Annotated in this window: 90 protein-coding genes, 1 tRNA gene, 1 pseudogene and 1 riboswitch (2 of these 93 only partly in view); of the genes and pseudogenes, 36 read left to right on the top strand and 56 right to left on the bottom strand. The window is 37.6% G+C overall.

The features are described 5' to 3' along the window. The 10 genes from BM207_RS08845 to BM207_RS08800 all read right to left on the bottom strand — a co-directional run. Positions 1–528, bottom strand: partial view of an efflux RND transporter periplasmic adaptor subunit gene (locus tag BM207_RS08845; RefSeq protein ID WP_090993341.1) — the 5' portion only. 690 nt of this gene lie to the left of the window's left edge; 528 of the gene's 1,218 nt are visible here — the first part of the coding sequence; its start codon is at positions 526–528; its stop codon lies off the left edge, out of view. Positions 529–532: 4 nt separating this feature from the next. Further along, the gene (locus BM207_RS08840) at positions 533–1,741 is read right to left on the bottom strand and encodes an efflux RND transporter periplasmic adaptor subunit (protein ID WP_090993209.1); all 1,209 of its coding nucleotides are present in this window, start codon (positions 1,739–1,741) and stop codon (positions 533–535) included. Further along, positions 1,719–2,969, bottom strand: coding sequence for a TolC family protein (locus BM207_RS08835; RefSeq protein WP_090993208.1), 1,251 nt, complete (start codon positions 2,967–2,969; stop codon positions 1,719–1,721). Before BM207_RS08835 ends, BM207_RS08840 begins: the two co-directional genes overlap by 23 nt. Continuing rightward, positions 2,956–4,893: an efflux RND transporter permease subunit gene (locus BM207_RS19370; protein WP_090993207.1), complete on the bottom strand. Its 1,938-nt coding sequence runs from the start codon at positions 4,891–4,893 to the stop codon at positions 2,956–2,958. The genes BM207_RS08835 and BM207_RS19370 overlap by 14 nt, the downstream gene beginning before the upstream one ends. Further along, positions 4,890–6,188 (bottom strand): efflux RND transporter permease subunit, encoded by a 1,299-nt coding sequence (locus BM207_RS19365; RefSeq protein ID WP_090993206.1) that lies wholly within the window; start codon positions 6,186–6,188, stop codon positions 4,890–4,892. The genes BM207_RS19370 and BM207_RS19365 overlap by 4 nt, the downstream gene beginning before the upstream one ends. Positions 6,189–6,233: 45 nt before the next feature. Beyond that, positions 6,234–6,602 (bottom strand): heavy-metal-associated domain-containing protein, encoded by a 369-nt coding sequence (locus BM207_RS08820; protein ID WP_090993205.1) that lies wholly within the window; start codon positions 6,600–6,602, stop codon positions 6,234–6,236. Between the two features lie 100 nt (positions 6,603–6,702). Further along, positions 6,703–7,101, bottom strand: coding sequence for an HYC_CC_PP family protein (locus BM207_RS08815; RefSeq protein WP_090993204.1), 399 nt, complete (start codon positions 7,099–7,101; stop codon positions 6,703–6,705). A gap of 158 nt (positions 7,102–7,259) precedes the next feature. Beyond that, entirely contained in the window at positions 7,260–7,823 is a 564-nt protein-coding gene (locus tag BM207_RS08810) for a helix-turn-helix domain-containing protein (RefSeq protein WP_090993203.1), read from the bottom strand. A gap of 113 nt (positions 7,824–7,936) precedes the next feature. Then, a complete protein-coding gene (locus tag BM207_RS08805; RefSeq protein ID WP_090993202.1) occupies positions 7,937–8,149 on the bottom strand; it encodes a heavy-metal-associated domain-containing protein in 213 nt (70 codons plus the stop codon). 21 nt (positions 8,150–8,170) lie between these two features. Continuing rightward, a complete protein-coding gene (locus tag BM207_RS08800; protein WP_090993201.1) occupies positions 8,171–10,405 on the bottom strand; it encodes a heavy metal translocating P-type ATPase in 2,235 nt (744 codons plus the stop codon). A 232-nt stretch (positions 10,406–10,637) separates the two neighbouring features. On the opposite strand from BM207_RS08800, the gene BM207_RS08795 reads away from it, so the two are divergent. Further along, complete coding sequence (locus BM207_RS08795) at positions 10,638–10,991, top strand: hypothetical protein (RefSeq protein WP_143095933.1); 354 nt, start codon at positions 10,638–10,640, stop codon at positions 10,989–10,991. A gap of 309 nt (positions 10,992–11,300) precedes the next feature. Here the strand turns inward: BM207_RS08795 and BM207_RS08790 are convergent, their stop codons facing one another. Genes BM207_RS08790 through BM207_RS19450 form a run of 3 tightly spaced genes read right to left on the bottom strand, consistent with a single transcriptional unit; the run spans position 11,301 to position 14,646 of the window. Beyond that, positions 11,301–12,098 carry a cation efflux transmembrane domain-containing protein gene (locus BM207_RS08790; RefSeq protein ID WP_090993199.1) on the bottom strand — a complete coding sequence of 266 codons (798 nt, stop codon included), beginning with the start codon at positions 12,096–12,098 and terminating at the stop codon, positions 11,301–11,303. A 2-nt stretch (positions 12,099–12,100) separates the two neighbouring features. Then, positions 12,101–14,275 (bottom strand): TonB-dependent receptor, encoded by a 2,175-nt coding sequence (locus BM207_RS08785; RefSeq protein ID WP_090993198.1) that lies wholly within the window; start codon positions 14,273–14,275, stop codon positions 12,101–12,103. 56 nt (positions 14,276–14,331) lie between these two features. Then, positions 14,332–14,646, bottom strand: coding sequence for a DUF6660 family protein (locus tag BM207_RS19450; RefSeq protein WP_394332968.1), 315 nt, complete (start codon positions 14,644–14,646; stop codon positions 14,332–14,334). A gap of 1,410 nt (positions 14,647–16,056) precedes the next feature. Between BM207_RS19450 and BM207_RS08775 the strand changes: the two genes are divergently transcribed. Both BM207_RS08775 and BM207_RS08770 read left to right on the top strand, forming a co-directional pair. Then, positions 16,057–16,296 (top strand): hypothetical protein, encoded by a 240-nt coding sequence (locus BM207_RS08775; RefSeq protein ID WP_090993196.1) that lies wholly within the window; start codon positions 16,057–16,059, stop codon positions 16,294–16,296. 4 nt (positions 16,297–16,300) lie between these two features. Further along, positions 16,301–16,621, top strand: a complete 321-nt coding sequence (locus tag BM207_RS08770) for an AAA family ATPase (RefSeq protein WP_090993195.1) — start codon at positions 16,301–16,303, stop codon at positions 16,619–16,621. A gap of 869 nt (positions 16,622–17,490) precedes the next feature. On the opposite strand, the gene BM207_RS08760 is transcribed toward BM207_RS08770, so the two are convergent. Next, complete coding sequence (locus tag BM207_RS08760; RefSeq protein WP_090993193.1) at positions 17,491–18,063, bottom strand: hypothetical protein; 573 nt, start codon at positions 18,061–18,063, stop codon at positions 17,491–17,493. Positions 18,064–18,341: 278 nt separating this feature from the next. Here BM207_RS08760 and BM207_RS08755 point away from each other — a divergent pair, with 278 nt between their 5' ends. Next, on the top strand, positions 18,342–19,496 hold the full coding sequence (locus tag BM207_RS08755) for a serine hydrolase domain-containing protein (protein ID WP_090993192.1): 1,155 nt from the start codon (positions 18,342–18,344) through the stop codon (positions 19,494–19,496). Positions 19,497–19,586: 90 nt separating this feature from the next. Here the strand turns inward: BM207_RS08755 and BM207_RS08750 are convergent, their stop codons facing one another. Further along, positions 19,587–20,273 (bottom strand): hypothetical protein, encoded by a 687-nt coding sequence (locus tag BM207_RS08750; RefSeq protein WP_090993191.1) that lies wholly within the window; start codon positions 20,271–20,273, stop codon positions 19,587–19,589. Further along, on the bottom strand, positions 20,273–20,908 hold the full coding sequence (locus BM207_RS08745) for a hypothetical protein (RefSeq protein WP_090993190.1): 636 nt from the start codon (positions 20,906–20,908) through the stop codon (positions 20,273–20,275). Before BM207_RS08745 ends, BM207_RS08750 begins: the two co-directional genes overlap by 1 nt. A gap of 274 nt (positions 20,909–21,182) precedes the next feature. On the opposite strand from BM207_RS08745, the gene BM207_RS08735 reads away from it, so the two are divergent. The 3 genes and pseudogenes from BM207_RS08735 to BM207_RS08725 all read left to right on the top strand — a co-directional run bounded on the left by BM207_RS08735 (position 21,183) and on the right by BM207_RS08725 (position 23,315). Next, a complete protein-coding gene (locus BM207_RS08735; RefSeq protein WP_090993340.1) occupies positions 21,183–22,181 on the top strand; it encodes an SDR family NAD(P)-dependent oxidoreductase in 999 nt (332 codons plus the stop codon). A gap of 146 nt (positions 22,182–22,327) precedes the next feature. Beyond that, a pseudogene (locus tag BM207_RS08730) lies at positions 22,328–22,468 on the top strand (SDR family oxidoreductase); the annotation flags it as partial. A gap of 34 nt (positions 22,469–22,502) precedes the next feature. Next, a complete protein-coding gene (locus BM207_RS08725; protein ID WP_090993187.1) occupies positions 22,503–23,315 on the top strand; it encodes a helix-turn-helix domain-containing protein in 813 nt (270 codons plus the stop codon). A 188-nt stretch (positions 23,316–23,503) separates the two neighbouring features. Here BM207_RS08725 and BM207_RS08715 read toward each other — a convergent pair whose 3' ends face one another. Next, on the bottom strand, positions 23,504–25,879 hold the full coding sequence (locus tag BM207_RS08715; RefSeq protein WP_090993185.1) for a TonB-dependent receptor: 2,376 nt from the start codon (positions 25,877–25,879) through the stop codon (positions 23,504–23,506). Between the two features lie 109 nt (positions 25,880–25,988). Here BM207_RS08715 and BM207_RS08710 point away from each other — a divergent pair, with 109 nt between their 5' ends. Then, positions 25,989–27,653: a histidine kinase gene (locus tag BM207_RS08710; RefSeq protein ID WP_090993184.1), complete on the top strand. Its 1,665-nt coding sequence runs from the start codon at positions 25,989–25,991 to the stop codon at positions 27,651–27,653. Beyond that, on the top strand, positions 27,654–28,352 hold the full coding sequence (locus BM207_RS08705) for a LytR/AlgR family response regulator transcription factor (RefSeq protein ID WP_090993183.1): 699 nt from the start codon (positions 27,654–27,656) through the stop codon (positions 28,350–28,352). Between the two features lie 76 nt (positions 28,353–28,428). Here BM207_RS08705 and BM207_RS08700 read toward each other — a convergent pair whose 3' ends face one another. From BM207_RS08700 to BM207_RS08690, 3 genes are all read right to left on the bottom strand, one after another. Continuing rightward, complete coding sequence (locus BM207_RS08700) at positions 28,429–29,100, bottom strand: hypothetical protein (protein WP_090993182.1); 672 nt, start codon at positions 29,098–29,100, stop codon at positions 28,429–28,431. A 167-nt stretch (positions 29,101–29,267) separates the two neighbouring features. Further along, a complete protein-coding gene (locus BM207_RS08695) occupies positions 29,268–31,322 on the bottom strand; it encodes a glycoside hydrolase family 2 protein (protein ID WP_090993339.1) in 2,055 nt (684 codons plus the stop codon). Positions 31,323–31,363: 41 nt separating this feature from the next. After that, positions 31,364–32,788, bottom strand: a complete 1,425-nt coding sequence (locus BM207_RS08690; protein ID WP_090993181.1) for a right-handed parallel beta-helix repeat-containing protein — start codon at positions 32,786–32,788, stop codon at positions 31,364–31,366. Between the two features lie 204 nt (positions 32,789–32,992). Here BM207_RS08690 and BM207_RS08685 point away from each other — a divergent pair, with 204 nt between their 5' ends. Next, on the top strand, positions 32,993–37,057 hold the full coding sequence (locus BM207_RS08685; protein WP_090993180.1) for a hybrid sensor histidine kinase/response regulator transcription factor: 4,065 nt from the start codon (positions 32,993–32,995) through the stop codon (positions 37,055–37,057). 114 nt (positions 37,058–37,171) lie between these two features. On the opposite strand, the gene BM207_RS08680 is transcribed toward BM207_RS08685, so the two are convergent. Next, a complete protein-coding gene (locus tag BM207_RS08680) occupies positions 37,172–39,067 on the bottom strand; it encodes a RagB/SusD family nutrient uptake outer membrane protein (RefSeq protein WP_090993179.1) in 1,896 nt (631 codons plus the stop codon). Positions 39,068–39,086: 19 nt separating this feature from the next. Then, positions 39,087–42,530: a SusC/RagA family TonB-linked outer membrane protein gene (locus BM207_RS08675; RefSeq protein ID WP_218155034.1), complete on the bottom strand. Its 3,444-nt coding sequence runs from the start codon at positions 42,528–42,530 to the stop codon at positions 39,087–39,089. Positions 42,531–42,869: 339 nt separating this feature from the next. Beyond that, a riboswitch (cobalamin riboswitch) is annotated at positions 42,870–43,065 on the top strand. 140 nt (positions 43,066–43,205) lie between these two features. On the opposite strand from BM207_RS08675, the gene BM207_RS08670 reads away from it, so the two are divergent. From BM207_RS08670 to BM207_RS08660, 3 genes are all read left to right on the top strand, one after another. Continuing rightward, positions 43,206–45,368: a TonB-dependent receptor plug domain-containing protein gene (locus BM207_RS08670; RefSeq protein ID WP_090993178.1), complete on the top strand. Its 2,163-nt coding sequence runs from the start codon at positions 43,206–43,208 to the stop codon at positions 45,366–45,368. Between the two features lie 158 nt (positions 45,369–45,526). Further along, complete coding sequence (locus BM207_RS08665) at positions 45,527–46,435, top strand: ABC transporter ATP-binding protein (protein WP_090993177.1); 909 nt, start codon at positions 45,527–45,529, stop codon at positions 46,433–46,435. Beyond that, positions 46,432–47,211 (top strand): ABC transporter permease, encoded by a 780-nt coding sequence (locus BM207_RS08660; RefSeq protein WP_090993176.1) that lies wholly within the window; start codon positions 46,432–46,434, stop codon positions 47,209–47,211. The genes BM207_RS08665 and BM207_RS08660 overlap by 4 nt, the downstream gene beginning before the upstream one ends. Positions 47,212–47,246: 35 nt before the next feature. On the opposite strand, the gene BM207_RS08655 is transcribed toward BM207_RS08660, so the two are convergent. From BM207_RS08655 to BM207_RS08645, 3 genes are read right to left on the bottom strand one after another with little or no spacing between them, the layout of a single operon-like run. Further along, entirely contained in the window at positions 47,247–47,651 is a 405-nt protein-coding gene (locus tag BM207_RS08655) for a c-type cytochrome (protein ID WP_090993175.1), read from the bottom strand. A 5-nt stretch (positions 47,652–47,656) separates the two neighbouring features. Then, on the bottom strand, positions 47,657–48,823 hold the full coding sequence (locus tag BM207_RS08650; RefSeq protein WP_090993337.1) for a PQQ-dependent sugar dehydrogenase: 1,167 nt from the start codon (positions 48,821–48,823) through the stop codon (positions 47,657–47,659). A gap of 37 nt (positions 48,824–48,860) precedes the next feature. Further along, positions 48,861–49,844: an aldo/keto reductase gene (locus BM207_RS08645; RefSeq protein WP_090993174.1), complete on the bottom strand. Its 984-nt coding sequence runs from the start codon at positions 49,842–49,844 to the stop codon at positions 48,861–48,863. Positions 49,845–49,914: 70 nt separating this feature from the next. Between BM207_RS08645 and ku the strand changes: the two genes are divergently transcribed. Then, a complete protein-coding gene (ku, locus tag BM207_RS08640; RefSeq protein WP_090993173.1) occupies positions 49,915–50,685 on the top strand; it encodes a non-homologous end joining protein Ku in 771 nt (256 codons plus the stop codon). 16 nt (positions 50,686–50,701) lie between these two features. Here the strand turns inward: ku and BM207_RS08635 are convergent, their stop codons facing one another. The 5 genes from BM207_RS08635 to BM207_RS08615 are packed head-to-tail and all read right to left on the bottom strand — an operon-like array spanning position 50,702 to position 60,870. Further along, positions 50,702–53,107, bottom strand: coding sequence for a hypothetical protein (locus tag BM207_RS08635; RefSeq protein ID WP_090993172.1), 2,406 nt, complete (start codon positions 53,105–53,107; stop codon positions 50,702–50,704). A gap of 12 nt (positions 53,108–53,119) precedes the next feature. Further along, positions 53,120–56,710, bottom strand: coding sequence for a BamA/TamA family outer membrane protein (locus BM207_RS08630; protein ID WP_090993171.1), 3,591 nt, complete (start codon positions 56,708–56,710; stop codon positions 53,120–53,122). Positions 56,711–56,713: 3 nt separating this feature from the next. After that, the gene (locus BM207_RS08625; protein ID WP_245768060.1) at positions 56,714–57,556 is read right to left on the bottom strand and encodes an SdiA-regulated domain-containing protein; all 843 of its coding nucleotides are present in this window, start codon (positions 57,554–57,556) and stop codon (positions 56,714–56,716) included. A 28-nt stretch (positions 57,557–57,584) separates the two neighbouring features. Further along, the gene (gene ppk1 / locus BM207_RS08620; protein ID WP_090993170.1) at positions 57,585–59,651 is read right to left on the bottom strand and encodes a polyphosphate kinase 1; all 2,067 of its coding nucleotides are present in this window, start codon (positions 59,649–59,651) and stop codon (positions 57,585–57,587) included. Position 59,652: 1 nt separating this feature from the next. After that, a complete protein-coding gene (locus BM207_RS08615) occupies positions 59,653–60,870 on the bottom strand; it encodes a Pycsar system effector family protein (protein WP_317040293.1) in 1,218 nt (405 codons plus the stop codon). A 224-nt stretch (positions 60,871–61,094) separates the two neighbouring features. On the opposite strand from BM207_RS08615, the gene BM207_RS08610 reads away from it, so the two are divergent. From BM207_RS08610 to BM207_RS08600, 3 genes are all read left to right on the top strand, one after another. Further along, the gene (locus tag BM207_RS08610) at positions 61,095–61,577 is read left to right on the top strand and encodes a TspO/MBR family protein (RefSeq protein WP_090993169.1); all 483 of its coding nucleotides are present in this window, start codon (positions 61,095–61,097) and stop codon (positions 61,575–61,577) included. Positions 61,578–61,639: 62 nt separating this feature from the next. Continuing rightward, a complete protein-coding gene (locus tag BM207_RS08605; RefSeq protein WP_090993168.1) occupies positions 61,640–63,946 on the top strand; it encodes a patatin-like phospholipase family protein in 2,307 nt (768 codons plus the stop codon). Further along, positions 63,943–64,470 (top strand): hypothetical protein, encoded by a 528-nt coding sequence (locus BM207_RS08600; RefSeq protein WP_090993167.1) that lies wholly within the window; start codon positions 63,943–63,945, stop codon positions 64,468–64,470. The genes BM207_RS08605 and BM207_RS08600 overlap by 4 nt, the downstream gene beginning before the upstream one ends. A 487-nt stretch (positions 64,471–64,957) precedes the next feature. Here BM207_RS08600 and BM207_RS08595 read toward each other — a convergent pair. After that, positions 64,958–65,031 (bottom strand) — tRNA-Ile (locus BM207_RS08595). Between the two features lie 192 nt (positions 65,032–65,223). On the opposite strand from BM207_RS08595, the gene BM207_RS08590 reads away from it, so the two are divergent. Next, the gene (locus BM207_RS08590) at positions 65,224–65,859 is read left to right on the top strand and encodes an HAD family hydrolase (protein WP_090993166.1); all 636 of its coding nucleotides are present in this window, start codon (positions 65,224–65,226) and stop codon (positions 65,857–65,859) included. Here BM207_RS08590 and BM207_RS08585 read toward each other — a convergent pair. Further along, a complete protein-coding gene (locus tag BM207_RS08585) occupies positions 65,847–67,103 on the bottom strand; it encodes a carboxypeptidase-like regulatory domain-containing protein (protein ID WP_090993165.1) in 1,257 nt (418 codons plus the stop codon). The genes BM207_RS08590 and BM207_RS08585 overlap by 13 nt on opposite strands. Before the next feature lie 41 nt (positions 67,104–67,144). Between BM207_RS08585 and BM207_RS08580 the strand changes: the two genes are divergently transcribed. The 3 genes from BM207_RS08580 (at position 67,145) to BM207_RS08570 (ending at position 70,591) form a co-directional block, all read left to right on the top strand. Continuing rightward, positions 67,145–67,462 carry an Mpo1-like protein gene (locus BM207_RS08580; protein WP_090993334.1) on the top strand — a complete coding sequence of 106 codons (318 nt, stop codon included), beginning with the start codon at positions 67,145–67,147 and terminating at the stop codon, positions 67,460–67,462. Positions 67,463–67,599: 137 nt separating this feature from the next. Then, positions 67,600–69,873 carry a catalase/peroxidase HPI gene (gene katG / locus BM207_RS08575; RefSeq protein ID WP_090993164.1) on the top strand — a complete coding sequence of 758 codons (2,274 nt, stop codon included), beginning with the start codon at positions 67,600–67,602 and terminating at the stop codon, positions 69,871–69,873. 346 nt (positions 69,874–70,219) lie between these two features. Then, positions 70,220–70,591, top strand: a complete 372-nt coding sequence (locus tag BM207_RS08570; protein WP_090993163.1) for a GreA/GreB family elongation factor — start codon at positions 70,220–70,222, stop codon at positions 70,589–70,591. Positions 70,592–70,600: 9 nt separating this feature from the next. On the opposite strand, the gene BM207_RS08565 is transcribed toward BM207_RS08570, so the two are convergent. Beyond that, positions 70,601–71,851 (bottom strand): carboxypeptidase-like regulatory domain-containing protein, encoded by a 1,251-nt coding sequence (locus tag BM207_RS08565; RefSeq protein WP_090993162.1) that lies wholly within the window; start codon positions 71,849–71,851, stop codon positions 70,601–70,603. Between the two features lie 29 nt (positions 71,852–71,880). Next, positions 71,881–73,065, bottom strand: a complete 1,185-nt coding sequence (locus BM207_RS08560) for a proline dehydrogenase family protein (protein ID WP_090993161.1) — start codon at positions 73,063–73,065, stop codon at positions 71,881–71,883. 94 nt (positions 73,066–73,159) lie between these two features. Here BM207_RS08560 and BM207_RS08555 point away from each other — a divergent pair, with 94 nt between their 5' ends. Genes BM207_RS08555 through BM207_RS08545 form a run of 3 tightly spaced genes read left to right on the top strand, consistent with a single transcriptional unit; the run spans position 73,160 to position 75,327 of the window. Continuing rightward, positions 73,160–73,366, top strand: coding sequence for an RNA-binding S4 domain-containing protein (locus BM207_RS08555; protein ID WP_090993160.1), 207 nt, complete (start codon positions 73,160–73,162; stop codon positions 73,364–73,366). Then, the gene (gene aroB / locus BM207_RS08550) at positions 73,366–74,424 is read left to right on the top strand and encodes a 3-dehydroquinate synthase (protein ID WP_090993159.1); all 1,059 of its coding nucleotides are present in this window, start codon (positions 73,366–73,368) and stop codon (positions 74,422–74,424) included. The genes BM207_RS08555 and aroB overlap by 1 nt, the downstream gene beginning before the upstream one ends. 3 nt (positions 74,425–74,427) lie before the next feature. Then, positions 74,428–75,327 (top strand): sterol desaturase family protein, encoded by a 900-nt coding sequence (locus tag BM207_RS08545; RefSeq protein WP_090993158.1) that lies wholly within the window; start codon positions 74,428–74,430, stop codon positions 75,325–75,327. A 39-nt stretch (positions 75,328–75,366) separates the two neighbouring features. Here BM207_RS08545 and rplT read toward each other — a convergent pair whose 3' ends face one another. The 9 genes from rplT to BM207_RS08500 all read right to left on the bottom strand — a co-directional run bounded on the left by rplT (position 75,367) and on the right by BM207_RS08500 (position 84,590). Next, positions 75,367–75,711, bottom strand: a complete 345-nt coding sequence (rplT, locus tag BM207_RS08540; protein WP_090993157.1) for a 50S ribosomal protein L20 — start codon at positions 75,709–75,711, stop codon at positions 75,367–75,369. A 69-nt stretch (positions 75,712–75,780) separates the two neighbouring features. Then, complete coding sequence (gene rpmI, locus BM207_RS08535) at positions 75,781–75,981, bottom strand: 50S ribosomal protein L35 (RefSeq protein WP_090993156.1); 201 nt, start codon at positions 75,979–75,981, stop codon at positions 75,781–75,783. 26 nt (positions 75,982–76,007) lie between these two features. Then, positions 76,008–76,577: a translation initiation factor IF-3 gene (gene infC / locus BM207_RS08530; RefSeq protein ID WP_090993155.1), complete on the bottom strand. Its 570-nt coding sequence runs from the start codon at positions 76,575–76,577 to the stop codon at positions 76,008–76,010. Positions 76,578–76,590: 13 nt separating this feature from the next. Further along, complete coding sequence (gene thrS, locus BM207_RS08525; RefSeq protein ID WP_090993154.1) at positions 76,591–78,516, bottom strand: threonine--tRNA ligase; 1,926 nt, start codon at positions 78,514–78,516, stop codon at positions 76,591–76,593. Between the two features lie 108 nt (positions 78,517–78,624). Continuing rightward, entirely contained in the window at positions 78,625–79,467 is an 843-nt protein-coding gene (locus BM207_RS08520; RefSeq protein WP_090993153.1) for a hypothetical protein, read from the bottom strand. Between the two features lie 118 nt (positions 79,468–79,585). Continuing rightward, positions 79,586–80,509, bottom strand: coding sequence for a hypothetical protein (locus tag BM207_RS08515; RefSeq protein WP_090993152.1), 924 nt, complete (start codon positions 80,507–80,509; stop codon positions 79,586–79,588). An 82-nt stretch (positions 80,510–80,591) separates the two neighbouring features. Beyond that, the gene (locus tag BM207_RS08510; RefSeq protein WP_090993151.1) at positions 80,592–81,320 is read right to left on the bottom strand and encodes a (Fe-S)-binding protein; all 729 of its coding nucleotides are present in this window, start codon (positions 81,318–81,320) and stop codon (positions 80,592–80,594) included. Then, positions 81,317–82,639, bottom strand: a complete 1,323-nt coding sequence (locus BM207_RS08505; RefSeq protein ID WP_090993150.1) for an MFS transporter — start codon at positions 82,637–82,639, stop codon at positions 81,317–81,319. The genes BM207_RS08510 and BM207_RS08505 overlap by 4 nt, the downstream gene beginning before the upstream one ends. 58 nt (positions 82,640–82,697) lie before the next feature. Further along, positions 82,698–84,590 carry a RecQ family ATP-dependent DNA helicase gene (locus BM207_RS08500; protein ID WP_090993149.1) on the bottom strand — a complete coding sequence of 631 codons (1,893 nt, stop codon included), beginning with the start codon at positions 84,588–84,590 and terminating at the stop codon, positions 82,698–82,700. Positions 84,591–84,683: 93 nt separating this feature from the next. Here BM207_RS08500 and BM207_RS08495 point away from each other — a divergent pair, with 93 nt between their 5' ends. Then, positions 84,684–87,935, top strand: a complete 3,252-nt coding sequence (locus BM207_RS08495) for an amidohydrolase family protein (protein ID WP_090993148.1) — start codon at positions 84,684–84,686, stop codon at positions 87,933–87,935. 1 nt (position 87,936) lies between these two features. Here the strand turns inward: BM207_RS08495 and BM207_RS08490 are convergent, their stop codons facing one another. The 3 genes from BM207_RS08490 to BM207_RS08480 all read right to left on the bottom strand — a co-directional run bounded on the left by BM207_RS08490 (position 87,937) and on the right by BM207_RS08480 (position 92,707). Continuing rightward, positions 87,937–90,135 carry a B12-binding domain-containing radical SAM protein gene (locus BM207_RS08490; protein WP_090993147.1) on the bottom strand — a complete coding sequence of 733 codons (2,199 nt, stop codon included), beginning with the start codon at positions 90,133–90,135 and terminating at the stop codon, positions 87,937–87,939. A gap of 46 nt (positions 90,136–90,181) precedes the next feature. Then, positions 90,182–91,411, bottom strand: a complete 1,230-nt coding sequence (locus BM207_RS08485) for a serpin family protein (RefSeq protein ID WP_090993146.1) — start codon at positions 91,409–91,411, stop codon at positions 90,182–90,184. A 66-nt stretch (positions 91,412–91,477) separates the two neighbouring features. Then, entirely contained in the window at positions 91,478–92,707 is a 1,230-nt protein-coding gene (locus BM207_RS08480) for a BaiN/RdsA family NAD(P)/FAD-dependent oxidoreductase (RefSeq protein WP_245768059.1), read from the bottom strand. Between the two features lie 16 nt (positions 92,708–92,723). Between BM207_RS08480 and BM207_RS08475 the strand changes: the two genes are divergently transcribed. Both BM207_RS08475 and purE read left to right on the top strand, forming a co-directional pair. Next, entirely contained in the window at positions 92,724–93,863 is a 1,140-nt protein-coding gene (locus BM207_RS08475) for a 5-(carboxyamino)imidazole ribonucleotide synthase (RefSeq protein ID WP_090993145.1), read from the top strand. A 192-nt stretch (positions 93,864–94,055) separates the two neighbouring features. Continuing rightward, the gene (purE, locus tag BM207_RS08470) at positions 94,056–94,556 is read left to right on the top strand and encodes a 5-(carboxyamino)imidazole ribonucleotide mutase (RefSeq protein WP_090993144.1); all 501 of its coding nucleotides are present in this window, start codon (positions 94,056–94,058) and stop codon (positions 94,554–94,556) included. A gap of 433 nt (positions 94,557–94,989) precedes the next feature. On the opposite strand, the gene BM207_RS08465 is transcribed toward purE, so the two are convergent. After that, positions 94,990–95,553, bottom strand: a complete 564-nt coding sequence (locus BM207_RS08465) for a YqgE/AlgH family protein (RefSeq protein WP_090993143.1) — start codon at positions 95,551–95,553, stop codon at positions 94,990–94,992. 271 nt (positions 95,554–95,824) lie between these two features. Here BM207_RS08465 and pdxH point away from each other — a divergent pair, with 271 nt between their 5' ends. From pdxH to ruvB, 3 genes are all read left to right on the top strand, one after another. Next, the gene (gene pdxH / locus BM207_RS08460) at positions 95,825–96,475 is read left to right on the top strand and encodes a pyridoxamine 5'-phosphate oxidase (RefSeq protein ID WP_090993142.1); all 651 of its coding nucleotides are present in this window, start codon (positions 95,825–95,827) and stop codon (positions 96,473–96,475) included. A gap of 91 nt (positions 96,476–96,566) precedes the next feature. After that, positions 96,567–97,460, top strand: a complete 894-nt coding sequence (locus tag BM207_RS08455; RefSeq protein ID WP_090993141.1) for a 3-hydroxyacyl-CoA dehydrogenase family protein — start codon at positions 96,567–96,569, stop codon at positions 97,458–97,460. 25 nt (positions 97,461–97,485) lie between these two features. Then, positions 97,486–98,508: a Holliday junction branch migration DNA helicase RuvB gene (ruvB, locus tag BM207_RS08450; RefSeq protein WP_090993140.1), complete on the top strand. Its 1,023-nt coding sequence runs from the start codon at positions 97,486–97,488 to the stop codon at positions 98,506–98,508. 5 nt (positions 98,509–98,513) lie between these two features. On the opposite strand, the gene BM207_RS08445 is transcribed toward ruvB, so the two are convergent. Next, positions 98,514–98,735 carry a hypothetical protein gene (locus BM207_RS08445; RefSeq protein WP_090993139.1) on the bottom strand — a complete coding sequence of 74 codons (222 nt, stop codon included), beginning with the start codon at positions 98,733–98,735 and terminating at the stop codon, positions 98,514–98,516. A 76-nt stretch (positions 98,736–98,811) separates the two neighbouring features. Between BM207_RS08445 and queG the strand changes: the two genes are divergently transcribed. Beyond that, entirely contained in the window at positions 98,812–99,747 is a 936-nt protein-coding gene (gene queG / locus BM207_RS08440) for a tRNA epoxyqueuosine(34) reductase QueG (RefSeq protein WP_090993138.1), read from the top strand. A gap of 50 nt (positions 99,748–99,797) precedes the next feature. Beyond that, the gene (locus BM207_RS08435; protein WP_090993137.1) at positions 99,798–100,640 is read left to right on the top strand and encodes a hypothetical protein; all 843 of its coding nucleotides are present in this window, start codon (positions 99,798–99,800) and stop codon (positions 100,638–100,640) included. On the opposite strand, the gene BM207_RS08430 is transcribed toward BM207_RS08435, so the two are convergent. Both BM207_RS08430 and BM207_RS08425 read right to left on the bottom strand, forming a co-directional pair. Then, a complete protein-coding gene (locus BM207_RS08430) occupies positions 100,637–102,496 on the bottom strand; it encodes a M1 family metallopeptidase (RefSeq protein WP_090993136.1) in 1,860 nt (619 codons plus the stop codon). The two genes, BM207_RS08435 and BM207_RS08430, sit on opposite strands and share 4 nt — an antisense overlap. 3 nt (positions 102,497–102,499) lie before the next feature. Next, entirely contained in the window at positions 102,500–103,429 is a 930-nt protein-coding gene (locus BM207_RS08425; protein ID WP_090993135.1) for a 3'-5' exonuclease, read from the bottom strand. A 160-nt stretch (positions 103,430–103,589) separates the two neighbouring features. On the opposite strand from BM207_RS08425, the gene BM207_RS08420 reads away from it, so the two are divergent. Beyond that, complete coding sequence (locus tag BM207_RS08420) at positions 103,590–105,560, top strand: DUF3857 domain-containing protein (protein WP_090993134.1); 1,971 nt, start codon at positions 103,590–103,592, stop codon at positions 105,558–105,560. Further along, positions 105,561–107,462 carry a DUF3857 domain-containing protein gene (locus BM207_RS08415; RefSeq protein WP_090993133.1) on the top strand — a complete coding sequence of 634 codons (1,902 nt, stop codon included), beginning with the start codon at positions 105,561–105,563 and terminating at the stop codon, positions 107,460–107,462. A 111-nt stretch (positions 107,463–107,573) separates the two neighbouring features. On the opposite strand, the gene BM207_RS08410 is transcribed toward BM207_RS08415, so the two are convergent. From BM207_RS08410 to BM207_RS08395, 4 genes are all read right to left on the bottom strand, one after another. Continuing rightward, on the bottom strand, positions 107,574–108,128 hold the full coding sequence (locus BM207_RS08410) for a redoxin domain-containing protein (protein WP_090993132.1): 555 nt from the start codon (positions 108,126–108,128) through the stop codon (positions 107,574–107,576). Positions 108,129–108,133: 5 nt separating this feature from the next. Then, positions 108,134–108,616, bottom strand: a complete 483-nt coding sequence (locus BM207_RS08405) for a C40 family peptidase (RefSeq protein ID WP_090993131.1) — start codon at positions 108,614–108,616, stop codon at positions 108,134–108,136. An 8-nt stretch (positions 108,617–108,624) separates the two neighbouring features. Then, on the bottom strand, positions 108,625–111,234 hold the full coding sequence (mutS, locus tag BM207_RS08400) for a DNA mismatch repair protein MutS (RefSeq protein ID WP_090993130.1): 2,610 nt from the start codon (positions 111,232–111,234) through the stop codon (positions 108,625–108,627). Between the two features lie 103 nt (positions 111,235–111,337). After that, a complete protein-coding gene (locus tag BM207_RS08395) occupies positions 111,338–111,694 on the bottom strand; it encodes a winged helix-turn-helix transcriptional regulator (RefSeq protein ID WP_090993129.1) in 357 nt (118 codons plus the stop codon). Positions 111,695–111,775: 81 nt separating this feature from the next. On the opposite strand from BM207_RS08395, the gene BM207_RS08390 reads away from it, so the two are divergent. Beyond that, the gene (locus BM207_RS08390) at positions 111,776–112,657 is read left to right on the top strand and encodes an NmrA family NAD(P)-binding protein (RefSeq protein ID WP_090993128.1); all 882 of its coding nucleotides are present in this window, start codon (positions 111,776–111,778) and stop codon (positions 112,655–112,657) included. Positions 112,658–112,679: 22 nt separating this feature from the next. On the opposite strand, the gene BM207_RS08385 is transcribed toward BM207_RS08390, so the two are convergent. Both BM207_RS08385 and BM207_RS08380 read right to left on the bottom strand, forming a co-directional pair. Beyond that, entirely contained in the window at positions 112,680–113,387 is a 708-nt protein-coding gene (locus tag BM207_RS08385; protein ID WP_090993127.1) for a LytR/AlgR family response regulator transcription factor, read from the bottom strand. Continuing rightward, positions 113,359–114,471: a sensor histidine kinase gene (locus tag BM207_RS08380; protein ID WP_090993126.1), complete on the bottom strand. Its 1,113-nt coding sequence runs from the start codon at positions 114,469–114,471 to the stop codon at positions 113,359–113,361. Before BM207_RS08380 ends, BM207_RS08385 begins: the two co-directional genes overlap by 29 nt. 199 nt (positions 114,472–114,670) lie before the next feature. Here BM207_RS08380 and BM207_RS08375 point away from each other — a divergent pair, with 199 nt between their 5' ends. Then, positions 114,671–115,343, top strand: partial view of a TonB-dependent receptor gene (locus tag BM207_RS08375; RefSeq protein WP_143095931.1) — the start only. It continues 1,691 nt past the right edge of the window; 673 of the gene's 2,364 nt are visible here — the first part of the coding sequence; the start codon lies at positions 114,671–114,673; its stop codon lies off the right edge, out of view.

Here is a 115,343-nt window from a genome sequence, read left to right as displayed (position 1 = left end):
TTCTATTTTATCACCCTGAAATTGTTTCTCTTGTGCTACAGCCATTAAATATTCCTGTTGCAGGGTAGCCAATTGCTCAGAATACAGTTGATACAAAGGCTGTCCTTTACTTACCTTAACTCCAGTTTCTCTGACATACAATTGCTCTATTCTACCTGCAATTCTGCTAGAGATATAACTACTTTGCTCAGGATCAACAGTTAACCTTCCATTTAGCTGTTTACCACCAGTAAAGCTATTTTCACCTATCATTATGGTGGTTATATTGGCTAAAGCCTGGCGCTTCTCATCTACTTTCAGTGCTTTATCATTACTATTCTTTTCAAAAGGCACCAAATCCATCCCACAAATAGGGCAGGTACCCATTTCATTTTTAATAACCTGTGGGTGCATAGGACAAGTAAAAGTCTGCACCTTTTCTTTTGCAGCCCCCTCTACAGGTTTTTTCTCATTGCTACACGCTGCAATAAATACCGATGGAAGCACGGTCATTAAAGCAATTTTCTTTATAAATAATTTACGTTCCATAATTTTATTTTTTAATGAAGCTTTCACTATCAACTAGATATGCTGCATTTCTACTGATCTCCCAATTGCTAATATCTTCTTTAATCTGTACCATCCCAGCTATGGTAACTCCCGTTTTTACCGTTTTTGGAACAACTACATTACCTTCTTTTTTAAATACCACTTTTTTGTCTCCTAATGATACGATCGCAGATTCTGGCAGCCACCATGAAGGAGCTATCAATACAGGTATTTTAGCAGTAAGAAGTTCCCCGATCCTAAAATTTGATTTGTTGAGGTAGGTTCTGGCAATGGTAAAGTTTTCGCCGTTTTTAAAAACAGGTTGTATCATTCCAATAGTTGCGTTCTGGGCAGTGCTTTTATCGGCAGTTTTATAAAACATCAACTTATCTCCTTTTTTAACAAGTGATGCCAATTCAGGTTTAAAGGAAAACTCTGCTAGCATACTATTGGCATTATAAATCGTAAAAAGCGATTGTCCGGCATTTACATACTGTCCTTCTCGTAGCATTACCGGCGAGTTTACCGGGACACTTATAGCTGGCGCAGTAGGGGTTGCAGATCCACCACCCATGCTACTCATTCCATCTCCACCAGAAGATGGTGCAGCAGATGGAGGCGCAACCGAAGCTGCAGCAGATTTTTCAAGAATGTACCCATCTGCACTGCTATAAATAGGAATACGGTAATTAACCTTTCTTGTTTTTAACAATAGATTAATTGCCGAATTATTCATTCCCAATAACATTAGCCGTTGTTTAGCTCGCTCTAACATGGACAGATCTGTTTCAGAACGTTGCAAGAAAAGCAATTCCTGCTGTGCGGCGGCCAAATCTGGGGAGTAAACTTCCATAATTAACTGCCCTTTGCGAACTTGTTGGTAATTGTACTTGATCAACAAACGCTCTATTCTTCCACTTACCCTGCTTGCTACGCTATTTTCATTACGCGTATCGTAATTAATTACACCTTGTGCTTCTTCGGTAAATATTCTAGTGCCATACTCGGCTTTAATTACGGGCAATGTTGATACAACCTGTGCATTTGTAGGTTTAAGCAGGTGAGAAAGATTACTATCTATTTTTACCGCTCCTGGATCATTATGGGCGTCGTTTTTAACAGCTTTATTCTTATTGCAAGAACTGATCACCATCATGCCAGCCATCATCAACAAAGCAAAGCTAAAGGAGTTAACGATATATTTCTTTCTCATAATCTACAATCATTAAGTAAAGTTTCAATTTTTCATCTAGCACATTCGTCTGCATCATGGTTAATGCTTCCCACGAATTGATTACTTCTGGTAATTCCATTTTATTCTCACGGTAGCTTAAAAAGTTAACATCCAGTGTTTTTTGTAAACTCGGAATAATTTTATCCTCCATTACCTTGATCCGCTTTTGCATAGACTGGATTTCAAATTGCATACCGTATAACATACCTTGGGTTTCTTGAAGCATAGCCGCTTTCTCTTTTGCCATGGCCTGCACTTCATACTGCATTCCTTTTACTTCAGATTTATACATTTTTGAAGACCATGGCGCAATTGGAATACTTACCATCCCCATAATGCTAAAAGCTTTGGGCATTGCTTTGGTTAAAGGAGACATGTGATCAAATCTTAGCTTAAAATCAGGTCTACTTTGTTTTTTCATCGCTTCGATATTCAACTGCATAGATTGTATGCTATAATCCATTTTCTTAATATCGTTTCTGGCCAAGGCCAAACTACCTGTATCAATAGCTTTTGCAGCTACAAAAACTGGCTGATAAGTGGTATCAATAGCAAAATCAGCATTTCCCTGTTGGTTCATTAAACTATTTAACCAAGCCCGACTTTTAGCAATATCACCTTCTTGCATGATGATCATGTTTCGGTTCTCTTCCAGTTTAGCAGTAGTTTTATATATACTACCTAATTTTGACTGGTTAAAAGGATACCTTATTTCTTCGATCTTTTTCATGGTCTGCATAATCTTTTCATTCTGCGCCAGCACTTTAATCTTTTGTTGAGCAACCAACCAGCCAAAATACAGTCGCTTTGCTTGCGCTTTGTATTCATTTAAGGTAACTCCCCGGGTTTCATTTTCTACTTTACCTTTCGATTCGATATACCGTTTGTTTGCATTTTGCTTCACTGGATTGGGAATATCCTGCTCTAATTGCAGCATTAAAGAGCCTTTATCGCTCTCATCCATAATCATTTGCCCAGGATAAGGAGTCATAAATGTACCCACACCTACCATTGGAGCCATCCAGGCTGTTGATGCTTTAGCCGTATGTTTATAGCTTTCTGCTTTTAATCCATACGATTGCAACAAAAGGTTATTCTTATCTATTCTTTGTAAAACCGTATCTAATGAGAGTAACGGTTTTTGCTGCGCGAATGCATAAAATGGCAATAGCAGCAGTATCAACGTTATTTTTTTAATGTTGTACATCGTGAACCTCCAATTTTCCATATTTCCTCAATTCGTATTCTTTAGACATTAAAAAGATGAGCGGAGTAACCAGTAAAATGTGGGTAGATGAGGTCAATACTCCACCTATCATGGGCAGCACAATGGGTTGCATTACATCTACGCCAACGCCAGTAGCCCATAATACGGGTACCAAACCAAACAGCGACACACAAACCGTCATTAGTTTCGGCCTTAGCCTTTTGGCAGCACCATGAATTACATATTCTCTCAAATCTTCTTTTGTGATGGTCTCACTTGAGTTTCCTTTTAGTTTAATGAGTTGCTGCATGGCATCGTTCAGGTAAATAACCATTACAATCCCCGTTTCTACGGCAATTCCAAACAAGGCAATAAAACCTACGGCAACGCCAACCGATAAGTTTACATCCCAAAAATAGATAATATAGGCACCCCCAATTAATGCAAATGGAACGGTAATCAGACTTAAAAAAGCTTCTCTTACCGAGTGAAAAGCGAAATACAAGGAGAAGAAAATAATGACCAAAACAATGGGAGCAATCCACATTAATGTTTGCTTACCGCGGATAAGGTTTTCATATTGCCCACTCCATTCCAAGAAATAACCTTCTGGAAGTACCCCTTTCTCTTTGTTTAGCTTTTCCATTGCCTCCTTAACTGTGCTGCCTAAATCCCGATCACGCACATTAAACATTACAGCACCACGCAAAATGGCATTATCAGAATTGATCATCGGTGGCCCGTCTTCAAATTTCACATCAGCTACTGCTGATAAGGGAATTTCGCCAAAGGTGGCCGACTGAATAGGAATACGCTGGATTCGCTCTACACTGTTTCTATATTCCTGTGGCAAACGTACGCTAATAGAAAAACGTTGTCTACCTTCAATAGTATTGCCAATGGTTGCACCACCCAAGGCACTTTCTACCACTTGGTTTACATCATCAACAGTTAAACCGTAACGTGCCAGTTCTTCTCTTTTAATATCGATAGACATGTATTTTCCACCTGTAATCGGCTCTACAAACAAATCGCTAACACCAGGTGTGCCTTCTAGTGCGGCTTTCACCTTTTCAGATACAGCAGCAATAGTATCTAGATTTTGTCCAAAAACCTTGATCCCTACATCGGTACGAATACCCGTTGCCAACATATTTATCCTGTTGATAATAGGCTGGGTCCAACCATTTACCACACCTGGAATTTGTAGTTTAGCATCTAGTTCTGTTACAATATCTTTTTTGGTAATCCCTTTACGCCACTCACTTTTAGGTTTTAAGGTAATAATGGTCTCAATCATGCTAATTGGCGAATTATCAGTAGCCGTATTAGCCCTACCTGCCTTTCCTAAAACCTTATCAACCTCTGGTACCGATTTAATAATCTTGTCTTGTATCTGCAATATTCGTTTTGCTTCTGCATTAGATACATCAGGCAAGGTAATCGGCATAAAAAGAATACTTTGCTCATCCAGCGGAGGAATAAACTCCGTTCCCAGGTTTTTAAGCAATGGAATGGTAATCAACAAGGCAATAATGTTAATTGCAATTGTAGTTTTTCTCCATTTTAAAACAGTTCTGATAATTGGTTCGTAAACCTTTTCCAGTATTCTGTTTACAGGATTTGCATGGTCTGGCTTAAATTTTCCCTTCAAAAAAAAGGAAATCAGCACAGGTGCCAGCGTAATTACCAATAAAGCATCTACAATCATGATAAATGTTTTGGTATACGCTAGCGGATGGAACAGTTTACCTTCCTGTCCGGTTAACATAAATACGGGTAAAAAAGAGGTTATGATAATGACTGTTGCAAAGAACACCCCTCTTGAAACCTGCTTACTGGATGTGGTAATCACCGCAAGGCGATCTTCTTCAGTGATCCAATCTGGAGATTTTTTAAATATATTTTTAAACCACTTGATCATAATGTTGTTGTTTTATTTTGGTCCTTTTCCCATAACGCATATCGTTCTGCCAGATGCTTATAGGCATTTTCGCTCATAATAATACCATTGTCTACAATTACACCTATGGCCAGTGCAATACCGGTAAGCGACATAATGTTTGATGAAATATCAAAAGCATTGAGCAGGATAAAGCTTGCCGCTATGGTGATTGGAATTTGTATAATAATACTTAATGCACTGCGCCAATGGAATAGAAATACAAATACGATGAGCGATACCACAATCATCTCTTCTATTAATGTATTTTTAATCGAATCGACAGATTCTTTAATGAGTTCGCCCCGATCATATACAATATCAAATTTTACGCCTTTAGGCAATCCTTTTGATACTTCTTTCATCTTTGCTTTTACTTTCTCTATTACCTCTGCCGCATTTTCGCCGTAACGCATGACCACAATTCCACCTGCGCGTTCTCCCTCACCATCCTGATCAAATATGCCCAGCCTGGTCTCTCCTGTCATTTGTACAGTGGCAAGATCTGAGACCTTTATAGGTGTGCCATTTTGGTTCTTTACAGGAATATTCGAGATCTCTTCGAGGGATTTGAGGTAGCCCGAAGTTTTAATGATATAACCCATATCGCTCATTTCGAACTTACGCCCACCTGATTCGTTATTGTTACTTCTTATAGCAGCAATTACCTGTGGCACACTAAGTTTATAATACAATAGTTTATTGGGGTCTATATTGATTTGATATTGCTTTTGAAAACCACCAAATGAAGCGATCTCGCTCACTCCAGGAACATTTTGCAGCGCAAATTTTACGTACCAATCTTGTATGGCTCGCTGTTCGCCTAAATCCATATCTGGGGCATCTAAGGTGTACCATAACACATGACCTACGCCTGTGCCATCAGGACCTAATTGCGGAGCGACACCTTCTGGCAAGGTTTTAGCGATTGTACTAATTCGCTCCATTACACGCTCCCTGGCCCAATATACATCTACATCGTCCTCAAAGATTACGTAAATGAAACTCATCCCGAACATAGAAGAGCCCCTTACATATTTGATTTTGGGAATACCTTGCAAATTGGTAACTAGTGGATAGGTAACCTGATCTTCTATTAATTGTGGCGATCTGCCCATCCATTCGGTAAATACAATGACCTGATTTTCTGAAAGATCGGGAATTGCATCTATAGGATTTTTTTGTATAGAGAATACTCCCCATATAAACAATCCCGCAGAAAGCACTAGCACAATAAACCGATTGCGCATGGACCATTCTATAATTTTATGTACCATCTTTAATTTATTCAAATCGGTGCCTGATTACTCAGGCACCTAATGTTAATGTTTGTGATCTGATTCTGGCTGTTTTGTCGGCCGACTTGCTCTATCGTATTTACAGCACCCTGGAAGTTTAGTATAAACCGCTTCAGTAGCTTTAAATTTTGGTGTATCATGCCCTACATCAGCAATCTTGCGTTGTACATCATCGAACTTAATTTTGTCAGTATCGTAACTTATGGTTAGCATTTTAGTTTTTGCGCTCCACTCTGCAGCAGTTACTCCATCTACTTTTACAGCTGCTTCTATGCGTTTTTTACACATGCCACAATTGCCAGATACTTTAACGCTGTCTGTTTTAGACTGTGCAAAAGCTGCACTGCCAAGGAAAGCCAACATGGCTACCAAAGAGAATCGTAATGATTTCATAATGAATTGATTTGAAATAAAAATTTGGGTATAAAGATTTTGGGCTATAGAAAGCTATGCCCGATACACGAATGTGCAGGAAATGGGTAAGGAAAAAGGCTTATATTCTATAGGTACAATTTCTGATAAAGACAGGAACACTCAGCCTTTCTGGTGGTGCATTACTGAATACAGTATTTGTTTTTAGAGCTGATAAAGCAACCTGATAAGCATCATTTCTAAATGTATGCTGGATAACTGCTGAAAACTGTTTGAACTCATAAACAAGCTGAGTCGCCTTTTTTGATTGGTCTACTTTGGCCTGCTTATAATCGTCTTTGCAACATGAACTTTTCTTGGTTGCATTTTTAGTCATGCCGCAAAACTCACAATTACCTTCTTTTTGTGAAGTCAAGCCCCATTTAACAAGCTCTCCCATGCAATAATGAAAATGCACAGTTGCCCCACTGGAAGTTCCCAGATAGAAAAAAGCAACAATAGTCAGCAGTATTCTTTTCATTAGCGAGACAAATATAAGTTACTTTAATGATTTTTTGTTATATAATTCCAATAATTTATTACATCATTTGTACGTAGCTCTGAATTTTATCATGCCATGAGTTAGTTGTTGCGACTGAAGAATGATTGTCGGATGCTCTTCACTAAAAATCATATCTGTTATATACTATCCAGTGGCTTTCGGTTATTTACTTCTAGTGATCTGAACTCCCTTGGGGATATACCAGTTACAGACTTGAACTGATTGGACAAGTGTGCACTACTGCTATAACCCATTTGCCAGGCAATCTCATTTAAGTTCAGCTCCCCATATTGAAGGAGTTCCTTAACTTTTTCAATTTTCTGCTGGATAATAAATTTTTCGATCGTGATATCTTCACTTTCCGAAAACAACCTACTTAAGTAACCATAATCCCGGTGCAATCGGTCGCTGAGCACCTCACTGAATAAGACGTGAAATTCTGGTTGTGTAGAGTGGTGTATTAGTTCAACAATGATGTTTTTGATCCGTTCAACCAGCTTATCCTTGTCCCTATTGATAAGTTCAAATCCCAAAATTTTAAGGGAAGCGGAAATTTTACTCAACATTTCCTCCGATGGTTCGGGAGACACAATGGCCTGTCCAAGTGAAATATCCTCAACCTGAAGATCGTGGTGCTGAAGCTGTTGTGTTACTACCGAAATACAACGGTCACACACCATGTTTTTTATTGATAACAACATACTAATAGGTTAGATTAAATGCTAATATACGCTTTGTTTCAACGGCATAATTATCAACGGCAAGAACATCAAATTGATAGCTAAATGATGTTCTTGCCAAAATGAAAACCGGATTAAATTTTTTCTGCCTTGTAACCAGCCTCTTCCAGCGTGTCGATGATCTGATCGGTATCGATTCCCTGCTTTCCCTCCACCGTTAATATCTTGTCGGGGTTTTGTGTATCCACCTCCCATTTTTCGATACCAGAAAGTTTGTTCAAGTGGGGAGTAACAGCAGCTATGCATCCACCGCATTTGATATTGGTTTTGAATTTTAGTGTTTCCATGATTATAATTATTATTTGTGATTAAATGAGTTTAGCAAACTTAAGGCGAAGACTATTGCTCACCACTGATACAGAACTTAAGGCCATTGCAGCACCTGCAATCATCGGATTTAAAAGGAAGCCGTTAAGCGGATATAAAATTCCTGCGGCAATCGGGATACCGATAAGATTGTAAATAAATGCCCAAAATAGATTTTGGCGAACAGTCCTAACGGTAAGTTTGGATAATCTAAGCGCCTTGGGTACCTGTAAAAGATCAGATGAAACCAAGGTAATCTTGGCAACATCAATTGCAATATCTGATCCTTTGCCCATTGCAATCGAGACATCTGCCTGTGCAAGGGCGTGGCTATCGTTGATGCCGTCACCGATCATAGCAACTATCTTTCCCTGTGATTGCAGTTCCTTAACGAAATCAGCCTTATCTGAGGGCAGTACTTCAGCTCTAAAATCTGTAATTCCCACTTGTTTCGCAACGGCAGAAGCAGTTTGGTGATTATCTCCAGTGAGCATATATACCGCAATATTCCGCTTTAAAAGTTCAGAGACAGCACGGGCAGAACCCTCTTTAATCTGATCGGCAATGGCAATAGTAGCTAGTACGTTATTTTCATTAATGAAATAGATTACCGTTTTTGCTTGATCTTGAAGCCTAGTAACAGAGTTCTCTAAATTTCCTTCAATTTCGATACCAGCATCTTTTAAAATTTTATGGCTGCCTGCCCAGTACTTTTGTCCTTCAAATGTAGCTTGTACACCTTTTCCAGTTAGACTTTCAAAGCCCGTCACTTTTGTCGGGTGAACATTCGCTGTTTGCAGATGGCGAACTATAGCTTCCGCAAGCGGATGTTCAGATTGCTGTTCAAGTGCAAACAGGATACCGATCAATTTTTGCTTGTCAATATCTGTTTTGTTTTGCCAATTGAGTTCTGTTACTTCAGGCTTGCCTTTTGTAAGGGTTCCGGTCTTATCTAGAACAACTGCGTTAACCTTATGTCCAAGTTCCAGCGCTTCGGCATCTTTGATCAATATCCCATTTTCTGCACCTTTGCCAACGCCAACCATAATCGCTGTCGGAGTTGCAAGGCCGAGGGCACAGGGACAGGCAATTACCAGAACGGTTACCATAGCCAGCATTCCTTGGGTGAGGGCATTTTCACCACCAACCAATATCCATATTATAAGTGTAAGAAGTGCGATGCCAATCACTATTGGAACAAATATCCCTGCAATTTTATCGACGAGCTTTTGTACTGGCGCCTTAGAGCCTTGGGCATCCTGCACCATTTTTATGATCTGTGCAAGCATGGTTTCCCCACCCACTTTACGGGCCACAAACCGGAAACTTCCTTTTTGATTTATGGTTCCTGCAAAGACCTGATCTCCTATATTCTTGGAAACCGCAACAGGTTCTCCAGAGATCATGCTTTCATCTACATAGGATGTTCCTTCATAAATTTCGCCATCAACAGGAATCTTTTCACCAGAACGCACCAGTATTTTATCGTCTATTGCAATATCAGAGAGCGGGATTTCCTTCTCTCCATTTTCTGTAATAACTAGTACCGTTTTTGGCTGTAACCCGACCAGTTTTTTGATGGCGGACGAAGTGTTGGATTTAGCACGTTCCTCAAGCAGTTTCCCCAGCATGATAAATACAATAACCACGGCGGCTGCTTCATAATAAACGTGTGGATGAAGCCCCCTTTGGTGCCAAAATTCTGGATATAGTGTATTGAAGAGACTGAAAAGGTATGCAATGCCAGTACTTAAGGCAACAAGGGTATCCATGTTCGCTCTACCATGACTTGCCTGTTTGTAGGCATTAACAAAGAAGCTTTTTCCAAAAATAAAAAGTATAGGGGTTGTCAGTGCCAGCATGTAGTAATTTGCATACGGTATATCCATAAAGAACATACCGATCAAAACCACTGGAAGTGCTAGTATTCCAGAGGCAATCATTCGCCTCTTCAGAGAACTATAGTTTTTTTGCTGTACCTCTTCCTGTTTTTCTTTTCCATTTTCGGAATCCATAATCAGATCGTAACCTATTGACTGCACTGCTTTTTGGAATGCCGGCGGCTGCACCTGATCTGGGTGATAGGAGACCTTAACGGTTTGGGTGGCATAATTGACCTCTGCTTGCTCGACTCCCTGCTGGGCGCCGATCATACTCTCCACGCTGTTTGCGCAGGCAGCACAGGTCATTCCAAGAACTGGGAGCAAAATGGTTTGTATATCGTCTTGAGTTTTCATTACCTTATTATTGATAAACAAAGTTAAGGCGACTTAGGGCTTCCAATTTTACAGGATTTTGTGAAAAAGTTGTATAATTCCACAACAAATGGTGGATTCAAACAACAAGAAAAATATCCAGTTACAGGTTTAAATTGACCGCATGTTCCATAGAACCTTCAATACATCATTATTACATGTTTTTGTCATAATTCACTTCCAGCCAAAGTATTTTAACTGAAATGACATCTTATTGAACTACAATTACGTTATTTGTTTTGTGAAGCCGATCGCCTTACTTCTGGTTGCCTGCATTTTGATGCTTTCATCTCTTCAGGGGAATGGCGCAAATATGCGTCCAAGTTCGGTCTCGGATTGCTGTAAGGAAGGATCTTGCAAGCACGGAAAACAAACCAACCAGAACAATGGATGTGATAGTAAGGCGTGCAGCAGAATGGTTTCTTGCAGCCAATATGGTTTCATCATTTCTGAACAGCTACTTTTTCAAGATATTTTTATCTTGAGCAACGGTAAGTCTATACCACTTGCAACAATTGGTGTTATTACTGGATACACACAGATTGGCTGGCACCCTCCAAAAGTTTAATAATAATTCCGTACATCTATCTAGTACCGTAAGTATTATTAATCATTTAAATCAAAAATCATGAAAAAGTTTCTTTTCGCCACAATGGTGATGTCATTATCTATATTCTCAATTTCTTATGCAAACACTCCTTGCTGTAACAGCAAAATGAACAGTTGTACAAAATGTTCGAAAACCTGTGGTAAGCCAAATTGCATGGATACCTGCAGCAAGGCCTGTAAGGCATCAGGGGAATGCAAAAAAACCTGCAAATAGCAGTAAAAAGCCGGGGAATCCCCGGCTTTTTATGTAAAGTATTTTATTAAATATTTATTTCGCTAGTTTCATTATTGAAAATGCTCCTCTAATGACAATAGCAAAAACTATAGTTCCAACAATCAGATCTGGAACCTTGGATGACAATAGGTAAACCAAAATACCCGCCAGTATCACACCAAGATTAATGACCACATCATTAGAGGTAAATATTTGGCTCGCCTTGATGTGTGCGTCTTCACTTTTCGTTCGCCTTAAAATTACTAACGAGCTTGCATTACCAACAAGTGCAAGTAAAGAAATAGCTATCATCATCTTGAATTCTGGCACTTCTCCACCATCAAAAAAGCGGCGAAGAACCTCTAAGAAGCCTAATACTGCCAGTCCTAATTGAAAATATCCGCTGATTTTTGCGACCTTCTTTTTTCGAAATATAGTTCCACCTACCGCAAAAAGGCTAAGCCCGTATACTAATGCATCGGCCAGCATATCCAAGCTGTCTGCTACCAATCCCATAGAATGGGATATAATTCCCGTTGCCATTTCCAACGCAAAAAAGAATGCATTAATCAACAAGACATAGAGTAGAAGCTTTCGTTCATGGCTATCATTACCTGAAGCAGATAATTGTTTAAAGGTATTTTCAGAACCGACATAGTTATCATTTAAATTCAACTCATGAATAGCATCTGCTATATGTTTCACATCATCAGAATGAAATACCTCCAACTTTCTGTTAGCCAAATCAAAGTTCAACTGGTAAATTTCTGCAAAGCCTTCCAGTTTCATGCGAACAAGCTGTTCTTCTGCCGAACAATCCATCCGCTTTATCTCAAACGTCGATTTCTTCATACTTATAGTTTTAACTTTATCCCCCCATTGATTACAAATCCATCAACAGGTGCATAGATATCTCTAAATATAGGGCTAGCTATATTGCCTGTATAAATGCTATCGAACTTTGTCTGACGTGTATCCGTAAAATTCTCGAAGTTCACAAAGATCGAAAATTTCTCCCACAGCTTTTCCGCCATTAGGCCAGCCGTCCAGTAACTTTTTCCAATAACACCGTCATTCAATTGCTGTTTCGAGAAATAATAGGCCTCTGCTCCAATTTTCCATTTGTCTTCGATCTCATACATCAATACATTGTTTAAACGGTGCTTTGATACCAAGGGATAGTTTGTATAGACGGATCCTGCTTTTTGGCCAACATCTGCCAATGTATAACCTACAAATAGTTTAAAATCAGCATATGTTAGCTTAATGTTAGTTTCCATTCCTTTAGTGATTATATTTCCATTAGGCTGTACATAGGCAAGGTTTGATCCTATTGGAGTAAGCAATATAGGGTCTGCAATTCGGGTATAAAAGAACATGTGGTTTATGCTAAAGCCAACTTTATCAGTAAAAAGCGAAGTTCTATAATTTATATCATAATTTGCACCGTAAGAACGTTCTGCCTTTGTGTTACTCACGTTTATCGGCAGTACGTATCTGAACTGTATTCGTTCAGCATCTTCGGTAAAAACATTCGGTGCTTTGTAACCGAACCCTCCTCCAAGTCGTGTGGAAACATGATCGTTGATTTTCCATAACCCCGAAATACGCGGTAAGAAGAAAAATCCATATTCATTGTGGTAATCCCCTCTTATACCTGTCTCTATAGTCAGTTTTTCGGTAGAGTTCCAGGTATTCTGAACAAATGCGCCAATGGTATTGTGGGAATAATTCCGTAATGCGGCAGACGTACCGATGTCTTCCTTGAAATTATCTGAAAGGAAATTTGCTCCAAATACCCAATCAGCTTTCTCACCATTTCTAGAATAGTTTACCTCACTATAAGTAGATACCTGCCTTCCCGAGAAAAGATAGCTTGGAAGTTCTATGCTCCTGTCATAATAGCTAATACTGTTCTTAAAAGTAAGCTTTCCATTTTCTGAAAGCCTATGTCCAAGTTCCACTTGCGTGCTATATCGATCGGTATTATTCTCCTCAAAATAAGGGTTAGACACTGTCTTTCCTTTTACAAAGTCAATATTGCCACCAATCCTTTTTTCGACAGTAGCATTTACACCTGCCATCAACGTTGTAGCTTCATCAAAATAAATGAATAGCTTGGGATTAAGCGTAAAACGATTAAATTTTGGAATTGCGGTTAGCCCTATTTTAGATGGGTCATAAGCAGAACCATGGTTGTAGGCGGCATAAGTGGTAATGCCAACTTTTTCAAATTTTTGCGCATAAAATCCGCTAGCATCAAGCCCAAGGGCTGAAGTGCCATTAAGCAGAAAATTTAACTGGCGCTCTTCGGTCGGTTTTTTTGAGACCAGATTGACTAGGCCCGCAATTGCTCCCCCACCATATAATGTGGATGAAGAGCCTTTGATCACTTCTACCTGCTGGAGGTCGAGTGGGGCAACCTGTAAAAGCCCAAGTCCACCAGAAAATCCAGAATACAATGGAAATCCATCGCGAATAATCTGTGTATATTTTCCATCAAGTCCCTGTATTCGGATGCTTGAACTTCCACTTGTGGCGGAAGTCTGCTGCGTTTGGATGCCGGTGCTTTCAGCGAGCATCATGCGGATATCGCCGGGCTTCATATTGCCTTTTTCGTCCAGTTCCTCTCCCGCGATCACTTCCACACGGGTAGGGATGTTATCGATAGTTCTGCTACCCCTTGTTGCAGACACTACCACTTCTTCCAGAGCTTCATTTTCTTCTGTCGATTGCAACAGAATGACCATTGGCTCAGCTTGTGACAATGGGAACTTAAGTGTATCCGTTTTTTTCTGGTAACCAATGTACGTAAAGACGATAATCTGTTTTCCAGTGGGAATGCCATTTAATATTGCAGTTCCCAAGCTGTCTGCAATCGCCCCCTTTGTGCTATTGAACAATAAAACAGATGCGCCAGATAAAGGTTGGTTTGTTTTGGCATCCTTTACGGTTACCTTAAATGTATGTTGTGAGTAGGCTAAGGCACTGAAAAGCACAGCCGCCAATAGCAATAGTAATTTCTTCATGTGAAAAATTAAATGTGAAAGTCTATAATTGACGAGGTATCTCGTATGTTGGATTGTTATTCCGCCTTTGGTGGCTGCCAGACATTAACTTCAACTCCATCAGTGTAGTTAAAGATAACTTTCTGGGTAATGGACCGAACTTGCGGCTCAGTTAGATCAACTGTTAGTACCATCGTTGATACCAACACGGATCCAAAACAACTTCGACAAGAATAGAATGGAGAACAGTTCTTGCAGTCATCACCATGTTGAATAGCATTTTTCTTCGCCGACTGCTCCATTGCCTGTTCTTTATTGTTTTCTAATGCACAGCACGGAATGGTGTTCAGCACCAGAACGATCATAGTCAATATCAGCGAAGTAAGTCTCACTCGGCAAAACTAATGATTTCAAAATCAATTGGAATAAATATTTTGATAAGAAATTCTGGACTACAAGAAAAGTACCTTAAAATGACATCGTAGTAATCTTACCACTTACTCAACTGTGGCGATTAAATGAGCTTGAACTTAAGCCCTTAAAATAAGTTATTAACGCAGTTAGGTGTTGCTGCTATTTAATCTCCTTCTAGGTTTTTCGGGATATGCTACCAAGAGTGACATATAGTTCCTCCAGATCGAACGGTTTTGGAATGTAGTCATCCAAACCTATGGCAGGTGCAATGGCGTTGATGTTGTATTTAAAGGACAGAGCGATTAAGGTTAGGGCGGTAATGCTTTTTGATTTTGCTGATCACATCGGTCATAGTACTGTCCCTACTTACACCATGCTAGTGTGCCACTCCTGATGGGATATTTATAACGTCTCCTTTGAAGGATTTGCCTATTTACTGATACAATCTCCTTCACCTGCTTTACAGGTAATATTTGTCTAGAGGGAAGCTGTACCAGTTATTTCCACGGCCCGAATAGGTTAAAAAGACTAAACTAAAACAAAATTTAAGGCAACCCTACCCGCACAAAACTAAATCTATGAAATTATAAGAATATGGTATTACCAATAATGAACGCATGGCTGATTTTTGGCTGACCGACCCAAACATTAACAATATATCATTGATTTACAGCGCAACATTAATAATTAATAGCTAATGCAATATTGTCCACTATTCATAAGATAGAAATAAATTAAACTCCTAATCGTTCCTTCTTCATATTATTTGACTATTCAACAATAAAAATGAAAGAACAAGGCAATCCCTCAAATGAGCAAATTTTACAGCAATTCCAAGGAAATTTCCAGACTCATAACCGAAATTCACAAACTTCATTTTCCAAAAGATGAATTAGAAAGAAATAACAATTGAGAGATAAATTTCTGGCTGAAATCATGTTAGGTATCCCAAGAAAGAGGAAAAAAATCTTTGATATAAAAAGCTATATTCCCTTTAATATACTAACTGACTAATAATTATATATATTATCTTTAATAACATATTAATAGTAAAATAATCACTATATTGTATTCAACAACGATTTGTTCTTTCAAAATTGGTCAAAACATATCAAAATAACTGGTGCCCAATTTGGTGCCCAAATTGAAATGATGATTATATATTTTTTTATAACTTGCTCATTTAGTACCGATTGGATTAATAAGTCATTATCCCAGCGGGATCACGAAATGCCTCAATGCAAATTGGGGCATTTTGCGTTAAAAAATATTACTAAATCCCTTGTTTAAATATCACATCTGTGATATTACCACCATTATAATTATATTTGAATAATTCCTTTAATGAATTGTTTTTTGTATTGTAATAGCCACTATATTTTATCTTCATGAAAACATCCTCAATTGTAGACAAGCTTTTAAAAAACATGGGTAATATGCATGAGTTAGGTCGTCAACGTGCATTTGAATTAGGCAATCCATTTTATGCACAGTTTGCCGAAGACCAGGGGTATTGGCGTAAAGAGTTGCCAACAGGCGAGAAGTATCTTGTTGCTCTGGAAGTAATAACTGATGAAAATGATATGCCTATTGAGGTGAGAGATACGATCATTAAAAGATTGGATTAACATTATGCCTGAATTGGTTTTTGTAGCTGGCTGTAATGCTGCCGGTAAATCGACATTTATTCGTACACGGTTGAATGAACTTGAAGGTTTTGAAGTATTGATGACCGATGTGTATAAGGGCCGAACTAAAGATCTAGCCAGACAAAGCATTGATGATGGTAAAGATGTATTAATAGAAACGGTTTTTAATGACGCCTCATTTAAAGATTTAGCTGATTATGCCCGTCATGCTGGTTACAAAACATCTCTAGTAACTCTTTTTTTAGATAACATTCAGCAGTCTATTACAAGGGTAGCCTTCGGGGTATACAACAAAGTGGCTTAACCATATCTGGAAATAATATCAGAATTAATTTCAACGAGAGCTTTAAAAATATTACAAATTTCTTTTTTTATTTTGATAGATCGGATTTTATTTACACTGGTGAAGGAGAAGTAAATCAATTGATCATGCGCTTTCAAAATGGAGAACTAGTCAAATACCAAAGTAATGAACTAATTTATCCTCAAAATTTTGCTAGATATGGACTTAGTAACGGAAGGTTAGACCAGCATATTTATGATGTTATTACTGAAAATAAGAATTTTCATAAGCCGCGTTCAAATCAATCAGGAACGAAATTTAAAATATAAATTTAGATCGTATTATTTGAAATTATCATAGGTTTTTCATAATTCTCATTCGTTGACGCAAATATAGCCTGAGGTTGAGCAAAGACGTTATAAATAAAGCACTCCATAAGATCTCGTCAATACCATATCCTATTACATAGATGCTGTTATTATTACCTAATGCGATGAAAATTAATATAAAAAAACCTAAGATTTGCGGCAGAAAAAGGGATGGTAATATGTGGTTGGTGATACGTTGTCCCAGATATATCAAGGCTATACTTCCGAATAGGAGTAAAATCGAAAATGTAACCATTGGCATGATCTATATAGATGCAGTGAGGTTACCATCAAATTCCAAGTAATTATATATTACGATAATGAGACTATAAATGATAAAATTCACTAATTGATCTTTAACTATCTCCGTAAGTCATATAATAAGTTTTTTCATATAGCCTGGGATTAGCCAATCTAGGTTCTTTAGTTCTGTTTTTATAGGCTCCACTATGATATTTAAATTGGTATGGAAATCCATTTTATCACTTTTTCTTATTATTCAGTTCATTTCTGACAAATAATTTATTGCTCTTGATACGCAATTGTTTGACCATTAAAATCGACCTTATATTTTGCCTTGCTAAAATCTGTAAGTGCTATGTGATCAGAATTTAAGGTAAAAGCATCTTCATTGTCTAATGTAACAAAGATGTCGGAACCACCATACTGCCACTTTATGTTGCCATTTTTGTCGATACGTGATATTGTCAGTTCCCCATGAACTATATAATCTTCATGAAAGTTATAAATATGAAAACAAGTAGCCTGATCGGCCTGAATGTTCCATTCTAAATTTAGGTCAGGAAGGCTTATGCAAAAAATGTTGTCAGCGCAACAAATCAATAATTGATCCGCAGCTATAACAGATGAATTATTGTAAATACTAGTGCTACCACCACCTCCAAGAATAATACAGTTGTTCCTTTCTTTGCCTTCTTGATAGATTATGATGCCATGCTTTGATGTTGGCACACAATCTTCATCAAGACTGGAGTAATGTTTCGAATAATTAAATTTGTTATCCGTGGATGCAGATTGATAAGTCGGATCGTCAAATACTTCAATCACAAAATTTTGATAGGAGTGCGTGTTCATTGAAACTGGGTTTTGAACTAAATATACAAATGATATATTTGATAGAGAAATTAACTCATTATCAAATCATACATATTCAATTGCTAGCGAGTGCTAATAAACACTGTCTTCAATACTCTTTTTATCAGAGATTAATTGTATATTTAATATAGAAATTGCAGCTAAAACGCCTACTCTAGCTTAGCCGGCTTAAAAGTGTCCAAGTAAAAATAATGATAGAATTATAAACGTTGAGCTTAACTCATTAACTTCGATATTACCATTTCAACTAAACACTAATGAAACGTTTCGCCTTAATTTTACTGCTGTGCTTATCAATTGTACAATCTGTATTTGCTCAAAAGAGCACTAATTCTACCTTAAAAAGCAGATTACAAAATAAACTAGATTCCTTTCAGTTGGTGAATAAATTTCCGGGAATTACCTTTGCCGCTATTTTGCCAAATGGAGAAAAGATCTCCTTAGCTGCTGGTATTGCTGATTCCGTAAAAATGACACCCATGAAAGCAGATCATCGAATGTTTTCTGGTAGTAATGGTAAAACCTTATTTGCTGTGGTTGCCTTAATGTTAAAAGAAAAAGGCTTATTTAAATTAGATGATAAAATAGCGCTCTATATTGGCAAGGAGCCATGGTTTAATCGCCTGCCCAACGCAAATGATATTACATTCAGACAATTGATGAATCATACTTCTGGCATAGAAGAGTATTACGAATTGGGCGATTTTATGGAAAAAATTAAACAAGATCCTTATAAAGTTTGGTCACCAGTGGAAACGTTTGGTTATGTTTTTAACCGAAAACCATTATTTGTCGCGGGAACAGATTGGGGTTATGCGGATACGAATTACTTGATATTAGCTTACATATTAGAAAACATAAGTGGTAAGAAAATGTACGATATGATTAAAGAGCAAGTCATTAAACCTTATCAATTAGTGAACACTGAGCCTTCCACAAAATCGAAATTCGAACGATTGGCTACTGGTTATTCCGGCAACCAAAGTCCATTTCCTTTCCATGGTGCCATGGTTAAAGATGGCCAATTCGTTTTTAGTCCGCAATTTGAATGGGCTGGTGGTGGTTTTGTTTCCAATTCCACAGACTTAGCGGTTTTTGCTAAAGCGCTTTATAATTTTAAAGGGATTTCTGAAGAAAGCAGACAAGAAATGAAAAAAGGTGTGAAAGCGAAAACAGGAAGAGATCATCTTTATGGTTTTGCTATGCAAATTAGACCAAGTAAAGATTTTGGCTTAGGATATGGTCATGGCGGTTGGTTCCCAGGTTATAGTACAGATGCTGAATATTTCCCAGAAGAGGATATCGCGATAGCTATTCAGTTTAATACTGACGAGCGGCCCAGACTTAAAAAATCTACTCATGCCTATATTTTAGAGTTGATGGCGGTAATTAAAGCCTCAAAGCCGCTCTGATCTGGCCAATCCGTTGATGTTTACAATCTCCTTTGAAATTTCACGGGTCTTCTCTAAGGAAATCATCTGCCCATCCATAATGCCGGTCATCTATTTATCGCGGTTTTTTATTATGAAGAGCCGTTCGCGCCCATTCTGGGGCTGATAAAGCAAAAAGGTTGGAAATTCTTTATTGAGGGCCGAAGGCAGCTTGTAATAGGCAAGGTCTGTCCGGTAGCTGTGTTTTTCTGTCAGAAAAATTTCGCCCTTTTTTACTGGAAGCTTAAATTTTAATGTATCGTTTCCGATCCTCAGGAAAATCTCCTGACCTTCATCTTTCCATTTCTGGAATGGCAAAATCCAATTTTTCAGCAATATGCTATTTCCAAGTCCCGCATCATCAACTCTGTGGCGTGCGCTTTTATGGTCCATCAGCTTTCCCTCCAAAGAGAAATAAGAAAAATGAACCATTTTGTCCATACCTGAAGAACCTCCTTCGCCACGAACATTCTCCTCCGAACTGATAATGATCTGTTTCTTAAGCGTATCATAGTGCAGGTATCCCAGTCCTTCGGCTTTCTGCAGGCTTCCTGCGGAAGCAGCACTGGATTGAAGAACAAGTTTCTTGCCTGGAATATTCAGCTCGTCGATCACAAATGGCTCGGAATGCATCCCCTGAAGAGCCGCCATATAGTGTGCATCTAGCCGGGCTGCCTTCTGTATATTGATGTACAGCAGCACAATAGGAATCAGTAATAAGAATAGAATTAACAAGGCCAATTTTTTAAAATGTTTCATCAGTTATTTATCTTGCGCCAGTCTGCTAAGGCCAATTCGCTATCATTGGAACGGTTAAAAATTTTGATTTCATAGCGCGGATAAGTATACGCTCTGAAAGAGTACAATCTGGAGACAGTTCCTTCTCCCTCAGTTGCTGTTTCGATTTCATAATATGGGTATTCGAAATTTGGTTTTTTGGCAATCCAGACACGTTCGGCATTTTCTTTTACCTCCACGAGGTTCCTGATGTCATCCAGCACTTGCTCCTCAGAGATCGCTGGGATGAATGGGTTCCCTCTAATTTCCTTATAGCTGATTATGCGTTTATCGATGTACTTTCTTTCATCGTCCCCGGCTTCCCAAAGCGAGTCTGGCTTCCAACGTACGATAAGCAGCCTATTGAGCAGGTCTTTTTCTAATAACCGATCGGTAACCAGCCGCAGCGTATCTTTCTGTGATGTCAGAAAGAAAGCGTACCAATAATCGAGGTTTCCATCAAAATGGATAAACTGGAGCGTATCCGCATGCATTTCCGGCAGGTCCTTCCCTATTGCATGTCTTGTGTTGGTCTTCGCAGTTGTACGCTGTGGTTGGTTTTGACAGGAAAGGGCTGCACAGCACACAAGAAGTAAAAGTTTAGTCCGATATTTCATATAAACTGGTTAAAGATAAGGCTGCCAGATAGAAAAGATCCCTTGCCGTCTTCCCCGCCTGGCATCTCATCTGTAAATATTGGATTTTTTTTTGAAAAATAAGTCCAGTAATATTTAGCAAGTCCAAAGATATCATTGAAAAAAGTAAATTCCTCAGTAAATAAACAGGCAATAAATCCTTGACTTTTTAAACAAAGTAAATTGACTTTTTGAACAAAGCGAAGCACTTATTATGACGCTAATTTTGTCTTATAAACTTTTAATAATTAAAAAAATGAGACACAACAATTATCAAGGTGCGTTACAACAACCAAAAGGTTCAGGATTCAACGCAACATCAACAACAAGTGATGTAATCAATGGGATTGACCTTAAAGGTAAAATCGCAATTGTAACAGGTGGAAATGCAGGTATAGGCCTTGAAACCACAATTACACTTGCAAACGCAGGGGCGACAGTAATTGTACCTGCAAGAGACGTTGATAAAGCTAAAAAAAATCTCAACGGTATAAAAAATGTAGAATTAGAAACAATGGATATTATGAATCCAGCCTCTATTGATGTATTTGCTGAAAAATTCCTCGCTTCAAACAGACCTTTGCATTTGCTCATAAATAATGCAGGCATTATGTGGGTTCCTTTACGCAGAGACAGCAGAGGTATTGAATCACAATTGGCAACTAACTATTTAGGTCAATTCCACTTGACAGCAAAATTATTTCCCGCACTTAAAAAAGCAAATGGTGCAAGAGTAATCAATGTATCGTCTCTTGGACACCAAATGGGTACATTCAATTTTGAAGACCCTAACTTCCTTAATAGAGAATACGAAACTTTACAAGCTTACGGTCAATCAAAAACGGCCAGTAATTTATTTTCTCTTGAACTTGACAACCGTGCCAAAGCATTTAACGTTAGGGTTTACTCACTACATCCTGGGTCAATTGCAGGAACTGAATTAGGCAGAGAAGCTTCGTTAGAACTATTTCAACAAATGGGCTTCTTGGATGCTGATGGTAATATGCTTCCGGAAGTGGCAGCAAGATTAAAATCAATTCAACAAGGTGCAGCAACAACAGTATGGTGTGCTACAAGTTCTCTGCTTGATAATGTTGGAGGCGTTTATTGTGAAGATTGTGATATTGCTCAACTGGCCGATGAAAGCAGTGTTGGGTCTTATGGTGTAAAACCTTACTCTTTGGACGAAAGTAGTGCTAAAAGACTATGGGATTTAAGTGAGGATATGACAGGTGTGTCTTTTGAGATTTCTTAAATCAACTTTAATCTTAAATTTTAGAATATGAAAACCAGCGATATGGAAAAATAGATATGCTATTAGTTTATGCAGCTAGTAAAGCACCGCTAAATACTGTTCTGAAATAGCAGCAGTTGAATTAGCTCCAAGAAAAAAATACTGAAAATAAAATGGTTAAAAGTATCCCTTTACTCCGTTTCGGAAAACCACAAGAAGTAGCAAGCTTAATCACATATTTATTAAGTGACGAAGCATTATTCATTACAGGGTCGGAGTATTTAATCGATGGTGGTCAAAGCGTCTAATGAAAAGTGTGCAAAAACCAATAACTTTAGCACGATGGAACATATTTCAAAATACCTGACCAAAGACATCAAGCTTTCCTGTTATCAGGACAAGCTGTTCAAATCGGACTTGATGTTTGATGATCACATGTTGGTATGGTTCATTTCGGGGGAAACAAAGATCATACAGGCCGAATCCACGTTTGATTTTAAAACTGGGGATATTTTCTTGATCCCCAGGAACGAACTGGCCACGATCATCAACTATCCTAAAAACGGCATGCCACATAAAACCGTGGTTATGCATTTATCAACCGAAAGACTAAAAAAATTCTACGAAAAAACTGAGCATAACAAGCATACCCAATCTCAGCACAAGATTTACCGCTTTAGTAACCACCCCTTGCTGAAAAGCTGTCTAGCTTCTCTCATCCCTTATTTTGAATTGGAAACTGAATTTCCAGCAAATCTGGCCAGCCTTAAAATCGAAGAGGCCATCAATATCCTGAGATTGATCGACCCTAGCGTAGACAGCGTCCTCGCTAATTTCGATATTCCTGGCAAGATCGATTTAGTCGATTTCATGCAACGAAATTTTATGTTTAACATGCCAATGGAAAAATTAGGTTATCTGACAGGTCGAAGTTTATCAACATTCAATAGGGACTTCAAAAAAATATTCCAGACAACGCCACAAAAATGGTTGACCAATAAAAGACTGGAACTTGCTTATTATCATCTTTCCGAGAAAAAGAAAAAACCAACCGAGGTCTACCTTGAAGTCGGTTTTGAAGACCTCTCTCATTTTTCCTTTATTTTCAAAAAAAAATATGGAATCTCGCCCAATCAGATTTTGATGAATAGCTAATATCTAATAGAATCTTTAATATGTAACCTAAAACATTGTCGAGCTCTAATATCATTAGTATAGCATCAAGCCATGCTTTTGTATCAGCATCAATAAATACTCCATTTTTTTGTATTGGATATATCGGTTTGCCCAAAACTAAGCCTATTGGATAAAACATATAAAGATTGGCTAAGCTAGGAATCACTTTACCCCCTATTTCCACTTTTCGCCTGCCTAACGGATTGGTTATTTTTCAGATTCAGCTTATAAATCAACGTCATCCTGTAACGTGTTGCATTGGGAATATTGCTTTGTCTGATCACATAATCAGCGCCTATAGTTCTGCTCTCAAATTTTCGAAGTTCAAATATATTGCTCGCATCAAACAATAGTGTAATCCTATCCTTAAGAAAAGTTTTGCTTGCACCTACATCAATGCTATGAATAGCAGTGTTCCGCGTTTGTGCTGTTGCATTTACCCCAATGAAGTTGTAAATCGCTTGAAACGCTAACTTGTTTTTTAACTTAACCTGGGTATTCATTCTCCCTGTGATGGTATTATCTGTGTAGGTAAAGTCTTGTCCATGATAAATCCCGCGCTGTGAATACCGGTATGCGTTAATTTCAGTAGCCATCTGCAACCATTTCACCGGCTTGTATTGCAGCAACAATTCAATACCTTGTCGCGTTTCGTGGTCAATATTAACCGGTAAAGTGATAAACAGGTTATCGCTATTTCGGTAGGTATATTCTTTAATGACATCCCTATTGTTTTGGAAATATACCGATGGGTTGAAAGTAAATGAATTCCAATTCTGCAGAAAGCTCAATTCAAAAACGTCAGCATAAGATGGATTAAGATCTGGATTACCCATAAAGCGAGTCGTTAAATCAGTCAATTCATTAAAAGGATAGATGAGGTTAAGAGAAGGGCGGTTAATCCTTTTGCTATAGCTCCCTTGCAATGTAACACCTTTGCTAAAGTTATAATTGAGGCTAAGCGTAGGAAACAGACGATTGTAATTTTTAGTGCTGGCATATTCACCACCACTTTCTTCAATGCCAATCTGTGTAAGCTCGTTCCTTAAACCTGCTTGATAGCTCAGGCGACCACTTTTACTAGAAAACTCGATATATGCAGTTCCAATCAATTCTTTGTAAATCAATCGATTATCAATCTGATCAATAATATCCCAAAGACCTCCTTGCTCCTGCTCTGCAATGAAATGACTGCGTACGCTGCGGTTGTCCATTTTCAAACCAAATGCAAAACCGGCGTTACTATCTATCGGTAGTGTCAAATCAGTTTGTACAATGAGATCTTTGGTGGCGCCACGAGCTCCCGTTCTCACTATCGGTAATAAGATATTTGTTGGCAAATTGCGCTCCGTACTTAAATTCCAATCTTTATTGCTGTTCCAGAAATCATATTGCATGTCTACAGTTAACTTCTTGCCAGATGTATTAAAATTGCGGGTATAATTAAACTCTACCTGGTTATAATTTCGTTGCTCCCATGATTCGCCATTGCGATTTAGGCTGCTGTCGATAGCCCCATCTTTGTTGGAATAAAGATATCTCAACTGCGTTTTATCATGATCATCAGTAGCATTGCGCAGAAAGGCTGCGGTAACCGTGTTTTTTGCATTGACTTGATAGTCTATACCGAAATAAAGTAATTTACCGTCATCATGACGTTGCTCATCCTGACGCCTGTTTAGCTCACCTGCTTCTAAAGGGTTAAATCTTTGCTGTAACCTGTACAAACCCACATAATCCGTTTTCCTTATTCCATAAGTAGCAAAAAGATCAAGGTTATCGGATTTATAGTTTAGACTGGAATTGAGTCTGGTGTCATTCGGACTTCCGGCAACCGCACGGAGTTGACCGCTAAAACCGGACTTTTTATCTTTCTTTAAAATGATATTAATGATCCCTGCTGAACCTGAGGCATCATATTTGGAAGAAGGATTACTAATTATCTCCACACGCTCCACTCGATCGGCAGGAATCTGCTCCAAAGCATTGCTCTGAGTTAGGCCACTACGTCGACCATCAATAAGTACCAATACACTACTGTTGCCCCTCAAACTGATCCCTCCACCGGGACTCACACTCACAGACGGCACAACATTCAGCAGGTCAGTGATAGAACCCGCCTGTCCAACTATATCCTTCCCTACCTCAAATACTTTTTTTCCAGGCTTAAGACTTAAAGCCGCTCTTTCGCCGATGACAGTGACTTCGCTTAATAGCCTGGCATCTGGTTTTAAGGCGACTGCATTTAGGTTAATAGATTTACTGGAAGTAATCTCAATGGCTTTTGTGAAGGTCTCGAAGCCTGTGAAGCTATAAGTAAGAACAAAACTGCCAGTTGGAATGCCGTCTAACTGGTAAATCCCCTGATCATTTGTAATTGCTGCGGCTATCAGTTTTGCGGATGCATCTTTCAATGTAACGGTAACAGAAGGAAGTGGGCTATTGCCCGGATGCTCTTGTACCATACCTAAAAGTTGTGCACGTTGTGCAAATAAGAGGGTACTAAGAATAAGGATGGCAAGGGTAAGTAAAGTTGTTTTCATACAGCAAGTGTAGCTATTTGAGGTGCATAGGTATTTAAAAAACATGCCAACGGCTCTATAGTCTTTCAAACGGTCGTTGTAAATGTAAAATAGCGTGTATATTTACTTCATGCATCTCCTCGTACTATTATTTACGCTCCTCGGCCAGTTTAGTCTACCTGTGGTTTACAATGAAGAACCGATAACGCTTTATACCACTGGCGACAATCTGGCTTTTGCAGCTAAAAATTTAAATGATAAGACGTGGTCGGAAATTAGAGGGAATACGGCAAACAGGGTTTTCTGGTCACGTACACATTTGAAACTGCATCAGACTGACAGTAGTCAACGCCCATTGGGCTTGCTTATCAATTCTTTCGGTGCATTTGAGGTCTACTGGGATGGCGTGCTGATTGGTAAAAATGGAAAAATTGCGATCAATGGGAAAGAAGAAGAGCCAGGAACTGAAAGTAGTGTTTTCCTGATCCCCGACAGCTTAAGCATTGCAGGCGATCACCTGATTGCGCTCAGGACTACACAAACTGCTCAACCTTCAGCTGATCGTAGAGTAGGTTTCAGGATCTTTAAATATAGCACATTACTCACCATGCCATTGATTGCAATGGCTTATATGAACCTGATGGCCGGTGCTTTCCTTACCGCTGCTGTCTATTATTTCTTTCTATACATCAACAGCAAGCGCAGGCAATTAACGATTTTAATTTTCGCCACCATCTGCCTGCTCTTTTTCCTTTTATTGATTATGGAATACCTAAAATTCCATGTCGTGATTCCCTATCATTATTTTTATACCCGCCTTGAAGTAATCGGCTGGCTCACCTTTGCCATCGCACTGTTGGTGCCGTGGTATTTTGCAATTCATTTTCATCTCGAAAAACGAATGTGGCTTTTTGGGATCTTGTTGCTGATTTTGCTGGTTATTTATGTTTATAATCATGGGCGATATGATTTAACAGCTAGCCTGTATAGTTTAGCTATGTTAATGAGCACTTTCCTCATCGTAGGCAAAGCAATTGTTAGGAAAGAAAAGGGTGGCTTTATTGTCTTTGCCGGATTAGTTATTAGTGGACTCGTAGGAAGGTATATCGTCTATGACTATGGGCTCTTTATAAGCTTTACAGTGATTGTACTTTGTATGCTTTATCTCCATTCCATACGGGCGAGTGAGCTGGAACAAGAACACCAGGAAGCACTGGCCCTTTCATCAAGACTTCAACTGGAATTATTGAAGAAGAATATTCAGCCTCATTATTTAAGAAATACTTTAACATCAATGATGGATTGGGTAGAGGAATCGCCTAAAGATGGCGCCCGTTTTATCCAGGAATTGGCTGCTGAATTTGGTGTAATGAATGATATTGCTGAGCAGACTTTGATTCCGATTACCCAGGAAATCGAGCTTTGTAAACGGCATTTAGCCGTGATGGAATTCCGTAAAGAGATTAACTTTCAATGGGAAGATTCGGGGATAGATGAAAGCGAAATGATTCCACCAGCTATCCTTCATACGATTTTAGAAAACGGCATCACCCATAGTATTCCCTTGTCTGGGAACGGCATCACCTTTCGACTGACTTATATCAAAAGACCGACGATGAGACAATATCTTTTTGAAACCCTTGCCAGAAACCGCCCCATCTCGGAGAATAGACATGGAGGCACGGGCTTTAAATATATTCAAGCAAGGCTGCTGGAGAGTTACGGGCAAAAATGGACCTTTCATTCTGCCGCTACAGCTACAGGTTGGTTAACCACCATTAATATTTTAAATTAAATGAAGATATTAATCATTGAGGATGAGGCCAGAATTGCCCGTCGACTGCAGCGCATGACGGCAGAGTTTTTCGGAAGTAAAGCACATGAAATCACGGTCTGTGATTCCCTGCAAAAAGGGATCCAATACGTGGCCTCCAAACCGCTGAACCTGCTGCTTCTTGACCTGAACCTGAATGGGGATGATGGGTTTCAAGTGTTGGAGCGCATGGTTGCGTGTTCTTTTCATACCATTATTGTTTCTGCCTATACGGATAAAGCCATCACCGCTTTTGCTTATGGGGTTATTGATTTCGTTCCTAAGCCATTTGATGAGGACCGATTGTTCCAGGCACTAAAAAGATGCATCACGCCTTCGATTAAACCTGAGGAAGGGATTAAATACCTGTCTATTAAAAAAGCGGGACAACTGCGTTTGGTGGGTATCGCTGAGCTGAATTACATCAAAGGCGCAGGCATTTATACAGAGCTTCACTTGAAGAACGGTGAGAAGGAATTGCATGATAAGTCTTTGGAACACTTACAACAATTGCTTCCAGCAAATTTTGAACGCATCCACAAATCATACCTGGTGAACCTGGAATTGTCGGATAAGGTACTGGTGAGCCCCGGGTCAAAGTATGGCCTTTTGCTGAAAAGTGGCGAAACCTTGCCTATAGGACGTTCAAAATATAAGGAGCTTAAAAGTAAAATTATTTAAAAACTGACTGATTCTATTACATCCGAAATATGAAAGTGATAGTTGGCAGAGAGCTTCTATATTTTGCTTTCGAGTCTTATTTATTTTCAATAGCAGGAACAGTAAGGCTTCGCGTGAAACCAGGGGTGCCGGCAACCATGATCAGAATGCTACCATTGGTTTCATCGGCAGTATCGATATATAGCTGTCCTTCCCTGCCGATTCCGAATTGTATTTTTGCGGAAGACGTCTTCCAGTAAAACGGCGGGACGCCCTTCATGGAAAAATCGTGCCTAGCCCTGAAGTAGCCCTTCTTCAGACTGCCTTTCATTATCTCTGTCTTTAAGGAGACATCCCCATGATATAATGTCGCCACAAGATTCTTTCCATCAACCATCTTCAGTTTGATATGCGTGGCTCGTTCGACATCAAGAGAGTCTTTTCCTTCAGAATTCTTAAAATACTGCCATACCACCGTTGAAATTATCGTGTCCTTCCGAGATTTAGAGGTGACTGTACGATTGACGCTGACTGGATACTTTCCTATTTCCATTGGTGCCATCAGGGAGACAAGGTCTTCACGTTGTGGCGTTTTGAGGCTCACGCAGGAGGCAGACATCCCCATAAATATAACAGCAGCCAGTTTGGATGCCATGTTGGAAATCATACCCATTTTTTTATTTTCTAGGATTTCCTTCCTGTTGTCCTTACCTGAAAGGATGGAACGCCCGATGGCCATGTAGTATGGAATTGCAACATATTTTATCATAAGGTTGTATTTCTTTAAGGAAGCCTCTCCTGTCAAACTCCAGATTCCGGAGAATTATTTCCACTTTTTCCTTTCTGGTTTTTTTGTGTTAGGCAAAACAATTTTCGTGCCCATTAGTGTTATGGCATGCCCCTGCAAGCTGGTGCATACTAATGAACTTGAACTAACTAATTCACCGTCCATTCACAGCTATCTACTAATGCTTTGCCTTTTATTTCTGCTTTAACTACAATTTTGTTGAGACCTGGTGCCAATTTTACCTTTTCCCAAAGGATGGTATTTAGGTCGTTCTTAGCTTTTTTACCAATTAATTTATCATTAATCCATAATTGCGCATTTGCAGCATTGCTAAAAACTTTAACGGTAGTTATTGTTTTGGTACGATTGGTATTTCTACGTTCGGCAAGGTACAGTATTGGCTCAGGGTTCCAGTTGGCTTTATAGAAGTAGAAGGCATCTTTTTTTATAGTGCGATCGTAAGTTACCAGTCCTTTATCATTCATACCATCCTGATCGCCTTCTGTACGGATAGATGACCCAAAATCGGCCAGTACCCATATAAATTTACCCCAAATAAAAGGCCTCTTTTTTAAAGCAGCCCAGTGCGCCTCATGAAAAGCTGTTTGATATTCTTCTGGATGGAATTTTCCTTTCGGTGCTACTTTATCTTGGGTTTCGGTATGTTTAAACGGACTTGCCCCTGCCCCATACTCGCTTATGCTGATTGGTTTTTTGGGTAATGCGGCATGGGTTGCATCGGCCCAATTACCTACATCGCTAAATAAACCCCCATACCAACCAAAATATTGGTTCCAGCCCATTAAATCGGTAAGATTGGTAAAAGTATTTTTCTCTAAATTAGAAGCCAAAGTGGTTAATCGCCCAGGATCTTCATCTTTTGCCAATGCATTTAGCTCTTCAATAAATGGTTGTGGATCATCGTAATCCAATTTCAACTCGTTAAACAATCCCCAAAAACAAACAGACGGATGGTTATAATTCTGCCTAATCATTTCTAAAAGCATGGTTTTTACATTGCTTTCCAAAGTTTTGCTTTTAATGTATCCCGTACCCGTATATCCTCCTGGACCAACAAATGGAATTTCAGACCATACCACAAGACCATTTTTATCACATAAATCATAAAACTGCTTATTGTGTGGATAATGAGTTAACCTTACAGCTGTTGCACCAAGTGTTTTAATCAAATCCATATCGTTAGCTTGGTCGGTATCGGTTAAAGCCGAACCTTTGCCTGCCACATCTTCATGTCTGCCAACACCATACAAATCAAGATATTGACCATTTAAAAAGAAACCTTTATCGGCATCAACCTTAAAATAACGTAAGCCCAGTGGCTGTGTTACCTGGTCTATAATTTCATTATTGTGCAGTAAACTTACTTCTACTGAGTACAGGTAAGGATTTGCTTTTCCATTCCATAAAGTGGGTTGATCAATTGTTAATTGCTGCTTTAAAGATGATGTTGTTGCGGTGCTTAACGCTGTTTTTAAACTGGCAACTTTTCTTTTCTGCTGGTCGTAAACGGTGGTTTGTAGTGATAGTCCTTGGGTGCTTTGAACAGCTAATTTGCTCAAAACTTCTATCGATGCATTTTGTGCAGATACCTGCTCTTGCTGAATGTAAACACCTGATGAGCCGTAATCTAACGGACTAATACAGTTTGCATTAGTTACCAACAAGGATACCTTGCGATGAATGCCGCCATAAATATTAAAATCGCCATGCAAAGGAATTACATCTGTACGATAAGCGTTGCTTACTTGTACGCTAATTGAATTTTCGCCGGGCTTAACCAAATTGGTAATTTCTACACAAAAGCCGGTATAGCCGCCAAAATGCTCGCCTGCAATTTTCTTATTAATAAACACTGTAGCTACGCTATTAACCCCTTCAAAATAAATAAAAAGCCTTTTACCATTCCATTCAGGTTTTATCAATAAAGTGTTTTCGTAAATGGCTGTGGTTCTGCTATAGTTAGCAACACCTTTTAAAGTTTCTCCGGCATTCCACGTATGTGGCAGATTTACGGTTTGTTTGTCAATATTTTGCTCAAAATTATAGGCAAAATAAAATTTCCAGTTGTCGTTTAACGAAAAAGATTGTCGACCATTATCGGCTGAATTTGCCAGTACCTGCTTAAAATTGATGATTATACTTACAAAAAGAAGAAATTGTAAGAAATATTTACGGTTTATCATTCGGAGAAGATTGTTTGTATCGGAAATTAATATGATTTTAATTATTTTAAATTCAATTGTTTTAGTAATACCCAAGGGTACTCTTTAAGATTTTTATCTTTAATTAGCTTTTTTCCTTCGGTAAGGTTTTTAAGCTTTTCTTTACCTAGAATGTTCCCGTCGAAAGTATTTTCATTCCAAGTAATAGCGTTATACTGTTCTTCGCTTTTAGTAAAAATTGCCTGAGCACCGTTATAGTACTGTATGATATTTTTTTCAAACACAATGTGTTTTGGGATAGCATGTTCTACATCTATCAGTTCTATTTTTACCGAATCTTTTGTGTCGTTATAAAATACATTATTGCTTACTAAGGTGCTATCGGTTATAAGCGCAAAATTGAAAAGCCGTTTACGGTTATTTCCATCGTTAATACTTAAATTATTACGAATGATGCTATTTTTGGTCATCATACTTTTGGCGTTAATGGCATCAGAAATAACCAACATAAAACCGCCTTCATTATCGTGACTGTAATTGTTTTGTATAATGGTATTGTTGCAGTTACCATCAATATCAAAAGATTGGCCATCGTTAGACCAGTCTTGATTTTTGGTGTAAGCCACTTCATTATATTGAATAATAGTGTTATCGCTACTGTGGGGCCAAATACCTACAGCATTGTCTTTAGCTCGCGTTCTAATATGAAAAAGTTTATTATGCTCAATCAATGATCCATCAAAAGCTTTAACTACAATACCATCTCCACCAATATCTTCGAGCGTACAATTTCTAATGACTAAGTTTTTATTAGGGAACCAGTTATTACGAAATCCAAAAGTGCCGTTACCGCGTATTCCGTTTCTATCTACACGCACAAGTTTGCAGTTTTCGATAAGTAAATTTTCTATACGGCTAGGCTTAGGTCCTCTACAATCCCAAAATATACCGTGACCTTCTTGACTGCCTTTTCTGTTATCGCCGTTTACATCATGTATATATAAATCCGAAATTTTAATGTTGTAAAGCGTACCAATATCTTCGGCTAAAATGCGTAGTGCTGTTGGACCTGTTTTTTGCTCCTTTATAGTAGTATCATGATTAGAAAGCTCTAAATTTTGTACAGTAATATAGCTTATGTTTTTAAGCAACACCGCATCTTGATATTTACCATTGGCAGCAATATGAGGTAAATTTCCTTTTCCGTAAGCACAAAAAATAATGGATGCCATTTGGTTTCCAGAGCCTTTCGGTACCAGTTGCCCCTGCCAATAACTGCCGCGTTTAAACTGAACTTTATCGCCCGCTTTAAAAAGCTGGCTATTTACTTTATCCAATGTTTTCCAAGCTTTTTTCACACTTTTACCTGAAGCATTATCATTTCCTTTTTGACTATCCACATAATAGGTATCAGCTTCGCTCGTAAACGAAATGAAATTAATTAAGCAAAGCAAAATCAGTAATTTATAGAAGCTCTTTGTTTTCATGGTTTGGTATTTTAATCAAGTCGGGGTATAAACAATACAACACTTAGAGTAAAGATGTGGCTATTGTATAATTTAAAGGGTAGAAAATCTATTTTATATGGGTAGAAAATCCATTTGAACACTTAAGGTAACGTTATTTATTCAATTAAAAACACTTAAAATTGTAATTTTATAGAGATAAAATAAGACTAACCAAATTCCCAAATGATTAACAGAATTATCTTAATAAGCTGGCTCCTTTTACAACAGTTTGGCAGTAATGGACAGTCACCTATTTTCAACCACCTAATGTCTAAAAATGGCTTATCACAAAATTCTATTTTTGCGATAACACAAGATCATACGGGCTTTATGTGGTATGGATCTAGATTTGGATTGAACAGATACGATGGCTTTCAGTTCAGGTTGTATAAAAGTATTGCTACTAATGAACAAACTTTATCAGATGATTATATAACTGCCCTTTATACTGACTCAAAAGGAACATTATGGATCGGCACCGCCAATGGATTAAATAGATATAATGCAAAACAAAATACTTTTGAAAGAATCTTCCTAAACCCACCTCAAAAAAAAGCCGTTTATAATGGCATTAAACACATTTACGAAGATAAAAAAGGTTATTTATGGGTTGCTACCAATTACGGATTGTATGTACTTCTAAACAAAAACAATAATCAATTTAGCGCAACAGTTAATTTAGGGTTAACAGCCAATATAGCTAACGACGAAATTTTAAGCCTTGCCAACGATAGTGATGGTTATATCTGGGCAGGAACAAATAATGGCCTAATTAGATTCTTATTTAACAAGAAAATTTATGGCGTTAAAGTATTTAAAAAAGATAACAAGCTGGGTTGTATCAGCGATAACGCTGTTACCAGTATTGTTGAAGATAAACAGAATCGATTATGGTTTGGCACAGAAAATGGAGGCTTAAATCTTTTCAATAAAATCACCGAAACCTTCACGCATTTTGTGCACATACCCGGTCAAACAAACACTATTGTACATAATGCCATTAGAAAATTAATGGTTGCTAATAATGGAGCTTTATGGGTTGGCACACAAGAAGGCCTTAGTGTTTTAAATATAGATAGTAAAAGCTTTACTAATTATCAGCATAAAAAAACTAACGCTAACAGTTTAAACCAAAATTCTATTTATAGTATTTACGAAGACAGCAATGGCTCTATTTGGATAGGAACCTACTATGGTGGCGTAAATGTAATTTATGCCAACCCCACTAATTTTAAAAACTGGCAATACAACGAAAATATATCTGGCCTTAGCCATAATGTAGTAAGTTCTATTATACAGGCTGATGGTAATAATTTTTGGATTGGCACTGAAGGCGGCGGTTTAAATTATTACGACTGGAACACTAAAAAGTTTAAAGTTTATAATCAACATGGGGAATTAGGCTCTAACTTAATTAAAGTTATTTATAAGGATAAAGATAAAAATGTATGGATTGGAACTCATGGCGGTGGATTAAATATACTAGATAAAAATTCGGGTACATTTAAACGAGTACTATCAGATAAAAACGAATTTAATAGCAGACGAGCAGAAATTGTTGCTATATTAGAAGACAACGATGGCTTATTTTGGGTTGGAAGCCAAACCGGATTAAATCTTTTTAACAGAACTGCTAGCACTTTAACTCCGGTTGCAAACATAAGAGCATTAAAATCGCTCGTGCATAAAAACATTAAAGTACTTTTCGAAGATTCGAATAAAAACATTTGGATAGCCACTACAACCGGGCTTTATCGCTACATAAAAAGCGAACAAAAATTAGTGAAGTTTGATTTACCAAAAGGCAGCAACAGTGTAAGCAATAATTCTAATTATATTAATTGCATACAGGAAGATTCTAGAGGTAATATTTGGATTGGTTTATACTATGGCGGACTTACTCACTTCAATTCACAAACCAACTCATTTAGTACTATTTACACTACAAGAGAAGGCCTATCGAATAATAATGTGTTAGGCATATTAGAAGATACCAAACAATTTCTGTGGATTAGCACCTCTAATGGATTAAACAAATTTGATCCTGATTTAAAGACTTTCCAAAATTATAACATAAGCGACGGTCTGGCAGGCGATGAGTTTAATTATAATTCATCTTTCGTAAACAAAAGTGGTGAAATGTTTTTTGGAGGCTACAATGGCCTTACTTTTTTTTCCCCAAACGAGATTTCTACAAATACCACAAAGGCACCTATTGTTTTTACCAGACTTCGGTTATTTGGTACAGCTGTTAAAATAAATGATGATAATAATTTGTTAAAACAAGACATTGGTAACACAGAAAAGATACTTTTCAAATACGATCAAAACATATTTACCATAGAATTTGCCTTACTTAACTATATTAAATCTACCAAAAATAAGTATGCTTACCGATTAGAAGGCATTAACGACCAATGGATAGAAACCGACATTCCGTCGGCTACCTATACCAATCTTCCGGCAGGTAAATATACTTTATGGGTAAAAGGCGCTAATAATGACGGGATATGGAGTAAAGTCAATCACATTAAAATTGAAATATTACCACCATTTTGGAAAACTTGGTGGGCTTTTTGTATTTATATTTTAATTGTAGCTGCAGTTATCTTCTTCGTAACCCGTTTTTTTTATCTAAGAGAACTCTTGTTAAAAGACGAAGAATTGCACCAAGTTAAGCTTAATTTCTTTACCAACGTATCACACGAAATTAGAACGCACTTAACGTTAATTATGGCTCCTATTGATAAGTTGATGGAAGAACATAAGGGCAACAATGGCATTCACAAACAATTATATCTTATTAAAAGCAATGCCGATCGTTTGTTGCGTTTGGTGAGCGAATTGCTGGATTTTAGAAAAGCCGAAACTAAAAACCTTAAACTGCACATGCAAGGTTATGATATTATAGAATTTCTCGATGATATTTTCAAATCCTTTGAGCATTTAGCGCAACAAAAAAACATTACATTTAATTTTATTCATAACCGCAATCCATTAATTGTTTATTTTGATAAAACGCAATTAGAAAAGGTGTTCTTCAATCTTATTTCAAATGCTTTTAAATTTACATCAAATGGACAAAGCATTACACTTAAGGTAGAAACAACCAAAGAAAAAGTTAACATCAGTATTAGTGATACCGGACGTGGTATTGCGGCAGAGCATTTAGAACAACTGTTTTCAAACTTTTTTCAGGTAGATGATAAACACATCCAAAATACGGGCTATGGTATCGGTTTGGCCTTAACTAAGGCTATTGTAGAACTTCACCATGGACAAATAAATATAGATAGCGAACTTGCTGATAACAATAATCCGGGTTACAGCATTTTTACCGTAAGCCTCTGGCTTGGTACTAAACATTTAAAACCAAAAGAATATCAAACCCAAAGCGAAACTACCGCATTAACACCAATAACACTTAAAGAACCCGTTCAAATTATTAACCCCGCTCCTACTACAAGTGTTGTAAAAGTGGTCAAGCCAAGCGTATTAGTTATTGACGATAACGCTGACATTCGATTAATTATTCAAGAATATCTAGCTGCCAATTATCAGGTATACCTAGCAAAAAATGGCTTAGAAGGCTGGAACAAAGCAATAGATGAAATCCCAGATCTAATAATTAGTGATGTGATGATGCCTCAACTTGATGGGGTAACACTATGTAATAGATTAAAAACCGACGAAAGAACGAGTCATATCCCAGTCATATTATTAACAGCCAAAAGTACCGAAGATGACCAAATTAGTGGGTTAGCAGGGGGTGCCGATGTATATATTTCTAAACCTTTTAGCAACAAAATTTTACAACTCCAAGTGCGCAATTTATTAAATGCCCGTGAGGCTATGCGTAAAAAGTTCAGCAAAACGCTACTATTTGAACCCCAAGCCCCAGTCACGAATTCGCTAGATGAGAAGTTTTTGGCCAAACTCATTAATATTATTGAGAACCATATGGAAGACGAAAATCTGAGTGTAGAAATGCTATCCGAAAAAATCGGTATGAGCCAATCGGTGTTGTATAAAAAGCTAAAGGCACTAACCAATTTATCAATTCACGAGTTTTCGAAATCTGTTAGATTAAAAAAAGCAGCACAATTACTTAAACAAAAACAATACGCCATATACGAAATTGGCTATATGGTAGGTTTCTCCGATCGAAAATATTTTAGCAGAGAGTTTAAAAAACAGTTTGGGCAAACACCAAGCGAATATCTTGGTAATGATAACATAGACGGATAACTCATGCGATGAGGGATGGTAGCAAGAGAGGATATAATTCTTTAATTTGGTAATAAGCAAATAAATGCAAAAACCCCAATTTGATGGGGCTTTTGCATTATTTAAAAATTAAACTTAGTACACCCAACCTGGTGTAGGAGTAAGATTTTTATTTAATTCAATTTCTGCTTTTGGCACAGGCCATCTGTGCCATTGATCGCCTATCCATTCATACGTAGTGCCGCCTGTACTTTCGGTACCGCCCCATGCATGTTGCGCTACTTTCTCACTAAATTTGGTATCCTTTAAGGTTTTCCAGCGCATTTCATCAAAGAAATTCACACCTTCACCCATTAACTCTCTTCGGCGTTCATCTCGGACATAATTCCGAGCTGTGGTCTGATCAGCAAATGACGTAGCCATTGTTGGTATAGCTACACGGTCTCTTACCTGTTTTACCTTTGCCATGGCGCCCGGCAAGTCATTCATCTCTACTAAGGCTTCAGCCCACATTAACAAGACATCGGCATAACGAATAATAGGTTCATCAATCGGGTTTTGTTCCCTACGAGCAAATTCCAATCCATCACCAGTAAATTTTCGGTAAATATATTTAAATTCTGCCTGGGCATTGCAACTTCCGGAGGTATAATATGTCGATGGCAAATTAGCATTTAATCTAGGTTCAGCATTAGCTTGATCAGCATACACTTTGCCGGTTACTGGAAACCTGTAGGTGTACATAGCTTCGGCAGTAGAACTGCTGTTAACACCTTTAAAATCGGCATAAGGTGTAACAACATTATATGCCAAACGAGGATCTCTGTTTGCATAAGCAGCTTTTAAACGGGCTTCATTACCCTGCTGAATATAAAGCGCCTTTGCACTTGCATTCAGATTATTCAACTGAGTGTTGATGGCAGAAGTAATTGTACTATGAATATCTGAACCATTCACTTTTTGATCGCGAAGGAAGAATACTTTGCGATTAGGCGTACCTAAAGCACTAATTGCATTCCATTCAGGAATATAATCTGTCCAACTAAATGGCTTTACCGTTGTTGCATTTACTTTCACTTCGTAAAGGTTTACTAACGCCGGTGTTACCTGTAAATCGGTCCAACACCCTCTACTATCTTTAGAACCTTGTTGAAACGCCCCGAAATATTTTTGCAACGTACTACCATAACCAGTAGGTTCTTCAATATATTGCACACTCATAATCATTTCCTGACAACGTTCCTGTCCCAATTTAAACAATTGCTGATAATTTGGATACAAGCTATAGCCCATCTCGCCTACCTTGGCAAAGTCGGCAGCGGCCAATGGATATTGCTTTGTAATTAAATACGCACGACCTCTTAAAGCGTACGCAGCGCCTTTGCTTATACGACCTTCTCCGCCAATTTGATTATTTGGCATAGTCGGTTCGTTAATAGCCTCCGTCAAATCTTTAATAATCAAGGCCCACACTTCAGCTTCCGGACTTTGACCTTTATTAAGATCTGAAGGATTAAGCGCTGGTTCTGTGTAGAGAGGTACTCCTAAACCATCGCGGCCAAACAATTCATTTAATCGCATATAGAAAAATGCTCGGAGCGCTTTACATTCGGCCACCAATTTCTTTTTCTTAGCTTCACTCATAGCAGCTCCGGGTATATTGGCAATAGCAAGATTGGCGCGATGAATGCCATCATAACACCATCTCCAATGATGTGTAAAATAAGCAGCGCTTGGGTTTACCGCAGTGGTAAATAAACCACCCAAATTATATTCCCCCTGACCCGTCATACCAAAAGCTTCGTAACCATAATAGCCAATATTACCACTGGTACCAATTAAACCATCTGCCCTTACCGGGCGCTGTAGTGAATAGTAAACACCAATTACACCCTGGTCTACCATGCTTTCTGTAGTCCACATGGTACTCGAAGATGGCCTATCGTTGGGAGCTGTCTCCAGCACTTTTTTACAAGCAGGCAAACTACCTACTATGGCAGTTACTGCTAAAAAATATATTATTCTTTTCATGTTATGTGATGTTGATTGATTAGAAAGTAAGATTTACACCCGCTGAATACAGTTTGGCAAGCGGGTACACAATTAATGAACTGCCGAGTTCAGGATCTACACCTTCAAATGCTTTGTTTTTGAAGGTGAGCAGGTTTTCTCCCGATACATAAAAACGTAGGTCGCCTATTTTTGCGGCACGCATCCAATTTTTTGGAAATGTATAACCGATCTGCAAAGACTTCAATTTTAAATACGATGAATTGTATAAGTAAAACGTATTGGAAGGCATGATAGAGCTTGCAGATAACAAACGTGGGAATTTCCCATTGATCTTAGCATCAGGATCATTTGCGGGATCGTAGTTTGGATCTGTATTTGCTTTAACTGCATTGTAAAAATAATACTTTGTCCAAGCATCTGCTGGTAACATGTCGGCAGTGTTAGCCAAAATTGAACCATTTGCTCCACGGTCGTTGATGTAATGATAAGAGCCTGCGCGACCAGACCAAAGCATGTTCATATCGAACCCTTTCCAAGCTGCTGTTAAATTAAGACCAAATACGAATTTTGGAGCAGTTGATTTGCCAGTAAATTCCTTATCATCATCATTACCATATTTTCCATCGCCATTTACATCGGCCATAACCATTTGTCCATACCATATATTGGCGGCACCAGCACCTACGGTATTACCAGCACCATTACCAAATTTATAGCCTGCCGCTATCATAGATCTTACCCAATCTAAATCTGCCTTACTACGTATCATACCATCTTTTGGGCCACCATTAGGATTTATAGAACCATCACCGTTGATGTAAGTTCCATTGCCTTGGTATGGTTTACGGAGAAACCATTCACCTATCTGGTATCCTTCTACACGACGAGTATCGCCACCTGTAGAAACATCAGCTAGATTGGTATAACGGAGTGTGGGATTGTTCCAAATATCTTTAGTTGTAGGATCCAGTTCATACTTAAGTGCTCCGTTAAATTTGGTGATTTTATTGGTATTGTAACTAATATTACCGTTAACGCCATATCTAAAACTGCCTATCTTGTCATTCCAACCCAATGAAAGTTCAATACCACGGTTATTCATACTAGCGGTATTAGCCACTGGAGCAGATACATTACCCATAGTTAAATAAATAATGGAGTTAGTGATAATATCGGAGGTAAGGCGGGAGTAGATATCTGCCTCGGCGCTCAAGCGATTGTTGAGAAACTTGGCTTCAATACCTAAATTGTAAGTGGTCGTTTTCTCCCATGATAGCATTTCATTTTGAATCGTTGCAAGCACCAATCCATTGGCTACCTGTTCATTGAACACATTGTTTACTCGTCTATATAAGGCTTGCCAATCGTAATTACCCGAAGTAACATTACCTAATGAACCGTAAGACCCTCGTATCTTAAAATAGTTTATATACCTACTAAGCGGCGCAAAGAAATTTTCCCTACTCAATATCCAACCAGCAGATAAAGAAGGAAAGATACCACTACGGTAGTTGGGCGCAAATCTTGATGAAATATCGTTACGAAGATTAGCTTCAAACAGATATTTGCTATCATAAGCATAATTAAGACGACCAAAATAAGACAACATACCATACCCAGATTTTGCATTTCCACCAATAGACTCCATAGTAGATCCAGAAGTAATATCAGTAATATCCCAATCTATCAACCCTTTTTTGGTTGCAGAAAACCCGCTACTTTCAGTCTGGTATTGTTCGTAGCCCGCTAATGCACCAAAATCATGTTTACCAATGGTTTTAGCATAACGCAATAAAAGATTTGCTGTATAGCTATGCGAATTGTACGCATAGCGAGAGGTAAGTGCCTGATCCAAATTACCTATAGATTCAATTGGTGTCTCAAAACTCTGTCGAAAGCTATAACGAGGGAGGTTCTTTGAAAAAGTTTCGTCCTCATCCATATATTCGCTATAGTTAAATCTGGCTTCAGCCGAAAGGCCCTTCAAAATATTCGCATTTACAAACCAGCTACTGTTAATACGGGTAGTTTCGGCTTGACCTCCTGTACTGGCAACAGATTGAAGGATGTTATCCTTTTGAGTAGTGAAAGGATCTTCGCTAGCTCCGTATTTGCCTTGATAAATAGGTGTTATACCTGGAAAAGCCTGCATTAGGAAAGTCATTGATGTATTGCCTGGTTTTTTATACTCTTTAGTAGCGTAGGTCTGCGTACCAAAATTAATATTGTTGGCAATTTTTGTTTCTAAATTTACTCTTACATTATAGCGTTGTAAACCGGTATTATCCAATGTACCAGGATTATTTTGATAGCCTAAGGACATTAAATAAGAAGTAGCTTGGCTTCCTCCCGAAACAGACACGCCATGTCGCTGATAATATTCTGGTTGAAAAAGAATTTGCGCCCAATCTGTATTAGGATAAGCTAGTGAATTAGGTATAGTTTGCCCAGTTACCGGATGAGTGTAGGTACCACCTGGGTTGGCATTGGCAGCACGCCATTCGTCAATAGTACTGTATGCATAATCAGGAGAAGTGGAAGTAGGATTGGCATTAAGCTTTGCAATGTTGTGCAGTTCCATCCAATCTGCCGTACTCGACATAAATTTCAAATCTGTTTCTGCCTGTTCCCTTGCGTATAAACTCGTGAAAGTGATTTTTGGTGTCTCATTTTTTCTTCCTTTTTTAGTAGTTACCAATATTACACCGTTCGCCGCCCTCGATCCATAAATGGCGGCAGAGGCTGCATCTTTGAGAATCGAAATACTTTCAATATCATCCGAATTAAGCGGCGTCATATCAGCTACTACGCCATCAACAATTATCAGTGGGGCGCTATTGTTAAAAGAGCCAATACCACGCACCCGTATCGACACACCTTCTGCTCCAGGATTTCCTGTAGATTGTGTAACCTGTAAACCCGGTGCAGCACCTGCAAGCGCAGCAGACAAATTCATTATTGGACGGTTAGTTACTTTATCGGCACTGATAGTAGATACCGATCCTGTAAGATTCACTTTCTTTTGAGTACCATAACCTACAACTGCTATTTCATCCAAATTTTCTGTTTCGGGTTGCAAAACAATATCAATTGTTGTTCTGTTTCTAATAGCAATTTTTTGCTTTACGTATCCCACAAAAGAAAACTCTAAAGAGTCTGTTGGTTCTGCATCAATGATATATTTTCCGTCGGCACCAGTTTGTGCACTAGGTGATTTACCAACAACTTTCACGTTTACACCGGCTAGTGGCTGAGAAAGTTCATCAATTACCTTTCCACTTATTTTCATAAGACGAACCGTGTTTTCTTGAAGTGTAGATCGTTCTAAATTGTTTTCCGTGTCTTTACCATCGGATTTTGACGATTTGGCATAAAAATTTTGCGTTTTTAGCCTTGTGTAAGTTTGAGCATAACTTCTGAAGGAACTGGTTCCCCATCCTGAAGCTATCACAAACAGAAGTAGTAAACGTTTTAATTTCATACTTGATTTTTTAGGTTGTGAATAATTTGGTTTATTGAACAAATACTGGGTATTTGGTTAATAGTTGATAACTTTATCTACCAGCATTACCAAAGCTATCAAGAATGTGACATTCCTTGGGGGTGAAATCAAATTGAAATAGGGGTAAAATCTGATCATAGTATGATTGATCGATGGTAAATGCAGTTATTAAGCTTGTCACAAAATGGTTTGCCGTTTTGGTTATTTAATCGCTTTTTTTTTGCGATGTTGTTCATTACAAAAATCCCAGAATCCGCAGAGCTTGTGCTGAATGTAAGATAAGATAGAAGAAAATAGAGAATTTTATCTACCTTTGGCCGCTATCATTTATGATAAGGTGCTTTGGGTAATACCAAAGATAATAGGGAACCATGTGAAAATCATGGACTGTCGCGCAACTGTAATCTCGCCTCATTTTGAGGAAGTACTACTGATCAATTTAGCCACTGCTTAGGCGGGAAGGTGATCAGCAAGTCGGGAAAGTCAGGATACCTGCCTCATTATATAATGACTTATTACCTCCGCGAAAGAGGAAAGTCAAAGGTAAAATAGCTGTCTGGTATTAATTTCCAGCGTTATTTCTTTATTCTTATTCTTTTCGGGGTACAATAGTGTGTAGCAATATTGTATAATTATTTAATTAATCCCCAAAAAATGAAATTTAAAACCATTCTTACGATTGGCCTACTGGTAGCTTCGCGATTAGGCTACGCCCAAGAAATCGACAAAAAGAAAACCATTGATCTTGAACAAATTAACGTCACTTCGTCGCGCAGCGAAAAGAAAGTAATTGATGTTGGAAGAAGTGTAACCGTAATTAGCAACGAACAAATTAAAGCAAGCGGCTTTAACACAGTTGCAGAACTCCTATCACAACAGGAAGGAATTTATGTAGTAGGTACAGGGCAAAATCCTGGGCAGGTAAATAGCCTATTTATGCGTGGGGCCAACAACAACCAAACGCTAATCATGATTGACGGAGTAAGGATTAGCGATCCATCCAATACAGATAATGGCATTGAGCTTAACGAGCTTTCTATAGCCAATATTGATAAAATTGAAATTGTGAGGGGTGGACATAGTACCCTTTATGGATCTTCGGCAATTGGTGGTGTGATCAATATCATCACCAAAAAAAATAATAAACCAGGTATCCATACCGATGTAAACTTGCAAGCGGGGACTTTCGGTAAAAAAACCTCTATGTTTAGCCAGAATGCGCTATTAAACTACTCACACAAATCAGGATTTTATGCCAACGGAGCAATTTATAACAATAATACCAAAGGATTAGATGCAACAGTTGACACGGTAACGAACCCCAATGACTATGCCCACAAAAATCGTGAAAGAGACAACTTCAGGAAATTAGATTTGATAGGTAAATTGGGCTATAGGACGAACAAGCTAGATCTATATGCGTCTTATAAAAATACCGATCAAAAAGCTGATATAGATGCCAGCGCCTATAAAGACGATCATGCCAATACTGTTGATTTTAAGAGAGACTTATTCACTTACGGCGCAGCTTATAAAATAAATGATAAACTTAATTTCAAATACATCGGAGGAAATACCACTACTAAAAGGGTTAACCTTACCGACTCTTCTATTGTAGACGATGCTGGCACTTACAATCATAGTCACTTTAAGGGTATTTATGATGGAGAAACCAACACCCAGGAGCTTCAGGGCAATTATAGCCTTAAAGGATTAAACCTGGTTGCCGGAGGCGGTTTTTTCAAGGAGAGAATGAATATCAACACCCGCTATTTCTCAAGTGCCTTCGGTGGCTTTGAAACCAAAAGCGATCTTACTGACCTAGCTATAAACGTAAAAACCAATCATCAATTTATGCATATCGATATAAATGGTAGTGTTATAAATGATGATTATAGTCCGTTTAACCTAGCACTTGGGATTAGAAATACCGATCACAGTCTTTTTGGAAATAATATTTCTTATGAAATTAACCCATCTTTAAAACTAAAAGAAGGGGGACTACTATATGCCTCGTATGCTACAGGCTTTAATGCACCATCACTTTACCAGCTCTATTCTCCAGAAAAGGATTTCACCTCGAACATTTTAAGAGGTAACAAAACACTAAAACCTGAAACTTCTGTTTCGATTGAATTTGGTTTAAAACAACAAATAAACCAAAACATATTTTTCTCCTTATCACTCTTTAAAACAACGGTTGAAAACAGCATCGACTATGTCTATTTATGGAACGGTAATGCAAGTATAGCATCGCTTACCTATCTCGATTATAGAGGTGATACTTACATCAATATTGGCAAACAGATGAATCAGGGCATAGAACTAGGCATCAGCTCCAAAATTGGCGAGCAATTTTTAGTAAGTGGAAATATCAGTATGATCAGTGGAAAATTAGCCTACGATCCAATAAATGTAGATACTTCTCATACCCATGAAAACCATGTACAATTATATACAAATGGCGCTTTTGTAAATAAATTTACTGAAACGATTGGCTTAGTCAGAAGACCTACCGCTGCAAACATCAGGCTAACCTATTTGCCTATACCGAAATTATCAATTACAGGTAATGTAAGATCTGTGGGAGCAAGGAGCGATGTGTATTATAATTCATCCCTTGGTCCTTATGGTGCGCTTAGTACAAAAGGTATTTCTAATTACACGCTGTTAGATCTTTCAGGGAGAATTAACGTGAACAAAACCTTAACTGCTGGTTTGAGAATGGAGAATGTTTTTAACACTGAATACCAGGAAATTTACGGATATACAACCCGAGGCAGAGGTATTTACTTAAATCTGCACTACACCCTGTAAAATCTCTCCTACCTATGGAGAAAATCATCGCTGATCCGTAGTGCCAAGCACTATAGGTCGGTGATTTTTTTTTGTAAAATCATAATCTCTTTGTTAAAATAAAAAAACGTCGTATACTTGTGTATTATTAAACTAATACACTAGTGTAATTTACAATTATGAATAATATCATCAAAACTATAGGGTTAACACACTTCCATTCCAAAAAGTCGAAGACGTTAAGCGATATCAACCTAAAAATTGATAAGGGGCAAATTTATGGGTTTCTCGGTCCCAATGGCGCTGGTAAAACTACTACCCTGCGCTTAATCTTAGGCCTCCTTAAAACTCAGCAAGGAAAAATTGAAATTTTTGGTCAAGATTTTCAGTCGAACCGAATTGATATTTTGAAAAAGGTTGGGTCACTTATTGAAAATCCTTCATTATATGGCCATTTACGTGCAGATGAGAATTTAGAAGTTTACCGCAAACTATACGGTGCTTCAAAGGCGAGATTAACTGAAGTGCTTAAGATTGTTGGTCTGGATAATACAGCAAAAAAGAAAGTTAAACAATTTTCTTTAGGCATGAAACAGCGGCTCTCTGTCGCACTTGCCCTGCTTCCCAATCCAGAATTATTGATTCTAGATGAGCCAGCAAATGGCTTGGATCCCACCGGTATTATTGAACTCAGGGAATTGGTTAAAAAACTGAACAAAGAGCATGGCATGACGATCTTAATGTCGAGCCATCAATTAACTGAGATTGAAAAAATGGTAAGTCATGTAGGCATTATTGCTAAAGGCGAAATGATATTTCAAGGGTCGTTGGAAGAGCTGCACCTGTTGCAAAAGAAACAAGCTAAACTACTTATCCGTACTTCCGATAATGTGGGCGCCATTAGTGTGTTAAAGGCTTATGAACCAGAACAACTTGATGATGCCATTTCGGTTGCTTATCAAAACGAACAAGATATTGCCGATATAGGTAGGAAACTCTACGAAAAACAACTGGATATCTATTTATTACAGCCAGTACAAAACAACCTTGAACAACTATTTATGGACTTAACTACGCAACACGCATGAATCTAATGATCTCTTTAAAATCTGAATTTTTAAAAACCAAGCGTTCTCCCATTTGGTTATTTACAATCGCAATGGCGCTTATAGTTCCTATTTTTGTCCTGATAATATTTAAGGAAGAACATGACGGAGTCCCATCAGACCAAATTAAGGTATTTAGTAAAGACGCTTGGAATTTCTATTTTTATCAGGGAAGAGGTATGATCAGCATAGTCTTCCTTCCGATGTTTATTGTCCTTATTAGCGCGCTATTACCTCAAATTGAATATCGAAACCATACCTGGAAACAAGTATTTGCTTCCCCTCAGTCTTATTGGAAAATATACTTCTCTAAATTTCTGATATTTAACGCTTTCATGATCTGCTTTTTCATCGCTCATGGCTTATTCATGGGTGTATCTGGGATGTTCTCTGGTATGCTGAACCCAAAGTTCAATTTTGCTGGCAATCAGGTAGATTGGTCGCAATACCTAATGAAAATGTCTCAAGCTTATCTTGCTATTTTACCATTGGCCACGCTACAATTTTGGTTGGGTCTCCGTTTCAAAAGCTTTTTAATACCAATTGGAGTGGGTGTGCTGTTTTCGATCCTAGGAATGATCAACATGATCGGCTACAAGCTAATTGATCCAGATAAATTTTTCTTCAACTATGCAGCTTTCATCTTTTTTAAAGAAAATGTTGCTAGAATCCCTTATGTTTTGTGGGCCTCTACTGCCTATGCCGTGGCTTTTTTATTGATAGGATTTTTAGATTTTAGCCGCATAAGAGAACGTTAATTGGTAAAAACCACCAAGTAAATATTGGTGGTTTTTTATTTCTTAACCGCTTCTACCATTTTTTCTGTAATCATGGGTTGTTTAGTGCTATTTCCCCAAGAGTTTAAAATATAATTCATTACGTCGGCTATCTCGTCGTTACCAATGTTGGGACTTGGCATCATCCCTTCATATATTACCCCGTTTACCATAATTTTACCCTTCAAACCGAATTTAATGGACGCTATTGCCTTAGTTGGTGAATTCAATAAATAATCAGCCTTTGCTAATGGAGGAAATGTATTTTTCACCCCTTCACCTTTGCCCATATGACAAGCTATGCAGGTTTCTACATAAATCTCCTTTCCTCTGGCGATGCTTTTGGCAAGTTCTTTATCTTGGTTAGAGAAATAAGCGAGAGAAAATGTAATCCCACAAAATAATAATGGAAATAATTTCATAATAATTAGCTTTTTGGAATAACACGCACAATTTTACCAGAATCTTCTAATACCACATAAATGTAGCCATCTGGTCCCTGACGAATATCTCTTACCCGTCCGATTTTCTCTAAAATAATTTCTCTGCTTAATACTTTATTTCCTTTGACTACCAAATGCTGGAGATAATTAAACTTCAAAGAACCTACTAATAAGTCTCCTTTCCAGCCCTTATACTTGTCGCTGGTAATAAAATCCATGCCACAAGGCGCTATGGAAGGCTTCCAATAAAGAACTGGTTGTTCCAATCCAACTCTAGCGGTATCTTTTGAAATGATACTATTATCGTAATCTATCCCAAAGGTGATCAATGGCCAACCATAATTTTTTCCTTTTTCTACGATATTTAGTTCATCACCGCCTTGCGGACCATGTTCATGCTCCCATAACACTCCAGTTGATGTATTCATTACCATTCCTTGTGGATTACGATGTCCGTAGCTCCATATTTCGGGTTTTGCACCTGGCGTATTGACAAAGGGATTATCGGTCGGAATTTTTCCATCTTCATGCAGGCGAACAATTTTTCCCTGGTCCTTACTTAATTGCTGAGCATTATCTTTTTCTCCGCGTTCGCCAAGGGATAAAAAGAGATATCCTTTATTATCAAAAACTATCCTGCCACCGTAGTGGGGCGAGGAGCGTACATTGGGTAACGCTTTGAAAACCACCTGAACATCTGTTAATGCATGGCCCTTAAGTTTGGCCCGCATTAAGGCAGTATTTGATCCATTATCAGGTCCTTCTTCCCCATCGGCTTTTGGTGAAGAATAACTAAGATAAATCCAGCCATTTTTTGCATAATCAGGGTGCAATACTACATCTAGTAATCCACCTTGTCCGCGATATAAAATTTTCGGAAGGCCCGTGATTTCAATGGGATCTAATTTCCCGTCCTTAATTAACCTTAATTTACCCACTCGCTCAGTCACTAACATATCTCCATTGGGTAAAAAAGCTGTAGCCCAAGGCATGGTTAAGCCGGTCGCTATGGTTTCTACTGTCAGATCCAATTTGGAAGCATTTTCCTTTGTCATTTTCTTGCTACTTATCAACAGCGCAGCTGAAATTAACAGAACAGTACTACCAAGTAGCATTAAAAATCGAGTTTTAATAGGATTAACTTGTTTCATGGCTTTAAGATAAAAAAAAATGATTAATTGTGAACTCTTAATAATGTCCTCTAATCTGCTCTTTGATCTTACCATCATATAGCTTTCGCAAAGTTTGATGGGTTGCAGTAGTTAGTGGTGTTAAATCTGAAGCGGCTACATTGCCATTTACTTGGTTAATTTTTGAGGCTCCCGGAATGACTGTGGTTATCTGGGGGTGGTCTAATATCCATCTCAAAGCCCATTGTGCCGTGCGCTCGTCCGGCAATAAAGTTTCTATCTCTCGAGTTAACCGAATGCCTTCATTAAATTGAATCCCCGAGAAAGTTTCTCCAGCATTGAAAGATTGTCCATCGGCATTAAACTTACGATGATCCGTATCTACAAAAGTAGTATGCTCTTTAAATTTGCCACTTAACAAACCGCTGGCTAATGGCACTCGAACAATAAGCGCAACGCCTTTTTTAGCCGCTCTTTCGAACAACTCATCTGCAACGTGCTGCCTAAACAAATTAAATATAATTTGCAAGGAAGCCAAACCTTCTTGCTCTAAGCAAACTAAAGCTTCTTCTGTGGTTTCCACGCTTGCTCCAAAATACCGAATTATTCCTTCATCTTGGAATTTACGAAGGTGATCAAATACTTTACCTGATTTTAGTTCTACAGGTGGCACACAATGTAGTTGTTCTAAAAATAGCTGCGTTTGTCCAAGATTTTCTAGCGAACTCTCTGCTTGTCGTTTCATAGAGTCATAACTGAAATTCTGAGGCCAGCCGTAATTTCCATCACTCCTTCTCCCTTGCTTGGTTGCAATGAAAACTTCCTTATTTACTGTCTTTAAAAACTTGCCTATTAACTTTTCACTTAATCCACTTCCGTAAATGTCAGCGGTGTCGATAAAATTCCCTCCAGCGTCGGTATATGCCTGCAAAATACTTAAGGCCATTTCTTCATCCACGTTACCCCATTCTGCACTTCCTAATTGCCAAGTTCCTAAACCGATATCTGCTACCTGCACGTCTTTAAACGATCTATATTTCATTTTTTTATTGTTAGTCTTGAGCTACAAGTTTAATTAAAAAACTTTCCGAATCCATATTTGTTTATTAATCATGAGATCAATTTGGAAAGGTTCAATAGGCTTTGGCCTCGTTAATATTCCTATAAAGTTATATTCTGGGGTACAGAATAGCAATCTTGACTTGGATATGCTGGATGAGCGGGATCATGCAAAAATTAAATTCCAGCGAATTAATGCCGAGACCCGTAAAGAAGTGCCGTTTGAAAAAATTGTTAAGGGATACCTTTTAAAAGACAGCTATGTAATACTGGATCCCCATGACTTCGAGGAAGCTGCTCCAGAAAAGAACAAAATAATAGAACTCGAAAACTTTGTTGACATCAAAGATATTAATCCTATTTACTACGAAACTTCCTATTATACAGAGCCGGAAAAACAAGGAACCAAAGCATACGCTTTGCTGCTAAAAGCACTCGAAAAGTCAAAAAAAGCAGGTATAGCACGCTTTGTATTAAGAAGCACTGAAAATCTTTGTGTCATTCATCCATTGGAAAACGTTATTGTCATTACTAAAATAAGATTTCAGGAAGAAATAAGAAGCCTGGCCGACATTAAAAAGGTAAATACCAGTACGATCACTAAAAAGGAAATGGACGTCGGAATGGCCCTTATCAAGCAATATAGCTCAGATTTTGACATTACCGCTTTCAAAGATGAGTATAGCCGAGAACTGTTAAAGATCATCAAAGCTAAATCTAAAGGAAAACGAGTAGTCGTTAAAAAGATGAAACCTCAAAAAACAAGCAGCGAAGACTTATACGATCAATTGATGCAAAGTTTGAGTAGCAAAAAGAGGGCGTAACATTGTTTTCAATTTGCTAGTGTATCACAGCTTTTTTCTTAATAGAACTTTTGATCTTGGTCCATTGCTCGTCAAAAAAATCGCACGACATGTAATTAACCCCAACACGAAGTGCTTTTAAGCCGCTCACACCTTGTAATTCTTCTAAATCTAATGTTTCGAGGTCATCCTGTAAAAAGCCTTGTTCTTGTAAATATTTGATATATTCACGGTATTCGTTGGCTTCGTAATTATTAAAATAAACTAATGAAATTTTTCCAGGCTGAGTTAAACGCTCGGACGTCCCTTTAACTAGTACCTTATCGATTCTCTTTTTAACCACTTCATACCTGATATTATACGCCCCTTCTACATCAAACCTACGTTCATCATTCCTAAAACTAATGTCAATCGGGTTTGAGTGAATAAAAATTAACTGGGTAGTTAACAACGCTCTCGGCATCTGACTTACCAAACTATTCGTTAATCTCGCTACTTCTACCATAGCTGTTAACTGCCAAAGACGTATATTTTTTAGGTATAACAGATCGAAAGGTTGGTCTGGGGCAATATCTTGACCAATATAGATATCATATTCAACCCCATCAGTCCTAAATTTGGCAAAATAACAAGGATAAGAAGACTGCAAAGTTTGTTGTGCCTCTTCCAAATATTCGCCTACCGCATTGTTTATAAACTGCATGGAAGTTTCCAGCGTTCTTCTGTGTTCAAATGCTTCACCATAAATTGGGTTAATGAATTTAAAATAATTCCCAATAATTTCCGCAGTATCGGCATGCCCCTTTTCAATATGTGTAAGTATCGGGTAAACCTCTAATTCTAAAAACTCATTTAATAATGCTTCCTCACTAGAACTTATAAATTCATCAATTTTCTTTAACCATTCATTACAGTTAAATAAAATTTTATCTATCAAGTCCAAATGTACTATCAGGCGCAATGAGGTCAAGGTCTCACTAAGCTTTGCTAACTGAACCTTTAAATCCTCCTTCAGGGCAAAATTGCGCTCCACTGTTGAGTTTCTAATATCAATCGCTCCAAAAAGCGGATAAAGTCCCTTGAAGGTAACTGTGTCTATCTCCTGTGCCTTCTTTTTTCCTTTGCTTTTTTTAACAAAGTTCCACACAACTTCATTAAATTTCCATTGCACAGAGGGTTGCAACGCGGTAAATTTATCCTTCAATACTTCGTCCATTTGAAGATTAAATTCTTCAATACGGTATTGCATTAACTGTCCTAACAGTGGCAAAGCCGAATGCAACCTTGAAATTAACTTATCATCTACTTCTAGATCTTGCTTAGAATAAATCTCCATTACCCCTGCCAATTGATTATTATAGAAAATGGGGAAGAACGAATAAGATCGAATGTTGTTTTTCCTCAAAACATCAAGAAAAGGAAAGCGTTGGATCTTCTCATCTGTCAAAATATTAAAAAATACAGGTCTCGGATTGTCTTTATAATCGTCTACTAAGGCATAAAACAACTCTTCCTGAAGTTCATGTTTTTTACCAGAATTAATAAGAATGCTTTGAGACTCTTTATCGTTATCAAACACAAATTTGTTATTTACCATTAGAAACGGGAGCAAACCAAATTCAATCCTGCCATCGCCAGCCAGTGTTTTTAATGCTTGAATAACATGTTCATAAGCCTCATTTTCGTAGGTATGGTTAACCAATGCGCTTCTTATTCCTTCAATGGCATGCGGCAAGGTTACATCTGCTAATGATATTACGGTAAATCCGTCAAACTCAAATTTGCTAAGCGGTATAATTTCTTGTAAATAGGCTATTTCATTGCCCTCTTGTATTTTTGAGGTAACTGCCTCAAAATTTAGTTCGGGCAACTCTCCTTCGTAGGTTATATCTATGAATTGTGTGTCAGCATTAATATTGTAATATTGTGTTAATTGAGTTTCAGGACTGATGTAGGCATATAAGATCTCATTCTTGAGGATGGTTGTATAGTTATAAAATCGGTTTAAAATAATTCGATAAATAAACTGTAACTGTTGCTTTTCCTTACTTAACTCGTTTTCTACATTCTTTGAATTTTCCTGCTCAGCGTGTAAGGAGAGCACATCGAAAAAGGCATCGGTACTAAAAAAGATCTTATCCGGCACAGGTGTGCTCAACGCCCATAGCAAATCTTTCTCATTAGCCATTAATGGGGTCAATATGGTATAAATAAGTTCTAAAGTATCTTTGTATTGCACCAGATCGTCCACATCGATATCGTTTTTTAAAGCCTCTTCCCGGTCAATCTTTTCCAGTAAAAATCGATAAAATTCAGCTTTTAAAGTCTGCTCGGTTTTAAGCCTGCTTTTTAAATAGGTAATTAATGGCCTAAACGACAAAGTCGATTCTACCTGACAGCTTATACACTCATTTCTATTTATCTGGATAACACTTGTATTCATAACCTTTTCCTCTTAATACCTAAAACTCATTGATACATACGGATACCATCCTTCATTAGATCTACCCATTACGAACCTAAAAATAGCGAGCGAGGCTGGTGAAAAATACATCCCTCCGCCCACGCCGTGGTGCCATTGGTCTGATTTTTCATTATTCGCCCAAACCCTTCCAACATCATAAAAACCGATTAACCCTACCTGTCCTGGCAGCACATAACTAATGAAATCGCCCAGTTTGGCTCTCAACTCTAAATTATTATAGAAACTATGATTTCCCGCAAATCTAAATTGCCTGTAACCAAGTAAATTTCCTTGTCCACCCAAAAATAAATGTTGATAAAATGCCGGTTTACCAATTGTAACACCTCCTCCAAAACGATCGGCTAAAACAAATTTAGCTCTTCCATCTATATTTTTATAGAGGGCAATATCGCCGGTAAATTGTCCGAATGAACTTGCATACTGATTTAATGCTTTAAAAATGGACCACTTAAAATCTATATAACTCCCTAATGTCGGTAAAATATCGTTGTCGCGTGTGTTATTGATAAAGTTAGCTACTATGCCCCCATACCACTTATTCCGACCCACCGTCAAACTATCATTCGAATGCAATTGAGCCGGCATAGTCAGTATCCGACCTTCATTATCTTCCATATCATATTTATACAATTGGAAGCTGGGACCTATGCTAAAGGTCGATTTCGGTCTACGCCACCTCAGTGCTGGTTCTATTTGATAAATATTAAACCGAGCTCTATAATACTTTATCCTTTCCTCATATTTCGTTTCATTACCAACGCCAAAAAAGTTTTGTGTATTATCTGGTGCGTATATATCGGCTTTAACAATTAAATCTGCGTTACCAATAGCTTTTAACCAATCGCCGCGATAATTAAAACGAAAAGCAGTAGTGGAAAAAGCATGGAGAAAAGAGATAATATGCGAATTGCCATAAGGTAGTTTGCGAAAACCAGGATTCGTCATCTTATAAGTCAAACCTAGTAATAGGCCGTCATCGTTATTAAAACCTGCATTTAATAACAAAGATCTTCTCCTGTACATATCTTTACCTAAATAACCTACATTGGCAGTATCTGCCGACATCCTTTTACGCAGCCTATCCTGATCATCTCCTGTAAAAATAGAATTACCATTTTTACGTCCAAACAGCTGCATACTTCTTTCAGCATTTGGTATTTGATATACTTTTCTGCCACCTCCTGCGATAATCCTTAGCTTTATGGGAGCTGTTTTATTGTCTATATAAAGACTATCGTTACCATCCTTTACATACAGTCGGATTTCTTTGGTGATAACGGGATCAAACGTACGGCTAAACATCTCCTCCTTAATATTACCTTCTTTCGAAATCTTATTAATTTTAACCGTCAAGTGCTGATTTGCTGAATCTATTATGGATACCTTCTCATTTTTATGACTAGTTTGGATGTCCACAATACGATTGAAGAAATGATAGTAATCGTTCATTAATTTGGGAAGGGAGGCTCTTCGTTCTTTCAAACGTAGCAAGAACTGATCATGACGTAGACTATAATTTGGTTCAGGTAATTGCTTTAAAGCCTTTTCGAACACCTCATCAGTTAATTGTGCACAAAACTCCTGAATAACTTTATCCCATTCCTTTTCAGTAAACTGAGACATCAACCTGCTATTCATGGCTCTTCCCTCCCATAAAAACCAATCTATATTTTTGATTTCTCTTTCATATCCCTGCATCATAGGCAACAACGACGACGATTGCGCATACCGTTGTACGAAACCATCAGTGCTGTAGAAAACCATATCGCGATCTCGTGGAACGGCAATGTACCTTTTGCCCTTCTCTGTCTTTTCAGGATACCATCTCCACTGATCTTCATGTCTGTCCCAATCTCCTATCATAACATCTAAAGCCCTTGCTCTCAACAATGATTCACCATCGTAAGTATTGTCATTATCTTCGTCCAACTTTTTAAACATCTTACCCGTATTGTCTGAATCGCCTAATGGTTCGCGCTCTTCAAATAAGCAAAGGGTATTTGCGAAAGCCGTCATATAATCTCCCAAAGCCGGATCAGGAGATACCCAACCAATAATCGGAGTAGTATGAGGTACGTCGACGGCTTTTGCCAAGGTAGGAACTATTAATGCGCCAAATGGATGTTGTGCCGACATATTATCCTTAATGATATCCTTTGCGAAAGTTTCTCTAAGGCCCTTCGGCAATAATACTTCTGGAAATTTCTCAACACTGCGTAACACCCATTCCTTACCGTTCTTATCTTCTAAACGTAATGATTTAGACTGATTACCCCCCCCTAATTTCGTAGGTTTTAGACCGCCCTTAAGTTCTGAAATTCTCAACACTGGAAATTTGGTTTCCATCGCATAATCTTTTCGGTAGTTCTCTCCAAAAAGAAAGCGATGAAATCGACCAACACTATCATAAGATGGGTGAACCTTCACGCTAATGCTATCACTCTTGATTACCTTAAATTCATTAACCTGTTTCGCTGCCAGTTCCTTATAAGATTGCGTGTAACTGAACACCTCCTTAACACCTGTATCAGCATATATAAAATATTTATATCTCATATTGTTATTAATCAATTGATCAGCAATCACATAACCCTGCCTTTCTTCCTGAAACAACGAATTCTTACCTTTTTTGTTTGCGGTAATCTTGGCACCAGAGCCGCTTACAATCTGAAGCTGATCACTCTTAATAAACTGGAGACCATGTTCATGGCCAGCAGCATAAATAACATTGGGTTTTTCACCAAAAATCGCATTTATGCTCTTAATCATGTCCTTGTAGCGCGGGTGATTAAGATCTTCCGGGCTTAACAAGGTTGATCTCAAAAACGGATAGATCGAGCCTATTACGGGTAAGGGAATAACAAGATTATGATTTAGTAAAGTTAAAGGCAACAAATGGTTTCGTAGCGTAAAATAACCACCATGTGCTCCATAGCTCTGAAACGGGTGATGAGAAGCTAGGATAATAATCTTATTCCGGTTTTGTTCCAGTAAGTCTTCCAATCGCTGCAATACTTCATCTTTAGTTTGGCAATCGCAATCCGGATTAGCCTTGTTGTAAGGGAAAAGCCACCATTCGCTATCATACGCTATAACGGTTAACCGATCCGTAAGGTTAATAGCAACGGGATCTGGACAACCATTCGCGGGAATCAATTTCAGAAGCGGATCGTTAAATGAAGCTAGGTAGTCGCTTTGTGCCTGAATTCTAGCAAGCCCTCTTGGTCCTGACTGATCCCAATCGTGATTACCAGGGATAAAATAAACTGCAGATCCAGCATCACGCATGGGTTTAAACTGAGATTGCAATATCTTTGAAGTTTCGGCAAAATCTCCATATCCAGGTATGGCCATGCCAACAGGGTAGATATTGTCACCCAAATAAAGTGTCGTTGTTTTACCTTTAATTACATGTTTTGCTGCGTTCTTAAGCGATTCTTTCTGGCCGTCATTCATTTCGCCTGCATCACCAATTAAAATTACCCTATATTTAACGGAATCCTGTGCATACGCTCCCATTGAAAGGCAAAAACATATTGTAAAAAGTAATCTTCCTATCATACTTTATTTCTTTTTATAGTCAAACCTTAAAATATTTCCAACCTGAGTCTCGCTCCCTTCATTAGATATATAGAGGTTCCCCTGTTTGTCAAATGCAATTCCTTCGGGTTGATTAAAGGTATTAGAACTTAAATGATAAGCATTTTTAATTCCCCATTTTGAATCTAAAACAACCAGAACTTTATTAACTGACGAAATAATATACCATTCCTTAGTTAAGGGATTTATTGCTAAGGCTGAGGGATGGAAAGTCCCTTTCTTTTTACCTGTTAAATTATCTATTTTGCTGGCATTAATTTTAAAGGTTCCTTTCGCTTTGAATGTGCCATTATTATTAAAAGCAAATACGTAACCACTTGTTAATTTGCTGCCTTTATCTGTCTTGCAGTTCTTACATAATAAATAGACGTTGCCAGTTGCCTCATCAGCAAACATTCCTTCGTATTCACCTTTAGGCACTAAACCTGTATTTTCTTTTACCATTCCTGTACTTTCATTTTTCGTTTCACTCAATGGAAATGAGAATAGATCGCCATTGCTTTTAAGTAAAATTACCCAATTATTGATCACAGAAACATCTTCATAATCCCCCTTTCCGGCAAACTTGGTAACAGTTTCGTCCTTAGACCCAAGCGGTAATTTAAAAAGCTTACCATCTTCATCTTGTTGGGCATACACAAATGTATTGTCTCCTTTATTAAAAGCGATACCCGAAATTTCCTGTAAAATATCGGGCATACTGTATTTCTGGGGATTGTTTAAATTATATCCTGGTGGTAACGCCAAAGCTTTGTCATTTTTACCTATGCAAGACACCGCTATAAATGTTACTGAGATTGATAACATGGCGATAATTAAAATGTGCTTGTTATGTTTAGTTATATTCACCATCGGCTTTACTTTTTAATAATTCATAGATACGATATTGGGATTGATTAACCTCCCCTTTTGTTACAGTAGGAATATTAATCATTTTGTCATTTATTGTTACGGCCTTAACATTATCTGTCAGCTGGAGATTGAGCATAGATTTTATCTCTTTTTTGATATCTTCATCAAAAACCGGGAAGCATACTTCAATTCTCCGATAAATATTTCTATTCATCCAATCGGCAGATCCCATATAAATCTCCTCTTCCCCTCCATTCTCAAAGACAAATATCCTGCCATGCTCTAAATAGCGATCAACAATCCTTGTAACAATAATGTTTTCACTCATTCCATTTAAACCAGCTACCAATCTGCAAATGCCCCTTATAATTAACCTTATTTTCACGCCCGTTCTTGATGCTTCATAAAGTTTACTGATCATCGTTTTTTCTTCTAGATTATTTAATTTGATAACAATGGAAGCCGGAATACCTTGTTTTGCATGTGCAATCTCCCGGTCAATTAACGCAAGGAATCGCTCTTGTAAGTTAAATTGGGCAACGAAAAGATAGTTAAAGGAAATTAATTTCGGATCGGTTGGTTTAACCCTTTTAGCGAGAAAGATAAAGAGCAACTCCATCTCACGCATCAGGCCCGGATGCGAGGTCATCAAAATATGGTCTGTATAAAAATTGGCCGTCGTTTCATTAAAATTGCCTGTTGCCAATAAACCTGTATAGACTGACCGCGTTGCAATTTTTCGCTTAACTAACGCTATTTTAGCATGAACTTTTAAAGCAGTAACACTATAAATTATCGTTACACCTGCTTCAGTCATTTTTTTAGCCCATTTGATATTATTAGCCTCATCAAACCGTGCTTTTAGTTCTACTAAAACAAAGACTTTTTTTCCGTTTTTGGCAGCGCTAATCAATGCATTAACAATTTTAGAGTCGCTGGCAACACGGTAAAGTGTGATATAAATTTCTTCAACTTGTTTATCTGTAGCCGCTTCATTGAAGAATCTTAAAACACTGTCATACGCCTGAAATGGGGAATTAATAAGAATGTCTTTCTTAAAAATTTGTTGATATAGTGGCTGGTTCTTCGCCAATGGTGGATAAGCTATACGGGCCCACCTTTCATTTTCCAGTGCCGGGTTGTAAACAGGAAAACTTGACAGATCTTTTAGATTGTGATATCTACCACCTTCAACTTGATTGGCTTTCTGCAAGTTTAATTTTTCAATTAATAAAGCCATTACCTGCTCTCCGGCACCCGATTGATATAAAAATCGGGTTGCTAAACCAAAGTCGCGCTTTTGCAACTGCTTTTCTATTTGTTCCGCTAAATTACCAGAATATTCGTCTTTTAAATCAATTTCAGCGGTACGGGTAATTTTGAAGCTGTAGCAACCCGTAATCTCCTCGTCAGGGAAGAGTAGCGGGAGGTTATATCTAATAATGTCATCCAGAAAAACAATAAATGTTTGCTCATTCTTGGTAATCTTATAAAACCGGGGTAAATTGTTTGAAGGAATATTTAAAATAACAACGCTTTCATTTTCTTCAGCGTTAAGCGTTATCAAAAAATACAGCTCGTTGTTATTTGGGAAGAAATCTGACTTTCTTGAATCAAGCGTTACGGGTTGTAAAAATGCTAAAACCTGACTAAGGAAATATCCACTAGTCTCCTCAGTTAAATCTTCTGGAATTGGCATCCCATATAAAAAATTAATATGATGGTTATGAAGTTCAGGAATTATCGACTTGCTTAAAATCTCACCATATGTCTGCTGATGACGATGAATAGTTTGATTAGCTGTGGTTAATAAACCCTCTGGTAAGGCAATATGATTTTTCTCCTTCTTACTTAATTTAGCTAAGGCTAATAAAACAGGCATTCTTACCCGATAAAATTCATCCAGGTTAGAGGAGTAAATAGACAAAAACTTAATCCGTTCTAATAAAGGGACATGTTTATCGGTAGCCTCCAGCAATACTCTCTCGTTAAAGGAAAGCCAACTTAAATCTCTTTGGTGAAAAACGTCTTCAATTTTCGAATCCAACATTTTAAGAAAGTTTACCGTAGGCGATATAAGAAATAATGTAAGCAAAAACCGCTGCAATAAGTCCAAACATAAAGATATTGTAAGCGATGCGGATTAACTTATATTTACGTCCCAATACAACCCCCTGAGAATATACATCAGTAATAAGCGTACCATATAAAAATTCATTGTCGTTCATCACCTTTATCATTCCTTTAGAATAATCGCTTAGTGCCATTTTATAAAAGTTGCCAAAAAAGAGCAAATTCACTTTTTTACGTTCCAAATCATTATCTGAAAAAATACCGTCCGGTATAGATGGGCGTGTGGCTAAAATGGAGAAAATAATAGCCCCCAAACTTACCATCAAAAGAATAAAGGTAGGCACAATTAAAAATGCATTATCTTCCAGTCTCCTAAGAACCAAACTCACAATTAATGATAAAATGATGGAATTAACGGTAATTAATAACTGAGCCTTATTGTCGGCCATATCACTTAATCGCTGGTTGTTTGATGAGGTAATACGAAACATAGTTTCTATACCTTTGTCAGGTCGTTTTTTGTCTTTCTTACTTAGCAATTTTTCTTCCTTAACCACTGTACCCTCATCTACTACGTTCACAGCGCTCATTTCTCCTTTTAGCTTACTCTTAAGCTTATCAATATTTTTCTGCTTTTGATCACCTAGCAATAATTCGCAATAATCCGTGTGATAATGTTGACTTTCCAAAAATTGAACATCTCGCAATCTCCATTCTTTCTTATTACTGTCTATTTGATAGAGCAAAGCAAGCTCTTTATGCATCAGTTTCCGCTTTTCAGTAAATTCTTCGGTTCCTAAATGAAAAAGATCTCCATCGCAGATAATATTCTCCAGCAAATTCGTCGGCCGTTGTGGCATTTTAGTAGCCAAAATAACTTGCATTACCGAATCGCGCACATCTGCAGGGATATCTTGTTTTTTAAGAAATTCAATTGCGATTTCCGCTCCTTTTTGTTCGTGATTTTGGATATCTTCGAAGTACCCGGTATCATGAAACCAAGCTCCAGCACAGACGATGAAAAAATCTTTATCGTTTAGTTGATAATGATTTGCAATTTGCATAGTCGCATTTACCACACCTTGAGTATGATCTAAGTTGTGATAAACTAATTTTGCATCATGCCGGGTATGGAAGTAATCTAGGACGAAGTTTTTAACTTCTTCTAATTGTTGCTTATAGTTTATTTTAGCCATATAATTAAAAAACGTAATAAATTACATTTCTAAGTAACGCATTACATATTTACGAAAGATACTAAATATTTATTCATCGCATATCAATAACTTTATAAAATGAGATTTGTTTTACAGGTCACTGAAGCAAACATATAGAAGTGTTTAGTTACCTGTAAATCAGTATGAAATAAAATAAACATGTTGGATAAATTTTTGTTATGCTTCCATTAACCCGTAAACATATGACATCTAAAAAATTTCAGATTCTTCCCTTTATCATCTGTCTCCTTATCCCATTAGCAGTTGGTGCTTTAGGAAGTTTCTTCACCTTCGAATCGGTTAAGACCTGGTATACCACTTTAAATAAGCCATCATTTAATCCGCCCAACAACATTTTCGGTCCGGTGTGGACTACCTTATATATCTTGATGGGAATTGCTTCTTATTTGGTTTGGAAACAAAGGAAAACTGCTGCTGGTTACAATAGAGCCATATTGATATATATTCTACAGCTGATATTAAACTTAATGTGGTCCTTTTTGTTCTTCTACTTACAACAAATCGGTTTCGCTTTGATAGAGATTGGGGTTTTATGGATATTCCTGGTTATGAATGCGATTTTATTCTATCGAATTCATAAAGTTGCCGGACTACTTTATATTCCATATATATTATGGGTGAGTTTTGCAACATACCTAACTTATAGTATTTACATGCTGAATTAGGAATTTGTCATAAATCGACCTAATATTACGTTATTGAAAGAAAAACAATATTTTTATACGTAATGTTTATCAAAAACCTCTTTACTATCCTATTTATTCTTTTAGCGTTTTGTGCTAAGGCGCAAAAAGTAGGATTAGTTTTAAGTGGTGGTGGTGCCAAAGGTTTGGCACATATCGGCATACTTAAAGCATTAGAAGAGCACAATATCCCTATAGATTACATTACCGGTACTTCGATGGGAGGAATCGTTGGGGCCATGTATGCTGCGGGTTATTCTCCAAAACAAATGGAAGAAATTGCTTTGAGTACAGATTTTCAGGATTGGGTAAGTGGCAGGTATAAAAGCGATTATAGTTTTTACTTTCAAAAAAGCAACAATAATGCATCTATATTGACCGCTAAACTTTCTGCCGACACAAGCTTGAGGCTTAGTTTTAGACCTAATCTGGTGAACGATATCCCACTTAATTTTGCATTACTAGAACTTTTTTCTCAGGCATCATCTAGCGCTAAGGACAATTTCGACAAGCTATTTGTCCCTTATCGCTGCATGGTATCAGATGTTTTATCTCAAACCAGTATTGCCGTGGGCAAAGGCAGCTTAGCCGAAGCGGTACGGGCTACCATGACTGTTCCATTGGTTTACCGTCCAATCAAGTTGGAAGATAAATATGTTTTTGATGGGGGTCTATATAACAACTTCCCGGCTGATGTAATGAAAGAAGAATTTAAACCTGATATCATCATCGGTGCCAATGTTTCTTCCAAAATCTTCAATGAGTATCCAAAGGATGACGATCGATTAATGAACCGCTTTTTGGTCTACATGTTTCTTTCCAAATCTGATTCCACACTTATCGGTCCAAACGGAATATACATCCAACCTGAATTGGCAGATTTTAACACCACAAACTTTGCGCCTGTTGCACAACTCATTCAAAAAGGATATGAGGCTACCATAGCAGATATGGAGAAAATAAAAAAGTCGATTACAAAACGGGTAAGCAAATATCAACTCGACTTAAAACGACTTGAATTCAATTCGTCGAAGCCAAATCTTATTTTCAATACTATAATTGTCTCAGGGGTAAATAGTCAGCAAAAAAAATACATAGAACGCTTGTTCAAAAGTGACCAATCAACCTTTAATTTGGCGGACATTAAGCAAGGTTATTATAAATTGGTGGCCGACGAAACCTTTGAAACTGTCTATCCAAAAATCACCTATCATCAATTAACCGATAGTTATAATTTCGAAATTGTGGCCCAGCCAAAGAAAAGCTTTAAAATTGATTTTGGAGGTAATATCTCTTCGAGACCAATTAGTAACGTGTACCTCGGTCTCCAGTATAATTATCTGAATAAAAGAGCCTACACGTTTAGTACAAATTTCTATTCTGGCCGCTTTTATGAATCCGTACAATTAAATGGTCGTGTAGATTACCCCTCTGGCTTACCCCTATTTTTAGCAGCAGAGTTTACCTATAACCATTGGAACTATTATAATACCAGCGAAATTTTTATAGAAAACCCCCATCCAACCTATATTGAACAAGCAGATAGAAAGGTTGATTTAAAAATGGGTTTCCCACTGAACAAAAACGCTAGAATTTCTCTAATCACTTCATTTATCAATAATAGTGATAATTATAGTCCGACAAATTCCTTCGCTGTCGGTGACATTTTAGATCGGACGGTATTTAATGGTTTTAGAACAAGTTTGCTGTTTGAAAAGAATTCCTTAAATAGAAAGCAATATGCATCTACTGGTCAAAATTTTTTATTCAGTATTAATTATACTTCAGGAAAAGAAAATTATGTTCCGGGAAATAGTTATCGTACGCTGGCGAGCCAACCAGGTATATTCAGAAAGTTTAGAAACTGGGCCTATATAAAGATAAGTGATGAACATTATTTTCTTCATACCAAAAAATATACACTAGGTTATCTAGCTGAAGGCGTGATCTCTAACCAACCATTGTTTAGAAATTATTATTCATCTCTGCTTTCAGCTCCTGCCTTTTATCCATTGCAGGATAGTAGATCGTTATTTTTACATAATTTTAGAGCCACAAGTTATGTAGCTGGCGGATTGAAGAATATTTTCTATCTTAAGAAGAATTTTGACTTAAGAATAGAGGGCTATTTATTTTCAGCTCATAAGGAATTTATCCAGCAGGCACCAGTGGGTGTTGGGTATGACCTTCCTTTTAGCAAATGGCATTATGCAGGTACCGCTGGTTTGGTATATCATACGCCTGTGGGACCAATTAGTTTAAGCTATAATTTATACGATGATGCCATTAAGAGAAATGGTATTTTATTACATTTAGGATATTTAATTTATAATAAAAGATCTATAGAATGAGATACATTTACCTAGCCTTATTATGCTTTTGCCTAACGCATACCTTTGCGCAAAATGCTGCTATCAATAATTTTTTTGTGAAAGAGAGCTTATTAAAAAACAGCAAACTAGCAATTATAGCGGCAGATTCCCTGAATAATCCTCTGGAAACGATTAATGGGGTGTATACTTTCGCCATAAGTGGTTTTACACAGGAAATAACATTCAATAATGGCGTAGGAATTTTGCCCTTACAAATTGATAAATCGACTTTCGTCTATATTAAACATCAAAATGATAACGGGACACATGGAAAACTGCTTTATGTATACAAAAAAGAGGGCAATTTAAATCCGTTCACAATTAGTCGAATTTTCTTAATCATCATACCATTGATTATTATTATTCTTGCCTTTGCTTTTAAAAAATTCATCTATATTGCCGTTATCTTATTATTGATATTTATTTATTTTAACCACAGCAACGGTCTGAATATCGGTACCTTTTTTGAGACAACTTTTGACTATTTAAAGAATCTAGTTTAGCGCCTTTTTCGTGCGTAAATGGAAACGTTAACGTTGAGAAAATGAATGTTTAAACTCCTTTTAGCGGAAAAAAAGGTCAAAAAAAAATAACCTTAGGTTTTTTTTTCCACTAAAAAAGTGTATTTATCTATATGGCAGGCTATAAAAAACAAATTGTTAACTATAAAAATGCAATTTTATCTAAAGATAATATGAATTTAATATAAAAATATCATAGATTTGTTTTATACTTTTAATATCATAAAAACCATAATCTTAAACAGAAAGCCTTAATCTCACCAGTTAAGGCTTTCTATTTTAAATTCAGTTTTCAAATAACACTTCCCTGTTCCCCTACATCGCTCATGTAATATAGGAAAGACTGCCTTGCTAAATGCTACCAATTCTACAAAGTGCGCTTAAAATTATGATTAATAAAAATTGTATTTGAATCACTCCCAGCAAGAGAGGGCAAAAAAAAAACACCTACTTTCGTAAGTGCTTTTTGTGCGCCCACCTGGGCTCGAACCAGGGACCAAAAGATTATGAGTCTTCTACTCTAACCAACTGAGCTATAGGCGCAGAAAACCGATATTGGTTTTGCGTTGCAATGTTAGCTATTTTCGAGCAATTTTGGAAACTCTTTTATCGGAAAAATTAAAAAAACAATCAAAAAATACTTAATCCGTTGATTGAGAATAAAAAAGATTGAATCCTCTGACCTTAATTAACCAAATAACAGAAATCAATCAAAAGCCTATATTTGCGGTTAACATGAACAATATTAAAAATATCATCTTCGATTACGGAAATGTAATCTTCGAAATTAATTTTACAAGGGCACAACAAGCATTTGAACGATTGGGGATAAACAATGTTGAAAGATTTTTTGCACATAAAAGTCATAATCCTTTATTTGATGACTTCGAAACCGCAACTATTACACCTCTTCAATTTAGAGAAGGTATAAGAGCTGCTGCTTCAAATATCAAGCTAAAAGACGAAGACATTGATGATGCATGGAACAGTTTACTCATTGGGGTTTCAGGCAATAATCATGAAGTTTTAATGGAGGTAAAAAATAAATACCGTACATTTTTACTAAGCAACAATAACGAAATCCACTATAACTGGATAACCAATTACCTCAAAACAACCTTCGAAATCGAGAATTACGATAACCTTTTTGAAAAGGCATATTTCTCTCAGCAAATGCGCTTGCGTAAACCAAACCTTCCTATTTTCGAACAAGTGATTAAAGAAAATAACCTAAACCCAAAAGAAACTTTATTTATCGATGATAGTCCACAGCATATTGAAGGTGCAAAAAACGCAGGTCTTCGTACTTTACTAATGGATGTCCATCCAGAAAAGTTAAAAGAGTTTTTAATACATCATCATTTACTATAGATTTTTTCTAAATCAAAATCATAAGGCAACGAGATCCCAATCCTTCTTTCAGGCATATCGCCATACATGAACAAACTTGCCTCTGGGTAATAACCACTTCGTTGAACATTTACTCCACCCGCTTTGAAAAAATAGAGATAAGTGGATCTATAATCTGGCTTTTTAGCTGTCACACGTGCTTTACTACTGCTAATCCTTGCTGAAAATTGCTCCTCATTATTCAATTTATTTACATCATATTGAATTAATATTGTGTCCGCAAAATTAACATTCACCGTTCTTGAACTACGGTCACTTTTTATAAACGATCTATAATCTATTTCTTTTGTTTTAGCGCTTATAGTGTCGGCCTGTTTTAAAACAGCTTGATAATATTTAGCGGTGTCTCTCGAAAAAAGATGCGGTAAGCTAATATCAGGTTTTTCTTCTTTAACATAAGCTTCAGCCATTTTCTTCAGATAGATCTTAGTAACCCTTTGTTTTTCCATGTTTTTAACTTCCGAATATTTGAATATATAGAAGAAATCTAATCCAATTGTTTTTGAATACACACCGCGCATAAAATGCATATTGGAACCTTCATAGGCAAAGATTCTATTCTTTTTAATCTGATTTTTGGGCAATATCATCAGCGGTAATTCTTCATAAAATGCATAATACTTAAATATAACTTCGTTTGTAGTAAAATTATATTCGAATTGTTCCAAGTCAATCTTAATTTTATAATTCAAGAAGATATTCTCAATAATTAATGGCCCTTTTGCAAAGACCTTGAGGTTATTAGTCTCAGAATCAAAGTCAAAATAAAGAGAATCTTTGTTCTTAATCTTACACCAGTTCGTCGTTTTTTTATATTCTCCAATTAGCTCTCTGTAAAAAAGATTAAACCACTTTGTTATATGATCTTTACTAGGTTTAGCCCTCACAACTACTTCACTTAATTTATTGGTGCTTGGGTCGAGATCAAAATGTAAATTCACAACGGGGCTGTTATCTAATACATGAACTTTTCTAACATAAGCAATATGTGAAAGAATCAATGTAGCCTCACCAGTAAGCATAGCGTTAAACGAAAAGTTACCTTTATGATCAGTTTCCGTTCCATAAGTAGTATTGTTAATATAAACAGATACACCTGCAATTCCCTGTTTTGTTATTTCATCAACTACCCTACCTGAAATTTTAATCTGTGCATCACTAGATAAGGGTATAAAAAAAATAAGGAATGATAAATAATATTTCATAGATAACTACATTTGTGGTGAACCGTTTAAATATAATGAATATGAAACAAAAAAAATATGCTTCATTAAAAGAGTTTTATCCATTTTATTTAACTGAACATCAAAATTTCACAAGCAGAGTGCTACATTTTATAGGTACCGGCTTAGTGATTTTAACTTTAATTGGGGCTATACTTTTTCATGATTGGCGTTTCTTTGTCGCGATCCCATTTATAGGATATGGCTTTGCTTGGGTGGGGCATTTCTATTTCGAAAAAAACAAGCCTGCCACTTTTCAATATCCAGGTTACAGCTTGGTAAGCGATTTCATTTTATTTTTTGACCTTTTGCTGGGCAACCAACCCTTTAGGGTAAAATAAATTTTATTGATCGCGCAATTATTCCCCATAGTTTTTAACTATATTCATATAGAGAAAAGCACTTTGATAGTTAAGGTTATCTCGTATATCTTTACGAAAGCGACAATGCAAAATTAAGAACTTAACCAAGAATTAATATGGACAATAATTCAAATGACATCAGCAAATGCCCATTTCATGGAGCAATTAAAAAACAAAATATTGGTGGTGGTGGTACAAGAAATAGAGACTGGTGGCCAAATCAATTAAAATTGAATATTCTCCGTCAGTATTCTCCCCTATCTAATCCAATGGATAAGGATTTTAATTACGCAGAAGCTTTTAAAAGCCTTGATTTCCAAGCATTAAAAAGTGACCTTCATGCACTCATGACTGACTCCCAAGACTGGTGGCCTGCTGATTTTGGACATTACGGCGGTTTATTTATCCGCATGGCCTGGCATAGCGCTGGAACTTACCGAGTAGGCGATGGTCGCGGGGGTGCAGCTGCGGGACAACAACGTTTTGCGCCTTTAAATAGTTGGCCAGATAACGTAAGTTTAGATAAAGCGCGTCGTTTACTTTGGCCTATCAAACAAAAATATGGCAAGAAGATATCATGGGCCGATTTAATGATCCTAACAGGTAATGTGGCACTAGAATCAATGGGTTTTAAAACATTCGGTTTCGCAGGTGGTCGGGAAGATGTATTTGAAGCGAGTGAAGATATATATTGGGGCGCAGAAACAACTTGGTTGGGCAACGACCAACGCTATGCTACAGGGTCTGAAGGCATTGCTGCACACGGTGTTTTAGTTTCTGATGAAGATGCAGATGGCGATAAACACTCTCATGACCTCGAAAAGCCACTTGCAGCAGCTCACATGGGTTTAATTTATGTAAATCCAGAGGGGCCAAACGGCAACCCAGATCCAATTGCTGCAGCAAAAGATATTCGGGAGACCTTTGCACGTATGGCAATGGACGATGAAGAAACTGTAGCATTAATTGCTGGAGGTCATACTTTTGGTAAAACTCACGGTGCTGCATCTTCTGATCATGTAGGAAAGGAACCGGAAGCTTCAGGTATTGAACAACAAGGATTTGGATGGAACAATACTTTTGGCAGTGGTAAAGGTGCTGATACCATTACCAGTGGCTTAGAAGTGACGTGGACCACTACGCCAACACAATGGAGCAACAATTTCTTTGAAAACCTTTTTGGTTTTGAATGGGAATTAACCAAAAGCCCTGGAGGTGCACATCAATGGGTAGCAAAAGATGCAGAAAATATAATCCCAGATGCCTTTGATCCCACTAAGAAGCACAAACCTACTATGCTAACTACAGATCTTTCTTTAAGACTGGATCCAGCGTACGAAAAGATCTCAAGACGTTTCCTCGAAAATCCTGAGCAATTCGCAGATGCTTTCGCTCGGGCATGGTTTAAACTAACTCATCGTGACATGGGTCCAGTTAGCCGTTATCTTGGTCCCGAAGTACCCGAAGAAGAATTAATTTGGCAAGATCCAATCCCTTCTGTTAATCACCAGTTAATAGATGACAATGATATAACGTTGTTAAAAAGCAAAATAATTGAATCTGGTTTAACGATAAGTCAACTAGTAACAACCGCTTGGGCATCTGCTTCAACTTTTAGAGGTGGCGATAAACGTGGTGGTGCTAATGGAGCACGTATTCGTTTAGCACCACAAAGATATTGGCAAGCAAACAATCCTGCGCAACTTGATAAAGTTTTAAGTACGTTAGAAAGCATACAAAAACAATTTAATACTGCGCAAACTACCGATAAAAAGGTATCACTGGCTGATTTGATCGTGCTTGCATCATGCGCCGCCATTGAAAAAGCTGCTGAAAATTCAGGCCAACCTGTTACCGTCCCTTTTACACCAGGAAGAATGGATGCTTCTCAAGCACAAACTGACGTAGAATCGTTCAACTATTTAGAGCCGGTAGCTGATGGTTTTCGTAACTATAAAAAACAACGGACCCTAGCCTCAACAGAAGAATTACTAATTGACAAAGCACAACTGCTTACACTATCGGCACCAGAACTAACGGTGCTTATTGCAGGCATGCGTGCGTTAAATGCTAATTATGATGGCTCTAATCTTGGTATACTCACTCATCGACCTGAACAATTAACAAATGACTTCTTTGTAAATTTACTGGATATGAATACTTCATGGAAGGCCGTAAATCAAGACAAAGAAATATATGAAGGCATAGATCGTAAAACCGGAAGGGTAAAGTGGACCGCAACCCGCGCCGATTTAGTATTTGGTTCAAACGCTGAATTAAGAGCAATTGCAGAAATTTACGCACAATCAGATTCGCAGTCTAAATTTTCTCAAGATTTTGTGAATGCGTGGAATAAAGTCATGGACCTCGATCGGTTTGATTTAAACTAATATTTATATCATACTGTTACTTCATGAAAACGAAGTAACAGTATTCCAATTATCCTTATTTTGTAAATATTAAGCTTAGATTTTGAATCCTCCCAATTCAATCCCATATTTGCCTTAATGCAATACCTTGAAAAAAATACGAACTGTAAATGTCATGCCTTACAAAAAAGCCATGAGTTGGATCGTATTGTCTTCACTTTTCAATCAAAAAGTAAAGACTTTATCAATTAACCCCGGGTTTCATAACCTTCTTTTAACTCGGGGAAATAAGTTATTACTTATTCTTTTTTCTATTTTTTAACTACTGTACAAAACAGTGGCTATTATTTATTTAACCATTTTTTTTATGAACACCAAAGCTATTCAATTATCAAAAAGCGACTATAAGTTTTTAAGCGAACATTTTGAGAAAGCTATCATGAGCGACTATAATAAATCGCGTTTACGAACTGAGATTAAAACTGCGGTTATATACGAAGATCACCAGTTGCCAATTGATGTCGTATCCTTAAATAAGGAGGCAACTATCATTAGTACAGCCGACGGCAAAGAACTTAATTTCAAAATTGTTAAGCCATCAGAAGCAAATATGACCGAGAAAAAAGTATCTATTTTTGCTCCGATTAGCATTGCATTGTTAGGTTATAAAACCGGAGATTTAATAAATTGGGAAATGCCTGATGGAATAAAAGAATTCAAAATTGTTGAGGTTAAATAAAATAGTCTCCTATTTTTTCATCGGCTTTCTCGGTATTTTTGGATCAAAATCTGAAGGTAGAGTTCTTGCCAATCGACGTTGCCCCATAAATCCGTTCATTTGCAAGCTATTGCTAAGCGACTGACCCCATTCGTTAATTTGAAATTCCTCAGCCCCTACTAAAAAAACAACTGTTTCTTCTAAGGGTTTATCTGGCCGTCTACTTGGGAAATGATTCCTAAAGTTTGTATGCATTATTGCTTTTTCTCTGCTTATACCATGAGTAACTAATATCGAATCTTTAAATTTTAAAGTTTTTAGGTTATCCGCTGCATCACTAAATAGCATAGAGTCTAAAGATACTGCCCTTAGGTTTCTAGAAATTAATCCTGGCTGTCCAAGAATTTTCTGATAATACTTCAGTGTATCTTTATTCAATTTTAAATCAGCTAATCTGAAACCCGGTCTAGGATTGCCTTTCAATATTTCAGCAAGCCTTAATCTATTAACTTCCTCCTCTACCCTTTGTCTTTCTAAATTTTTAACCGATCGATAGGTATAGAGCTTAAAACCCTCTTCTTCTAATTTATTATGATACAACGCCCTTAAAAATTGATCTCTGGAACCTAAGTAAGCCCTATTTGTAGTAAGTTGAATGTTTTCGGCTTTTACCTTATCGAACTTTTCTACGTAAAAAGTCGTTGCAAAATATTGTGTCTTTTCACTAATCAAATCATACTCGAAGTTTGCTAAATCTAAATTAATTGTATAGCCAAGTTCTGGATGTTCTATAATAACAGGATCACTACTATTAACTGTTAAAATATTCGTGCTCCGATCAAAGTAAAAATTTAACACTTCAGGATTTACAATATAGCTGCCCGGATAATCATGACTATCATCACCCATGATACCCTTAAAAAATAATGTCCCCCATCGCTTCCAGCCAAACTTATTATCGCTAATTACCACTTCATTTAGCAGCTGTACCCTAGGTTTCATTACTATTTTAAATCGAGAATCCTTATCAAGAATGGTCATCACCACTTTCTCATATCCGATCGAAGAGATGACCAGATCTTGTTGTGGGTGCTTTGCATACAATAAAAAAGCACCACTCGTATTGGTCATAGTGCCTAACTTTGTATTATTATAGTAAACAGAAGCATTTTCAATAGGTTTGCCAGTCGCTTCATCGACAACTAAACCCCGAACCGCAATTTGCGCATAACCAATGAATGGACAAAGTAAGGTTAATAGTAAAACTCCTCTTAAATTCATCAATTTCGATAAGCTAACTACGAACTAATTTACAACTTTCTTCTGGCTTTTTCCTTAGCGATTAAACTAAGCTCACGACCTGTTTGCCCGGCAACGGAGGTATTTTCTTGGGCACGCCTAAATAAATAAGGCATTACTGCTTTAATCGGTCCGTAAGGAACATATTTAGCAACGTTGTATCCAGCATCGGATAAATTGAAACTCAGATTATCACTCATACCCAATAATTGCGCAAAATACACATGTGGATGGTTATGAGGTATATTATTTTCATCAATTAAAGTAGTGAGCAAGCGCGAACTTTCTTCATTATGCGTTCCACACACAATACCAATCTGATCAAGATGCTTTACGCAGAAACGTAAAGATTCGTCATAATCTCTATCAGACGAAGCCTTATCAGGTTGTATTGGTGAGGGATAACCCATCTCTTCTGCCCTCTTGCGCTCCTTTTCCATATAGGCACCCCGAACCATCTTTACACCTAAAATAAATCCGGTTTCCTTTGCTATCAAATAATCAGCCTTTAAATCTGCTAACTTATCATGGCGGTACATTTGATAGGTATTATAAACAATTAATTTTTCTTTATTATACTTGGTCATCATCTCCAAAGCCAATTCATCAATCGTATCTTGAATCCAGGTTTCTTCGGCATCGATCATAATCGGTACATGTCTATCGTAAGCAGTCTTACAGATTTTCTCGCATCTGGCTTTAACTCTTTCGTACTCTTCAGTTTCACTTGGTGTTAACGTCTGTTTAGCATCCAGTTTTTCCAATAAGGCAAAACGGCCAATCCCGGTTACTTTGAAAACGGTAATTGGAATACGGATATCGCCGTCCGCACGTTCAATTGTACGGATAATTTCTTCGCAGGTAAAGTTAAACACCTCTTCTTCCTCTTCTCCCTCAACAGAGTAATCTAAAATAGTCCCCACCTTGCCCTGATGTAATTGAGCAATGGTATTTTCACATTCTTCGATCGTCTCGCCACCGCAAAATTGTTTAAAAATAGTCGCTTTAATAGCCCATTTTATGGGAAAACCGACATTTAACAGAAAATTGGCAATAGGTGGACCAACCTGAGTTAAAAAATTACTGCTTATCATTTTAAAAAGCCAAAAGCCCTGATTTAACTCTGCATTCGACTTATTGCGAAAAGCAATTTCTGTATTGTCAAAGTTTATTATTTTTTTGGGAGATACTTCCATTCTTATACTTAATTGGTCAGTGGAGTGCAAAAATATAAATTCAATTCATTGTAAAGGCAAAACCCTTTATAAATAATTGTAAATTTGCTTCACAATGATACAATTTAAATTAGAAGGCGAATTTATTCCCTTAATTGCACTCTTAAAAGCGACCGGTTTGGTTCAAAGTGGCGGAGAAGCCCAAACTGTTGTGGAAGAAGGCTTAGTAAAATACAATGGACAGGTAGATAACAGAAAACGATTAAAGGTTCGCGTTGGTGATAAAATAGATTTTATGGGCAGTATAATTGAAGTTATTTAATGGAACCGATAAAAAGCGCTGGACACTCAATTTATTTTGAATCAGGATTAGCTCCGTTAAAAGATATTGTACACCAAAATAAGTACAGTAAAGTCTTCGTATTTGTGGATACAAACACATCGGCATTGTGCATTCCAATTTTTAGGTCGTTTTTAGACGATCTAGAAGATTTCGACATTATCGAAACCGATCCGGGAGAAGAGAATAAGAATATCGATTTTTGCATCGGAATTTGGAAGACCTTACTTGATTTTGGAGCTGACCGTAAATGTTTAATGATCAATTTAGGAGGCGGCGTCATTACAGATATGGGTGGTTTTATAGCATCCACGTATAAAAGAGGGATAGATTTTATGAACATTCCCACTACCCTATTATCCCAGGTTGATGCCTCCGTGGGAGGTAAGACAGGTATCGATATTGATCATGTAAAAAATATGGTGGGTACATTTAGCTTACCGAAAGCGGTATTTATTGAACATACCTTTTTAACTACGCTTTCTAAGAGAGAAATGCTGTCAGGTTTCGCCGAAATGATTAAACATGGGCTCATTGCCGATCATGATTATTATCAGGCCTTGAAGCTTAATGAATACCAGGAGGTTACCCCCGCAAATGTTTATCGTTCAATTCAAATTAAAAATGAAGTAGTAACGGAGGATCCATTAGAAAAAGGCTTGCGTAAAATTTTGAATTTCGGTCACACCATTGGTCACGCCGTTGAAAGCTATGCCTTAACGCACGATAAAAAGCCGCTTACACATGGTGAAGCCATTGCTATTGGGATGATTTGTGAAGCTTTTCTTTCTGTTAAGTATTGCGACCTGAAAACGGATGAATTGAATGATATCTGTACCTATATTACTTCGATCTATCCGAAATATACCATTGCAGAAAAAAACTTTAATACCTTAATCGAATTGATGCAGAGCGATAAGAAGAATGAAGACGGCTATATCATGTTCTCACTTTTGGAAAGGATTGGGCATTGCACCTTCAATTGTCGCGTTACCGATGCAGATATTTTAAGTAGTATAAAGCACTATAATAGTTTATAAAAAATGAAGTTTACAGGAAGTGATCTTTCAATAGGTGGCTTGTTTGGTTTTGTAATTTTGCTCACCATAGTTGAAATGTATTTCAGCTATATGCACGACAAGAAGATCTATGTCAAAAGAGATACCTGGACTAATATGTATTTAATGACAGTCGCCGTACTCATTAATTTGGCAATGAAAACGGCTACTTTCTTCTTGTTGGCCTATTGCTACCAATTTCGCTTATTCGAGATCTCAAATATTTGGATTTATTGGATTGTTCTCATTCTGGTACAAGACTTTCTATACTGGTTCCTGCATACGGTGGGCCATTATGTGAGGTTTTTTTGGGCGATGCATGTTACCCATCATTCTTCAGAACATTTTAATTTAACCACAGGATTCCGATCTACGGTGTTTGAACCGCTATATCGAGTATTCTTTTATCTCCCCTTAGCCTTTATGGGCTTTACTGCGGCAGATATACTTTTTGCTTACCTTATTACCCAGATTTACGGAAACCTAGTTCATACTCAGGCTATTGGAAAATTGCATCCATGGTTCGAGTATATCTTTGTCACGCCATCTCATCACCGGGTACACCACGCCAGCAATGTGCGCTACCTGGACAAAAATATGGGAATGGTTTTAATTTTATGGGACAGATGGTTCGGGACTTTTCAGGAAGAACTTCCTGAAGATGTGATTAAATACGGACTCACCACCCCATTGAAGGATACTGGCCCGATTAATATCATTTTCCATGAATTTATTGCCTTAACCAATGATGTGAAAAAAGCACCAAAGTTTAGGGATAAAATAAAATATATCTTAAATCCCCCGGGATGGAGCCATGATGGCAGTACAAAAATTGCGAAGGTAATGCAGCAGGAGCTTAGGGAAGCAGAAAAAAAAAGGGAATAACTTAACGTTATCCCCTTTTCCTTATAAAATATAGCTATCTTATTTTACTGCATCAATGATTGCTTTGAAAGCATCTTTATGGTTCATTGCTAAATCTGCTAAAACTTTACGGTTTAAACCGATATTTTTTGCAGTCAATTTACCAATTAATTGAGAGTAAGATACACCGTGCTCACGTGCTCCAGCGTTGATACGTTGGATCCACAATCCGCGGAATTCTCTTTTCTTAACTTTACGGTCACGGTATGCATATTGCAAACCTTTTTCTACCGTGTTTTTAGCAATGGTAAATACCTTGCTTCTTGATCCCCAATAGCCTTTGGCCATATTTAGGACTTTTTTTCTTCTGCGTCTAGCAGCTACTGCGTTTACCGAACGTGGCATAATGTGTTGTTTTTGATAAGCGGTGTTGTATTAACAATCTTAGGTACCGAGTATCTGGTTAAAAATTAATTATTTACCGATGCAAAGCATACGTTTAACGTTGCCCATATCAGCGTCACTTACCAGACTTGTCTGGCCTAAATTACGCTTACGTTTAGTGCTCATTTTTGTTAAAATGTGACTTTTGTATGCGTTCTTTCTTGCGATTTTACCTGTTCCAGTAAGCGTGAAGCGCTTTTTAGCACTGGAATTGGTTTTCATTTTTGGCATAACCCTGTTTTAATTTATATAATTTATTACTTCTTTGCTACTTTAGGTGCAAGTGTTAAAAACATTCGCTTTCCTTCTAATTTAGGCAACAATTCTACCTTACCGATATCCTCTAATGCCTGAGCAAACTTTAACAATAAGATTTCGCCCTGCTCTTTGTAAACAATCGCTCTACCTTTAAAGTGTACGTAAGCTCTTACTTTCTCCCCATTTTCCAAAAAGCTAATTGCATGCTTTAACTTAAATTGAAAATCGTGATCATTCGTATTCGGTCCGAAACGAATTTCTTTAATTACAGTTTGCTTAGCATTTGCTTTAATCTCTTTCTGCTTCTTCTTTTGCTCGTAAACAAATTTGCTATAATCGATTATTCTACAAACCGGCGGAACCGCATTTGGCGAAATCTCAACTAGGTCAAGTTCTAACTCATCAGCAAGTGCCAAAGCTTTTGACAAGGGATAAATCCCTGGCTCAACATTATCGCCAGCTAATCTCACCTCTTGAGCTCTGATATACTGATTAATATTATGTTCTGCTTCTTTTTTCTTAAAAGGAGGACGTGGTCCCCTATTAAATCCTGGTCTTCCTAATGCCAAATGTTTTTGCTATTTAAACTGTAATTTCTTTAATAATTAACTCACTAAACTCTGCTAAAGTCATCGCTCCCAAATCTCCTTCTCCGTGTTTACGAACCGAAACCTTACCTTCTTCCGCTTCTTTTTCACCGATAATGAGCATATAAGGCAATTTTTTAACCTCAGCATCTCTAATTTTCCTTCCAATCTTCTCATCTCGAAAGTCTATCAGCCCGCGAATATCGGAATTATTTAATTCATTTGAAACTTTTTTTGCATAATCTTCATACTTTTCTGAGATCGGCAAAATAATATATTGCTCAGGAGAAAGCCATAACGGGAAGTTCCCTGCACAGTGTTCAATCAAAACTGCTACAAAGCGCTCTAGTGAACCAAACGGGGCACGGTGAATCATAACCGGACGATGTTTCAAGTTATCACTTCCGGTATATTCCAACTCAAAACGCTCAGGTAAATTATAATCCACCTGGATGGTACCCAATTGCCACTTACGACCCAATGCATCGCGCACCATAAAATCTAGCTTTGGACCATAGAACGCTGCTTCTCCAAGCTCTACAACAGTTGGCAATCCCATTTCTTCAGCAGCTTCTATAATTGCCGTTTCCGCTAATTTCCAGTTTTCATCGGAACCTATATATTTTGCTTTATTCTCGGGATCACGTAAAGATACCTGGGCAATATAATTGTCAAATCCTAACGATTTAAAAACGTATAACACCAGGTCAATTACTTTCTTAAACTCTTCTTTAACCTGATCGGGTCTACAGAATAAATGCGCATCATCTTGCGTAAATCCACGAACACGTGTTAAACCATGCAATTCTCCACTTTGCTCATAACGATATACGGTACCAAATTCGGCAAAACGAACAGGTAAATCTTTATAAGAACGTGGCTTAAATTTATACATCTCGCAATGATGCGGACAATTCATGGGCTTCAAGAAAAATTCCTCACCCTCCTGAGGTGTTTTTATAGGCTGAAAACTATCTTTCCCATATTTCTCATAGTGACCAGAAGTTACGTACAAATTTTTATGACCAATATGTGGGGTAATTACTTGCTCATAACCCGATTTAACTTGCGCTTTGGTTAAAAATTGTGCTAAACGCTCACGAAGTGCAGTTCCTTTTGGCAGCCACATTGGCAAACCCATCCCTACTTTTTCCGAGAACATAAACAGCTCAAGCTCTTTACCCAACTTACGATGATCCCGTTTCTTTGCTTCCTCGATCATCAACAAATATTCTGTTAACTCACTAGCCTTCGGAAAAGTTACACCATATATACGGGTTAACTGTTTTTTTGTTTCATCACCACGCCAGTAAGCACCAGCTACGTTCATCAATTTCACAGCCTTAACAAATCCTGTATTTGGGATATGCGGTCCGCGACATAAGTCGGTAAAAGCTCCCTGGGTATAAAAAGTGATTTTTCCATCTTCTAAACCTTCTAAAAGGTCCAATTTATACTCGTCGCCCTTCTCCGTAAAGTATTTAATGGCATCAGCCTTAGAAACACTTTCCCGTGTGAATAACTCTTTTTGTTTGGCCAATTCAATAATTTTGGTTTCAATCGCCTTAAAATCATCCGAAGAAAATTCACGATCTCCAAAATCAACGTCATAGTAAAACCCTGTTTCAATAGCCGGACCAATACCGAATTTAGTTCCTGGGTAAAGTGCCTCAAGCGCTTCGGCCATTAAATGAGCTGATGAATGCCAAAAGGTAGCTTTACCCGCGGCATCGCTCCATGTTAATAATTTTACTGACGAATCGGTTTCAATTGCACGCGATGAATCCCAGATTTCTCCGTTAACTTCTGCTGCTAAAACGTTTCTTGCTAAGCCTTCCGAAATGGACAAGGCGATTTGATGGGCTGAGGTACCCTTTTCGTACTGACGAGTAGAACCGTCAGGTAAAGTAATGTTAATCATCTACAACTATGATCTAGAATTTGAAAAAATAATTAATTAAATCACCTACTACGTGATTTTTATTAGGCAAAGATAGGCAAAATAACCAAAGGTTGTAATCGAACTAAGCTATTTTATTCTTATCCTAGTCGTAAAATAATGCTTGTTAGCAAAGCGGTATAGCTTTTCAAAGGATGCAAAATTTGCAATCCCCTCAACGCTATTTGTAGGTTTTACCAGTCCTGCTTTTGAAAGATCTGCATAATGCGGGTTCCAAGACCTCCCATTGAGCACCTGATCGTTATTAGGCCTATTAAATTTAAAAGAAATTCCTTTCAAAATAATAGGATCCAAATAAGCACTATGTTCACGCAATAAAGGTGTATAATTTCCAACCATTGTTAACCACTTTTTTAGGGAACTTAAATCCTGTATTAAATAAGAGTCCTTAAAATCGCCGTCCATATCAACTTTTGGTTGGTTTAAAAATGTTACGACACCTTTAATTAAAAGTTTACCACTTTTAAGGTAATTTATAAGACTGTCATTATTTAAGGATAGCTTTACTTGAATAAACTGATCATTATCTAAATTCCTATAGTTGTAAAGATTAAGCTCATTACTATCATTTCTTAAGAAATAACTCTCGTAATTTTTAAAAGTCTTTATATCTTTGTGAATCAAATATATTTCGTTTACAATCGGTGAGGCTAAATATTTACCGGAAATATCATTGTGATTAAGGATAAAAGAGGTTCCGAAGTCGCCAACCCATATCAGTAATGATGTATTCGCAACATTTTTGTAGGTCAACGTAAGTATGGAGTCCTTTGTTGTAAAATCCGCAGTCACTTTTAAACCGCCGTTTAAGGTATAATCGCTTTGCGCATTTCCATTTTTAAATGCAAAGACTAATATAAATACAAGAACTAATTTACAGTTGAAGGACACAAATCTTTGCTCTTTTTCCATTTTTTTGCACGTTGTAATCTAGCACTATATAAACATAACAAATTATAAGGAGAACAGCAATCCAATAAAAAAGCCCTTGGATAAAATCCAAAGGCTTAACCATTATATTTTAAAAAAACTAGTTGATGATAATACTTCTCGCTTGTCCAGCTCCCCCACCTCTATTATTTCCCATTCCTCTCATTCTGTTCATCATGCTTTCCATTTTTTTCTGATACTCTTCTTGTGTAATCGGAGTTGCCTTTTTAGGGGCAGTTACATCCTTAGTGCTTACACCACGATATTCGATACTGGTTGCAACTGTACTATTACCTTTGTTTTCTAAAGCTAAAACAGCGCCTTCTGTCCACATATTTGGATTAGGAGAGAAATTAAAACCCAGATCAGTGGTGTACCAAACAGCCGTTTCATCAATAATATCTTTGTCCATATCCAATACCTTAGCCTTACGAATAGACTTCACAATGGCTTTTTTGCAATCAAATCCCAAAATCTTTTTGGTTTCATCAGTTTTTACTACTTCTAAAGTTGGAGGACCAGGTAGAAATTGCACTGCACTCTGACTTGCGGCCGCAGCTGGGTTGTTACCTCCAGGTCTTTGTCCGCCACCCATGTTCATTTGAGGAGGATTCGCAACTGTTAATTTACTTTGCATAACATAAGTTGTATCGCTGAGCTCAAACACTTCTACTAATTTCTGATCAGCGAAAGTATAATAGTATTCCCTAGCACCGCCTGCTCCACCAAAACGCATCATCATTCTACCCATGCCGCCACCGCCGCCACCGCCATTGCTATCTTCCGTTTCAATAACAGGCATATAGCTTGCATTTGTGGCAGTGAACAATAATTCGAAGTTAGTTTTCATAGCCTTTGGCATACGAGCCCTCATCTCTTCACTTAGTTGCATGCCGTTAGCAGTTGCCAACGCAGCCGGGTCTACAGTCGTTTCAAACTGAATTGCTCCCGATGTCTTTTTTTGCGCATTAGCCCCTTGCGTAAATACCAATAAACCCAAAAAGGCTACTATAATTTTTTTCATTTTAATCAATATTTAATACTGCAAATTTACCTTAGTTTTTTAGATATTAATGTTAAAAAAGGTTAATTTCTTTGTAACATAGTTAGTAATCTAACCACCCATTCACCAACACATCAGCAAGATGCATAGTCTTTAACGGAATATTGTTCTTTTTAATGTAACCATCTAAATGCATAAGGCACGACAAATCTGTAGAGATCACATATTCTGCCTTCATAGCCAATGCATTATTCACTTTTTGCTCGGCCATTGCTGATGAAATTGCATCGAATTTAACGGCGAATGTACCACCAAAACCACAGCACATATCCGTATCAACCATTTCGACCATCTCTAAACCATGCACTTTCGAAAGCAGCTGCCGGGGTTCGTCTTTAATTTTACACTCTCTTAAGCCACTGCATGAATCATGATATACCGCCTTACCATCAAGCTCAGCACCAAAGTAATCGCGCTGCAGCACGTTGATTAAAAAATCAGAAAGTTCGAAGATATTACCTTGCACATTCCTACAAGTGTTATGAACTATCGTATTAGTAAACAAGTCATTATATCCATTTTTAACCATCCCAACACAAGAGGCAGATGGAGCTACGATATAATCACTCGACGAAAAATCGTTTAAAAACTTATTGCCTATTTCTTTCGCTTGCTCCCAATAACCAGCATTATAGGCGGGCTGACCGCAACAAGTTTGCTTAGCATTATAACTAACCTCACATCCAGCTTTCTCTAAAAGTTTAACTGTACTAAAAGCGGTTTCTGGGTATAACTGATCTACAAAACATGGAACAAATAATTCTACCTTCATGAATAAATTTTGGTGATGGTTTTTGGCGCTACCCTCTTAACAAAAAACAAAAATAGCAATCCTAAAACAAAAAACATTGCTAATGCAATAACAGAGTTTCGCATACTGCCGGTAATTGTCTCAATGTAGCCAAAACTAAACATCCCAAAAACAAGTGCAACCTTTTCTGTTACATCATAAAAACTAAAATAAGAAGTATGATCCGGACTTTCCTGTGGCAAAAATTTTGAATAAGTAGACCTGGACAACGATTGTATCCCTCCCATTATCAATCCGATAACCCCAGCGAGTGCATAAAACTGAAATTCTGTATGGATAAAGTAAGCCGCAATACAACAACCTATCCAAATGGTAACCACGCCAATCAGCACATTGATGTTTCCATATTTTTTGGAGGAAAGATATGACATTAACATTGCACCCGGTATCGCCACAATTTGAAGCAATAAAATAGTTCCTATTAATTTTTCCGTCGATAGGCGAAGTTCCTTTTCGCCAAAAATAGTGGCCACCAACATCACCGTTTGTACCCCCATTGAGTAAAAGAAGAAAGAAAAAAGGAAGCGTTTTAAATAAGGCATTTGCTTTACATGACCCCAAACTTTTTTCAGTTCAGAGAAACCGCTAAGCATGATATTTCCCTTTTGGGTTTTGAAATTAGGACTTCCCTTTGGAAGATTCCTAAAGGGAATTTGCGCAAATACCATCCACCAAATACCTACCATTAAAAATGACAATCTCGCAGGAACTGATCCATCAACAATCCCGAACCAATCTGGTTTAAATACAAAGACAAAACAAATGATCTGCAGTATAATACTGCCTATATAACCGTAGGTAAAGCCTTTTGCACTCACTTTATCCTGCTCCTTTATGCTGGCAATTTCTGGTAAATAAGAATTATAAAACACCAAACTTCCCCAAAAACCAATGGCCGCTAAAATAAACAAAACCACACTTATTTCTAAAGTCTCTATTTTAAAGAAAAACAAACCACAGCAAGAGAGCGAACCTAAATAGGTAAACAGTTGCATAAAAATCTTTTTGTTTCCACGGGTATCTGCTATCGACGAAAGTATGGGAGAAATAATCGCAATGATTAAAAATGCAACTGCCATTGCATAACTGTACAGGGCAGAGTTCACAAATTTAAAGCCTAAAAAGGTCACATAATCTATCGTGCTATCATCTTTATCGGAAGTGATAATGGTATAGTAGGCAGGAAATATAGTAGAAGTAATGACTAAATTGTAGGCAGAATTTGCCCAATCAAAAAAAGCCCATGAGCGGATTACTTTCTTGTCGTCTTTGTTTTGCATGCGCTAAAATATAGAAAAATGTTTAAAGTGTATAGTGTTTCGCGCAAAGCGCAAATTGTTAAACGTAGTACCTGTTTCCATCGCTTTTAATCTTCCCGGCATCCAGTAAATCCCGTATCCTTTCAATGCGTTCACGCTGATTTCCCACATTTATTTTAAGCACCAAGTCGTCAAAGTGATGCGCTTGGTTTTGTAGATGACTAATAATTTCGAAATCGATCTTGTCATTTAGCTGTCCTTGATCTGCTATTTTTTTCTCGGTCAGGCATACGTCACAAAATCCACAGGTGTTTGCGTGTTCCTCTCCAAAATAGTGAAGTAGTTGTTTACTTCTGCATTCGTAAGTTTCTGAATATGAAAGAACCGCGTTAATTTGATCGTTTTGTATCTGCTGTCTTAATTTAAGATACTTCACATCAATATCCATGTGCAGCTGATCGGCTCTAGGCACTATAAATTGTAATTGGGGTTGGTCTGTTTGGGGTAAATAAGATAGTATTTCCAATTGTTGTAGTTTGTTCAAATGAGCCACTACCTCGTTAAAAGAAGTCTTTAAGCGTTTGGCCAAATCAGATTCTTTAATTTTTACATAACCATCGAATGCGCCTCCATAAGAACGCTGGATAGTTTTGATGATCGCATCATAACCGAAGTTTTCAATTTGAAATCGATACACGTCTTCATGATTGGCCGTAAACATTATCCTGGATTGTAAATAGATATTTTCCGATAAAACGAGATATCCATCATGTTCCAAAAACTTAAGGGCTGCCAAAGTCTTAATTACACCCAACTTAAACCGTTTACAAAAATCGGCTAAATCGAACTCAAAATTAAGTCCTTCACCTGCGCCAAAGGCTAATTGAAAATAACTTCCTAAGTAATGATATGTTTTCTTGATATCTTCAACGGTAGGAAAGCTATCCTGATATTTCGCCTTCAACATTAGCTGATCGGCTTTATTGGCTAATAGAACAGCAAATGCACGCTTTTCATCCCGTCCAGCTCTCCCAGCTTCCTGGTAATACGCTTCTAAACTATCTGGTAAGTCCAGGTGGATTACAAACCTAACGTCAGGTTTATCAATACCCATTCCAAAAGCATTTGTGGCAACCATTACGCGGATAACATCTTTTTTCCAGTCTTCTTGCTTTTTAAACCGAAGCTCCTTCTCGATCCCTGCATGGTAAAAATCTGCAGAAATGCCATTTCTTTGCAGAAAAGACGCTATCTCAGCTGTTTCACGTCTATTTCTAACATAAATTAAACCACAGCCCTTCACGTTTTTAATAATCTCGATCAGCTTCTTATGCTTATCCTCTAAATCAAAAACCACATAGCTTAAATTTCGTCGTTCAAAACTTTTAACGAATACATTTGCGTTCTTAAATGCAAGTTTAGCTTGAATATCCTCTCTAACGAATGAAGTGGCGGTAGCGGTAAGTGCCAATACGGGTTTATCTGGGTGAATTTCCCGGAGAGAGCTGAGCTGAAGATAGGGAGGCCTAAAATCATAACCCCACTGAGAAATACAATGAGCCTCATCAACTGCAATTAAATTCACATTCATATAGGCGATGCGTTCTCTTACAATAGGAGATAACAAACGCTCAGGAGAAAGGTATAAAAATTTAATTTTTCCATAAATACAATTATCGAGCAAGATGTCGATTTCCCTTTTGCCCATTCCAGCATAAATAGCGATGGCATCAATTCCTCTAGCTTTTAAATTTTCAACCTGATCCTTCATTAAAGCAATAAGCGGTGAAACTACCAGGCAGATTCCGTCCATCATCATTGCGGGAACCTGAAAACATACAGATTTACCTCCACCGGTTGGAAGCAACGCCAAAGTATCTTTTCCATTCAAAACAGATTGAATAATCTCCTCTTGAATGGGTCTGAATTGATCGAATCCCCAGTATTTCTTTAAAATCTCTGTTGCTGTCATAAGAAGATTGTAGCCAAAAATACGTTGAAAAGTTGAAAGTCTTTACGCTTAAATTATTAACTTTGAAATTATATAAATTCCATAATCTAAAATATGAAGTACCTGTATTTATTCATACCAATATTCTTTATTTCAACTAATTTAACTGCGCAAGACAAAAAGGAAACCGCAAAATGGGATGTTGAGAAATACCTTGGACCTACAAAGAACTTCACGATTAACACAGATGAGGGAACTTGGATGAATTTAGATGTTAGTCCAGATGGCAACACTATTGTGTTTGATCTACTTGGCGATATCTATACGATTCCGATTACGGGTGGACAGGCGAAATTAATTAGCGGCGGCATTGCGTATGACGTACAGCCGAGGTTTAGTCCGAATGGAAAATTCATTTCCTATACGAGCGATAAAAGTGGTGGAGACAATATATGGATCATGGATCGCGAGGGCAAGAATAAAAAGCAAATTACTAAAGAAAGCTTCCGCTTGCTGAACAATGCTACCTGGATGCCAAATAGCGAATACATCATCGCTAGAAAACATTTTACAGGCTCGAGATCATTGGGGGCCGGAGAAATGTGGATGTATAGCATTTATGGCGGCGATGGTGTGCAGTTAACTAAGCGAAAAAATGATCAGCAAGATGCTGGTGAACCGAATGTATCACCAGATGGGAAATTTTTATACTTTAGCGAAGATGTATCTCCCGGCCCCAATTTCGAATACAGTAAGGATCCAAATGGTTTAATTTACGCCATCAGGCAATTAGATTTAACTACTGGTAAACTCAGTAATTTAATTGCTGAACAAGGGGGTTCGGCAAGGCCACAAATTTCTCCTGATGGCAAATTTATGGCTTTTGTAAAAAGAGTGCGTTTAAAAACAGTGCTGTTTATCCAAAATCTGAAAACACAGGAAGAATGGCCGCTGTATGAAGATTTGTCACGCGACCAACAAGAAACTTGGGCTATTTTTGGCGTTTACCCCAACTTTGCGTGGACACCAGATGGCAAAAAGATAGTTTTTTATGCTGGCGGTAAAATCAAGCAGATAGATTTGAACAATTTAAACGTTACCGAGATCCCTTTCGAAGTGAATAGTACGCAAACTGCTCAGCAAGCTTTACACTTCGATCATCAGGTATATACCCCAGAATTTACGGCCAAAATGATCAGGCAGTTAACCACCTCTCCTGATGGTAAGATGGTAGTGTTTAACGCTGCAGGTTATTTATATAAAAAAGAAATGCCGAATGGAGTTCCGGAACGCCTAACGAATGGCATTGATTTCGAGTTTGAACCGGATTTTAGTCCGGACGGTAAGTTTATCGTATACACTACCTGGAGCGATGAATTTAAAGGTGCAGTGAAAAGAACGGAGCTAAAAAATGGAAAAACAATTAGCTTAACTGATGAAAAAGGCTATTATTATTCTCCAAATTACTCAAATAAAGGTGACAAGATTGTATTTAGAAAAGGGGTTGGTAACGAAGTATTAGGTTTAACCTTTGGAAAAGGTACAGGAATATTTACTATCCCTGCCAACGGAGGGGCTAAAACCCTGGTGAGTGAGAGCGGCATTAAACCTATGTTTAATACCAACGATAGTAGAATTTATTTTCAAGGTTATGAATCGGGCAAAAAAGCCTTTAAAAGCATTGATTTGGATGGTAAAAATGAACGCACTCATTTTACCTCTCAATACAGTAATCAGTTTATGCCGAGTCCGGATGGCAAATGGATGGCGTTTACTGAATTATTTAACGCCTACATTACGCCTTTGGTAACTACAGGTGTGCCTTTAGATCTTTCCGTAAATAACAAATCTCTCCCCCTAGCTCGTGTTACAAAAGATGCCGGCACTTTTTTACATTGGAGTGCAGACAGTAAAAAGTTATTGTGGACCTTAGGAGAACAATATTACCAACGTGAAATTACCAACACATTCAGTTTCCTTGAAGGGGCACCAGCTGTACTCCCTGAGCTTGATACGGTGGGTATCCATATTGGATTGAGATTAAAAGCAGATGCGCCAACAGGTTTAATGGCTTTAAAAGGTGCGCGATTAATTACCATGAAAGGCGACGAAGTAATTGAGGAAGGTACTATTCTGTTAGAAAACAATAAAATCACTGCAATCGGAAAAGCCACAGATGTTGCTATTCCTGACAATGCCAAGGTGATAGATGTTACAGGCAAAACCATTATGCCGGGCATCATAGATGTACATGCGCATTTACGCACAAGTCCGGATGGCGTAAGTCCACAACAAGACTGGTCATATCTGGCCAACTTATCCTTTGGGGTAACTACCGCTCACGATCCTTCCAGCAATACAGAAATGGTGTTTAGTCAGAGCGAGATGCTGAAAGCAGGCCGCATGATCGGTCCGCGCCTATACTCTACCGGGTCAATTTTATATGGTGCCGATGGAGATTTTAAAGTGGTTATTAATAATTTACAAGATGCACTATCTCATTTGCGGAGATTAAAAGCAGTTGGGGCATTTTCGGTGAAATCATACAATCAGCCTAGAAGAGAGCAACGTCAGCAGATCTTAGAAGCAGCCCGCCAATTAAAAATGGAAGTAGTGCCAGAAGGCGGATCTACTTTTTTCACGAACATGAACATGATTAATGATGGTCACACCGGCATAGAACACAGCATTCCAGTGTCGCCCGTATATAAAGACGTGGTTAACCTATGGGCAAATACAAATGTTGGTTATACACCAACATTAATTGTTGCGTATGGCGGACAATGGGGAGAGAATTATTGGTACGACAGAACCAATGTTTGGGAAAACGAAAGATTGTTGACCTTTACACCACGTGCCATTATCGATGCCCGTTCGAGAAGAAGAACAACTTCTGAGTATGGAGATTATAACCATATTGAAGTTTCGAAGGCAGTGAAGCAAATTGCTGATGCAGGGACGAAGATAAATCTCGGCGCACACGGTCAGATCCAAGGCTTAGGAGCTCACTGGGAACTTTGGATGATGGTTCAAGGTGGCATGACCCCTCTTCAAGCCATTCGTGCTGCAACACTGAACGGAGCAAATTATTTAGGAATGGGAAAAGAAATTGGTTCGTTAGAGCCGGGTAAGCTGGCCGATTTAATGGTTATGGATGCTAATCCTTTGGACGATATCAGAAATTCCGAAAAAATTAAATACGTAATGGTAAACGGCCGTTTATACGATAGTTTAACGATGAATGAAGTTGGAACGAGAGAAAAGGTGCGCAGTAAATTATGGTTTGAATTGGATAAAGGTGTGGCCTTTTCCATCCCTTATAAAGGATCTGAAACCTGGACATTTACCATTCCTAACTGTGATTAACTTAAAGCACTAATAGACCAAATTCTCTTAAAGTGTTAATTGGTTTCGAATACCAGAATAATTCGAAATGTGGTATGGTACTTTCAAAATCGGCTTTGATTTCTTGAAAGGTATAAACTTTCTCGTTGGAAACTGAGATTTTATCCAACATTGATACAAGCCAATCTCCTTCTTGTGGATTGGTTTGTATGCTGAAAGTATCTTTCTTACTATGAAAACTTAGCCTCATCATTTGCCAGGTATTGCCTTTTTTTGATTTGCTAAAGGTTGCTATTGTTGGCTTACCCCCTAGCCATACTATTTTAGCGGTCGGCTTAACATTAAAATTATCATTGCCAGTTAACGCGCGGTCAATAAAATTAGCTGGGATGGTCGTTCTTGGGATTTTGAAATCAAACCAATCTTGCAATTTGTGATCGAAACATATACCATGCATAAAATTGAACAATGACTTCTTTAAACCAAAGCTAAATTTATGATGGTCTATTCCCGTTCTATCTATATAATTGATATCGTTGTTTGCAAAAGCACCTATGGCTTCAGTTTCTTTTACCACACCAAATTTTTCGGGATATAAACCCACCGGACTATGGGCCGTCATCGCAAATTGGTGCCAGAAACCAGATTGCAATACACCAGCTTCAAATAATTGCCGAACCATTTCCAGGCTGTCTACTGTTTCCTGAACCGTTTGAGTGGGATAACCATACATTAAATAGGCATGAACCATAATTCCAGCCGCTGTAAAATTTCGCGTTACCTTTGCAACTTGCGCTACCGTTACCCCTTTATCAATCAGTTGTAATAACCGATCAGATGCTACTTCCAAACCTCCTGAAACCGCAATGCAACCCGAAGCTTTTAACAGCAAACACAAATCTGCCGTAAAGCTCTTCTCAAAACGAATATTGGTCCACCAGGTTACCGAAATTTTTCTTCTTAAAATCTCTAAAGCCACCTCACGCATTAATGCAGGCGGGGCTGCTTCATCTACAAAGTGAAAACCATTTTGCCCCGTTTTCTTGGCTAATTCTTCAACTCTGTCGACAATCAATTTCGCTGCAACAGGCTGGTAAATTTTAATATAATCTAATGAAATATCACAGAAGGTGCATTTACCCCAATAACAACCGTGGGCCATGGTCAGTTTATTCCAACGTCCATCACTCCACATCCGATGCATCGGGTTTACGATTTCAATGACCGAAATATATTTATCCAAAACCAGATCAGTATAATCGGGTGTGCCTACATCTGCTTGTTTATAATCACTTCTTAACGTATCATTCTTATAAACAACTGTTCCATTTTCCAGCAAAAAGGTCCTTTTATAAAGCTTGAACTCATCATTATTGATCACCGCATTATACAAAAGCTCGATAGGCAATTCTCCGTCATCCAACGTAATATAATCGAAAAATTCAAAAACCCTTTTATCGCTTAACGACCTCAGTTCCGTATTCGGGAAACCTCCTCCCATGCTTATTTTTATAGTGGGGTAATTTCGCTTTACATATTGTGCACAACGGAAAGCAGCATATAAATTACCCGGAAAAGGGACAGAAATTAAAAACAATTTAGGCCGCACTTCCTCCACCCTTTCTTTTAGGATACTGATCAGTACTTGATCAATATAAGTCGCTTCTTGATTTAACGCTTCATACAATTCATCAAATGAATTTGCACTTCTGCCTAAACGCTCTGCGTAACGACTAAAACCAAAATTCGGATCAACACATTCCACAATAAAATCTGAAATATCTTCTAAATATAGTGTGGCTAAGTGCTTGGCTTTATCCTGTGTTCCCATGGCCCCGAAGGCCCAATCTAATTCTTCTAATTGTGCGAAACGACCTGCTTCAGGCAAAAAATCTTCCTGACAAATCTGTAGCGCTAAAGTTGGATTTTTACCTTGCAAAAAGGCAATAACCGCATCAATAGTTTTAAGGTATTCATTTTTTAAAGCGATAATGCGCTGTACGTTGGCAGACCAGTCGAACGCGTTTCGATCATCAACTTGATTAAACAAATCCGTTAAGCCATTTTTTGAAAACAGCCTTAAAATAACCTCGATACCTAGGTCTGCCTGAGTAGAAGCTATGCTCTTTGTATTAAGAAAACCTTTAATGTAAGCAGTTGCAGGATACGGTGTATTCAGTTGCGTAAACGGCGGAGTGATTAATAACAGGTCTGTTTCCAAAAAATAAGTCTTAAAATACAAAAGTAGGTATTTTAAGACTTATTAGCTAGTTTGTTAGTGTAGGATTGTTAACCAAGCCAGTAAATAAGATCAGCCCTGTATGTCTTTCTCTAATAGCAAACATAAACGGTCTATCGATTAAAACCGCTTGCTGCACGGAGGTAAAAGTTATTCCAACTGAAGTTACAGCAGCAGCTTCTGTTCCTTCTTCATTTACATCAAGGAATGTTTTATGTTTTACTTCACTGATTTTTAGTCCACCATTTGCATTTATTCTAGTAAAATCTGCATTATTACTAAATGCATTACTCATCCCTAAACCTGCCAATGTTTCGTTTAGGGTTTTTTCATAGCTAAATTTAAACTTGGGAATTTTTACAGAGGGACTCATGTTTGTGAGGCCACTCATCCATGTTTTCCATTTGTTTGCATCCAAATTTTCTATAACCTCATCTAAATGCATACCTGCTTTGGGCAATACGAGAACCATGCTATAAATATCGTTGCCATAAGGCAGTTCAAAAATGGCGGCATTTTGATCTGCCGTACCCCGCAAATCCATCCGGTCGCTATACATAAAATCGGCTTGAACCATATTTCCGTCAGCTAACTTAAAGTTTGCTTTGGCGGTCTTACTTTTGTCGAATGGATTTTTCCAGGCACTTTTAAAGTAAACGGCATTGATAAGATACATCACCATATTACTAGAAATCTCATTGATGATTGTCGGGATTTTTCCTTGGGTCTGATCATTTACCCAGCTGTTAATTGTGTTCTTGGCGGTCGGGCTTGCAAAATCCAGTGCCGATACCTTTGCATTGTAATTTGATTGATTGGTTTCTAAAAAACTAGGCAATACTGCAAAATCATTGCGATACCAAATAGAATTTGCGATATGCAGCTTTGCTCTAGAGTCCAATTCAGGTAGCGACTTGATAATTTTTTGGTAATAGCTATTGACTTCAGCTTCTGTAAAGTCCTTAAACTGCATGGCATTTCTAATGTCTGTTAGTGTTTGTCCATTACTTCCGTTGCTGGTCATGCCCAAGGCGATGCTTACACTTAGCGGAGATACCATCAGGTTTTTGCCTGCGGTTTCAGCGGCGGCAACCTGTTTAAGCATATTAAAGGTAAATTTATTATCAGCTTCTGCCTTTTGAAGTTCTTTAGCAGTGAGGTTAAGTACGCTAAATTTATCTTTTGGACGGTCCTTTTTGCAGGACGTTAAACAAATTACAAAAGCAATCAGCACAAATAGAGCATAGGTCTTCTTCATCGTTTTAAAATTTTAGGTTTAATACAAAAACGAGAAAATTTTAACGAGTGTGACATCGATAATTAATTAAATTCCCTGAGCGATGACAAAACCACTTGCCCAGGCCCATTGAAAGTTATAGCCCCCTAGCCAGCCGGTTACATCTACGCATTCGCCACCGAAATAAAGCCCTGGTATTTTTTTACATTCCATCGTTTTCGAAGAAATCTCGTTGGTATCTATACCTCCACGCATTACTTCTGCCTTGTCATACCCTTTGTCTCCCGCTGGCTTAACTTTAAAGAAGTGTATGGTGTTATTTATTAACTCAAGATCTATCTTGCTTAAATCGGCAACCGTTTTAGTTAATGGGAGAAATTTACCAAGCGCTTCTGTAAATTTTTTCGCGTAAAAGCGGTTTAATAAGGTCGACAAGAGGGTTTTACCATTCGAGCTTCGTTCTGTTTCTATATGCGCTAATATCTGCTGATTCGGTAATAAATCGATGTTAATGATGCTTCCCCTTCTCCAATAAGAAGAAATTTGAAGGATAGCCGGTCCGCTTAATCCCCAATGGGTAAATAGAATGTTTTCTTCAAAAGAAATTTCATCCGTGCTTACCTCACAAAAAATTGTATTTCCAGAAAGTTCGCTATACCAAGCTTCGTCTTTCCCCGTAATAGTTAATGGCACTAAGGCGGGTGCAGTTTCAATGATATTTAAGTGATGCTGACGCGCAAATTTTAGGGCAAAATCTGTTGCACCCATTTTAGGGATCGGTAAGCCTCCGCTGGTTACAATTAGCTTCGGAGCAGCAATAGTCTTCGCTTTATCGCCCACATGGTAGGTAACTTTAAACCCATCTTCTATGATGGCGATCTCTTTCGCATCAGCATTGCACCTAATCTCCTGGCCCATTTCGGCGCATAACGAAGTAAATATCTCTACAACTGCGGTAGCATTCTTCGACTCCGGAAATAACTGTCCTAAAGTTTTTTCTTTGCCAATAATGCCGTAGGTTTCAAAAAAATTAATGGTATCATCCACCGTCCATTGCGTAAATGCCGATTTTACAAAGTGTGGATTGGCAGAGATAAATTGTTCGGGCGTAGCCCATTGATTGGTATAGTTGCATCTCCCTCCCCCTGAAATCAAGATCTTTGCACCCGGTTTATGATTTCTTTCCAATAAAATAACCTTTTTTCCCAGGTAGCCTGCCTGTACTGCGCACATCAGTCCGCAAGCCCCCGCTCCAATAATTATCGCATCTGCCTCCATGAATTGGTTTATATTGTTATTTTTGTGCAAAATAAGCATAAAATTATATTCAATAATGGCAAAACAGATAAGTGAGCTGAAATTAGGCATATTAGGTGGTGGACAATTAGGAAGAATGCTAATTCAAGAGGCTATCAATTATAATTTAACAACCCTAGTTTTAGATCCCGACCCGGATGCTCCCTGCAAACACATTGCGAATAAATTTGAGTGTGGGTCGATTACAGACTTTGATACCGTATATAATTTCGGGAAAAAGGCCGATATCATTACAATCGAAATTGAAAAGGTCAACATTGAGGCATTAGAAGCTTTAGAGAAAGAGGGCAAATTGGTATTTCCTCAATCTAGGGTTATTCGATTAATCCAAGATAAGGGAGTTCAGAAGCAATTCTTTAAGGAAAACGATATTCCTACGGCTCCTTTTCAGTTAGTAAGTTCTAAAAACGACTTAAGTAATGGCAATTTCTCTTTCCCTTATATTTTAAAACAGCGAAAAGACGGTTATGATGGTAAAGGCGTTATGAAAATAAATAACCTTGCCGATGTAGATCATGCTTTCGAAAGTCCTTCATTAATTGAGGAACTCATAGATTTTGATAAAGAGATTGCGGTAATTGTAGCTCGAAATGCCAATGGGGATATGAAGACTTTCCCGATGGTTGAAATGGAGTTTAATGCAGAAGCCAACTTAGTGGAATTTTTAATTTCTCCATCCACCTATCCAGAGGATCTTCAAGATAAGGCAGACAAAATAGCCCTGAATATTGCCTCCGCATTAAATATTACCGGGATACTTGCCGTGGAGATGTTTGTAACCAGAGATGGAGATATTTTAGTCAACGAACTGGCACCCCGCCCTCACAATAGTGGTCACCAAACGATTGAAGGCAATTATGTATCTCAGTTTGAACAACATTTAAGAGCTATTTTTAATTTACCTTTGGGAGACACTCGGTCTATTAATAATGCGATTATGATTAACCTTTTAGGTGAAAAAGGCCATGATGGTTTAGCACGGTATGAGAATTTAGAGAAAGTAATGGGCATTGATGGTGTTTATATCCACTTATATGGAAAAAAATACACTAAGCCTTTCCGTAAAATGGGCCATGTAACCATTGTAGATCAGAACCGCGAAAAGGCAATAGAAAAAGCACGGTATGTGCAACACACGTTAAAGGTAGTGAGTTAATAATACAATCGTCATTGCGAGGTACGAAGCAATCTTAAAGCGCTATGCTTAAGCTGTAGTTGTAGGATTGCTTCGCACCTCGCAATGACACCCACATAGTTTATTACTTATCAAAGTTAAGATAAGACGAATTAGGAATAATGATTAATATGATATAACCTTTGCGGTTAAATATAAATAGACAAAAACAAAATGAGCAATAATCAAAAAAATCCTTTAGTAGGAATTATAATGGGCAGCAAATCTGATTTACCCATTATGCAAGACGCTGCTGACATCTGTAAAGAATTTGGTGTAGAATTTGAAATGACTGTTGTTTCGGCGCACCGCACACCAGAGCGTATGTTTACTTATGCTAAAGAGGCAGCCCATAGAGGCTTAAAAGTGATTATCGCAGGCGCCGGTGGGGCGGCACATTTACCTGGAATGGTTGCTTCCATTACTACCCTTCCTGTGATCGGGGTTCCGGTAAAATCCTCTAATTCTATCGATGGTTGGGATTCCATTCTTTCTATCCTACAAATGCCAAACGGGATCCCTGTCGCAACGGTTGCATTAAATGCCGCTAAAAACGCTGGGTTATTGGCTGTTCAAATTTTAGCTACAGCTGATGAGTCTTTAGCTATAAAAATACAGGCCTATAAAGACGAGTTGAGAAAAAAAGTAGAAGAAAGTGCGAATGATTTGATTTAACCAAAAGTTAATACCAGCTACTTATGCGCTTCGGGATTACGTAGAGATTGCTATATTGTTTCTATACCTATCCTATAGTTCGGCTATAGTTCCGCTATAGCTTTTCCATAGTGATTGTATAGTTGGAAGTATAGAAAAACTATGCAAATGGTATAGAAAGACTATAAAATATGCTTAAAAACAATGCAGCGCCAATATACTGGATATTTAGCGATTCCGAAGCACGGCCGAACACGACCGTTCAATACCTACATAAATTCCACATCCATTTCAGCGCTATTTTAAATCGATATAAGACATGATTTACTATTCAAGCCTATAAGTCAAACCGAAAAATAATAATATCTCAAATCGCTTTATTTTGCGTTATACAGCTTAACCTATTTTAGACTTTTTAAGTTGAATTAAATTTTCCTTATAATTAATTTTTTTATCAGTTTAACCTTGGATCGGTAGGAAAATTACTGATGTGCGCATATTTTGGCCCAAGATTTAGAATAACTTCCCGCCAAACCTCTTCCTCATCTTGCGAAAAAACCACGTCGGGGTGAAATTGAGCCGAAACGATCCAGGTATTTTCCTTTATTTCTTGCTCTAGTTGTGATCTGCCCCAGCCAGAATATCCCAAAAAAAACTTCACTTCACTTTCTTCGAGGTCATTGTTATTTACCAGAATTTTAAGGGTTTCGAAATTCCCTCCCCAGTAAACTCCATTTCCGATCTCCTCACCACTGTTTAATTTACCATAACAACGGTGTATAAAATGAATGGTATCCATTTCAACCGGACCACCTATAAAGACAGAGAAATTAGCTTCGGGTAATTCGGGCACTAAATCTTTTAACAAAAGGGCGCTGGGCTGATTTAAAATAAAACCGAGTGTCCCTTCTTCGTCATGTTCTGCCAATAGCACAACAGACCTTTTAAAGTTCGGGTCATTTAAAAAGGGTTCAGAAATTAACAATCGGCCGGTCGAGGGGGGTGTAATGCTTAACATTTATGAAATTTAAGCAACCTATCTCATTTTACCAAATCGACTTCGCAAGTCGGCTCTAAAACGCCGACTTGCGAAGTCGATAAATTTGAGAGCTTCATACAAAGCTGCAGGAAGCCGCAGAAAAAGCCTCATAAAGGAAAATAATTTAACCATTTTCTAAATTATGCTTCCTTTTACATAATTCTAACCGACTTCGTAAGTTGATTCCCGCATGCCGACTTGCGAAGTCGGTTTACTTACGAAGTATCAAAGTTAAATCCTATTTTTGTACATGGAGCTTACAAAAGAAATGTTACAAAATTTAAGGCAAGATTATCGTGCCGCCGAATTAACTGAAAAAGAAGTCGATAAAAACCCGATCAAGCAGTTCGAAAAATGGTTTAGTGATGCGCTAGCTGCAAAGCTATACGAACCCAATGTGATGACTTTAGCTACCGCCGATAAAACAGGAAGACCCAATGCGAGGATTGTATTATTAAAAGGTTTTGACGATCAAGGATTTAGCTTTTTTACAAATTACCTTAGCACCAAAGGGAAAGAACTTAAAAAAAACCCTCAAGCTTGTTTAGTTTTCTTTTGGGCTGAACTAGAACGCCAGGTTCGTATTGAAGGAAAGGTAGACAAACTAGACAAAGAGACTTCCGAAGCCTATTTCCATAGTCGCCCACAAGGTAGCCAAATCGGTGCGATTGCTTCGCCTCAAAGCCAGGTTATTAGCGACAGAACCGACCTAGAAATGAAAGTTGAAGAACTAACATCAATTTATCAAGATAAGATAATTCCAAAGCCCGCACATTGGGGTGGCTATATTGTTAAGCCAGTATCAATTGAATTTTGGCAAGGCAGATCAAGTCGTTTGCATGACCGGATTAAATATGATTTGGTTAATGGAAAATGGCAAATCAATAGATTGGCACCTTAAGTATTCTAACTTGATAATGATGTTTAAAAACGATTTCAGATTACTCGCGATTTTCTCCTAAATTTGCATTACTCAATATAAAATAGACTTTATGAAAATAGCGGTTGTCGGTTCAGGAACAATGGGAAATGGAATAGCTCATGCTTTTGCTCAACATGGATATGTGGTAAATCTAATAGATATCAATGCAGAATCCTTAGAAAAAGCACTTTTAACCATCACTAAAAATTTAGATCGCCAGGTTTCGAAAGGTGTAATCAATGAAGCTGAGAAGGAAAGCACGCTTGAAAACATCACAACCTTCACCCACTTAAGCGATGGCGTTGTAGATGCTGACCTTATTGTGGAAGCGGCGACCGAAAATTTAGCTTTAAAACTAAAGATTTTCAAAGATCTAGACCAATTTGCAAAACCAGCAGCAATCTTAGCGACTAATACCTCCTCTATTTCCATCACGCAAATTGCTTCGGTAACCAATCGCAGTCATCAGGTAATAGGAATGCACTTTATGAATCCCGTTCCGGTAATGAAATTAGTAGAAGTGATAAGGGGCTACGCTACGAGCGACCAAACCACTGAAACGGTGATGGATCTAAGCAAGAAACTAGCTAAAATTCCTGTTGAGGTGAATGATTATCCTGGTTTTATAGCTAATAGAATTTTGATGCCGATGATAAATGAAGCCATTTACAGTTTATACGAAGGTGTTGCAGGCGTGAACGAAATAGACCAAGTAATGAAACTTGGCATGGCACATCCGATGGGCCCCTTACAATTGGCTGATTTTATTGGTCTGGATGTTTGTTTGGCAATTTTAAAGGTTTTACAGGATGGTTTTGGCAATCCAAAGTATGCTCCATGCCCGTTATTGGTTAACATGGTAATGGCTGGCAAAAACGGCGTTAAAAGCGGCGAAGGATTTTATAATTACAGTAATGGCATGAAAGACTCGCCCGTAGCGAGGAAATTTTTAGGGAATAATTAAATATATAGTCACTAAGTACTCAAAAATGAACGAAAACCTCGACCCTTCCAATGAAAATTTAAGTCCTTTTGAGCGTGACATTGAAAAAGTGCTGCGTCCGCAGGCTTTTGAAGATTTTACGGGTCAGGAGAAGATCATGGAAAACCTTAAAATATTTGTAGGTGCGGCCAAGTTGCGAGGGGAAGCTTTAGATCATGTGCTACTTCACGGCCCTCCGGGTTTAGGAAAAACAACACTTTCGCATATTATTGCGAACGAAATGAGTGCAGGGATTAAAGTGACTTCCGGACCCGTGTTGGATAAACCAGGTGATTTAGCTGGCCTACTTACCAACTTAGAAGAAGGCGATATTCTATTTATTGATGAGATACACCGCTTAAGTCCGCTGGTAGAAGAATACCTATACTCGGCGATGGAGGACTTTAAAATTGACATTATGTTGGAAAGCGGACCAAATGCGCGGTCGGTTCAAATTAACCTCAATCCGTTTACCCTTGTTGGTGCAACAACACGATCGGGATTGTTAACCGCTCCATTAAGAGCCAGGTTTGGCATTAATGCCCGTCTGGCCTACTATGATGCCAAATTACTGACGACCATTGTACTGCGTTCTTCTGAAATATTAAAAACGCCAATAACAGATGAAGGCGCCTATGAAATTGCAAGAAGAAGCCGTGGAACTCCTCGTATTGCGAATGCCTTACTTCGAAGAACGAGGGATTTTGCTCAAATAAAAGGAAATGGAAGTATTGATACAGAAATTGCCCGTTATGCCTTAACCGCATTAAATGTAGATGAACATGGACTGGATGAAATGGATAATAAAATCCTTTTAGCGATTATCGATAAATTTAAAGGCGGACCGGTAGGCTTAAAAACGATTGCAACCGCCGTAGGTGAAGATGATGGAACTATTGAAGAAGTTTATGAGCCATTTTTAATTCAAGAAGGATACCTCATGCGAACGGCGCGTGGGCGTGAAGTAACCGAAGCAGCTTATAAACATTTGGGCCGAATTAAATTAGGTCAGACAGGAAACTTGTTCTAGCCCACTTAATTGGTTACATTATTCCTGAAATACACAAAATAAACAATCAATAATATAATAACAATGATTGGAATTATCCATTTCATAGCAGCACCCGCTCCTTTATTGTCGGGCTCATTAACCGTTGGGGCTGGACCAGGATTATCATTATGTGCTTCATAATCGGTTTCAACCGGAATTGGGGTCGGGTGCTTTTTGTTGTTATGGTTCGGCGTTGTAGTTTCCATAATAATGCGTATTAATTTCCCTAATAACATTTAAAGCATGGATTTGTTTTTGTCATAACGCTTATCTTTGCAGAGCATGCATTCCAAAACCACAAAATATAGTCAGCTAATTAAAGCCGAGGCACTACGACTTGGCTTCATGGCTTGTGGTATCTCCAAAGCAACATTTTTAGAAGAAGAGGCTCCACGACTAGAGCAATGGTTAAAAAACAACCACCATGGAGAAATGAGCTACATGGAAAATCACTTTGACAAGCGACTTGACCCAAGATTATTGGTGGAAGATGCGAAATCGGTGATTTCATTAACATTAAATTATTTTACAACAGAGAACCAGCTTGATCCATTAGCACCTAAAATCTCTAAATATGCCTATGGAGAAGACTATCATACGGTTATTAAAGAAAAACTAAAGGCATTACTAGCTTTTATAAATCAGGAAATTGGCGAAGTTGGAGGTCGCTGTTTTGTGGATTCAGCACCTGTTATGGATAAGGCCTGGGCACAAAAATCGGGTTTAGGTTGGCGGGGTAAAAATTCAAATCTTATTAGCAAAGAAACAGGGTCATTCTTTTTTTTGGCTGAACTAATCATCGATCTCGAGTTGGCATATGATTCGCCTTTTGTAGCCGACCATTGTGGTTCCTGCACCCGCTGTATTGATGCTTGCCCTACCGAAGCAATTGTTGCGCCATATACGGTTGATGGAAGCAAGTGCATCTCCTACCTTACTATTGAATTAAAGAATGAAATTCCAGTTACCTTTAAAGATAAAATGGAAAACTGGATGTTTGGTTGTGATATTTGCCAGGATGTTTGTCCCTGGAACCGTTTCGCCACTCCTCATCACGAAACTGCGTTCAACCCCCCAACTGAACTTTTAGCATTTAAAAAAGCTGATTTAATTGAAATGACCGACGAGGTCTTTAAGAGAGTTTTTAAGGGCTCAGCGGTTAAACGAACAAAGTTCACTGGATTAAAAAGAAATATTGATTTTCTAAATCGCCTATAACAACGGCCTGATTTATTGTATATATTTGAAATCAATTGATTTAAAAACATATGAAAATATTGTGGTTGGGCTTAATATTGCTATCTTTTTCTTCACTTACTTACGGTCAGGCCTTGCCCATCAAAAAAAGAAAAGCGACAGCGATCTTAAAAGACGAGTTCCTTAAGACCATACTTGATACCTCGCTGAATTTAGCGGATAGGGAAAACTTAATTCTAAAAGAAATCAAAAAAGGTAATATACCCAACTTTTTAAAAAAGCTAACTCGCATAGAACATGATTTAACGGTTGATGGTAAAAAACACAAAATTACTTTTTATACGCTGCCGGACTATCTATCAATTGGAAATGATGATGCTTTTATCTACATGCCGATGACGCCGATTTTAGCTCAAAAGGTGGCGACCTTATTAGATTGTTCCTTACCAACTAAGAAAATGGTCGATTTAATTTATGCCGAGGCTACGATTAAGTTGGCACCCGCCCCTATTGCACCTACAAAAGCTATGACTACCGTTCCAATTTTCGAAATTCATAATACCATCGTACAACAGCAACTTGCTCCTTATATACAATTACACCATGAAGGTGGCTTAACAGCCGGCAATAAAAAGGATGTCATCATTAGTAATAAGATTTATACGGAGAAAACCCCAAAAGTAGTTATTTATGGCTGGCATCAACTTAGCGGAAAAGCTATTCAGCCTGTATATAACAAACACACCAATACCTGGGCGGATTATAGTCACGGCATACGATTAATACAAAACAAGGTTTTAATTAATGGTAACAAAACCACTTTACAAAAAATATTACTTGATCCTAAGCTCCATTTATTGCTGAGCGATGAGGGCATAATCGCAAAGCCTAATTATCCAATAACCAATTACTAATTAACTATAAAGCTATTATCACTTCTGTTTTTGTCAGGAACATGCGTGCTTTTTAATACAACCTTATTTAGCCTTTTGGTAGTGTTGATCGAAGTGGTAAATAGCTTATCACCATTCTCCCAGATACCGATTGTATAGTGTTGGCTAGAAGTGGAACCATCTTCGTAAGTAAATGTTAAATCGACCGGCAACGGCTTATTGCTCTTATTTTCGATTTCAACCGAATAGCCTTCCTCAGTTTTCACCACATTCTTTATCGCCATATCTATCACACCCTCTTCAAAAAACCAGCGTTTCCAGAACCAATCCAGATTTTTACCTGCGCCTGCATTCATACTATTAAAGAAATCATATGGCATTGGGTGCTTGCCTTGCCAAGTATGGATATAATGATGCAATGCTTTTGTAAACAGCTCGTCGCCTAAATAGTCTTTCACAAATAAATAGCCAAAACCAGGTTTAGGATAGTTGTTTGTAAAAGTTCCCGCACCTTTTAATTCAGTAGTTAGCGTAACGATTGGCACATCGTCCTTTGTTCCAGATGAGCTTCCAGTTGGGGCTACACCATATTCATCCACAATCGTCGGATCAATCATGGGCGAAATTAGCCATTCTCCAATGGTTGCCCAGCCTTCATCCATCCAGGCGTACTTGGTTTCATTAGTTCCCATATAAAAGGGAAACATAGTATGAAAAATTTCATGGGTAGTAAGGGTAATAGCGTCTTCTTTACTGCTTACGGGATTATCATTGGCCATCATGGGATACTCCATCTGGTCTAACCCATCAAATACCGTTTCATGGTTATAGGGAAATGGCCATTTAGGAAAAACGTAACTCATGGCATGGACGGTTTGACGGGCGAAATCGATTACTTCCAGATAGTCTTTATGCTTTGGGTTAAAAACTGCGTCAACCCTAGTCCTTCGTCCAGTTTTGGGATCAACGATTAAGCTATTTGATTTCCATACATAATGGTTACTGGTGGCAAAGGCAAAGTCGACCACATTCTTGGCTTCGAACTTAAAGGTATTAAAATCTTTTTGTTGTGTAACCCTATTTTGGGCTAAATCAATACTATCAATTACATCGATCGTTTGATCGCTTTTTTCGGCGCGCTGGAGTTTCTGATTAACATCCTTTTGAAAAACTGAGGATGCATTTACTAAGTCTCCTGTAGCCCACACAGCATGATTTTTAGGTACTGTAATGGCAACTTTGAAATTGCAGAAATCATTATAAAATTCCTCTGAACCACTATAGGGAATTTTATTCCAACCATTAATATCGTCATACACCGCAATACGGGGAAAAAAATAGGCTACGAAATGGGCACCAGCATCCACTTCCCCGGTGCGAATATGAGATCCTTTATTTAAGACATAATGGTATTCAATTTTTATTTTTAAACGCCCACCACCATTTAACTCCGGGATGTCTACTTGCATATTTGTGCCGTCGACAATTAAACTGTTTAAAGGTTGTAGCTTGTTATTTACTATAAATGAAGTAATATTGACCCCTTCACCCTTATCGCGTTCGTTTATCTTTGACTTACCAATTACACCCTTCTTGTACAAATTTGGATAAAGTTTGAACCAGATTTCCTTAAGCTTATCAGGACTGTTATTAAAATATTCAATCTCAACGCTTCCCGAAACAAGCCTTGTAACGGGATTAAAATCAATCTTCACATCATAGTTTGCGGAATTCTGCCAGTAATTCTTTCCGGGCATTCCGCTCATATCTCTCGTTCCTTTTTGAAAAGCTTCTTTAAAAGATTCGAATACTGGCAACTGGGCCTGAGTATTCAAACAAATAAATATAGAGAGCAAAAGGACCTTGATCGATCTCATTGGTTATTTTCCGAACTTCATTTTTAATTGTTCCAACATATCAGTTGTGACAACTGCTGCTGGCTTTTCTGGTTGTCTCGGAGCCTTAAATACCGGCTTTTGTTGCTTAGCTTGTTTATTTTCTTCTTTCTTTTTAGACCATCTGCTCCAGATTTCGTCTAGTTTTTTCTTAGTATACAGCGGGAAATCGCCCTGCTTCATCCAAGCATAATAACTAGGCTCGGTATCAAAAATATGTTCAACCGTTTTACCTTTATGTTTACCAAAATTGATTACCTCTTCCCCATTTTCATTATACACCATTCTACCGGCAAAATCAACGGGGTTATGCAAGTTTGTAAACTGGTGCAGGGCATCGACATCATTCACTACGGGAACTGAGATTTTTCCTTGCTTATCTTCGAACTGGCGATCTTTGTAAAGGTCTAACTGTGCTAATAGTACGTGATAGGTTGCTTTGATATCTGCCTCAGCACTGTGTGCATTTACAATATCTTCTCCACAGTAGAACTTATAAGCCGCTTTTAAAGTACGTTGCTCCATTTGATGGAATATATTCTGCACGTCAACAAATTTTCTGTTAGCCATGTCAAAATCAATCCCTGCACGTAAAAATTCTTCCAAGAGCATTGGAATATCAAATTTATTCGAATTATATCCCGCTAAATCTGCATCTCCAATAAAATCAGCTATTTCTGTTGCCGCCATTTTAAAGGTTGGCGCTGCCACTACATCTTCATCGTAAATACCATGGATTAAAGAGGAAGCCAAAGGAATAGGCATTTCAGGGTTAATCCTCATCGTTTTAATTAGCTCAGTTCCATCAGGCATGGCTTTCAACATACCAATTTCAACAATACGATCTGATCCTACATTTATACCAGTTGCTTCAAGATCAAAGAACGCCAACGGGCGTTTTAAATTTAATTTCATTCTAAAATATATCGGTCTCTTCTAAAAAAACTAAGCTACGAAACTATATCCTTATTCCTTTATTTCTTGAGATAAGTTTTTGTATTTTCGCTGGGCAATACTATCAATTTAAATCCAGTTTTTACATTATTTGCCCAGTTAAATTCAAAAAAGTTTCTCTATGAAGTTTCCGCTCAGTCTTATCCTATGCACGATGTTAAGTTCGACTGTATTTTCTCAACAATTCGATTATGGTAAAATCAACTATGAAGATCAGCTAATCGATAGAAATACCATCGATAGCAGTGCAAACGCTGTGGTAATCCAAGAATATGGCACTTCAAGGATGTTTTTGAATGATGACGGTAGAATAAATTTATTATTCAAATATCATGTAAAACTGAAAATCTTTAATAAAGACGGCTTTAGGCATGCCAATATTGTAATCCCTGCCTACAAAGGCGAAAACCATGAAGAATATATCTCAGAAATAAGAGCCTCGACGTATAACTATAATGCAGGGGTTTTTGAGGAAACCATGATGGATAAAAAAGCCATATTTACCGAGCAAAGATCTAAATATATTGAATTAACAAAATTTACGCTTCCTAACCTTAAAGACGGTTCGATCATTGAATATAGTTATGAATTGCTCTCACCAAATATTTTCAATTATAAATCTTGGGATTTTCAAAGTGATATTCCCAAGATAAGCAGTGAATACCAGGTTAATATCCCAGCTGTTTATAACTACAATGTGGTTTTGAGGGGGCCATATAAATTAACTGATCAGAAAGTGGAACGTGATAATGAATGTATGCGGTTAATGGGAGCTAAAATTGACTGTTCCAAAATTTCATATATCATGAAAAAAATTCCCGCTTTTATAGAAGAGGATTTTATGACCGCTGCCAGCAATTTCAAATCGGCAGTTTATTTTGAACTATCTGATAGTCAACGTCCTGATGGCTCAAAACAAAGCTTTACTAAAACTTGGAAGGATGTAGATTATGAACTAAAATCAGCTAAAGAATTTGGCGGCCAAATGAAAAGAAAAGATCTTTATAAAGATATAATTCCTAATATCATTAAAGATTCTCCTACGGATTTGGCCAAAGCAAAGGCCATTTATGGCTATATCAAAAAACAACTTAAGTGGAATAACTATTACGGCATAAATACCGAGGGAAATTTGAAAGCTGTAATGGATAATAGAACTGGAAATGTAGCCGACCTTAATTTAAGTCTGATAGCTGCGCTTTCAGCTGCCGATCTAGATGCTGAAGCCGTTATTTTATCAACCAGGGAGAAAGGCTTAGTCAACAAGCTCTTCTCTGTAATTACAGAATTTAACTATGTGGTAGCAAAAGTAAATATTGGATCTGAGAGTTACCTGTTGGATGCTACAGAGCCATTGTTACCTTTTGGTTTATTGCCCTTAAGATGTATCAATGATCAAGGAAGAGTAATAAACTTAAAAAAACCATCCTACTGGATAGATTTAAAAGCTTCTCAAAAAAGTACAACAAGTTATATTTTAGCAGGTACATTGGGTAGAGATGGTAAAATAAAAGGTACTATTACTACTCATAGCTTGGGTTATGACGCTTTTATGAAACGTCAAGAAATAAAAAAATATAATTCTATAGCAGAATATGTAGAAAAATTGGATGAGAAAATGACCAATTTAAGTATTCAAAAAGAAGAAATATTAAATGTTGATAGCTTAGATAATATTTTAACAGAAAAATATGAAATTGAATTTTCTGTTCATGATTTAACAAATGCGGATCAGCTTTATCTAAATCCATTCTTTATAAACCGGATTTCTAAAAATCCTTTTAATCTAAGCGAAAGAACTTATCCGATAGATCTTGGTACAGCAAATGACGAAAGAATTGTCATTAACATTACTTTGCCAGAAAAGTACGAGTTACTAGAAAAGCCGAAAGATCTGGGAATCGCCTTACCAAACGGGGGCGGTAAATATGTGCTCCAAACTACCTTGAATAATGATATATTAACTATCACACAGCTAAAGCAATTGAGCAAATCAATTTATCAAGCTGAAGAATACCCTTATCTGAAAGAATTTTTCAATAAGATTATCCAAAATCAAAAAACTGATCTTTTATTAAAAAGAGCTAAATAAATGAAGCATACTATCTTATTTTTTGTTTACACCTTGATTAGGGTTGTTTGTTATGCTCAAAATGACTACAATACAGAGCTTATCCCGTCATCCTTATTAAGTAGAGCAAACGCAACCATTCGAAGTGAAGAAACAGTAGTTGATATGCGTGCTGCCGACAACGTGATCTATGCGGTAAAACAGGTAATTACTGTTTTAAATAAGAATGGCGAAAGCAATGCCGGCCTGGTTCTTTTTTATGACAAAAGCACAATTATAAAAAGCGTAAAAGGAGAAATATATAATGCTTTCGGTAAGTTACATGCCAAATTTTCACAAAATGATTTTATCGATGAAAGTGCGGTACAAAATTTCTCGCTCTTTGAAGATAATAGGATAAAACGCTTTTCACCAAGCATGAACACCTATCCATATACGGTAGTTTATCAATACGAAGTACGTTTTAAGCAGAATTTAATCATTCCAACTTGGTACCCTAAGCCAGCTGATGATGTTTCGGTAGAAAAAAGTACCTACAGCTTTATTTGTAAGCCAGCTGATAAATTTCGCGTGAAATCTAAAAATTTGCTACAACAACCGGTAGAAAGCATTAATGAGAAAGAAAAAAGAATAACCTGGACAGTACGTAATTTGCCCGGTATTAAATCCGAGCCCTACAGTCCACATAGAGAAATGTATGAACCTTTTGTGAAGATTGCACCTGAAGATTTTACCTATTACAATCGCCAATCAAATTACACCAACTGGCAAGAGCTCGGGAAGTGGATTTATGACGACCTCTTAAAAGACAGGGCAACTTTGCCTGCTACAACCTTAGCAGTAATCCAAAATTTGGTAAAGGAGGAAAAGACCGCCCAGGGCAAAGTCCGTAAAATTTATCAATATCTGCAAGATAAAACCCGGTATATCAGCGTTCAAATAGGCATAGGAGGTTTTCGGCCAATTAGTGCCAGTGAGGTTGATCGGCTTGGATATGGCGACTGCAAAGCCTTGGTAAATTATATGCAAAGTTTATTAAAAGCAGCCGACATTGTTTCATATTATTGTGTGGTAAATGCGGGTGATGAAAAAAGAAGTCTTGATCCCTCTTTTGCAAGCATGAATCAGGCCAATCATGTAATTTTATGCGTACCGCTTGCAGGAGATACTACTTGGTTAGAATGTACAAGTCAGAAAATTCCATATGGCTTTTTGAGCAATTTTACCGACGACAGAATAGTATTGGCGTGTACCCCATCGGGTGGAAAATTATTACGTACACCTAAGTATACAGCGCAACAGAATCTCCAAAAGCGTACTGCAAATTTTGTACTTAACAAGAATGGAAATATCAATGGTGAGGTAAATACAGTTTTTCAGGGCACACAATATGATCATCATGACCATATTGTTGATAAAACACCCAGTGAGCAGGAAAAATTCTTAAAAAAGGTCTATCCAATCAATAATGTAAATTTTGACAAAATCACTTATACCGAAAATAAAGATAAGTTTCCAGAATTATTAGAGAATTTAGCCATGAGTGTAAATGGTTACGGCGCAATAAATAATAACAAACTATTCCTTCCGATCAATCCCTTTCAAATGAAAATCCCAATTGCCGAGGTTCGAAACAGGCTGATGCCTCTGCATTTAAATAGAGGTTATACAGATGAAGATAATTTTACTTATACGCTTACTGAAGACTTAAAACCAGTTTTAGAACCATTAAATAAATCATTACAAAACCAATTTGGCAGTTACGTGGCGACAACAACCTTGAAAGACAATGTACTGACATATTATCGCAAGTTTGTTTTAAATGAAGGCACGTTCACAGCAGCAAGCTATGTTGATTTCGTAACATTTATCAATGAGGTAAACACAGCCGAGCAACAAAGATGTGTGCTTAACTTAAAATAATGATGCCTAAACCAATGCCAATAATCATGATAAGATACATGAGAATTTCTGTGGTTGCAAACTGCTTATATTTCGTCCAGAATGAGTCTTTTTCTTGCAAGTGATGGAGGTTTATTTGATTAGTTTATTTACTTGTTCCTCTACAAACTTATGCTTTGGCTGTTTTTTAGCGTCAAGTTCATCGTCAATATCTCCTTTATAAACGATTAAAAATCCGTTTGCTTTCTTTTGTAATACAAAAGCAGTAGGAGTTTTTTGAACACCCAATAAGGTAGTATATTTAAATTTTGAATCAGACAAATAAGGGAAAGTAAAACCTTCATTCTTGGCTAGTTTATTCATTTCCGCCAGCGCGTCTAAAGGATATTCATTGGGATAATCTCCATATGGTCCAATTGCGACTACCGGGTATCCTTTACCTTTATACTTTTGATCAAGTGCTATCACCCGCTTTTCGTAGGCTCTGCAATGATCACAACTTGGAGTCATAAACACCACGATAAAGCCTTTGGCAGTTTTTTGAGCCTTAAAATCATAAGTACCTCCATTTGTATTTTTCAACAAAATATTGGAGATCGTATTCCCAGGCCTTAAAGCCACCGACTGGGCATTAAGCGCCATCGAAAACCCGATACAAAGTGAGAGTGAAAATAGTATTTTACGCATTTTTCTTATTTTAAGGTTCCTGTTTTTACAATAGCTTTTTGATACACTGGCATGGTTAAATCATCTACAACAACACCTCTGGTAGTGGAGGCATGCACAAAAAAATCATCATTTAAGTAAACGCCAACATGGTCGACTTCATTGCCACCAAACGAGAAAAAAATTAAATCACCTTCTTTCAGGTTACGTTTATCTTTTTGGTTAATGACCTCTGCTTGATCCTTCGATCTTCGTGGTAAAGTTACACCATAAATATCTCTTTCTAAAATTAAAGCAAAACCTGAACAATCGATACCATTTTTATCCATTCCACCCAACCTGTATTTTACCCCTGTCCACGCTGTAATAAAACGATACAGCTCTTTGCTCTTTAAATTTGCCATCGCATCTGCGGCTCGTGCTGCTTTTGTGGTAGAGACGGTATTTTTCCGAGTCCCGCAGGCCGACAACGTTACGATAATGAAAAAAAATAACAGTTGCTTTCTCATCTCAAATTTTACGTCTTAATCAATCGTTGTATTTCGTCAAGCTTTAACAATGCCTCCACTGGAGTTAATAGATTTACATCAAGGTTGTTAAGTGTATCTCGTATCTTGACTAAAACCGGATCATCAACGGCAAACATCTGCAATTGATAAGCCTGGTTCTGCACCTTTTTAATACTGTCTTTAATGCTTTGACCTTCGGTTCTATCTATTTCTAGGCGTTTTAATATTTCATTGGCTCTATTGATTAATTTAGCAGGCATGCCGGCCATTTTCGCCACGTGGATACCGAAACTATGTTCACTTCCTCCTGGAACTAACTTGCGCAAGAAAATAACCTTATTCGACATTTCTTTAATCGTAACATTAAAATTTTTGATACGACCCATGGTATTCTCTAATTCATTAAGTTCATGATAATGCGTAGCGAAAAGAGTTTTTGGACGTGCTGTTGGATGTTCATGCAGGAACTCCGCTATAGCCCAGGCAATGGAAATACCGTCATAAGTACTTGTACCTCTACCTATTTCATCCAACAAAATCAAACTCCGATCAGAAATATTGTTCAAAATACTTGCAGTCTCATTCATTTCTACCATGAATGTACTCTCACCGCTCGACAAATTATCGGATGCACCTACCCTGGTAAATATTTTATCGACAACGCCTATTTTAGCAGCTTTTGCAGGAACAAAACAACCCATTTGTGCCATGAGTACGATCAAGGCTGTTTGCCTTAAAATAGCCGATTTACCCGACATATTCGGCCCGGTAATAATGATGATCTGCTGGGTATCATTATCCAAAAATACATCATTGGTAATGTATTCTTCACCCGTAGGCAATTGCTTTTCGATAACAGGATGGCGTCCACCTTTAATATCTAAATCCTTTTTTGTGTTTAATTCAGGCTTTACATAGTGGTTGCTAACCGCTAGCTGCGCAAAGCAAAGTAATACATCCAATTGCGCAATTAAATAAGCATTTAGCTGAATTGGTTTAATGTATTGCGCAACTTGATACAATAGTTCGTTATACAAACGAACTTCTATTGCATGGATTTTTTCTTCGGCACCTAAAATCTGCTCTTCGTATTCTTTTAATTCAGGGGTAATATATCGTTCGGCATTTACGAGTGTTTGTTTTCTGATCCAGCTTTCAGGAACCTTGTCCTTATGGGTATGTGTAACTTCTAAATAGTAACCAAAAACATTATTAAATGAAATTTTTAAGGAGGGAATACCTGTACTACCAGCTTCTCTTTTCTGGATCTCGACTAAATATTCTTTTCCGCCAAAAGCTATTTTCCTTAACCGATCTAATTCATCGTCAATTCCATCAGCGATCACATTGCCTTTAATTAATAATGCAGGTGGATCATGTTGCAATTCTCTTTCGAGCTTCTCCCTAATACTTAAACAGGGATTTAACTGATCAGCCATTACGGTTAAAAAGGGATCCTTTGTGAGATGTGCAATCTTTTTAACTTCTTCAATATGATACAATGCGCGCTTAAGCTGGCAAAGCTCACGTGGTCCGGCTTTCTGCAGACCAACTTTAGATATCAGGCGTTCCAAATCACCAATCGGTTTAATATGAGTTAAGAATTCTTGCAACAACTCCTCATGTTTTACCAGATATTCTATCATCCCTAAGCGCTCTTGAATGGGCTTTAGTTCTTTCAATGGCATAATAATCCACTTATGTAGCATTCTGGCACCCATTGGGGTACTGGTCTGATCTAACACATTGAATAAGGTAACAGCATTATCATTCGGTGAGCTTACCAGCTCAAGATTGCGAATAGTGAACCGATCCAGCCACATGTAACGATCCTCTTCAATCCTGGAAATAGCGGTTATATGCTGCAGATTGCGATGCTCCGTTTCGCCCAAATAATAAAGTACTACACCTGCCGCTACAATCCCGGATTGTAATTTATCAACTCCAAAACCTTTTAATGAATTAACCTCAAAATGTTTGGTTAAAATCTCCGTTGAATAATCATTGGTGAAAGCCCAATCATCGATATGAAAAGTATAAAATTTATCCCCAAAAGTTGATAGGAACTCCTGCCGCTTACTTTTCTGAAAAACAACCTCCGTAGGTCTAAAACCTTGTAAAAGCTTATCAATGTATTCTGCACTACCTTGTGCAACCAAGAATTCGCCGGTAGAAATATCGCAAAACGAAACTCCGATAGTCTGCTTATCAAAATAAACTGCAGCTAAATAATTATTGGATTTTTGACTTAGTATGTTGTCATTATAGGCGACACCAGGCGTAACCAATTCTGTCACACCACGCTTCACAATACTTTTGGTAAGCTTAGGATCTTCTAACTGATCGCAAATAGCTACTCTTTGTCCGGCTCTAACTAATTTAGAAAGATAATTTTCCAGCGAATGATGTGGAAAACCTGCAAGTTCTAAAGCTCCATTGGGACCGGTTCCCCTTTTAGTTAAAACAATTCCTAAAATTTGGGAAGTTTTAATGGCATCTTCACCAAAGGTTTCGTAAAAATCGCCCACTCTAAATAACAATAAGGCACCAGGATACTTGGTTTTAATGGTGTTATATTGTTGCATTAATGGAGTTACCTTTTCTGTTGCTTTAGCCAAAATTTTATGCGGTTACGTAAGCCGTAAATATACAACGTTGCCTGTTAGTGATAAAGTTTTTGTGGAGAAATTAAAATATTGTGGAGAGCTTTAGGATAGGTGCCTAGTTATTTTCTCTATTATTTATAGCCCAATTAGCCATGGCCTCCATTACAGGTGTTAAATTTATTCCCGCTTGGGTAAGTTTATAGGTTACATGTGGCGGGACTACAGCTGTCGCCGTTCTAAGCACTAAGTTATCCTCTTGCAATTGTTTTAAATGCTGTATAAGCATCTTCTCGGTTATTGTTGGAATAGCCTTCCGTAATTCGCTATATCGCTTAGGGCCTTCAATTAACTGGAAAAGTATAATCGGCTTCCAATAACCGCCCAATTTATTCATTACGTAGCTTACAGGGCACCATCCAGCAGTTAATTGCTTATTTTCATTACGCGTAGAGTTTTCTTTAATCTTGGTCATAATACATACTTTAGGGTAAGTACTTGTATAAAAGTAAGTACAAATATACCTTTGTCCAAACAACATTTAAAATAAAAAAATATGAATATTACAATCACCGGATCATTAGGAAATATTAGTAAGCCACTGGCGCAGAAATTAGTGAATGCAGGTTATGCTGTCACAGTAGTGAGTAGCAATGAAGCCACCGCAAGTAACATAAAAGCGTTAGGGGCTATCCCTGCTATAGGATCAGTAGAGGATATTGCTTTTCTAACAGCAGCATTCAAACAAGCAGATCTAGTTTACACGATGACCCCTAATAATTTTGGAACAGCAGATCAAAGAGCGTATATGGTAAATGTAGGTGAAAGCTATGCTAAAGCTATCAAATTGGCTGGTGTTAAAAACATCATTAATTTGAGTAGCATAGGCGCACATTTACCAGAAGAAACAGGCCCGATTAAAGGATTGCATGATGTAGAACAGATTTTAAATAGGTTAGATAACGTTAACGTCAAGCATTTGAGAGCGGGCTTCTTTTATACCAACTTTTACAACGATATCCCCTTAATTAAGAACGTAGGGTTTACTGGCTCAAATTACAGTGACGAAACTGAAATGATACTCGTACATCCAATTGATATTGCTACGGAAATTACCAATCAAATCGAATTCGGTTTCGAAGGAAAAAGTTTCGAATATGTTTATAGTGAAAAACAAACAGCAGCAGCAGTAGCCTCAATTTTAGGAAAAGCAATCAATAATCCCAACTTAGCCTGGATACAATTTACTAATGAGGAGTTATTTGCGGGAATGCTACAGGCAGGCTTACCAGAACCGGTTGCCAAAAACTATGTAGAAATGGGCATCGCCATGGGTAAAGGACTATTGAGCGATGATTTTAATCTTCATAAACCAAAAGCTGGTGCTACAAAATTAATCGAGTTTGCGAAAGAGTTCGCAACAAGGTTTGCGGAATAGCTTTTTTTTTTAAAATAGGTGTTTAAGTGTGTTTGTTTTTCAACACACTGAGCACTTGTAATTTATAGTTTGTACCGATCGGGATTTCTTTATTTCCTATTTCAATGTCATTCGTTGTGAATGCACTTATTTTTCTTGGATTAACGATAAATGACCTATGAATACGAAGGAAATTAAAAGGTATTAACTCTTTCTCTATATCACTAATTTTGTATTTGGCATTGATTTGCTGTTGAATACAATGGATAATTACGTAATCTCTTAGGCTCTCAATGTATAAAATATCTTCCGCATACACTTTATGAAACTTCACGCCACTTTTTATATAGATAAATTGATTTATGCTAGTCGGGATTCCGGGATTTTCCAGACTTTGTACCGTTCTGAGGTACCTGTCTATTGCTTTGAAAAATCGATCAAAAGTAATCGGTTTTAAAAGATAATCTACGATATCCAGATCATAACCATCTAATGCAAACTCTCTGTACGCTGTTGTTATAATTACGGAAGGTGGATTTTTTAAGGTTTTTAAAAAATCAATCCCCGTAAGTTGAGGCATTTTAATATCTAGAAATATTAAATCCACCTGTGCAATCCTCAGCACTTCCAATGCTTTTACAGCATTACTGCAACTACCTACCACTTCGAAAAGAGCTAACTGTTCTAAATGGTTCTTAATTAGCTCGATGGCTAATGGTTCATCATCTACTAAAAGACATTTTACTTTCATCAATAGATTTGGCTTTTGTGGTTTCTTGGTTATCCAAGGTTATAGTTAATAAAGTTACAAAGGTCCCTTCCTTAATGGAGGTAATGAGCTCATGGTTTCCTGGATAAATTATCTCTAATTGTTTACGAATGTTGGTCAGGCCTATTTTATCATATTGCTCAATTTCTTCCCTAAAAATAAACGTATTTGTTACTTTGAAATAAAATTTAGTACCCTCTAACCTAAGATCGATATCGATTACTGGCCTGCCTATGTCTTCCCCAGCGCCGTGTTTAAATGCATTTTCCACAATGGATAGTAAAATTAATGGAGCAATTTCTGATTCTTCCTCAATGTTGTGATGGAAATTAACAACTAGACGATCACTATATCTCAACTTCTCGAGGTCGATATAATTAATAAGTAAATTAATTTCTGATGATATGGAAACATAGGTACTATTGCAACGATAAAGTACGTGATCTAAAATTTGTGAAAGCCCAGCAATAGATTTTGAAGTTACTGGAGAATTAACTAAAGATAATGAATAAATATTATTAAGTGTATTGAATAAGAAATGAGGATTAAGCTGTGCTTTCAAAATATTCAATTCTGCCTCTGTTTTTTCCTTTTCTAACAAAAGCGTACGTTGCTTGATAGCATATTGATCTTTCATTAATTTGATAAAACCAAAGATCCAGGCCAGGGAAAAATTCTGCAGAAAATACACGTTAATCAGGGTATGCATATCCGTTAAAATTTGTAATATGGGTTCTTGATCAAACGGTGGGTTTCTCACAATAGGCTCCAGTACATACACCACCGTAATCCGTAAAATGGCACTAATTATATAAGCGCCGACTATGAAATAAACTGTAGCTAAAAAATAATTCTCCCCTTTCAATAACATGGGAATAATAAAATAGGCAACAAAATACGAGGCCATCATATAAAAAAACACATAGAACATGTTCTCTATTAACATATTCCTGAAACTAGTTCCTGCTTCCCACTGGGGAACAATAAACACCACTAACCAGAACAACAAATGGCTAGAAAACCGATAAATGGAACTAAAGCGTATTATTTTATTAAAGATCGACATCTTTTCAAAGATAACATTCGTTTGAATTACTCATTGTAAATGTCGACGAATACCACAAAAAAACTGCTGAATACAGCAGAAATACTCACTAATGAGATTTGCCTGCTAATCAAGATCATACAGCAGTGTTTTGCAATTATCAAGCGGCTATTCATTTTTCGCATTGCCCAGGAGAGCATCTTCGGTTAAAAATACGAAAATGAATATTAAAAGAAACGTAGTAACTAGCCTGCTAATGCTCTGCACCTTCCAATGCATTGCACAGGAAGTCAAAAACGTAACAATTAAGGGAAAAATCCTGGAAGCCAGTACTAAGCAGCCTATTGCAAATGCCAGTGTAACCTTACAATTGGCCGAGGATCAAAAAAACATCAAAAGTTTTGCGGCTAACGAAAATGGAGAGTTTTTGATAAAAATAGTCCCTGGAAAATATCAACTAAAATTTGAATTCATTTCATTTGTACCCTTTTTACTTGAAAATAAGAAAATTGATAGTGATTTAGATTTAGGGGATATATTGCTAAACGAAGACGTTAAACTCTTGCAATCTGTTAACGTACTCGGTGAAAAATCAAGTTTAGAACTAAATTTAGATAAAAAAGTATTCAATGTAGGTAAGGATCTAATGTCGAAAGGTGGAAATGCCGGCGACATTCTAAACAATGTCCCCTCTGTAAATGTTGACGCCAACGGGGTAATCAGTTTGCGGGGGAATAATGCAGTTCGCATATTAATAAATGGTAAACCCTCCATGATGTCAATGAACAATGGTTTAGCGCAACTACCAGCAAGTAGTATTGAAAAAGTTGAAGTCATTACCAATCCATCAGCCAGATACGAGGCCCAAGGCGGGGCTGGCATAATTAATATTG

Origin of the sequence: Pedobacter insulae, from assembly GCF_900113525.1 — a bacterium.
Classification (GTDB): domain Bacteria; phylum Bacteroidota; class Bacteroidia; order Sphingobacteriales; family Sphingobacteriaceae; genus Pedobacter; species Pedobacter insulae.
This window is presented reverse-complemented; position numbering and strand designations above follow the sequence as displayed.

What these genes read in the sequence shown, in the direction of transcription:
- BM207_RS08685 (WP_090993180.1), top strand. Translation starts at nt 32,993, where the DNA reads ATGATTAACAGAATTATCTTAATAAGCTGGCTCCTTTTACAACAGTTT.
- BM207_RS08690 (WP_090993181.1), bottom strand. Translation starts at nt 32,788, where the DNA reads ATGAAAACAAAGAGCTTCTATAAATTACTGATTTTGCTTTGCTTAATT.
- BM207_RS08725 (WP_090993187.1), top strand. Translation starts at nt 22,503, where the DNA reads ATGGAACATATTTCAAAATACCTGACCAAAGACATCAAGCTTTCCTGT.
- BM207_RS08710 (WP_090993184.1), top strand. Translation starts at nt 25,989, where the DNA reads ATGCATCTCCTCGTACTATTATTTACGCTCCTCGGCCAGTTTAGTCTA.
- BM207_RS08630 (WP_090993171.1), bottom strand. Translation starts at nt 56,710, where the DNA reads ATGATAGGAAGATTACTTTTTACAATATGTTTTTGCCTTTCAATGGGA.
- BM207_RS08840 (WP_090993209.1), bottom strand. Translation starts at nt 1,741, where the DNA reads ATGAGAAAGAAATATATCGTTAACTCCTTTAGCTTTGCTTTGTTGATG.
- BM207_RS08520 (WP_090993153.1), bottom strand. Translation starts at nt 79,467, where the DNA reads ATGGAAAAAGAGCAAAGATTTGTGTCCTTCAACTGTAAATTAGTTCTT.
- BM207_RS08675 (WP_218155034.1), bottom strand. Translation starts at nt 42,530, where the DNA reads ATGAAATTAAAACGTTTACTACTTCTGTTTGTGATAGCTTCAGGATGG.
- BM207_RS08800 (WP_090993201.1), bottom strand. Translation starts at nt 10,405, where the DNA reads ATGAAAACTCAAGACGATATACAAACCATTTTGCTCCCAGTTCTTGGA.
- BM207_RS08650 (WP_090993337.1), bottom strand. Translation starts at nt 48,823, where the DNA reads ATGAAACAAGTTAATCCTATTAAAACTCGATTTTTAATGCTACTTGGT.
- BM207_RS08495 (WP_090993148.1), top strand. Translation starts at nt 84,684, where the DNA reads ATGAAGTACCTGTATTTATTCATACCAATATTCTTTATTTCAACTAAT.
- BM207_RS08500 (WP_090993149.1), bottom strand. Translation starts at nt 84,590, where the DNA reads ATGACAGCAACAGAGATTTTAAAGAAATACTGGGGATTCGATCAATTC.
- BM207_RS08665 (WP_090993177.1), top strand. Translation starts at nt 45,527, where the DNA reads ATGAATAATATCATCAAAACTATAGGGTTAACACACTTCCATTCCAAA.
- BM207_RS08485 (WP_090993146.1), bottom strand. Translation starts at nt 91,411, where the DNA reads ATGAAGAAGACCTATGCTCTATTTGTGCTGATTGCTTTTGTAATTTGT.
- BM207_RS08510 (WP_090993151.1), bottom strand. Translation starts at nt 81,320, where the DNA reads ATGAAGGTAGAATTATTTGTTCCATGTTTTGTAGATCAGTTATACCCA.
- BM207_RS08385 (WP_090993127.1), bottom strand. Translation starts at nt 113,387, where the DNA reads ATGAAAGTAAAATGTCTTTTAGTAGATGATGAACCATTAGCCATCGAG.
- BM207_RS08835 (WP_090993208.1), bottom strand. Translation starts at nt 2,969, where the DNA reads ATGTACAACATTAAAAAAATAACGTTGATACTGCTGCTATTGCCATTT.
- BM207_RS08405 (WP_090993131.1), bottom strand. Translation starts at nt 108,616, where the DNA reads ATGAGAAAGCAACTGTTATTTTTTTTCATTATCGTAACGTTGTCGGCC.
- BM207_RS08715 (WP_090993185.1), bottom strand. Translation starts at nt 25,879, where the DNA reads ATGAAAACAACTTTACTTACCCTTGCCATCCTTATTCTTAGTACCCTC.
- BM207_RS08785 (WP_090993198.1), bottom strand. Translation starts at nt 14,275, where the DNA reads ATGAAGAAATTACTATTGCTATTGGCGGCTGTGCTTTTCAGTGCCTTA.
- BM207_RS08750 (WP_090993191.1), bottom strand. Translation starts at nt 20,273, where the DNA reads ATGAAACATTTTAAAAAATTGGCCTTGTTAATTCTATTCTTATTACTG.
- BM207_RS08515 (WP_090993152.1), bottom strand. Translation starts at nt 80,509, where the DNA reads ATGAAAAAAATTATAGTAGCCTTTTTGGGTTTATTGGTATTTACGCAA.
- BM207_RS08380 (WP_090993126.1), bottom strand. Translation starts at nt 114,471, where the DNA reads ATGTCGATCTTTAATAAAATAATACGCTTTAGTTCCATTTATCGGTTT.
- BM207_RS08820 (WP_090993205.1), bottom strand. Translation starts at nt 6,602, where the DNA reads ATGAAATCATTACGATTCTCTTTGGTAGCCATGTTGGCTTTCCTTGGC.
- BM207_RS08390 (WP_090993128.1), top strand. Translation starts at nt 111,776, where the DNA reads ATGAATATTACAATCACCGGATCATTAGGAAATATTAGTAAGCCACTG.
- BM207_RS08615 (WP_317040293.1), bottom strand. Translation starts at nt 60,870, where the DNA reads ATGGCTAAAATAAACTATAAGCAACAATTAGAAGAAGTTAAAAACTTC.
- BM207_RS08705 (WP_090993183.1), top strand. Translation starts at nt 27,654, where the DNA reads ATGAAGATATTAATCATTGAGGATGAGGCCAGAATTGCCCGTCGACTG.
- BM207_RS08465 (WP_090993143.1), bottom strand. Translation starts at nt 95,553, where the DNA reads ATGTTAAGCATTACACCCCCCTCGACCGGCCGATTGTTAATTTCTGAA.
- queG (WP_090993138.1), top strand. Translation starts at nt 98,812, where the DNA reads ATGCATTCCAAAACCACAAAATATAGTCAGCTAATTAAAGCCGAGGCA.
- BM207_RS08810 (WP_090993203.1), bottom strand. Translation starts at nt 7,823, where the DNA reads ATGTTGTTATCAATAAAAAACATGGTGTGTGACCGTTGTATTTCGGTA.
- BM207_RS08435 (WP_090993137.1), top strand. Translation starts at nt 99,798, where the DNA reads ATGAAAATATTGTGGTTGGGCTTAATATTGCTATCTTTTTCTTCACTT.
- BM207_RS08545 (WP_090993158.1), top strand. Translation starts at nt 74,428, where the DNA reads ATGAAGTTTACAGGAAGTGATCTTTCAATAGGTGGCTTGTTTGGTTTT.
- BM207_RS08645 (WP_090993174.1), bottom strand. Translation starts at nt 49,844, where the DNA reads ATGAAATATAGATCGTTTAAAGACGTGCAGGTAGCAGATATCGGTTTA.
- pdxH (WP_090993142.1), top strand. Translation starts at nt 95,825, where the DNA reads ATGGAGCTTACAAAAGAAATGTTACAAAATTTAAGGCAAGATTATCGT.
- BM207_RS08585 (WP_090993165.1), bottom strand. Translation starts at nt 67,103, where the DNA reads ATGAAATATTATTTATCATTCCTTATTTTTTTTATACCCTTATCTAGT.
- BM207_RS08560 (WP_090993161.1), bottom strand. Translation starts at nt 73,065, where the DNA reads ATGGAAGTATCTCCCAAAAAAATAATAAACTTTGACAATACAGAAATT.
- BM207_RS19365 (WP_090993206.1), bottom strand. Translation starts at nt 6,188, where the DNA reads ATGGTACATAAAATTATAGAATGGTCCATGCGCAATCGGTTTATTGTG.
- ku (WP_090993173.1), top strand. Translation starts at nt 49,915, where the DNA reads ATGAGATCAATTTGGAAAGGTTCAATAGGCTTTGGCCTCGTTAATATT.
- BM207_RS08580 (WP_090993334.1), top strand. Translation starts at nt 67,145, where the DNA reads ATGAAACAAAAAAAATATGCTTCATTAAAAGAGTTTTATCCATTTTAT.
- BM207_RS08770 (WP_090993195.1), top strand. Translation starts at nt 16,301, where the DNA reads ATGCCTGAATTGGTTTTTGTAGCTGGCTGTAATGCTGCCGGTAAATCG.
- BM207_RS08790 (WP_090993199.1), bottom strand. Translation starts at nt 12,098, where the DNA reads ATGAAGAAATCGACGTTTGAGATAAAGCGGATGGATTGTTCGGCAGAA.
- BM207_RS08760 (WP_090993193.1), bottom strand. Translation starts at nt 18,063, where the DNA reads ATGAACACGCACTCCTATCAAAATTTTGTGATTGAAGTATTTGACGAT.
- BM207_RS08425 (WP_090993135.1), bottom strand. Translation starts at nt 103,429, where the DNA reads ATGAAATTAAATTTAAAACGCCCGTTGGCGTTCTTTGATCTTGAAGCA.
- BM207_RS08655 (WP_090993175.1), bottom strand. Translation starts at nt 47,651, where the DNA reads ATGAAATTATTTCCATTATTATTTTGTGGGATTACATTTTCTCTCGCT.
- BM207_RS08555 (WP_090993160.1), top strand. Translation starts at nt 73,160, where the DNA reads ATGATACAATTTAAATTAGAAGGCGAATTTATTCCCTTAATTGCACTC.
- ppk1 (WP_090993170.1), bottom strand. Translation starts at nt 59,651, where the DNA reads ATGTTGGATTCGAAAATTGAAGACGTTTTTCACCAAAGAGATTTAAGT.
- BM207_RS08445 (WP_090993139.1), bottom strand. Translation starts at nt 98,735, where the DNA reads ATGGAAACTACAACGCCGAACCATAACAACAAAAAGCACCCGACCCCA.
- BM207_RS08805 (WP_090993202.1), bottom strand. Translation starts at nt 8,149, where the DNA reads ATGGAAACACTAAAATTCAAAACCAATATCAAATGCGGTGGATGCATA.
- BM207_RS08700 (WP_090993182.1), bottom strand. Translation starts at nt 29,100, where the DNA reads ATGATAAAATATGTTGCAATTCCATACTACATGGCCATCGGGCGTTCC.
- BM207_RS08610 (WP_090993169.1), top strand. Translation starts at nt 61,095, where the DNA reads ATGACATCTAAAAAATTTCAGATTCTTCCCTTTATCATCTGTCTCCTT.
- BM207_RS08430 (WP_090993136.1), bottom strand. Translation starts at nt 102,496, where the DNA reads ATGAGATCGATCAAGGTCCTTTTGCTCTCTATATTTATTTGTTTGAAT.
- BM207_RS19370 (WP_090993207.1), bottom strand. Translation starts at nt 4,893, where the DNA reads ATGATCAAGTGGTTTAAAAATATATTTAAAAAATCTCCAGATTGGATC.
- purE (WP_090993144.1), top strand. Translation starts at nt 94,056, where the DNA reads ATGAGCAATAATCAAAAAAATCCTTTAGTAGGAATTATAATGGGCAGC.
- BM207_RS08480 (WP_245768059.1), bottom strand. Translation starts at nt 92,707, where the DNA reads ATGCTTATTTTGCACAAAAATAACAATATAAACCAATTCATGGAGGCA.
- BM207_RS08745 (WP_090993190.1), bottom strand. Translation starts at nt 20,908, where the DNA reads ATGAAATATCGGACTAAACTTTTACTTCTTGTGTGCTGTGCAGCCCTT.
- rplT (WP_090993157.1), bottom strand. Translation starts at nt 75,711, where the DNA reads ATGCCACGTTCGGTAAACGCAGTAGCTGCTAGACGCAGAAGAAAAAAA.
- BM207_RS08815 (WP_090993204.1), bottom strand. Translation starts at nt 7,101, where the DNA reads ATGAAAAGAATACTGCTGACTATTGTTGCTTTTTTCTATCTGGGAACT.
- BM207_RS08565 (WP_090993162.1), bottom strand. Translation starts at nt 71,851, where the DNA reads ATGAATTTAAGAGGAGTTTTACTATTAACCTTACTTTGTCCATTCATT.
- BM207_RS08475 (WP_090993145.1), top strand. Translation starts at nt 92,724, where the DNA reads ATGGCAAAACAGATAAGTGAGCTGAAATTAGGCATATTAGGTGGTGGA.
- BM207_RS08775 (WP_090993196.1), top strand. Translation starts at nt 16,057, where the DNA reads ATGAAAACATCCTCAATTGTAGACAAGCTTTTAAAAAACATGGGTAAT.
- BM207_RS08605 (WP_090993168.1), top strand. Translation starts at nt 61,640, where the DNA reads ATGTTTATCAAAAACCTCTTTACTATCCTATTTATTCTTTTAGCGTTT.
- BM207_RS08505 (WP_090993150.1), bottom strand. Translation starts at nt 82,639, where the DNA reads ATGCAAAACAAAGACGACAAGAAAGTAATCCGCTCATGGGCTTTTTTT.
- BM207_RS08410 (WP_090993132.1), bottom strand. Translation starts at nt 108,128, where the DNA reads ATGCGTAAAATACTATTTTCACTCTCACTTTGTATCGGGTTTTCGATG.
- rpmI (WP_090993156.1), bottom strand. Translation starts at nt 75,981, where the DNA reads ATGCCAAAAATGAAAACCAATTCCAGTGCTAAAAAGCGCTTCACGCTT.
- aroB (WP_090993159.1), top strand. Translation starts at nt 73,366, where the DNA reads ATGGAACCGATAAAAAGCGCTGGACACTCAATTTATTTTGAATCAGGA.
- BM207_RS08625 (WP_245768060.1), bottom strand. Translation starts at nt 57,556, where the DNA reads ATGTTATCAATCTCAGTAACATTTATAGCGGTGTCTTGCATAGGTAAA.
- BM207_RS08735 (WP_090993340.1), top strand. Translation starts at nt 21,183, where the DNA reads ATGAGACACAACAATTATCAAGGTGCGTTACAACAACCAAAAGGTTCA.
- BM207_RS08660 (WP_090993176.1), top strand. Translation starts at nt 46,432, where the DNA reads ATGAATCTAATGATCTCTTTAAAATCTGAATTTTTAAAAACCAAGCGT.
- ruvB (WP_090993140.1), top strand. Translation starts at nt 97,486, where the DNA reads ATGAACGAAAACCTCGACCCTTCCAATGAAAATTTAAGTCCTTTTGAG.
- BM207_RS08420 (WP_090993134.1), top strand. Translation starts at nt 103,590, where the DNA reads ATGAAGTTTCCGCTCAGTCTTATCCTATGCACGATGTTAAGTTCGACT.
- BM207_RS08680 (WP_090993179.1), bottom strand. Translation starts at nt 39,067, where the DNA reads ATGAAAAGAATAATATATTTTTTAGCAGTAACTGCCATAGTAGGTAGT.
- BM207_RS08455 (WP_090993141.1), top strand. Translation starts at nt 96,567, where the DNA reads ATGAAAATAGCGGTTGTCGGTTCAGGAACAATGGGAAATGGAATAGCT.
- BM207_RS08590 (WP_090993166.1), top strand. Translation starts at nt 65,224, where the DNA reads ATGAACAATATTAAAAATATCATCTTCGATTACGGAAATGTAATCTTC.
- BM207_RS08415 (WP_090993133.1), top strand. Translation starts at nt 105,561, where the DNA reads ATGAAGCATACTATCTTATTTTTTGTTTACACCTTGATTAGGGTTGTT.
- BM207_RS08635 (WP_090993172.1), bottom strand. Translation starts at nt 53,107, where the DNA reads ATGAATACAAGTGTTATCCAGATAAATAGAAATGAGTGTATAAGCTGT.
- BM207_RS08695 (WP_090993339.1), bottom strand. Translation starts at nt 31,322, where the DNA reads ATGATAAACCGTAAATATTTCTTACAATTTCTTCTTTTTGTAAGTATA.
- BM207_RS08570 (WP_090993163.1), top strand. Translation starts at nt 70,220, where the DNA reads ATGAACACCAAAGCTATTCAATTATCAAAAAGCGACTATAAGTTTTTA.
- BM207_RS08395 (WP_090993129.1), bottom strand. Translation starts at nt 111,694, where the DNA reads ATGACCAAGATTAAAGAAAACTCTACGCGTAATGAAAATAAGCAATTA.
- thrS (WP_090993154.1), bottom strand. Translation starts at nt 78,516, where the DNA reads ATGATTAACATTACTTTACCTGACGGTTCTACTCGTCAGTACGAAAAG.
- BM207_RS08755 (WP_090993192.1), top strand. Translation starts at nt 18,342, where the DNA reads ATGAAACGTTTCGCCTTAATTTTACTGCTGTGCTTATCAATTGTACAA.
- katG (WP_090993164.1), top strand. Translation starts at nt 67,600, where the DNA reads ATGGACAATAATTCAAATGACATCAGCAAATGCCCATTTCATGGAGCA.
- BM207_RS08670 (WP_090993178.1), top strand. Translation starts at nt 43,206, where the DNA reads ATGAAATTTAAAACCATTCTTACGATTGGCCTACTGGTAGCTTCGCGA.
- BM207_RS08600 (WP_090993167.1), top strand. Translation starts at nt 63,943, where the DNA reads ATGAGATACATTTACCTAGCCTTATTATGCTTTTGCCTAACGCATACC.